Here is a 100,977-nt window from a genome sequence, read left to right on the forward strand (position 1 = left end):
GGCGCGCACATACAAGTCGCCATCGACCACCACAGACCATATCCATGTCGGCGTGCCCGTTGTTGTGCCATCTTCGCGGAACGGAGCGATATGCAAGTCGTCTGTTGTAGCGATCTCGTGAAGCCGTTCTTTCGTCCATGTGCTCATCCTTCACCTCCCAGGGACTCTTACTTGCTGCCGTTGTATTGCTGGTCCGTCACAGGCTCAAGCCAATCCACGGCATCGCCGTCAAGGTTGTCCTGAATCGCGATGTGAGACATCGAGGCATCAGGAGCGGCACCATGCCAGTGCTTCACATGGGCTGGGATGATGACAACATCTCCCGCGTGAACAACCTGGATTGGACCGCCCTCCATTTGGACGCGGCCCGTACCAGCGGTGATGATGAGGACCTGGCCGAGTGGATGGGTGTGCCATGCACTTCGTGCTCCGGGAGCGAAGGTCACAATACCAGCGGAGACCCGCGAGGGTGCAGTCGCAGGAAACAACTGTTCAACCTTCGCGGAGCCGGTGAAGAACTTCGGTGAGCCATCGACCACGGGCCGCACACCGGCGTGGCTGATGGTGAGTCCCTTGGAAGCGTCAGCCGGCGAGGGAGTCTGAGCCAGTCCTGTCACGAGCATGAGAGGCGCCAGCATCGCTAGAAGAAGGTTTTTCATGGAGTCCTTTCTGTATCCGCGCAGGGTTATTTCTGACGCTTCTCGAAGACGTCCTTGACCACAGGCAGAGCTGAAAAGGCGCATGGCCAGCCTGCGTAGAACGCAATGTGTGTCAGCACTTCAGAGGCTTGTTCTTGCGTCAGACCGTTGTCCATCGCGCGACCGAGGTGATACGTAATCTGCGCCGTCTGCCCGTTCGCGATCAGAGCGCTGACAGTCACCAGGCTGCGATCACGCGGCGCAAGCGCAGGACGAAGCCACAAATCACGGAAGAGCAGATCCGTTGTGTTCTGCACAAGACCAGGCGAGGTCGCACCGAAGTTGTTTCCTACCTGCGTTGCGCGCTGGTTCTCTGCTTCTTCGTTGAGAGGCAGCAGCTTACCCTGAGCCGGTGGGAGCTGATCCACGCCAATGCCGCGCGCGTGGAAGATCTCCTTCGCGACCGCGACTGCCGACATCGCATTGGGCCATCCCGCATAGAAGGCGAGGTGCGTGATGATCTCGGAAAGTTCTGAAGGCTTTACGCCGTTGTCGAGCGTGAGTGCGAAGTGATGCGACATCTCTACGAGCTGGATGCGCGCAATCAAAGTCGCCACTGTGACGACGCTGCGATCACGCGGTGAAAGCTCGGGGCGCTTCCACAAGCCGTTCATCAGCGGACCCTCTGTGTAGTGAGCCAATGCCGGTGAGACTGCTTGAACATCACTCATCGTTAAAACGCCTGGAACCGCGCCGTGCTTCGTTTCTTTGGACATTTCATTCTCCAGAGCCCATACGGGATCGGGCTGCCATAGCGCCAGAAGGCTCGCTGCCAGCCCAGCCTTGAGGAGGGAGCGCCTTCCAGCATCGGTCGGCGCTCCATTGGATGCTTCAGCCATATCACCCTGTGTGATCTGACTCATACGCGTGCCTAGCGCATCACGTAGCCACCGTCGACGGAAATCGACTGGCCGGTAATGTAGCTGGCTGCATCACTGCACAGGAAGAGCACGGCGTTGGCGATCTCTTCGGGACGTCCTTCACGCTGCATCGGTACGAACATTTCGCGCATCATCTTGAGCGCTTCGCCCTGTCCACCGGCTTCCATCTGATCGGCCATCGCCGTGCGAATGAGGCCGGGGCAAACATCATTCACGCGGATGCCACGGGTTGCATACTCAAGAGCTGCGCTCTTGGTAAAGCCGATGACGCCGTGCTTTGCTGCGTGATACGTTCCACGCTGATTGCCGCCAACCAGACCTCCCAGCGACGAACAATTCACGATTGCACCGCTGCCCTGCTCACGCATCACCTGCAGCTCGAACTTCATGCAGCTCCAGACGCCACGAAGATTCACGCTCATGACGCGGTCGTAATCGTCGCGCGGCGAGTCGGCGGTCTCAGCAAGAACGTTCTGGATGCCCGCATTGTTATAGGCCGCGTCCAGGCGTCCGAATGTTTTTACGGTCTGCTTGACCATCGCTTCGACTTCGTCGTCCTTCGAGACGTCGCAGCGGATCGCCAGAGTCTTGAAGCCCTTGTCAGCCAATTCTTTGGCCGCTGCCTGAACAGCCTTCTCGTCTACATCCGCAAGAACAACGGCTGCGCCCGATTCTGCAAAAGCCTTCGCCGTCGCGAAACCCAGTCCAGATGCCGCGCCTGTGACGAGCGCCACCTTGCCTTCAAATGAAATGTTCATGTCTCTCCCCCTCGTATCTGTTTCTCTATGCCGACGCGTTCAAGCCGACGTCACTGTCAAGATCAAGCCTAGAGAGAGGGGAGATCCATTACTTACCCAATCCTGCCGATTGTTTGCACAATCCTGCTCTGTCCTGAAATTTATGGCAAAACGTACTACGCTTGATTTGGGAGTCCTGAGATGCCTGACAAGAAGAAAAACGTTGCCCCTGGCAGCCCAGCCGTACAGGAAGCGAGGCGATCCCTTGCCCGTCGCATTGCTTCGATGACAGGAGGCGCAGGCGAACATGTGACTGCGGTTCCAGGCGTTGTTCTATACAACCGTGACGAGCCGACGCCGTGCTATCGAGCTTCGTATGAGCCCAGCCTGAGCATCTTTGTACAAGGGCGAAAGCACGTCATTCTGGGCGAAGTTGAGTACGTTTGCGATCCCTCGTCGTTTCTTCTTTCCTCAATCGACGTGCCCGCTCAGAGCCAAATTGTGGAGGCATCAGAAAAGACTCCGCTGCTGGTGATGTTCCTGCGCTTCGATATGCCGATGGTCAGAGAAATCCTGGCGCGAGAGGACCTGCCTGAAGCTGAAGTCGATTCTCACCGGCAAGGCCTGGCTGTTGGCGAGACGACGCTCGGCCTCCTCAGTGCGTGCCAACGTTTGCTCGATCTCGTGGATACGCCCGAGGACATCCCGTTTCTCAGCCCTCTGATCCAGCGCGAAATCATCTACCGTTTGCTCAAGACGCCGCAGGCCGGCCGCCTCCGCGCGATTGCGACAAGTGGGGACCTCGTGCAGCGAACGGCACGAGCCATCTCCTGGTTGCGCGCAAACTTTACAAAGCCGCTCAGCGTGGAGGAGCTTGCCGTTACAGCGCGCATGGGCGTCTCCACACTGCATCATCAGTTCCGTGCTCTGACGTCCATGAGCCCCTTGCAGTACCAGAAGATGCTCCGGCTGCAAACGGCACGGGAACGCATGTTGATGGACGGTCTTGATGCGACAACCGCCGCTTATGAGGTGGGATACGAGAGCATCAGCCAGTTCAGCCGTGAATACAGCCGCTGCTTTGGTCTCCCACCAATCCGGGACATCCGTGCGCTCAAGTCAAGCGGCCTTATGACTGAGGCGCGGCTCGGATGATCTCTCTGCAGGTACCGAATCAACACGAAGCAATGGCCTCAGACGATTTCACGCCGCAGGAGGAACCATGTTGCTGAAGCGAACCATCTACCGCATCCTTCCGTTGGCAGCGTTCGCTGCTTCCATCCTTGTAACGCCGGGGTATGCACAAGTGACTGACCAACGCATCGTGAGAATCGCAGAGCTGGAAATCGATCCGAGTCAACTAGCGGCCTATAAGGCAGCGCTCCAAGAAGAGATCGAAGCGTCGATCCGGCTGGAGCCCGGCGTGTCGGCTCTCTATGCGGTATCGGTGAAGGATCAACCCAACCAGGTTCGGCTCTTCGAGAGTTACAGCAGCCAGTCTGCGTATGAATCGCACCTGCGGACGGCCCACTTTCTGAAGTACAAGGCCTCTACACAGACCATGGTGAAGTCGCTTACCTTGATTGAGACGGATCCGATTCTTCTTGGCTCAAAGTGAAGCCGCTATCTTTGCCAGGATGTGCCAAGATCGAGGTTGCAAAACGATTTTCGTTCGAATCACAGCTGACGGTGCCGTTCTTGCATCAGATGGCTTGACGCACGTCAGCGCAAAGGCCCTTTCGGTAAACGCTGTGAAAGGTCCCATTGACATCTGTTCAACGTAACAACGTGAAGATCAGCGGCAAAGGTTCACAAGTCATCATGTTTGCCCATGGCTATGGCTGCGACCAGGCGATGTGGCGCGCCGTTGCTCCCTCGTTCGAAGACGACTATAAGGTCATCCTGTTCGACTACGTTGGTTCCGGTCACTCAGATCCCACGGCTTTCAGTCGCACGCAGTACAGCACCCTTCGAGGGTACGCTGCTGACGTGATCGGGATCATCGAAGAACTCAAGCTCGAAAAAGTGAACTTCATAGCCCATTCGGTGAGTTCCATGATCGGTGCGCTTGCAGCCATTCAGCGTCCAGAGCTTTTCGAGAACCTGGTCATGATCGGTCCCTCCCCGAGTTATATCAACGATGGTGAGTACCTGGGCGGATTCGAGCGGTCTGACATCGAGGACCTGCTTGAAATGCTGGACAACAATCACTCCGGCTGGTCGGCAATGATGGCTCCGATCATCATGGGAAATCCCGAACGGCCGGAATTGGCCTCCGAACTGGAAGCAAGTTTCTGCAACACAGACCCGATTCATGCTCAGCACTTCGCGCGTGTGACCTTCCTGTCGGATAATCGAGCGGATTTGTTGAACCTGCGCTCGCGGACGCTGATTCTGCAATGCGATAAAGATGCCATTGCTCCTGTCAGCGTGGGACAATATGTGCAGCGATGCATACCGAGAAGCCAGCTGATTGTGATGGAGGCGACAGGCCACTGTCCGCATCTGAGCTCCCCCGGCGTCGTGACCCAAGCGATCCGGAACTTCCTTTGATCGGGTTGTCACCACAGAAAATCTCGTCTTCGTTTGAAGACCTCTTCGAAAATGCCCCGTGTGGCTATGTCGTAATGAACCTGGATGGGCAGATCGTCCAGGCGAATGCTGCGTTCCTGGACCTTTCGAAGCTTGATCGCAGCAGCGTCATCGGTGCCAGTTTTCGCAACCTTCTGGGATCTGCGGGCGCAATCTTCTTTGATACGCAGCTGCTTCCCGCTCTGCTATTGAATGGTCGCCGCAAGGAGATCGCGCTTGATTTGCGGACTTCGAAGGGCCGCGTCCCCGTCCTCGTGAATTTCTCTGTCCAATACATGGAGGGCGAGGCGGTCAGCATCCGCGCTGTTTTATTGGATGCCGCTGAGAGGCGACGATTTGAGCGAGACCTGCTGCGCGCTCGCAACGAAGCCGAACAGTTATCCGAAGTCATTCTTCACTCCTCGGACGCTGTCATCACCTCTCACGTGGATGGAACGATTCGGAATTGGAGCAATGGGGCGGCGAAGATGTTTGGGTTCGGCTCTGCCGACGCCGTGGGACGATCTTTCACGGAATTGGTGCTGTCAGCTGACGCTAGAGGTCTGCTGGCACTACCGATTCTAGAGCTGGCAAATGGCCGTGAATTCAGCGGTGAGGTCGTCGCACACCGTGCGGACGGCACCAGCTTTGACGCTTCGATTATGTTGTCGCCGCATATGGAGGCCCCCGGAACATTTCTCGCGTTCTCCGCGGTCTTGCGGGACATTTCACTGCAAAAGCGTGCCGAGAAGGCTTTGCTGCAGAATGAAAAACTGGCGTCGGTCGGCAGGTTGGCCAGTTCGATCGCGCACGAGATCAACAACCCTCTTGAGTCAGTGATCAACCTGCTCTACATCCTTGATTTCAAGGTATCCACGCCGGAACTGAAGGCACTGGTGAACACGGCGCAGGAAGAGCTTGCCAGGGTATCGCAGATCACCACTCACACCCTGCAGTTCCACCGTCAAAGCAGCAACAGGACAGACCTGAACGTAACGGCGCTGTTTGAGTCCGTCATTGCTCTTTATCGCGCGAGGCTCCGGAATTCAAACATTGAACCGCGTATGGGCCACCGGACCGCTGAAACGCTTCATTGCCACGAGGGCGAGCTACGGCAGATTGTTCTCAACCTTGTTGGAAACGCCGCGGACGCGATGAAGAACGGGGGCGTCTTGCACCTTCGATGCAGGGATTCAAGAAACTGGCGCAACGGAGAGTATGGCGTCCGCATCCTCATTGCAGACACCGGCACGGGAATGGACAAAGCGACCCTGTCGAAAATTTTCGAGCCATTCTTCTCAACAAAGGGGATCGGCGGAACCGGCCTTGGCCTATGGATCACGCACGATCTGGTCGAGAAAAACAAAGGGCTCATGACCGTCCGGAGTTCGCACCATCCGAACCACTCTGGAACGGTCTTCAATCTCTTTTTCCCTCATCCCCGCTAACCGCTGATGGAGCGCGCTTGGGTTCGTGAAGATGAGATGAGCCCCCAAAGCCGGCTTGTCGCAGACTCACCGCTGAGTTAGCGATGCCCCCGGACAAAAAGCCGCGAGCATCGCTCCTCCGGCAATTAGAACTTGTAGATCAGGTCTGCCCCTGCGAAAAACTGATTTCTCGCCGTCCCGTTGTTGTACCCGTTTCGATCCCACGAGTGATCGAAACGGATCTCAGGACGTAGCATCACCGTGCTTCCGAAGTACTTCGTCGCATACAAAGTGTTCTCTGTGTATTTGCCGGCGATTCCTGTCCTCTGCCCCTTCTTGTCGTTCAGGATGTCTGATCTGAAGCCGACCATGAGCTTCGTGTTGACCTCTCGATTGATGTAATTCACGATCGCCCACTCCGGCGCCGTGCAACGAACCTGTCCCGCATGGCAGGCTGCACCGTTTGCTCCAATTTCAATAGGCGCGGGGCTGTCGACGTTCCCAGCAACGTTCGGCACGTCACGCTCGTACATGAACCATGCTTCCGACGCAGAGTGCCACTTCGCGTTGAACCGGTGATACCAGGTCGCATCGAAGTCTTGCAGATTGTTGTAAGCGTACTTGCCATCGTTGATGCCATTGGCGCAAACGTAGAAGTTGTCATGATTGCTCGCCGTGGAGTAGTTCAAGCACGCGATGCCGGACGCCTTACGATCAACGCTCCACGGAGCCACATCGTGACCAGCGGACAAGCCCAGTTGCACGATCCATTGCTTGGAGAGCTTCAAGGTGCCGATGATGCCGGTATCGGTAAACGGATCGATCGTGTAGAGCAGCGAGTGCGACATGTTGTAGTTGTTCGGCGCAAGCTGCGCTTCGATCCCCGGCACCGAGAGAAAGCGACCGATGCGAATATTCAGCCCCTGCTTGAACGGAAAATACAGATCGGCGTACTCCAGCACAGGGTCGAATCCGTAGCGACGATTGAAGAGCAAGAGCTGCTGGCTGAAGTAGTCCTTCGCGGTCGTGAAGCGATAGTCATTGCCGTACAAGCCCGTGAGGTGGAAACCCCAGTCGAAGTGTCGATTCTGCACCGTATCTGGCAAGCGCTCGACATAGACGACCGCCTGGTTCAAGACCACGCTGTTCGGGAAGAGGTCATAGGAGACCGGGAAGTTGCTCTTCGACGAAGTGCTGTAGTTGAAGCTGGGTGCCACCCATCCGTAGACCTTGGTGCGTGAGTTCTGCAGCTTCAATGCCGTCATCAGCGGATAGCTATTGGCATCTGGCAAACCGATCGCAGGGGATCCACCATAGCCCCAGTCCGTACTTGGAAAAGGTGCGCTATCGAGAGGAGCGTCGAGCGCGCGACGCTCTGGGACTGGCGAAGCGGGGAGCGTTCCGCTCCAGTCCGCTTTGTAAAAATGCGCAAAGCGCTGGAAGAAATTCCCCTGTGTCAATTCAGTCGAAGCCACGGGAACGGGGATCGTATTCTCGGATGATTGCGCGACACTGACGACTGCATGCCATGCGATAAACGTTACAAAAGTCAGGCGGCCCACAAGCCCAACCCGACGCGTGTTGCGGTTCATAGTTCTCCATTCTGAACACGGTCAGCGGTGCACCGTGCGCATCACGAAGAAGCTATGCCCTTGGGCCTAAGAAAGCTGTAAAGAAGACCTAAAAGAGTCGTAAAAGACGTCTAATTTCCCGTCAGCGGGAGCGTGAAGGTGAACACCGATCCTTGTCCCAGTTGGCTCGTGACCGCGATGCTGCCGTGGTGGGAATCGATGATCGCGCGACAGATCGAAAGCCCCATTCCTGTTCCGGACGTGCCCGACGCTTGTACCTTCGAGCGATACAGTCGATCGAAGATCAGCGCTTGCTCAGAGGGATCAATACCAACGCCTCTATCGGCGATGCTGGTCGCAAGCATTCCCTCTCGGACCTCGGTACTCACGAAGATCGGCGAACCCGCAGACGAATACTTGGCGGCATTCTCGAGCAGGTTGCAGATTACTTTGCCCAGAAGTTCACGATCACCGGCCACTCGTGGTTCGTCTGGAACATGGATCTCCAGCGGATGCGTTGCGGCAACCCACGAGCAAGACTCCAGCGCTTCTTCCACCAGCATCTGCATGGAGAGAGGTTCGATTTGCATCTGCACTTCGCGGGCCTCGAGTTGCGCCATCTCAACAGCTTGACCAACGAGACGATCCAGTCGATTAGCCTCTTCTTCGACGATGCTCGCCAACTCCTTTCGCGCAGAAGCTTGCGGTTCGGGGTCCGACAGCAGAGACTGCGCAGCTCCCTTGATCGAGGTCAGGGGTGTACGCAGTTCATGCGTGATCGAATCCAGGATCAACGTGCGCAGTCGTTCGCTCTCCTTGTTAGCTTCGGCTTTCGCCGCCTCCTCAATCGCCTGTGCGCGGTCCAGCGTAATCGAGACGAGTCCACCGACAGCTTCAAGCCCATCCATCGTCAAGCTCGCGCCTCGAATGGCGAGCAACCCGCGCGGGCGCACTCCTGTTCGCAGAGGAACGATGACTTCGTTGCCAAGCGATGATTGCGCTACCGAGAGCGTGAGAGCCATCTGCCGAAGGCGCGGCACTTCAGCGCCTGTGACTGGGTGGATCCCCGCCTGGTAAAGCTTGTCTCCGTTCAGCAGATAGAGCACCACCGACTCCGCGAAAGCCGATGTGTTGATGAGACTCGGCGCCGCCTGCACCGCGCTTGCTACCGTCTCCACCTGGAGCAACTCGCGGCTCAACAGGTACAGAACTTCGAGTTCACGCTGCCGCGTCAGGGCTTTCTCCGCTTCGGCTCTTCCCCACTGCGACAGCCGACTGCCGATGATGCTCGTCGCCAGAAAGGTAAAGAGCGCAAGCCAATTCTGCGGGTCCACAATGGTGAACGTGCCCACCGGCGGCAGGAAGTAGAAGTTGTACGCAGCGGTTGCGGCAACGGAGACTGCGACCGCATAACGTAGTTCCCACTGCGCTGCAAGCACCAACACGAAGAGAACAAGTGTCAGAGCAACGGTCGTGGGGTTCACATGTACCCATTGACGATATGCGATTACAATTCCGGCGAGAGCGCCGAAGGCCACCACCCAACGCGTGACAGCAATGAAACGTCGTGAGTTCATGGGAGGTAGTCTACGGTATGAAGCGATCCAGCGAGCAAACGCAAAAGACACCGGAGGAATGGCTTCGCAGTGTGGAAGAGCACACGACCGACGCCAAACGCGGTCGCTTTAAGATCTTCCTCGGCTATGCGCCGGGCGTCGGCAAGACCTTCAGCATGTTGAGCGAAGGCATACGTCGCGCATCGCGTGGAGAAGATGTCGTCATCGGAATCGTAGAGACGCACGGCCGCAGTGGCACCGCTGAACTCGTGGGTCAACTGGAATCCGTGCCTCGGCGTCAAGTGGAGTACAAGGGCACCATCTTCACTGAGCTTGATGTGGATGCGGTCTTAACGCGCGCGCCCAGTGTGGCGCTCATTGATGAACTGGCCCACACGAACGTCGAAGGCAGCCGCAAGGCCAAGCGGTATGAGGATGTGCTCGAACTGCTTGACCACGGCATCAACGTTGTCAGCACGATCAACGTGCAGCACGTTGAAAGCCTCAATCCGCGCGTGCAGGCGCTGACGGGCATTGCGGTGCGAGAACAAGTGCCTGACTGGGTGCTCGATCGCGCCGATGAGATCGTGCTGAGCGACCTCACGCCGGAGGCGCTCGTTACGCGGATGCGAAGAGGCGACATCTATCCAGCCGAACGTATCGAGCGTTCGCTGGCGAACTTCTTCCGGCGCGGCAACCTGATCGCTCTCCGTGAGATGGCGTTGCAACGCGTGACCCGCGCCGTCGACCGCACGCTGGATGAGTATGTGAAGCGCAAGAACCTCGGATCGCACTGGTCGATCTCAGAAAAGGTCGCAGTATGCATCAGCGCCAATGCCCAGGCGCGCGACCTGATTGCGCGCGGTGCACGACTGGCAGAGGCCCTTAACGCCGAGCTGTACGTGCTGCACGTTGAGAACTCGCAAGCACTGACCGAGGAGCGAAAGCACGCGCTCGATGTCGCCCTGAAACTTGCTGAGAACCTCGGCGCTCAAGTGAAGATCCTGCGTGGCAAAAACACCGCGCTCGTCACCGCCGAGTACGTGCGCGAGCAGCGCATCACGCAAGCCATCGTCGGACGATCCGCAACGCACGGACTGCGATCCTACCTGTACTACCTCGCCCTTCAACGCTTCATGGCGGAGGCTCCGCACGTCGATCTGCACATCGTGACGCAAGAGGAGAAGTAGCGTCAACGGCATCTCGCGCAGCGTTCCCTCGCTAAACTTACAACTTCTTTACAAATCCTCTACGGACTTTTTATGGCCTGCAACGCTTCAATAGGCGCTGAGGCAAATCTGTGCTGTTCTCTGAAGTTTCATCCCGATTCGACGCATCACGCCGTAAGCCTCCTGCCGCTTTCACGCTATCGCTGCCGCCTTGCAGCGGCCACCTCTGCCAACCTACAGCCCGTCCGGAAGGAGTCCTTGCGTCATGATGGACCTGATCTGTGCTGTCTCCACCGTCTTGCTTTTCGCCGTTGCATTTGCCTACCTCCATGGCTGCGACACGTTGAAAGGAACTCGACAGTGATCCTCAACGCCACTCTTCTACTCCTGTCAGCGTTGCTGCTGATCTACCTTGTTTACGCTCTGCTTCGCCCGGAGAAGTTCTAGACCATGACACTCAATGGTTGGCTGCAAATTATCTTCTTCATCGTGGTCGTGCTCCTGGCAGCGAAGCCGATGGGAAGCTACATGACGGCGGTCTTCGAACGACGCCGCACACACCTTGATCCAGTGTTGGGCCCTTGCGAACGACTGCTCTATCGTCTCACCGGCGTCGACCCTGAGGAGGAGATGCGGTGGACGCAATACACGGTCGCGATGCTGCTCTTCAGCGCAGCGACGCTCGCCCTCACTTATATCGTTGAACGCATCCAGCAGTGGTTGCCACTGAACCCGCAACACCTGGCTAACGTCGAGTCAGCACTGGCACTCAACACCGCGATCTCGTTCACGACGAATACGAACTGGCAGAGTTACACGCCCGAGAGCACTATGAGCTATCTCACCCAGATGCTCGGGCTGGCTACACATAACTTCTGGTCCGCAGCCGTAGGGCTTGCCCTAGCGATAGCCTTCGTTCGTGGCATTGCGAGACGCGAAACAAAAACGCTCGGAAACTTCTGGGTTGATCTGACACGTGGCATCCTCTGGGTGCTCGCGCCGATCTCGATTGTGCTGGCGCTTGCACTTGTTTCCCAGGGTGTTGTGCAGAACTTCCGCCCGTACGACAGGGCCAAGCTCGTCGAAACACAGAAAGCCACCGCAGCCGACGGCAAGATCACTGCCATCACCACACAGACGATCGCTCAGGGCCCTGTCGCTTCGCAGGAAGCGATCAAGATGCTGGGAACCAACGGTGGTGGCTTCTTCAATGCAAACAGTGCGCATCCGTTTGAGAACCCCACGCCCCTGAGCAACTTCTTGCAGATGCTGGCGATCTTCCTTCTTCCAGCAGGGCTCTGCATTACGCTTGGGCAAATGGTTGGCTCACCGAAACATGGGTGGGCGGTTCTCGCCGCGATGGTAGTGCTGTGGTTTGCAGGCACGTTCACTTGCTACTGGGCCGAGTCACATGCGACTCCCGCATTGCGCGGTACAGATGCGCGCGCTTCTCTGACTCAGAGCGGCGGCAACATGGAAGGTAAAGAAGTAAGGTTTGGCATTGCAAACTCTGCTCTCTTTGCAACTGTGACGACCGATGCAAGCTGCGGTGCCGTGAACAGCATGCACGACAGTTTCACGCCGCTCGGCGGCATGGTGCCCATGGTGAACATCCTGCTCGGTGAAGTCGTTTTCGGTGGAGTCGGCGCGGGGCTCTACGGCATGCTCGTCTTCGTCGTCATGGCTGTCTTCATCGCTGGGCTGATGGTGGGACGCACTCCAGAGTATCTCGGCAAGAAGGTTGAAGCTTTCGATGTGCAGATGGCGATGCTCTACCTACTGATCTTTCCAATGTTGATTCTCGGCTTCAGCGCGATCACCGTGCTGATGCCGAACCTCGGGCTTTCGAGCCTTGCAAATCACGGCCCTCACGGTCTTAGCGAGATCATGTACGCATACACCTCTGCGACCGGCAACAACGGCTCCGCATTCGCAGGCCTGAACGCGAATACTCACTGGTTCAACTACTCGCTCGGCATCGCGATGTTCTTTGGTCGCTTCATGATGATCGTGCCGATGATGGCGATCGCTGGCAGTCTGGCGGCGAAGAAGAGTGTGCCGGCGTCCGCCGGGACCTTCCCTGTTACCACATCGCTCTTCACGATGCTGCTCATCGGCGTCATCCTCATCGTTGGTGCGCTCACGTTCTTCCCTGCACTCTCGCTCGGCCCTGTGCTGGAGCACTTGCTGATGCGCGCAGGCCAAAGCTTCTAACTGCGCTACTCGGAGATACACAATGCCTACACAAGCAAAACGTCGCTCGCTGTTCGATAGCAAGATCGTTCGTCGAGCGAGCGTGGATGCGCTCACCAAGTTGAATCCTCGCTTGATGATGAAGAATCCGGTAATGTTCGTCGTTGAACTCGGCAGCGTGCTGACCACCGTGCTGCTGTTCTTGAACCGGGCGACGCGTCACGGCCACTTCAAGTTTGATCTTCAGATCACGCTATGGCTCTGGTTCACCGTGCTCTTTGCGAACTTCGCCGAAGCTATGGCGGAAGGTCGCGGCAAAGCCCAAGCCGACGCCCTACGTCAAGCGAAGTCGGAAACAACCGCGTACCTCCTCAGCAAAACGGGGAGCGTCGAGGAAGTTCCATCATCGAAGCTTCGGGTGGGTGACCTCGTGCGTGTACTTGCGGGCCAGATGATTCCTGGCGATGGCGAAGTGATCGAAGGTGTGGCGTCGGTGGATGAGTCCGCGATTACCGGCGAATCTGCCCCGGTAATTCGTGAAGCCGGTGGAGATCGCTCAGCAGTGACCGGAGGCACGCGCGTCCTATCGGATGTCATCACCGTACGCGTGACTTCGAACCCGGGCGAGACCTTTCTCGATCGCATGATTGCACTCGTCGAAGGCGCAGAGCGGCAGAAGACACCGAACGAGATCGCCCTGAACATCCTTCTCTCAGGGCTCACGATCATCTTCCTGTTAGCTGTCGTAACGTTGCAGCCGTTCGCGCTGTACTCAGGAGCACCGCAGACGATCTTCGTGCTGATCTCGCTACTTGTCTGTCTCATCCCTACAACGATCGGCGGGTTGCTATCAGCTATCGGCATCGCAGGCATGGACCGTCTCGTGCAACATAATGTCCTCGCAACCTCTGGCCGTGCCGTGGAAGCTGCGGGCGACGTCAACACTCTGCTGCTCGATAAGACCGGCACCATCACAATTGGCAACAGGCAGGCAGCAGAGTTCATCGCCGCACCGGGTGTATTTCCCGCCAAACTGGCAGATGCAGCGCAGCTTTCCTCACTCTCCGACGAAACGCCCGAAGGTCGCTCCATCGTGGTGCTCGCGAAGGAAGCCTACAACCTCCGTGGTCGCGAGCTGGCGTCACTCAACGCGGAGTTCATCCCGTTCTCTGCGACCACTCGAATGAGCGGCATCGAGACCGATGGTCGAAGCATCCGCAAAGGCGCCGTGGATGCGATCTCTCGGTATCTCCAGGAGCACGGCAACACGCTTCCCGGTGAAGTGCGTGCAGCCGTAGAAGAGGTTGCCCGCAAAGGCGGCACACCGTTAGTGGTCGCGGAGAACGGCCGCGCACTGGGCGTGGTCTACCTCAAAGATGTCGTTAAGGGCGGCATGAAGGAACGCTTTGACCAGCTTCGGTCGATGGGCATCCGTACCGTGATGATCACCGGCGACAATCCGCTTACCGCAGCGGCAATCGCTCGCGAAGCCGGCGTCGACGACTTCCTCGCCGAAGCCAAGCCCAAGGACAAGATGGACCTTATCAAGCGCGAACAGGCGGAGGGCAAGCTCGTGGCCATGACCGGCGACGGCACCAACGATGCCCCCGCGCTTGCACAGGCGGATGTTGGAGTTGCAATGAACTCGGGTACACAGGCCGCGAAAGAAGCGGGCAACATGGTCGATCTCGACTCCAACCCCACCAAGTTGATTGAGATCGTCGCGATCGGCAAACAGCTGTTGATGACACGAGGAGCATTGACGACATTCAGCATCTCCAACGACGTGGCGAAGTACTTCGCGATCATCCCCGCCATGTTCGCTGGTGTCTTTCCGGTGTTGAACGCCCTGAACATCATGCATCTCCACAACGCTGAGTCTGCGGTACTTTCCGCAGTCATCTTCAACGCCCTCGTCATCATTGGGTTGATCCCGCTCGCTCTGCGTGGGGTTGCGTACAAACCCATGTCCGCGGCAGCGATGCTTCAACGCAATCTGCTCGTATATGGCCTAGGCGGCATCATCGTACCTTTCATTGGCATCAAGGTCATCGACCTTGCAGTGACAGCCCTGCACCTGGCTTAGCCGAAGGAACAAATGAAGAAGCAAATCATAACAGCAACGCTCTACACCCTCGTCACCGCAGTGCTGCTGGGTATCGTTTACCCCGTCGTCATCACGGGCATCGCGCAGTTGACGATGCACCAGAAGGCGAACGGACAGCTCATCACTCAAAACGACATCATGGTTGGCTCAGCGCTCATTGGTCAGCCGTTTACAGGGGTCGGCTACTTTCATAGCCGCCCTTCGGCAGCGGGGACAGGGTATGACGCTACATCATCTGCTGGCTCAAATCTTGGCCCCACGAGCAAGGCTCTCGCCGACAGAGTGGCCGCCAGCGCTGAAATCAAGAGTAGTGGTGCCCCTGTTCCGGTGGACCTCGTGACGACCTCGGGCTCGGGCTTGGATCCGGATATCTCGCCAGCTGCCGCACTCTATCAAGTACCTCGCATCTCGCAGGAGCGGCACATCGCCAGCGCGCGAGTGGAACAGCTGGTCTACCAGAACGTGACACCACGTCAGTTCGGTCTGCTCGGCGAGCCGCGCGTGAATGTGCTTCATCTGAACCTTGCCCTGGACCATCTCTCGGCGGCTAACGCCAGACCTTAGAGAATCGCCGTGGAGGATACTTGCTCAGCGATACGGAGCAGCATCCAACGATGAACGGACATGAAATATGCTTCACACGACTGCTTTCCACACTCACGAGCCGAAATGAAGACACTGACCCTCGGCGAACGACAACGCGCGAGATTGCTCATCCTGATGCTCTTCGCTGCGGCGGTCTCAGCGTCGGCACAGACAGGCGCGCCTTCCACACAGAACGACAAACAAGGGTTTCTGGAGCGCTTCGTTAGCTTTTATCGAACAGACTGGAGTGGAGTTTCGCCCTCCGGTCCGGGAGCGCCGCGACGTGGTGTTCCCTCACCGCTGAACTCCCCGCCCTTCCCCAGTGCCGACTGGTCCTACGGCGGCTCGCCGACGATTGGCGAATCGGACGGCAACGTCTATCCGTTACAAACAGCCATCAACGGTGCACGAACTCGAACCAAGGTGTACGGCTGGATCGAGCCGACAGCGAACCTCTCTACCTCGCGAGACCGAAACTATCCCGAGACGAATGACATCTACTCAAATCGCGTAGAGCTGGGCCAGGCGGTGGTGTACGTAGAGCGCTTGCCCGACTCGGTGCAACGTGACCACATCGACTGGGGTTTCCACCTCACCGGTTTCTTCGGCACCGACTATCGCTCCACAACCAATAAAGGTTACTTCAGCAGCCAGCTTCTCGATCACAATCGCCAGTACGGCTTCGACCCGGTGCTCGAGTACGTCGATATCTACTTCCCACATGTGGGCCGAGGAATGAATCTTCGCGTGGGACGCTACATTTCGATTCCCGGCATTGAAGCGCAGCTCACGCCGAACAACTACATGTTCAGCCACTCGCTACTCTATGCCGTTGATCCGTTCACCGATACAGGTGCTCTCGCGACGATTCAACTCAACGACCGATGGACCGTGCAGGCCGGAGTATCGGCTGGGCACGATGTTGCCCCGTGGACTACAGATGCGAAGCCCGCGTTCACAGGCTGTGTGAGCTATACCACTCAGAGCGTGAATGATAATTTCTATCTTTGCGCGAACGGCATCAACGATGGCAAGTACGCCTTCAACAATCTCCAGATGTATGACGCCACCTGGTATCACAAGATCGGAAGCACCTGGCATCTGGCGACAGAGGTCTACTCGATGTCGCAGCGTGATGTCCCCAGCATCAACGGTTCGATCGTCCCGGAAAAAGGAACCAACGGCGCCAACTGCAGGCTGGGCTTGCAGCGGTGCTTCGCTCCTGAGTGGGCGGCGGTCAACTACGTGAACAAGCAGCTATCGCCACATGATTTCATTTCTTTGCGAACGGATTTTTTGAATGACAAGAAGGGCCAACGCACAGGGCACGCCACCAAATACAGCGAAGAGACACTGATGTGGAGCCATTGGATCGGTACCACCGTGCAGATCCGCCCAGAGCTTCGGTTCGACCACGCGTGGGACAGGCGGGCCTATGACAACGGCACGCGAACCAATCAATTCACCGTGGCCTCGGATGTCGTCTTTCATTTTTAGGCCGCCGCAACGCCCGGCTGTACTCTCGAAAATATTTTGAAGAAGCGCCTTGGCCGCAGGACAATGAAGAGCGAGGAACCTGCATGAGCCGCATTTTGGTCGTGGATGACGAACCGCAGATTGCGAGGATGCTGCGCACTGCTCTGCAAAGCAGCGGGTATGAAGTCATCACCGCCAGCAACGGTCTTCAGGCATTTGAGCTCGTTCAGCAGCAAAACCCCGACCTCATCATCACCGACTTAGCAATGCCGGAGATGGATGGTCTTGAACTCACGCAGGCGCTTCGGCGCGTCGTGGACACACCCATCATTGTGCTCAGCGTAAAGTCGACGGACACCATGAAGGTGATGGCGCTGGACGAGGGTGCGGATGACTACCTCACGAAGCCCTTCAATATGCCGGAGCTTCAGGCGCGAGTGCGAGCGCAGTTACGTCGAAGACTTACGAAATTCCAAACCGTTGACGATTGCATCACGGAAGGTGACTTTGTCATCGACACCAGCGCACACTCGGTCACAGTGCGCGGAGAACTCGTCCATCTCACGCCCAAGGAATTCGATCTCCTCCTGGCGTTTGCGCGGAGTCCCAGCCGAGTACTCACACACCGGGTACTGCTGCGCACGGTATGGGGTCCTGCAGGTGTCGATCAGCCTGACTATCTCCGTGTGCTGGTGGCACAGTTGCGTAAGAAGATCGAATCGGATGCAACACCGCGGTACGTGGTCAGCGAGCCGTGGGTGGGGTATCGCTTTGAACCGAACGGCTGATTTAGTGATTCGCAACGAGAAGCGTGAGCAAGCTGGCCACAAGTGCCACCGGCATTGCGATGAGGCCCATCTTCAAGAATTGCCAGCCGCTCATCTCGACGCCTTCCTTGCGCAGCTCCAGCATCCAGAGAATCGTTGCAAGCGAACCCGTTACCGATAGATTCGGTCCGAGGTCGACACCAATCAAAACCGCTCTCGTCATCAGAGGCGAAGTGTGAGAAGCGGCAAGCGCAGCCCCAGCGAGCAAACCAGCGGGCAAATTGTTCACCACGTTGTTGCCGAGCGCGACGGACAGGCCCGCGAGCATCGGTCCGCCGTGACGGCTCACGTTGTCGGCCCACTGCAGCGCCCTCGTGCTGAGCGTGAGCGCTCCGATGCGTTCCGCGGCCTCCACCAGAATGAAGAGCGCGGCGACGAGCGCAATGGTCTGCCAGCTCACCTCACGCAGCAGTTTCAGCGGCGAAAGCCGATCGCGCCAGCAGCTCCAAATCGCAACGGCGACGGCAGCGAGGCAGGTCGGTACGCCGAGATCCCAATGAAGCGCGGAGGCGCTGAGCATGACGATGCACGCAAAGCCAAGGCCGATCAGGGTTCCCTTCCCGGCGGAAGAAAGAGGCTGCGCTTCCTGGCATGGCTCCAAGGCCGGCGAAAGATCCTCGCGAAAGGCCCACCGCAGCACGGCATACGTGGCGATGATCGACGCGATCGAAGGCAGCAGGAAAGAACTCAGCCAACTTCCGAGCGGCGGTATGGCCTTCGAAAACACGACGAGGTTCGCTGGATTAGAAATGGGTAGAACAAACGATGCCGCATTCGCCACCATCGCGCACGCAAAGAGAAACGGCAGTGGCTGAGCCTTCGCTCTCCGCACCGTTGCGAGTACCGCAGGGGTCAGCACAACCGCAGTCGCATCGTTTGACATGAGGATCGTCGTGAGCGTGCCGAACCCATAGATCAGGAGGAAAAGTCTCGCCGCAGAACCTCGAGCCGCGTGGGCTGAGAGAGATGCAACCCAGTCGAAGACGCCATTCTCCCTGGCCACGGCAGGAAGCAGCATCATGCCGATCAGGAAGAAATAGACGTCACTCCCCTTCGCAATCGCTCGACCAGCCTCATGCCACGGAAGAAAACGGCAGAGAACAAGCAGCAGCGCACCGCTGCCGGCCCATACGACCTCTGGAAGTCGCCACGGTCGCCACAGCATGAGCAGGATACTGACGGCCACGATGGCCGCGATAAAAATGACATTCACCTTCGCGAAGTCCTTCTTTTCACGGGTTAGATGCGCGCCGACTCACTTATGTCGTCGGCAGAGAACAAGAAGCTCTGATACGCTAACCAGCGAATGACAACCGTGGCTCCAGGCGTTCTAGGAAACATCGCAGCGCTCTTACCTGCGTGGCAGCCGGAACATGCCTTGCTCGCCACGGTGCGCGAACTGCAAGGTGCAGACTTCGGAACAATCGTCGTTGTGGATGATGGCAGCGGCGAGGCGTCGCAGGCTATATTTTCCGCGCTCCGTGAAGCCGGCGTACCAGTCCTCCGGCACGCAGTGAACCTTGGCAAAGGGCGCGCGCTCAAGTCGGGGTTCAACTACATCCTCGCAAGCTACCCGCAGATACAAGGCGTCGTCACAGCCGATGCCGATGGACAGCACCTCACGCAAGACATCCTCGCCACCGCAGAGGCGCTCGCCCGTTCCATCCATTCACAACCGACGGTCACGCTTGGCGTTCGCAGCTTCGACACGGACGTTCCCTTCCGCAGCCGCTTCGGCAATACGCTCACGCGGTGGATCTTCCATCTCGTCACAGGCACACAGGTCACCGACACGCAGACCGGACTCCGAGGATTTCCCACGGCTCTGTTACCCGAGCTGTTGCCGCTCGAAGGCGAGCGCTACGAGTACGAGATGAACGTGCTCACACATCTCTGCCGTCGTGGTCATCGTCCGCTGGAGGTACCCATCCAGACGGTTTACATCGACTCCAATCGATCGTCGCACTTCAACCCGATTCGCGACTCGATGCGCATCTACTTCGTGCTGGCGCGCTTCTATTTCTCGTCGATCCTGGCAGCGGTGCTGGACCTCTTGCTCTTCGCGCTCGCCTATGAGGCGACGAAGAACCTTGCGCTCTCCATCGTGATCGGCCGCACGAGCTCTCTGCTCAACTTCCTGTTGAACCGCAGCTTCGTCTTCCACAATCGCGGGTCCGTGGCGAACTCTCTGCTTCGCTACTACGCCCTGGCCGCATGCATCGCTGGACTGAGCTACGGCCTGCTTTGGCTGCTCACTCATCAGGCGCACTGGAACATATTCGTTGCGAAGCTCTGCGTTGATACACCGCTCTCGCTGGTGAGCTTTGCCGTGCAACGAACATTCATCTTCCGTCGCGCGAACCGCGATTAGGCCGCATGCCGTAGCCCGAGCCATCGCCCGGCGGCGGTCATCCTCGAAAGCACGTAGCGCTCTAAGAGCAACACAAGGAGCGACGAAATCAGGAACGCAGGCAGATACAGTAATAACGCGAACATCGGTACGATCAGCGCAACCGTCCAGCGCGGCCTCGAGATCGCAATAGGAGCTCCGAGCGAGCCGACATGCCGGCGCTTCCACCACATGACAGCCGCACTCACACAGAGCAGCACGAGTCCCATCGCAGCGAACAGACCTAACAACTGATTCGCCACGCCGAACAGCTGCCCTTCATGCGCGGCGACGCCCACGCCGACGATGCGATCCAGCAGTAATCGCTGCGCAAAGCCTTGGCGACTTTTGATGGCTCCTGTCTTTGGATCAGCTCGGAGCACGACACGCTGTGGGCGATTTTGTGCATCGGACTTGATCGTCCACGATCCGCCAGGCAGCATCGCCGGCATGATTTCGACCGGAGAGGCGAGCTTCAAGTCCTGCGCTACAGGAACCAGCTGGTTCAAGGGCGCGTAAGCATCCGGCGCGGTCATGTGATGCATCCAGTGGCCGGTATGCCCGGAGTGTTCCATGCCCGGCATCGCGTCCATCAAGCTCGTGCTGTTGTTGTTCAGTGCCGCACGATCTGTGTTCTCACCACTGCGACTGGTCGCCCAGTCCTGCCGGGCGACTCCCGTTCCAGTGAGCGAACGCATGCCCTTGAAATAGCTGCCCCATCCCGCGGCCCACGGCAGACCCGTAAGGATAAGAAAGAGAGCGAGCGCGGAGATCCACAATCCCGTCACGGCGTGCAGGTCGCGCCAGAAGAGTCGGCTACCCTTTCGCAGGCGAACGTAGAGCACTCCAGCGAGACTGTCTATCTGTCGCGGCCACCAAAGATACACTCCCGTGACGAGCAGGACCACCGCCCACGAGGCCGCTAGCTCGACCAGATAAGAGCCGAGCTTGCCTGCCATCAATTCGCCATGCAGATAGAAGAGCACCCGCATCGGCCGTCTGTCTTCCTCGACGGTATGCAGCACCGCGCGCGATTGCGGGTGCACATACACGCGATACTCCTTCGTCCCTACACCAACGATCACACGCACAGCCGCATGGTCACTGGGTGGGAGCTCGTAATAGTGCAGGCTCGCTCCCGGCACGGCAGCTACGGCGACCGTCGCAATTTGCTCTGGCGTCGCGCGGGCGCCGTCGACCGTCAGGTGGTCGTAGGGCCTGTCGAGCCAGCGTTCAATCTGCGGCTTGAAGAGATAGATCGAGCCTGTCAGCGCGAGCCAGATCACGAGAGGGATGCAGAATAGACCGGCGTAGAAGTGCCAACGCCAAATCATCCTGTAGGTCCGACGTCCCTGCTCTTCTCTGCTGCTGGAATGATTGAGTGTCTTCATCATCATCGTCGCCCGCTAGAAGCGCAGGCGAACGCCTCCGTACGACGCACGCGGCGTCCCCGCATAGATTGAGCCCGTAACACTCGCCAGCACGCTCGCATCGTTCTGCTGGCCAGCAGCATTCAGCGTGTTGGTAATGTTGCCCGCAGACGCGACGTAGGTCACGTTCGCAAGGTTCTGCAGATCGAAGAAGAACCGCAGCCGCGAAGCCAGCCCATGCTTCGCAGGAGGATCGTAATGAAGGCTGAGGTTCAACAGATTATTGCCCGGCGCCTTCAGCAGGTTTCCGTTGTCGAGATAAAAAGCATCGCGCCAACCGTCTTCCAGATAGCCTCCAAACCCGCGAAGCATGCCGCTCGGCTGATCGTAGAGGATGCGAGCGTTGAGTGTGTGAGGCTGCACCCCGGGAATGCGAAGTCCCGCGCGCGCGAAGCTCGCCGTGACTCCGCTGCTCGTCAATTGCTCCGTGTAGTTGGTGTAAATCTGGTTGTCGTAGGTATAAGCTCCACGCATCCTCAAGCCCGGCAGCGCGTGAACCAGCGGATGAAGGTCGACTCCCAACTCAACACCACGATGAGCAGAGGCTGGTGCGTTGAAAGTAAAGCTCTGCAGGTTCACGCCAGGAGATTGCGTCACCATCTCGTTGCGAAACCACTCATAGAAGATCGTCCCCGAGAGCGTCAGGACGTTACTCAGTGTCAGGTCGGCTCCTCCCTCGACACCGATATTGCGTTGCGTTTTGAGCGTCGTGTTGTTGCCGAACAGTCCTTGCGGCGTCGTGAACAGTTGGGTCGCCTGCGGCGTGCCATAGCCGGTACCTATGCGTCCGTGCAGCTTCCACACACTCGTGGGACGATACTGCACACCAAACTCGGGGGCCACGTTGAAGAAGTTCCGATCACCGCGTACAGGATTGATGGCCGTGGAGATCGTCAGCGGCGAACTCGTAGCCACCGTATAGGTGAAGTTGTTCGCGACCGCAGCGAGCTGGGTGTATTCACCTCCGACACCTGCAACGAGAGTCCATTGAGGGGCGAGCGCATACTCGGCGCGCAGGTGGAAACCTGTGTTGAAATGATCACCTTGAATCGTCTGCGTCGGTGCACCGATGGCAGCGTTCCCGCCAGGCATGAGGTTCGCGCTGGTTGAGCTGATGTTTTCGTAATTGAAGAAGCCTCCCACGTAGGTAGTCGACTCCTTGCCCCCGAGCTTGCCGTGGCGCAGCCGGTCACTCACCACGTTGAACGACGGCAGCGTTCCACGGTATGCCGAAGCACTCGTCGGCTGATTCGCAACGCGGTCGTCCCACACGAACTGCGTTTGCCACGTGGTGTCGGCGCTCACATCATGCTCATATCGGGCACCCACGATCGTACGACGATCATGTCGATTCAGCCCGGCCTCCGCTGCAGCCAATGATTGCCTGGTGCCAGTAAATCCGTTGGTGAATACGCTCACACTTGCGCAGCCGTTTACTGCGAAGGCGCTGCTATATACGGCACAACCGCGCTGATAGGGATTCAACGCGTATTGCGTGCGCGAGAGTCGGATGGAGAGGTTCGTATCCAGGTTATTGTTGATGAACTTGAACGTCATACGATCGCGGGGCGTTGCTGCAAAACTCGCCAGGATGTTGGCCGTGATGGTGTTGAACTGATTGTTCGACGTCGCCTGCTCGGCGCGGACGTTGCTCAGGAAGACGGCGAGCTGATAGCGCTCGCTGCCGGTACCATAGGTGACATAGTCGTTGAAGTATCCAAAGCTGCCGAAGTCCGCTCCTACCTCGACGCCGTGGATGTCACTTCCCGAACGCGTATGGAAGTTGATTGCTCCTCCGGTGGCGTAGTTGCCGTAGAGCGCAGAGGACGGCCCCTGTACGACATCCACGCCGCTATACGCGTGAGGATCTGTGAGGTCCATGCGGGCAAGCCCATCCGGCTGGGTTACGGGAAAGCCATCCTCAAAGACCTGCACGTTGCGGACGCCGTAGGTCTGGCGCGTGCTCGATCCTCGGACAGAGACCGCGATATCGCGAGGACCGTTGCCCGTCACGAAACTGACGCCCGGCATGAGGCTGACGATGTCCGCAACCGTGATCGCCGGCGAGTTCTTGAACTCCTCCCGGCTCACCGCAGTGTGCGTCTGGCTCGTCGGCAGCTCGGTGACCAGCGCGGTCTGCGCATCTACCGTAACGCTCTGTGACAACGACGCCACTGACAGTGTCGTGCGCAACGCAACCGGAGTGCCTGCGCGCAAAGTCATACTCTGCAAGCTCGTCTGGAAGCCTTCGCGGCTGACGCGCACCATGTAAGCGCCTGCGGGGACATCCGCGAAAGAAAAGTGTCCCGTAGCGTCCGACGCTCCACAAAACAGAGTTTGTCCGCCTTGCGAAACCTCAACCTGCGCGCCGACAACAGCTGCACCAGCTCCGTCCAGAACGACCCCGGAGAGACTACTGTTCACCTGCGCAGACGCGCAGCACGATCCCAGGGCCGCAACGGTCGCGGCCACGTACATATATCTATGCCGAAGCAAAATTTCCTCACATTCGTCGCTGACGCTCAAGGAGCTTCATTCGCCTCGTAGGCCAATGGCTCGATGAAGCGCTCGCAGGCCCAAGCCCGCATCGCGTTGACCAAGTGCACGCGCACTCGGATTTAGTTCGAGAGAGAGGAAACTACCGGGGGGCCGCGCTTATGGCGAGAGCGTTCACGCGAAATCCGCATGGCGGACTCAGCCTGACGAACGATGTCGGGCTGACGCTCGAGACTCGGCGCGCGGAAAGCGACGTAAGTCATCGGCAACATCATCGGCTGATGATCAGCAACATGCATCATCGGCGCGTACGGGCATTTCTCTACCGGAGCCGAAAAGTGCGGCTGCGAGCTGCTGGAGTCAGAGCCGCCCGCCATGTTCATGCTGCAATGATGCTTGCCGCCGCGGCGGCAGCACGCAGGCAAATTCGCTTCACTCTTCGGCGTAAGCGCAAAGAGCGAGGAAGCAAATGGCAGTCCGAAGATTGCCAGCAACGTGATGGCGATGAGCTTGCGCAACATCTCCATTGAAGCACCTGCGACACTACACGGCAATCCTCGTCTGCAGAGGACCTCCGATAATCGTGGCGCTTCCTCGATGCAGCTCAAATCACTGCGACGAATGCGGTAACTCTGGCCTTCCAACCACTTCGCGCTTCCCTGCATCCGAGGAGCAAGTGTATCTTGCTGAAAACGTCGTGTTTTTATCGCCTCCTGCGGATCGAACGCTGCACCAAGCGCTAGATCCGTGCTCTTGGTGAAGTTGTCCCGAAGGATCGTATGCCCAAGAAGATTGCCATTGTCGGCGCTGGCCCCGGTGGTCTCGCCTCCGCCATGCTCCTTGCTTCACGAGGCTTTGCAGTAGACGTTTACGAGAAGGCCAATCGTATCGGCGGCCGCAACGCGGAGCTCACGCTCGGGCCGTACCGCTTCGATCTCGGTCCGACATTCCTGATGATGAAGTTCCTGCTCGACGAGCTCTTTCAGGAGACCGGTCGCGCCATCGAGGACTATCTCACCTGCATTCAGTTGGACCCGATGTACCGCCTCAACTTCCCCGGCAAGTCATTGCTTGCGCGTTCCGATCCCAACGACATGCGCGTAGAGATCGAGCGGGTGTTCCCCGGCGAAGGAGCGGCACTCGATCAATTCCTGAAGCGCGAGAGCGAACGCTTTGAGAAGCTTTACCCGTGCTTGCAGAAGCCCTATGGCTCGCTGAGTTCCATGCTGAGCGCAACGCTCTTTTCTGCTGTGCCGCATATCGCCATGGGCCGGTCCCTCTTCGATGTGCTCGGCAAATACTTCCGCTCTGAAGAGCTTCGCCTCGCATTCACGTTCCAGTCGAAGTACCTCGGCATGTCCCCCTGGGACTGTCCCGGTCTCTTCGCGATGATCCCTTACACCGAGCACGCGCACGGAATCTATCACGTGCAGGGTGGGCTCTGCCGCATCAGCGACGCCTTCGCCGAGGTCGCTCGCGAAGAGGGTGCGCGGATCTTCACCTCGACGCCGGTACACCGGGTGCTGACCAAGAACGGTGCCGCCACCGGCATTGAATTGATGGACGGAGAAAAACGCGAGTACGACGAAGTTGTGATCAACGCCGACTTCGGACACGCAATGTCGACGCTCTTCGAGCCCGGCACGCTGCGCAAATACACACCCGATACGCTGAAGCGCAAACGCTGGTCCTGCTCCACCTTCATGCTCTACCTTGGCGTAGACAAGACCTACCCCGACTCCGACCACCACACCATCATTTTCGCGAATGACTACCAGCGCAATCTGGCAGACATCTCGCAACGCAAGATCGCCTCGGAAGACGTGTCGGTATACGTGCGAAACTCCGTGGTGAATGACCCTTCTACTGCTCCCGAAGGTCACTCTGCGCTCTACGTCCTGGTGCCCACGCCGAACAACTTCAGCGAGATCGATTGGGAGATGAAGAAGTCCGACTATCGAAAGATGGCGCTGCAACTGCTCAAGGAACGTTCGGTATTCCACGACATTGAGGAGCATATCGTCGCGGAACAGATTGTGACGCCCGCGGACTGGGAGCGCAACTCGGTCTACGCCGGAGCGACCTTCAACATGGGCCACAACTGGACACAGATGCTCTACCTTCGACCGCATAATAAGTTCGAAGAGGTCGACAACTGCTATCTCGTTGGAGGCGGCACTCATCCCGGTTCGGGCTTGCCGACGATCTTCGAATCAGCACGCATCGCCGCGAACATGCTCTGCGCCAAGTACCGCGTTCCCCATCGCGAAGCCACGCCATATGGGCAGATCGCTTTCGCGGAACCAGCACAATGAAGAACGAGGTGATCGCTCGATCACGCCGCGCAGGAGAACTCTGGGCCGCATCCTCCTGGCGTTCTCGCCATGCCATGCTCGCGCGACTTGCAGACGTGTTCGTCGAGCGCCAGGAGGAGATCGTTGATGCGATCGTCGCAGACACGGGCAAGCCTCCGCTCGATGCGCTGGGTGGAGATCTTCTGGTTACGCTGGAGCACTTCCGCTTCTACGGAAATCATGCCGAAAGAATTCTGTCGCCGCTTCGCCTGGGACGCAGCCGCTTGCTCTTTGGCTCTGCCAGATTTACGCGCTACTATGAGCCGCATGGAGTCGCGCTGATCTATGCACCCTCGAACTATCCGCTACAGCTCTCGATGGTTCCTGCACTCACTGCACTCTACGCTGGCAACGCCGTCGTGCTGAAGATGAGCGAGCAGACACCGCATCTTGCGGCTGTCCTGCAGGATCTGATGCAAACAGCAGGGCTGCCGCAACACCTTCTTCAAGTATTCACCGATGCGCCCGACTCTGCAGGAGACTACCTCGAGGCGCGGCCTGACTTCGTGTGCTTCACCGGGAGCACGCACAATGGGCGAATGCTGGCAGAGCGCGCGGGTCGGCTCCTCATTCCCTCACTGATGGAGCTTGGTGGCAAAGATGCCGCCATTGTCTTCGCAGACTGCTCGCTGCCACGCACGATTGAAGGCGTTGTTTACGGAGCATTCCTTCATAGCGGACAGGTGTGCGTGGGCATTAAGCGAGTCTTCGTCGAAGAATCTCTTTACGAAAGCTTTGTCGCGAAGCTCGTAGAGCGCATCCGGCAGTTGCGACCGGTGCAAGCGGATTCGGGTGAAATGTCAGCGAGTTTGTCAGATGCTTTACGAACTCGACTCGCTTCTCAAATCGACGAGGCCGTTCAGCGCGGAGCACGAGTGCTCCATGCGCAAGACCTGACGGGACGCTTCCCCGTCATACTGACGGATGTACCTAACGACGCTACGCTCCTACGTGATGAGAGCTTCGGCCCCATTCTCTGCATCGGCAAATTCGATGCGGAAGAAACGGCAGTACGCCGCGCCAATAGCGGCGACTTCGCTCTGGGAGCCAGCATCTGGACGCGCGACCTGCGCAAAGCACAACGCGTTGCGAGCGCACTTCGCGCGCCTAATATCGCCATCAACGATGTGATCCGCAATATCGCCAACCCCGAGGCCCCCTTTGGCGGCAATGGTGCCAGCGGCTACGGACGTTATCACGGCGCTGAAGGCCTGCTTACATTCAGCAAGACGAAAGTTGTCATGACGCAACGCGCTCGCAAGACACGCGAACGCCACTGGTTTCCTTTTCTCCCTGCAACCTATCGCCAGCTCAGCATCATCATTCGCGTCCGCCATTCGCGAATCGGAAGATGGTTCGGCGCGTTTGCCTTTGCCATGGCCTTAATGACGCCCTACCTCGTAGGCGCGACTCACGCTCACACCTCAACACTCCAGACGGAGATGTAAATGTCGAAACCTCTTACCGCGGTCGTGATCGGAGCTGGCATCGGTGGCATGTCCGCTGCTATACAGCTCCAGAAGGCCGGCATCCAGGTCACTCTCGTCGAAAAGAACGGGCAACTCGGCGGCAAGCTGAACCTGCTCGAAACACAAGGCTTCAAATTCGATCTTGGCCCCTCCATCTTCACGCTGCCGCAGGTCTTTCGACCTCTGTTTGAAGGCGATGGAAAAACCCTCGAAGACTATGTGCCGCTCGAGCGAGTAGACCCGCAATGGCGAAATTTCTTTGAGGACGGAACCGTACTCGACCTGTGGGAACGGACGGAGACGATGCGCTCCGAGCTGTCTAGACTCCCGGATGCAGGGACAGCGTTTGATGACTACGAACGCTTCGTCGCGTACTCCAAGCAGCAGTACGACGTCGTCGAGCGCGGCTATCTTCGCGAAGGCCTTGATGGCTTCTGGGAACTGATTCGCTTCTACGGTCTCATGGGCGGACGCGAAATGGACTGGATGCACTCGATGTCCGGCGCGGTGAACAGCCGCGTTCGCAATCAGTATCTGCGCGACATCTTCAATTACTTCATCAAGTACGTCGGCTCGTCTGCGAACGACTCGCCAGGCTTCATGAACCTGATGCCGTACATCCAGCTAGGCTTCGGGCTCTGGTATGTCAAGGGTGGTCTGTACGAATTCGCGCGAGGTTTTGAGCGGCGACTGCGTGAACTGGGCGTCGAGGTTCTTCTGCAGACAGAGGCAACACGCATCACTCAAGAGGGTGACCGTGTCTCTGGCGTCGAATTGCGTGACGCACAGGGCGCGACTACCTTCGTTCCCGCAGATTTCGTCATCTCAAATATGGAGGTCATCCCTGCATCAGAACGTCTTCTGCAACAGACGCCTCGGCAGCTGAAGCGGCTCTCGCGGTTTGAGCCAGCATGTTCGGGAATCGTTCTTCATCTCGGACTCGACCGCGAGTATCCGCAACTCGCCCACCACAACTTCTTTTATTCGAAGGACCAGTCGCAGCACTTCGATCGCGTCTTCCATGAGAAGCGGCTCCCGGACGATCCGACAATCTACCTCGTTGCGCCTACACGCACCGATCCTTCGCAGGCGCCGGCGGGATGCGACAACATCAAGATTCTCCCGCATATTCCACCGCTACAGTCCAAGCGCCCATACACCTATGAAGACTGTGTGGCACTGAAAGAGTTATGCCTGGACAAGCTCGAACGGATGGGCCTTACCGATCTTCGCAAGCACATCATCGTCGAAGACTTTTGGACGCCGTTTGATATTGAGAAGACCTACTACTCAAATCGCGGATCCATCTACGGGGTCGTCTGCGACCGCCGCCACAACTTCGCGTTCAAGGCTCCGAAGCGAAGCGCCGACTTCAAGAACATGTTCTTCGTAGGCGGCAGCGTCAATCCCGGCGGCGGCATGCCCATGGTGTCCCTCAGCGGTCAGCACGTGGCCCGCATGATTCTCGAGCAAATAGAGCAATGATCTGGTGGCTTCTCTTCAGCGCGATTGGCTTGATCAGCGGATTCGTTCTGATGACGCGGGCGCCCGCCATCGACAACAAGCCTACGCATGAACCGGGAGAAGTTCACCGCCCCCTTTCGATCATCATCCCCGCGCGCAATGAGGAGCGGAATATCGCCAAGCTGCTTGCGTCGATTGGCTGCTCGCCCGCGCTCGAGGTGATCGTGGTGAACGACAGCTCGCAGGATGCAACCGCAGAGGTTGCACGGTCCCTCGGGGCAAGAGTGATTCGTCCGACCGCTCTTCCTGACGGGTTCACCGGAAAAGCATGGGCCTGCACAGAAGGCGCGCGCGTCGCGAGCCATGAACTACTTCTTTTTCTCGACGCGGATACACAGTTCGATGGCGGTGGCCTGCACGCGTTGTCCCACATGGCTGGTCTGAGTGACATGCAGAACAGCGCGCTATCCGTCTTTCCGTTCACCGCAACAGAGAGATCCTACGAAGAGTTGTCGCTCTTCTTCAACCTGCTGATGGCGTTCGGAACCGGAGGGTTTGGCAGCTTCCGAGAAAGCCACCTGTTCGGTCAGTCTCTCCTCATTAGTCGAGAGAACTACTGGAAGGTCGGCGGCCACGCCTCAGTCGGACGGCACGTGCTCGAGAACCTGCATCTGGCGTCGAAGCTCCGCGAAGCAGGTGTGACACCTGTTTGTCGCGTGGGTCGCGGAACACTCAGGATGAGGATGTTCCCTGACGGCTTTCGGCAACTCGTTTCGAGTTGGACGAAGGCTTTCGCAAACGGCGCGCAAGTGACAGACAGAAAGGTTCTGCTCGTCTCGATCGTGTGGCTCTCGGCGCTCTCCTCTGCGGCGCTCATCCCGTTCTTTGCCCACGGCGCGTTCTTCTCATGCTCGCTCGCGTTGTACGTGCTCGCGAGCATTGAGGTCTTCTTCTTCGCTCGACAGATAGGCTCGTTTCGGCTCTACAGCTGCGTCCTCTACCCCGTGCCGCTGGTGTTCTTCTTCGGCATCTTCGCTCGCTCCGCGTATCGTCGCGCTATGAATCGCCCGAGCGAATGGAAGGGGCGCGCAGTATGAAGCCCGCGCTCACGGCGGTCCTGGACATCACTCTGTGGCCGGTTGTGCAACTGACCATCAGCGCGCTTATCCTGCGTGTGCCCTTGCAGCGCTTCGAGCATGACAATGTCCTGACGGAGATAAGTCAGCCTCGACGCGCAGCCAGATTCTATCGGCATCTCCGCGTACCACAGTGGAAAAGGCACTTACCGGACGGCGCAAGCTGGCTGGGAGGCGCGCGAAAATCTCTCCGCTCATTCGACGTGCGCGACTCGCAGCGTTTCCTCGCAGAAACTCGACGCGCGGAGCTTGCACACTGGCTGCAACTCTGCTGTGCACCTGTCTTCTTCCTCTGGAACCCGCGATGGGCGTCCGTCGTTATCGGCGTTTATGCCGTGGCAGCGAACCTTCCGTGCATCCTCGCGCAGCGGTACAACCGAGCGATATTGCTACAGCGGAAACCCGCACCGACTAGGAGGTAATGCGGGCGGTCGAGTCGCGGACTACAAGCCGTGGCAAGATCACTTCGGTCTGCGCCGATGCGTTGGCGTCACGGCCATGATGCAAAGCGAAGAATGCTCGTGTCGCGATGTCGAGCCGCGAGAGATGCAACGTCGTGAGCGCCGGCTGCACAATCTCACTGAAAATGAGATCGTCAAAGCCGACGACCGACAAGTCCTTTGGAACCGAATATCCCAGGCGCTGCGTGGCGTGCAGTAGGCCCACAGCCGTCATGTCATTCGAGCAGATGACTGCGGTAGGTCGTTGCTTCATGCTGAAGATGCTTTCGGCGGCGGCTTGACCGCCGGTCATCTTATGATCGCCTTCGAAAATGAAACGCTCATTCGCCTTCAGTCCGCCCAAACGAAGAGCCTCGACGAACGCCTGGCGACGCCTGGCAGCCGAACTTAACGTCGGTGGCCCTGCCACGAAGCCGATCCGCTTATGCCCCAGCATCAGCAGGTGATCCACCGCTTCCTTCAGCCCATTCAGATAATCCACCGTGATGTTGTGCACGTCACCGAGCAGCACCGGCTGATTCAGGAACACCGCAGGAATACGCGCGTCGCGAATGCGCTGGATCGCGGCCTCACTCACTTCCGACGTAAGCACAGCAACGGCTGCGACGTTTCTCTCGAGCAGACGGCGCACGCTGGCCAACATCCGGTCTTCGCTGTAACCGCTATTGGCAAAGGTGACGTCAATGCCGTGCTCGGTCGCCAACGCCTCAAACTGCTCGATGAGATCGGGAAAGAAGGGGTTGCGGATGTCAGAGACGATCAGGCCATAGACATTGCTGCGCCCGGACCGCAGGCTCCGAGCGCTGTTGTTAGGAATGTATTCGAGCTCGCGAATCGCGTCGCGAACGCGCTGCGCCGTCTCTTCCCGCACCTTCTGCGGGTAGTTCAACACTCGCGAGACGGTGGCACTCGAAACGCCAGCGCGCTTTGCAACGGCAAGAATATCCATACAAGTCAGCTGCCGAATTATATCGACTTGGACGAACGAAAGCATTCGCCCGGGTCTGTACTTATCGACCTTCGGCAAGCGCCTGAATCAACGATTGCTGTCATCCGATCCGAGCCACGCCAAGCCCTGGGACACCGAGGTAAATACGTCCCCGGAGTTGACCTCGGCCTCACCAAAGCGATCCGTAAAGATCTTCCTCACCGCCGGAACCAGCGAAGTGCCACCGGTGAGAAAAACGCGATCCACCTCAGCCGCACGTAGCCCGGCAGCATCCAGCACCGCATCAATTGACCGCTCCATGCGTTCCAACTCCGGCGCGATCCATGTTTCGAAATCCGACCGCTGCACATCCTCATGCAGTTGGAGCGAACCCGTCTCGAGCGAGAAGGTGGCCGTCTCGCTCACGGAAAGCTGCGCTTTCACGCTCTGCACCGCTTGATGCAGTACGTAGCCCAGGTCTTCCTCCACGATCGTCCGCAGAGCAGAGATCTTGTCCGGCTCTGAAGCTCGTGTTTCAGCCACGCGCAACATATCGCGCACCTCGCGCGTGCGAAGGAATGACAAGGTGTGCCAGTGCTCCAGCCGACGGAATATCCACGCAGGCAATGTCGGCAACTGCTTGCCGAAGGAGGTCGACGAGGACTCAGAGCCCAAAGCTGGAGAGATCAACCTGCGGACGATGCGCGCGTCGAAGGCATCTCCCGCCAACCCGACGCCCGTGCTCGCCAACACTTCCGCTGCTCCCTGATGCACACGGAGCAAAGAAAAGTCGGTTGTACCTCCGCCGAAATCACCGATGAGCGCGACGCCTTCGGTCGCGTTTGCAGCGCGATACGCTCGAGCGGCGGCGACCGGCTCCATCGCGAAACTCACGTCTTCGAAACCTGCGTCCTTGAATGCAGCCAACAGGCGTTGCTCCGCGAACACGTTGTCAGCTTCATCCCCTGCCCCGACAAACATCACCGGACGTCCAACAACGGCGCGGGTCACGTCGAAACCAAACGCTTCACTCGCGTGAGCGCGAAGATCACGCAGAATGCGCGCCACCAGTTCTTCAAAGCGATATTGCCGACCGAAGATCTCTGTACCTGTCAGGCTGCGCGCTGAGAGATGGCTCTTCAGAGACTGGATCAGACGTCTCTGGATCTCATCTTCATCCGCTTCCAGGTAATGCTCAACCGCCTCAGCACCGGTCCAGGAGCGCACACCGCTCGCTCCCGCAGTGGATCGGCCTCGTTCCAGATAAAGGAGCGAGCGCGATGAGCGGCTGCTCCCCAGTCGGGATCTGAACGCTACTTCTTCTACGCTTCCTTGACGTACGAGGGAGACGGAACTGTTCGTCGTTCCGAAATCGATCCCCACTACATGATTCTCTTGTCGCAATCTGGCTCCCGCACAGCGCGTCGCTCTGCCAGCGACGCCTCTGTAATTTTGCAGCATCCAGCCAGAAATTTTGAAATGCCACCGGGAAGTCGCAGCCGCACACAGATCAATGAAGAATCAAACTGACCGTCAGCGTAGCGAGCACGATGCACGTGATGACGACGTATATCCGATCACGCTCCAGCGCAAAGCCGATGATCGAGAAGAGCACGCGAATGATGGGCGTCAATAGCAGCACGATGATTCCGAGTTGAGCCAAGGCTTGTCCGCGGTCGGCGAGCTTTGCGCTTGTGCTGAAGAGCAGCCGCACTGTGCTTGCCGGAGACGCAAACAGGCTCGCCTCGCCGATGAAGTGATGGAACTCCGCTGGTTGCGGATGTGCCGTGATCAGCGCCAACGCTCCGCCCAGCAGTCCGAGCGTCGTCGCCGCGAGCACTCCGCCGCGCAGCGTCAAGCTGATCAGCCGCTCCAGAGACTTGTCCGTAACCTGCGCGCTCATCGCGAACCTCGCAGTCCATGCACAATCATCTGCACAGCGATGATCGCGACGGTCGCGGCAAATACGCGGCGCAGTGTGACCACAGGCAATCTGGGCAACAAGCGAGCGCCCACCATTGACCCCGCGAGCACTCCCAGCATGACCGGCAGCGCAATGACGGGCTGAATGTAACCACGTTTGAGATAGATCGCGGCACTTGCGACACCGGTCACACCGATCATGAAACTACTTGTCGCCGTCGAAACCTTGAACGGAATCCCCATGACCCGATCCATCGCGATGACCTTCAGCGCACCGGAGCCAATGCCCAGCAAACCGGAGAGCATCCCCGCAACGTACATGAGTCCGAAGCCCGCCTTCGCATGCTCGACCTCGTAGTGGATCGTGCCCTGCGGGGTTACATAATCGCCGCCCAGGCGTAGCTTGCGCGTTAGCGGATCAGGATGCTTCTCCCGTGCCTCATCCCTCTTCATGCGAATGACGTTCCATGCTGAATGAAGCAGCACCAACCCAAACAAGATCGTCAGCGCGCCCGTAGGCGTCTTACTCGCGAGGAGTGCACCTGAGATCGCGCCGACCGTCGTCGCGACTTCGAGGAACATTCCGATACGGATGTTCGAAAGGCCATCACGCACATACGCCGCAGCCGCGCCTGACGAGGTTGCCACGACGGAGACAAGGCTTGCTCCGATGGCATAACGGATATCCACCCCGAGCAATAAGGTGAGCGCAGGGGTCACGACAATACCTCCGCCCAGTCCGGTGATGGCTCCGAGGAGACCGGCCGTAATGGAGACCAGAAACACGATCAGGGTGAATTCATGCGCAGGCATCGGGAGTTTCGCTGTTCTTCAAACGGGAATAAAGGACAAGTCTCAAGGGCTGTCACCATTGAATCCCGCGACCTATAATCAGTCCAATCGTATTTTGCGCATTGTCTATTCGGAAAGGCTGAATACTCCCGAATGTCCATGGAGCTGAAGCATCTTCAATCCTTCATCGCTGTCGCGGAACAGCTTAGCTTCGTGCGAGCGGCCCAGAGATTGCATATCTCGCAGCCAGCACTCACCGCGCACATCCAGCAGCTCGAAGAGAGCGTCGGCGCACAGTTGCTTCTGCGGAATAAGCGCAGCGTACGGCTGACCGAAGCGGGAGCCGATTTTCTCGAGGCGGCTCGTGACATCCTTCATCGCGTGAAGAGAGCCGTTGATCAAGCTCAGGAATCCGCTCGCGGAGAGACCGGACGGTTGAGGATTGGCTTCGTGTCCTCCGCGGCCCTGGAGATCGTTCCGCCTCTCGCCGTTGCTTACCGCAAGCGTTTCCCGGGCGTGCAACTGGACCTGATGAACTGGCGCACCAGCGACCAGTTGCGGCAACTGGCCGACAAGGAGCTCGACATCGGATTCGCGCGCATGCCCGCTCAACACAAAGGCCTGAGCTTCGCTCGCATACACAGAGAGCCACTCGTCATGGTGCTTTCCAAGCAGCATCCTCTCGCTCGCAAGAAGGACCTACACCTTGCTGACCTGCGCGATCAGCACTTCATCTTGTATGGCAGAAGATGGGCACCGGGCTTCTTCGATCAGATCCTCGACCTATGTCAGCAACAAGGCTTCACGCCGAACATTCTGCAGGAAACCGCAGAGATGTACACCGCGGTCGCAATCGTCGCTGCGGGACTCGACGTCTCGATCCTCCCCCGCTCCGTAGTAGCAGCGCAGCGCCGAGGCATCGTCGTCAGAGAGCTCAAGTACCGCGAAGCGTTTTCCGAAATCGCCATCGTGACACGCGACGAGCCTGCTTCCGTGCTTGTTCGAAATTTCGTCAAGCTCGCCAAGTCAATGGCGAAAACAAAGCCCGAGGCGACGGCTATGCGTCTTCTCACGCGATAAAGATTGCGCGAGTGGTTCCGTGCGGTATCGTTACCATTTTTATGTGGCCGTGCAAGCAGGATTGCCAAGGTCTTGCACGGCCCCGCCGCTTATCGTGAGGTTACAACGCTGGGATTCTTATGGTATCGTTACCTCGCTTTTGCAAATTCGAGGAACAGAGGTCTCTAGAAATATGCATCGTCGCATTGCCGCCGCCATCGCCACTGCGGGTCTCGTCGCCGCCAGCTTGTCCGCACAAGAGAAGCCTTTCTACCTTCACGATGGCGATCGCGTCGTGTTCTACGGCGACAGCATCACCGACCAGCGCATGTACACCATGATCATCGAAACGTATGCGATGACGCGCTATCCGGGCATGACTGTCGAGTATACGAACTCCGGCTGGGGCGGCGATCGCGTCAGCGGTGGTGGTGGTGGACCGATCGACACTCGACTGCAACGCGATGTGGTGGCCTACAAGCCGAATGTCGTGACGATCATGCTGGGCATGAATGATGCAGGCTACAAGGCCCCCACCGAAGAGCTCGACAAGACATACTTCGACGGCATGAAGTACATCGTCAACACCCTCCGCAAAGACTTGCCGGGGGTTCGACTTACGGCGATTCAGCCTTCTCCGTATGACAACGTAACGCGGCCGCCTGCATTCCCGATCCAGAACAACTACATCTACAACAACGCACTCGTGGCTTATGGTCGTTGGATTGCGAACTACGGTGCGGCGAACGGCATCACGGTTGCCGATGCGAACACAGACTTTGTGAAGATGCTGCAGAAGGCGTTTGCTAAAGACCCGGACACGGCTTCGAAGATCCTGCCGGACCACATTCATCCTTCATTCGGCGGACATCTGATGCTCGCGGGACAAGTGCTGCGTGCGTGGGATGCTCGTCCCACAGTCGCCGCAGTCACGATCGACGTGAAAGGCTCGAAGGCTTCCGTGAAGGAGAGCGAACACACAAAGATCTCCGCACTCGATGCCTCGAATGGTGTGAAGTGGACCGAACTTGACGATGCCTTGCCGCTTCCCTTCACGCAGTGGCAAAGTATGTGGGGTGGAGGCCCGACGGTAAGTCTCGTAGTGGAGAGCTCCGACCTGATGACGCTGCTCAACGAAGAGCCGATGGCGGTGAAGGGGCTGAAGCCGGGCGTCTACGCTCTGCGAATTGATGGCAAGCAGATCAGCACCTTCTCTGATGTGGAGCTCGCAAATGGCGTGAACCTCGCGCCGATCGTCACGCCGATGTCGGACCAGGCCTTCGACGTGTACCAGGCGGTGGCACAGCATAATGACCTCCACTTCGATCGCTTCCGCCATGTGCAGGTCGCTTTGGATTCCGATAAGTTCGCCGAGCAGTCAGCAGCATCCCAGGCAATGGACACGCTGGAGGCTGCCGTCGTGAAGAAGGCGCGCGAGCTCGCAAAGCCGAAGTCGCATACCTTTGAGCTTGTGCCTGTCTCCTAACCTCGCTCGGAAGATTCGGCGTTGTTTCATGAACCCCTCACGAAACAGCGCCGAATTTGTTTGTAGGCTTTTCACGAAAGGTTGATCCACCATGTTCGTTCGCACACTGCGCCTGCCACTCGCCATCGCTGCGCTCTCTGCATCGCTCACTTGCTCTGCACAGCTGCAGGCCACGAAGACAGGCGTAGAGTTTCGCTCCGGTACGGATGCCGTCGCCATCGATTTTGTCGAGGATAACGTGGCGCACATCCATGTGTTGCCTGCGGGAAAAGCGGACGAACGCACGCCGGTGATGGACCCGGCCTATAGAGCGTCTGCGGTGTCGCCTTCAGTACGCCTCAGCTCGCAGCACCTGGCCACGCTGGCAACAACCGCAGTGAGCGTCCGTGTGGAGGACGGCGATTTCTTGAAGGTCACACTCTGCGATAACGCGACGCACTGCGTTCAGCTCGACAATCTTCTTGCAGCGGCGAAGGGCGAAGCGTTGCCAATGAATCTCGATCACGTGCAGACGCTCTACGGAATGCGCGGGCTGCCGCTGGTGGATGCAGGCACGAGTTTCGCACGCAATGGTGGCGCGACGATCGCAGCCAGCTTCCAGGGCGATGGCGGCGCCCCGCTCTTCTTCACGGACTCACTCGGTGTACTCATTGACTCCAACGGCGGAAATTTCCAAGTCGTCGGGCCATCGGTGCGTTTCAGCGGAGGCTCGCGCAAGGACCTCGAAATGTATGTCGCCTTCGGTAAGCCAATGCAGGTAATGAGTTCCATGATGAAGCTCACAGGCCTGCCGCCTATGGCGCCGAAGTGGACACTTGGCTTCATCCACAGCTTGTGGGGGACAGACGAAGCGCGGCTGAAGGAGATTGCGAAAACCTACCGCGAAAAGCAGATTCCCCTCGATGCGTTCATTCTCGACTTCGACTGGAAGGCATGGGGTGAAGACAACTACGGCGAGTGGCGTTGGAACAGCACGCACGGCAAAGGCGCATTTGCGCCGGACAAGTTCCCCGATGGTGCTTCTGGTGCCTTCGCGAAAGAGCTTGGCTCGGAGGGCATCAAGCTCGCGGGCATTCTCAAACCTCGCATCCTGCTCTCGCCTGATACAAATCCTGACCATCGCACGGAAGCCGCGGCCTACGCGGACAAACACAACCTCTGGTTCCCCGATGAGAAGCCGGAGAAGGACTACGTGACTGAGCGCATGGCGCGCAATCTGAACTTCACCTTGCCTGAGACACGCACCTGGTTCTGGGAGCATCTGCGGCCTTCGTACCAAGCAGGCCTTGTGGGCTGGTGGAATGATGAGGCCGATCCGCAGACACCCTCGCAGGCGGCGAACGTACAGTTTCTCAACATGGGGCGGACGCTCTATGACGGTCAACGCGCAACGGATGACCGCCGCGTGTGGTCGATCAATCGCAATTATTATCTGGGCGCGAACCGCTATGGCTACGGACTGTGGTCGGGCGATGTGCTCACAGGTTTTGATTCGATGGCATACCAGGAGCGACGTATGATTGCGTCGCTCAACATCGGCGCAAGCCACTGGAGCATGGACACGGGTGGTTTCCGTGGCACGCCAACGCCAGAGAACTACGCGCGCTGGATGGAGTTTGCGGCTTGGGTGCCGATCTTCCGCGTACATGGAAACTTCAACGAGAAGCGTATGCCGTGGTCGTATGGTCCCGTAGCCGAGGCTGCTGCGACGAAGGCCATTCGTACCCGCTACTCACTGATGCCATACATGTACTCCTACGAGCATGCTGACCACTCGACGGGTATCGGCATCGTGCGTCCGATGTTCTGGATCTACCCGGAAGATGCGGAAGCCTCTGCGCTCGAAACTGAGTGGATGTTCGGTGACGCGTTTCTCGTTTCGCCGGTGGTGACGCCGGGGGCAACGAACCAGCGCGTGTATCTGCCGCAAGGCACGTGGTTCGACTACAGCAGCGGCAAGCGCATCGAAGGCAAACGCTGGATCGACGTTGCCATTGACCCGAAGACGTGGAGCGACACGCCGGTGTTTGTGCGCGACGGATCGATCATCGCCACACAGGAGCCGCAGCAGTTCACCGACCAGCACCCCGTGCAGGAGGTGACGCTCGACGTTTTCCCCAATGCACAAGCGGCGGCGTTTACCTATTACGAGGACGACGGTCAGAGCTATCAGTACGAGAAGCAGCAGTTCCTCTCGCAACAGATCAGCGCACAGAAGAGCGGCACGGTCACAACCCTGCACCTCCTCGCAGCCGAGGGGCAGTTCAAGCCTGCGCTGCAACACTACATCCTGCGCGTTCACACGCGTGCTCACGCGGTATCGCTCAATGGCAAGCCTCTGAGCGAAAGCGATAGCGGCTGGAAGGCAACGAGCGACAAGTATGGCGACGTCGCTGTGCTGCGCGTGCAGGCTGGAGCAAAACTCGACATCACCCTGCGCTGAGAAAGACACACGAAGATGCCTCGCAAACGATATGACTCCTCCAGGCAGAGGCGCACCCAGCGCGCCTCTGCTTTTTTTGTGGCCGCGGCCCTCGCCATGCAGGCCCAGGCCCAGAAGACAACGCGCGAGGGCGATCTGCTCAGCGCAGCGCAGTTTCGCAATCCTCCAGAAGCTGCGAAGCCGCGCGTGTGGTGGCATTGGCTCAGCAACAACGTGAGCTACGACGGCATCACCGCTGACCTCAAGTGGATGAAGCGCGTTGACATTGGTGGTTTTCAGATGTTCGACGGCGACATGCATGCGCCACTCTTCGTAGACAAGCCTGTCGTATGGATGACGCCGGAGTGGAAGCGCGATTGGCGACATGCAGCGCTACTCGCCGACCAGTTGCATCTGGAGATGGCGATGGCAGCCTCCGGCGGATGGAGCGAGACCGCAGGCCCCTGGGTGAAGCCCTCGCAAGGCATGAAGCGTTACGTCTGGAGCGAGACTTCGATCGTTGGACCGACAGCATTTCATAGCAAGCTGTCCACGCCGCCACATGGGTTCGGCAAATTTCAGGATGTGCCTCTCCCGCCCGCAGGCAAGGAGGAGCCGGACCTTACACTGCCGGGTGCCAAACCGCAGCCTGTGCTGCCTTCGAGCGCAGCACCGCAACCTTTCTACGCAGATGCAGCCGTGGTCGCGTATCGAATTCCGGATGACGCAGCCGCGGAGCTTCAGCCAGCGATCACGTCGAGTTCTGGGAGCATCGATGGTGCATTGTTAACTGATGGCAGCTATCGCGACACAACGCCGCTTACGTTGAAGTCAAAAGAACGCGAAGCGTGGATCGAACTCCGCTATCCGCAGGCCGTCGAGGTGTGTTCGCTGACGCTGGGACTCGCCCCCGTGGCGGTGCTGGGCGGCGATCCGCTACCGCAGGGCGAGGTGCAGTACAGCGACGATGGGCGCGCCTGGCACTCGTTGATCGCGTTGCCCGGGCCGCCGGAGGGCGTCGCCGCACCGCTCTCAGTGCGGACGTACAGCTTCCCTGCTGTCCGTGCGAAGGCCTTCCGCATCGTGATCCCCGGTGGCCAGACGGAGCGCACACTACGCTTCTCCGAACTGCGTTTCTCCGGTGTGCCAGAGGTGAAGTACTGGCAGGATAAAGCGGCGTTCGGTCTGTCCGTGCAGGCCATCGGTGAAGCTACCGAAAGGGACGCGACACCGGTCGGCGACGTGATGGATCTCACCTCCAGGATGCGACCCGACGGAACACTGGACTGGGATGCCCCCGCAGGTAAGTGGAAGGTGATGCGCCTCGGCTATGCGGCCATCGGCGAGATCAATCACCCGGCGACGCCAGCAGCGACAGGCCTTGAGGTGGATAAGCTGAGCCGCACAGACGTCAATGCGTATCTTGCGACGTATACGAAGATGATCCAGTCTGTTGCGGGGCCTTACTTTGGCAAGAGCTTCCGTTACTTCCTCATGGATAGCTGGGAGGCTGGGCAGGAGAACTGGACCGAAGCTATGCCTGCGGAGTTTCGTCGACTCCGTGGATATGACATGACGCCTTATCTGCCGGTGCTCGCAGGCCATATCGTCGGCAGCGCGGCCACGAGCGAGGCGTTCTTGTGGGACTTCCGCCGCACCATCGCGGACCTGCTCGCGGAGAATCACTATCGCGCCGCGACCGCATTCTTCAAGCAACATGGCGTTGGACTCTACGCCGAGGCGATGGGTGTGAACCTCCCCACGAACGGCGATGGCTTGCTGAACAAAGGCCAGGTCACCGTGCCGATGGGAGAGTTCTGGACCGCTGGCCCGGGCAGGCCGCAGGATCCGTGGAACACCGCTGATATCCGCGAGACCTCGTCAGCCGCCCACATCTACGGCAAGCCGATCGCGGCAGCGGAGTCATTCACTTCCTGGTGGACGATTCTGCCGTGGGAGCAATCGCCGTTCTATCTAAAGCCTTTGGCTGATGAGGCATTCGCCGCAGGCATCAACCGCATCGTCATCCACACTTCGGACCAGCAGCCCTTCACCGATGAGGCGCATCAGCCCGGCATGACTCTCGGGCCCTTCGGCCAGCACTACAACCGCAACATGACTTGGGCTGAGCAGTCCAAGGCGTGGAACGATTACCTTGCACGATGCTCTTACATGCTGCAACGCGGGCGCTACGTGGCGGACGTCGCGATCTTCTACGGCGAGGGCGCACCGGTGACAGTGCCCTCCGGGAAGACGCTCTCCCCCGCTGTGCCCACACACTATGGCTACGACTACGTAGACGCCGACGTGTTGCTGCATCACGCAGCAATGAAGAACGGACGTCTGCATCTCGACAGTGGAATGAGCTACGCGGTCCTCGCCATCCCGGATGACGAGCGGATGCTCTCGCTGCCGCTGTTGAAGCAGTTGCGCGCATTCGTGCAGCAGGGGCTCACACTCGTGGGCCCGCAGCCGGTCGCGTCGCCCACCCTGAGCGATGGCCCGCATGCCAGCGATGAGGTGAAGCGCATCGCTGCAGAACTCTGGGACCGGCCGCTACGGCGCGGACATGTGTACAGCGACCGCAACCTGGAAGACGTGCTGGCGTCGGCAAAAATAAAACCGGATCTTCGTTATGACACGCCCACGCACGTCACAAAAGATTTCGACGAACCAATGCCTGTTGGGACTGCAACGAACGACCTGGTTTATATCCATCGGCATCTTGCAAATAGCGACATCTATTTCGTGGCAACGCAGAAGCTTCACGCCTTCGATGTCAACGTCACCTTCCGCATGAGGGGCGCCGTGCCTCTTCTATGGCATCCCGATACAGGCGAAACAGAAGCGGTGGACTACACCGTGGCGGGTGGAGAAACCACCGTTCCGCTGCATATGGATCCGGCAGGCTCCGTCTTTGTCGTTTTCACCAAAGACGGTCCGGCGCTCGGCCGACACACGGCAGCGGCGACAACAGAAGCACTTACTACGCTGACAGGGCCCTGGGAAGTTCATTTCCCTCCTCATCGTGGAGCGCCTGATCAATCGACATTTCCTTCGCTGGCTTCGTGGACGGAGCAGAGCGCGCCAGGCATTCGTTACTTCTCCGGATCGGCGACGTACACCAAGCAACTTGAGATACACGCGGCTGATCTAAAGCCTCATCAGAGACTATTAGTGGACCTCGGGCGGGTCGATGTCATGGCCGAACTCACCGTGAACGGCAAGCCATACTCCAACCTGCTATGGAAGCCGCCGTTCCTCGCGGACATCACCAACATCCTTCACGTCGGAAGCAATACGCTGGAGATCAAGGTGACCAACCTATGGGCCAATCGGCTCATCGGCGATCAACAACCCGGGACAATGACCACTTACACCTTCACCGATTTTCATGCGTTCAAACCCGACGCCCCACTCATGCCCTCAGGTTTGTTGGGTCCAGTACGGTTGCTGCGGCAGAGGAAATCAGAGTTTTCAACCATCGTGCGGTAGGACCGCCTTTGACGCTCTTCGTGGTATCGGTTGCATTCATTCTTTTGAGATCGTCAATTCAATGCCTTTCTGCGAGGTGCCTGCGAAAACTTCTCCCAAACTCAGACCCGACCGGCATTTCCTGAAGCCCATAACCGCGTTCAACACGATTTGCCCTCGGAAGAAGAGCTTGGTAAAAACCTGCGATTTTTCCTTTGACAGCTTCTTTCAACAGTGGATATGATTCGCCTTCATGGAACCGATACCATCAAAAACAAACCTATATCGCTTGGCGAAACTGCTTGTACTCGCTGTGGCGATTCTTCTTTCGAGGGCAGTGCTCGCACAGAGCGATCAAGGTGCAGTGACCGGAACGGTGATGGACCCGCAGGGCGCGGTCGTCAGCGGTGCTTCGGTGCAACTCACCCAGGTTGATACCGGGCTTGTACTGACCGCCAAAACCAATCAGGGTGGCGTCTACGTCTTCAGCCCCATCAAGATCGGTAACTACAGCATCAAGATCTCGCACGAGGGCTTCCAGACGGTTGAGAAGACCGCGCTGCACCTGAACGTGAACCAGCGCCTCGGCGTCGACGTGAAGCTGCCCATTGGCTCGGCGAACGACGTCGTGAACGTGGTCGGTACGACCGAACTCGAGACAGAAGATTCGTCTGTCTCGCAAGTCGTTTCGTCGAAGACACTCAACGAGACTCCGCTCAACGGCCGCAACTACATCTTCATCGCGCACCTCAGCGCAGGTGTTGCGCCTTCGCCGGGAACGCGTGGCACGGGCAAGGGTGATTTCAGCGCCAACGGCCAGCGCGCCGAGCAGAACGACTTCATCCTCGACGGCGTCGACAACAACTCGAACGTGGTCGACTTCCTCAACGGCGCGAGCTTCGTTGTGAAGCCTCCACCGGATGCGCTCGCCGAGTTCAAGCTGCAGACGAGTTCCTTTGACGCGAGCTTCGGTCACTCGGCCGGTGCGGTCATCAACGCTTCGATCAAGAGCGGCACCAATCAGTTCCACGGGGACCTCTGGGAGTATTGGCGCAACGATGCGCTGAACGCACGCAACTGGGACGCGCTGACGATTCCGAAGTTCCGCCAGAACCAGTTTGGCGCAACGATTGGTGGACCGATCATCCCGAACCGTTTGTTCTTCTTCGCAGACGGCGAAGCGAACCGCATCATCTACGGCCAGACCTTCACCGGAACGGTACCTACGGCGCTGATGCGTCAGGGCAACTTTACCGAACTGCTCAACCCGGCCATCAACGGCCAGGGCCAGGCGATCACGCTCTATCAGCCGAACAGTGGCGGCACAACGTTGCTCACCTGCAACGGTCAGCAGAACGTTCTCTGCCCCACGCAGATCAACGCCACCGCGCAGCGCCTGCTCAACCTCTTCCCTGCTCCGAATGCCAACGGCGCAAACATCTACAACAACTACAAGAAGAACCTGAACGTCGCGGACAACACGGCTCAATGGGATGGTCGTCTTGACTGGAACGCTACGGCGAAGGACCAGGCGTTTGCTCGTATGAGCTATTCGAACGAGCCGGTCACGTATCCTCCGCCGCTCGGTTCGATCCTTGATGGCGGTACATTCGCCAACACCGGTTCGGGTCTTAGCCGTGGCGAGAACTTCGTCTTCAGCGAAACGCACATCTTCTCGCCGAACTTCGTCAACGAATTCCGCTTCGGCTACAACTGGGGCCACTTCGCTTACAAGAACGCTACCGCCAACACCGACGTCTCCGCACAGGAAGGCATCGGCGGCATTCCTTACTCGCCGGGCATCGGCGGCCTGCCGTATATGGTCGTCAGCGGAATCAACCAGATCGGAGCGCCGGCGAACTATCCTTCCGACGAGTATCAGAACTCCTACCAGATTCTCGATAACGTCACCCGCGTCGTCGGACGTCACAACCTCCGCTTTGGTGTGAACTTCCAGCGCATCCGCTTCAGCACCGAGCAGCCCGGTTTCGTTCGTGGCTACTTCGGCTATGACGGCACCTACACCGGCAAGCCGGGCGTGTCCTACACGGGTTACGGTGTGGCCGACCTCTTGACCGACCAGACGCGTAATGCACAGATCACGCAGCTTGCCGTGACCGACGACGTTCGTTGGTACCGTTCGGCCTACGTGCAGGATGACTGGAAGGCCACGCCCGCACTCACCATCAACGCAGGCATCCGCTACGACTACTACCAGCCGTACGTGGATCGCCATGACAACCAGGCCAATATCAATGTCACCTCTTCGGGCAATGGAACCGGCAGCGCACAGTTCCTGCTTCCGAAGAACTCGAAGGCCGTTCTGCCTGCAGCGTTCCTTGCTAATGCCGCAGCGAACAATATCTCCATCGTTCGCACGGACAACCGTGGACTGGTCAACGCGCAGAAGCTCAACTTCGCTCCTCGTATCGGCTTCGCGCTCAAAACCTCTGACCGCTCGGTGGTACGTGGTGCCTACGGCCTCTTCTACGGTGGCCTTGAGAGCATCGGCTACGCCGGCAACCTTGGCGCGAACTTCCCGTTCAACGTCACAGTCGGCGTCAACACGCCGACCTGCGTCGCTGGTTCCTGCCCGAACAACGGCATCAACCTCGAAACGGGTTTCTCGGCCATCACGCAGAACGGCATCGCAAACTACGCCAACGGCATCATCGGTTTCAATGCCCTGGCGCAGAATGTGAAGACGCCTTACACGCAGCAGTTCAACGCATCCTTCGAGTACGCGCTGACGCACACGATGAGCGCCACGGTCAGCTATGTAGGTTCGGCGGGTCATCACCTGCAGTCGTATACGAATGCCAACTCGGCACGCGTGATCACGGCTCCGGGCGTGAACACCCTGCCTTTCCAGCCGTTCCCGGCCTTCGGCGGCATCCTGTATACGTCGTTTGGTTCGGACTCCAACTACAACTCGCTGCAGGCAAAGCTGGAGAAGCGCACCGACATCGGTCTCAGCTTCCTCGCAACGTACACCTACTCACATTCGCTCGACGACGCGCCGACGCCGTTGAATAACTTCTGCTGCGGCAATACCTACTTCAACCCGATCCAGCACTCCTACGGCTCTTCGGAGTTCGACGTTCGTCAGCGCGTGACACTGAACGGCTCGTACGATCTTCCGGTGGGCAAGGGACGCAAGTACCTCAACAGCTCGCGCCTCGTAGACGAGACGATCGGCGGATGGAGCACAGCTCTCACGCTTTCGGCGCAGACCGGTGTTCCCTTTACCGTCGGCGACAACGTCATCTCGCCCAACGGATCCAGCGCGCACGCCATTCTGGTGCGCGACCCGTTCAAGCCGGGTGGCTCACCTGATCCGACCAACCCGAACATCACGTGCCCGACGCGCGTACGTACCGTGCAGCACTGGTACAACCCGTGCGCCTTCGCCAATCCGCTCTCCGCGACACAGGGCGGCTTGACCGGCACGGCCACCATCAGCGACTACAACGCGGCGCAGAAGTTCAACGTCGTGGGTCGTAACAACATCAGCGGTCCGGGCTACGACAAGATCAACGTTTCGTTGTTCAAGAACTTCCCGACCTTCGGCAGCCAATACCTGCAGTTCCGTGGCGATGCGTTCAACGTCTTCAACACGCCTGCATACTCCAACCCCGCAGACACGGGCATCAACACCACGAGCAGCTATATCAACTCGGTGAAGAGCCTTGGTCAGTACACACCCGACGCACGCTTCTTCCAGCTTGCGGCGAAGTATTACTTCTAACCAGCCGGTCGAAGAGGAGCCTCCACCTCTTCGACCATCACTTGAACCATTCGAGGAAGCCGGCTGCGGCCCAGCGGCTTCCTCGTTCTCTTTGTGTGACTGCGAGAAAAACGATCTATGTCTTTCAAGGTTTCCCGTCGTGAGTTCGTCGGCCTCGGCTTGATGAGTGCATTCCCTCTCCCCCGAGCCCTTGCTGACACCGCCCATCGTCCCAGTGACGCCATCCATCCCATCATCGGCGCCAGCACGAGCGTGAAGCTCGGCGAAGGCAAGACATTCCCCGGCCCGACGATGCCGTTCGGCATGGTGCAGCTCGGCCCAGACACCATCACCGGCGGCGATAACGCGTCCGGCTACTCCTACGAGCACACCACGATTGAAGGCTTCAGCTTCAACCGCATGAGCGGTGTGGGTTGGTACGGCGACTTTGGCAATCTTCAGATGATGCCGACAACCGGCGCACTGAAGACGGTCTGCGGTCGTGAAGCGAATGCTGGTGAAGGATGGCGCTCACGCTTCAACCATGCAAGTGAGGTCGCAGAGTGTGGCTACTATGCCATCACGCTTGACGATTACAAGATTCGCGCAGAGATGACCGCAGCCAAGCGCGCGGGCATCCTTCGCTTCACATTTCCTGAGGCGAAAGACTCTCGCATTCAGCTCGATCTCGCGCGCCGCATCGGGGGAACCTCCACACGGCAGTATGTGAAAGCGGTGAACGACACGACGCTCGAAGGATGGATGGACTGCCCGAACAGTGGTGGAGGATGGGGCAACGGCGTAGGCCAGGTGAGCTATCGCGCGTTCTTCCGCGTTGAGTTCTCCCGCCCTATGCAGCGTTGCGGTGTGTGGTCAGTTCCGATCCCCAAGGGCTTTCTCACCACGAGGAACGGCCTGCTGGTCGATCTCTTCCAGACCGATAAATATTACAAACTCGCCGCGCAGGCTGAAGTGATGCACGATTGTCGCGAGAAAGAAGGCGATCATCTTGGTTTCTTCGCGGAGTTCGGCACCCAAGATCGTGAGCAAGTGCTGGCGAAGGCTGCGCTCTCGTTTGTGGACATCGAAGGCGCGCGCGCTAACCTCAAGGCCGATATCCCCGGATGGGAGTTCAACGCTGTGCGTCGTGCAGCACGCGAAGCCTGGGACCAGCAGCTCAACAAGATCACCATCAAAGGTGCGAACGACACGCAGCGCGCGATCTTCGAAACCGCTATGTTCCATGCGGCGATCGACCCGCGGGAGATCGCCGACGTCGATGGTCGCTACAAGGCAGCCGACGGCACGATTCAGACCCAACAGGGTTTCCGATATCGCACCATCTTCAGCGGATGGGATGTCTTTCGCGCAGAGTTCCCGCTGATGACCATCATCGATCCGTCTCTCATCAACGACGAGATCGCTTCCCTGCTCGAACTCGCCAAGCGTAGTGGCCGCGGCTACCTCGAGCGGTGGGAGATTATGAACGCCTACAGCGGTTGCATGGATGGCGATCCCGCGCTGTCTGTCATCCTCGACGCGTATCGCAAGGGCATCCGCAAGTACGACGTGAAGCAGGCGTATGAAGCCTGCTTGCAAACATCTACCGGAGTCGGCGATCGCACGAATCGTCCGCAAAACGATTTCTATATGCAGAACGGCTACGTGCCCGACCAGATCTCGTGGACACTCGACAACGCGTACTTCGATTGGTGCGTTGCAGAGTTCGCCAAGGACCTCGGGCACACTGACGATGCGTCTACGCTCCATGAGCGCTCGCTGAATTACAAGAAAATCTACGATCCTGCCGTGAAGAGTATGCACGCGCGTCATGCCGATGGCTCCTGGATGGAGTGGAAAGGCGAGACAGAGTTCGGCCAGGGCTGCACGGAGAGCAATCCTCTGCAGCAGTCGTGGTTCGTGCCGCACGATGTGTATGGACTCATCGAGACGATGGGCGGAGAAGACGCCTTCGCCGCGAAGCTTGAAGACTTCTTCGAGAAGACGCCTCCGTCCTTCGGCTGGAACCCCTACTACAACCACTCCAACGAACCTGTGCACCACATCCCGTATCTCTTCGCTTATGCACGCAAGCCGTGGCTGACACAGAAGTGGGCACGTAAGATTCTCGACCAGGCGTACGCAGACCGCATCGACGGCATCTGCGGCAACGATGATGTGGGTCAGATGTCAGCCTGGTATGTGATGAGCGCGCTCGGCTTTTACCCCGTTTGCCCGGGCAGCAACGTGTACATCATCGGCTCACCGCTCTTCGAAGAAGCTACCGTCAAGCTCGATCCCGCGTGGCACAAAGGGCGAACCTTCCAGGTCCGTACCCTTGGCAACGCGGCCACAACGCCTTACGTGCGAGCCATCAAGTTGAACGGCAAAGCGCTGAACCGTTGCTGGATTACGCACGAAGAGATCGTCGCCGGAGGCGTGCTCGAGCTGACGATGGACTCCAAGCCTGCGCTGCAGTTCGCGTCCGCAGAACTGCCACCAGCGACGATGCCACGCTAAATTCTTGTTTTCCTTGGTGCATCCAAGCCTGTACTCTCTTCTGATCGCCAAGCGGAACGTTACCATAGTGAAAGCTTTTCAAGCCTCGAGCCTTGCGACTGGCAAAGTCGTAAGGCACAGGCATAGTCGATCTGGAGTCTGCCCTGCGTAACAAGACCAGCCGCCCGACGCTTCATGATGTGGCCCGCATTGCCGGCGTGGGAACCACCACGGTCTCGCGCGTCATCAATGGTGGCGATCGCGTCGCGCCGGAGATGCTCGCGCATGTTCGCAAGGTGATGGAGGAGCTCGGATACGAGCCGAACCAGGCAGCTCGCGCGCTGAAAAGCGCCCGCTCGAAGACAATCGGGCTCATTATCCCCTCGATCGTCGATCCATTCTTTGCAGAGTTTGCCTCTGTCGTGGAACTCATGGCGCGCGAGAAGGACTACGCAGTTATCTTCCTCACCTCGCATGACCGTGCAGAACGAGGTATGGCTGACCTCAAGATTCTCGAACGCCATCGCGCAGACGGCCTTCTCATCGTGCCTCCCCGCACGGGATCAAAAGCGCTGCTCGATCAACTGACACAGCTTGGCGTTCCAGTCGTTGCTTTCGATCGCCCTCTCATCGGCCGCAACTGCTCGCGGATTTTGTGCGGCAACTTTCCAGCGGCAGAGATTGCGACGAAGCACCTCATTGACCACGGCCGCAAACGCATCCTCGTCTTGGGCGGCGATCCGCGTCTGCACACCATCCAGCAGCGTCTCGAAGGCTACGAGAAAGCCATCGGCGAAGCAGGTCTGGAACCCATCATCGAGATGGACGCGAGTGACTACGCGTCGGCCGAAGCGGCCATCACTCGCCGCATCAAGCAAAAAGGTGGCATCGACGCGATCTTCGGCCTCTATAACCAGTCGACGATCCGCGCCTATGAGGTGCTGCAGAATCGCAACATTCGCGTGCCCGACGAAATCAGCCTGATCGGCTTCGACGACTTTGCACTTGCGTCCACGCTGCGGCCCTCGATCACCGTCATGCGCCAGAACATCACGGAAATGGCGCAAACGGCCACGCGACTCCTGTTGCAGCATATGAACGGCGAGGTCACATCACCGCAGCAGATTGAGATTGAAGCTCACCTTATCGTGCGCCAGTCCTGTGGTTTCCACGGCGCAACCAGCAAGTAGCTTCAATCGAGTGGTGAGCCTCAACCGCCTCGCTTAGTGGATGTGGAACTCCGCCTGAATCGCTTCCAGGCTCTTGCCCTTGGTTTCGGGGTAAAGAACGAGTACGACCACGAACTGCAGCAGCATCATTGCCGAAAAGAACGCGAAGGGTATCGCCTGAGAGTGAGCCGCGATCGAGGGAAAGACGCCCGCGATGATGGCGTTCATAATCCAGTGTGAAGATGAACCGACGCTCTGCCCCTTCGAGCGCACGCGCGAGGGAAAGATCTCAGAGAGATACACCCAAATCACCGAACCCTGCGATACCGCGAAGAACAGCATAAAGATCACCAGCATCACCAGCAGTAGCGAAGCGTGTGAGTGCGTGTGGAAGATGACGGCGATGCCCGCCAGAGCGACCGCCGTGCCCAACGCTCCGGTAAGCAGAAGCGTCTTACGGCCAAGCTTGTCGATAAGGCTCATGCCTAGCAGCGTCGCGAAGATGTTCACCAACCCCATGCCCACGGTCTGCAGAGCAGCAGAAGAGGCACTATAGCCCGCAGCTGAGAAAATGTAATTCGCGTAGTACAGGATCGCATTCACGCCCGAGAGCTGGTTGAACAAACCAATCGAAATCGCGATGACGATCAGCTTGCTGTAACGCTTGCTAAAGAGCGGCTCATCATGCGCGCCCTGCTCCAGGTTCACCGAAGCAATGATTGCGTCTAACTCGGCATCAGAGTCGGGCGAGCCCATCAGCTCCAACACTTCGCGCGCTTCGATGGTGTTATTCGTCGTGACCAACCATCTTGAACTACGCGGAATGGCAAAGAGCAACACGAGAAACGCCGCTGATGGCAGAATCGCCACGCCAAACTCCCAACGCCACTGCGCCGCACCAAAGTGCATCAGCGTGATGAGGTAGTTCGAACTGTAGGCCAGCAAGATGCCGATAACGATATTGAACTGAAAGAGCCCCACCATACGGCCGCGCCACTTGGCCGGCGCGAGCTCTGCAATGTAAACCGGCCCCAGCACCGACGAACCACCGATGCCGATGCCGCCGATGAATCGGCAAACCAACAGCGTATCCCAGTTCCAGGCAAACGCGCAGCCGATGCTCGAGATGCAATAGAGAACCGCCATGATGCGGAGCGCGTCGCGACCACCGATACGCTGACCGAGCGCCCCTGATGTGAGTGCCCCGAGCACGGTTCCCGCCAGGCCGATGGCGACGGTCCAGCCGAGAAGATGTGGCGTGAGATGAAAGACCTGCGAAAGCTGCTCCGTGGTTCCCGCGATAACCGCAGTGTCAAAGCCGAAGAGCAAGCCGCCCAGCGCACCGATCAGCGTGGACTTGATGAGGTAACGGTTCAATTGCGACATCCCCTTGGCAAATTGCGGCCGTGGTTGATTTGAGAGCCCAGATGAGCTTACCTGCGCACTCGGTGATTGCGAAACGCAAGTCAATGGTTGTACAGAAAACTCTTAGCGCCGAGGCCACCCCAGCTTTTATCGTTCGCTAAGACTCCATGGTATCGATTCCAATATCGTGAGCCATTCTTCACTCCGCGCGGGAGTGCTGTCAACACGCAAACCGATTCGTCCGCGAGTAGCGCCTAATCACCTGGATCTCTAGCCATGAAGCAGTCAAGCGCGTTGGCGCCAATCTCCCCCGTGGGATCACATCGGGTTGCGATTGACGCCTGCGGATGCGGCTGATACGCTCCATCCAGAAACATGATGGCATCGTTACCATTTTCGAAGAGTTTCCCAGGCCGCACTGCCCTGCTTGCCCTCATCGCGTCGGCGGCATGGCGCACCGTTCCCGCGCAGACGCCGCAGACCTCCGTCGATACGATCTACGTGATCCCCAGCTCCCATTGGGACCTCGGCTTCCTGCGTCCGCCGGACGAGCAGATGGCCGTCATGAAGCCGCATCTGGATGCGGTGCTCGCCGCGTGCGAGCGTCATGCGGATTTCCGTTGGACGATCGAGAGCGTCTGGCAGTTGAATGCCTGGCTTGAACGCACCCAGGACCCGAAGCAGATCGCGCAAATGCAAAAACTGCTCCAGGCCGGACAGATTGAACTCTCTGCGGCCGATGGCAGCCAACATACCGAGTTCATCGGCTCGGAGGAGCTCAACAGGCTCATCTACGCAGCGCGCAAAGCGCACAAGCAGTTCGGCATTCAGCCAACAATCGCGATGATGAACGACACTCCCGGCTTCTCTTCGCGGGTGGTTCAGACGCTGGCGACTTCAGGCGTGCCGTTCATGATGACTGGATCCAATATTGCGCTGGGCGGAGGTCTTTCCGTCAGCCGAGGCATGATGCCCTTCTTCTGGCAGGGTCCGGATGGCAGCAAGATCCTCGTGTGGCAGACGCAGGGTAAGAACGGTGGTTACACCGAGGGTGTCGCGGATTATCACCTAGCGCCTGCGGTGGAGGACCCTTACAAGCACACGCGATTCGTCCCCAAAGAGCTCGCCGGGTTCTCCGATCTGGAGATCACCAGACGGAGCGTCGACAAACTTCTCGCGGAGTATCAGAGCGCGGGATATCACCATTCCCTGCTGGCGGTCATGTTCCTGCATGATGGCGTCGGTCCGGCTGACGAAGAGAACGCGTTGCTACCCAACGTGCGAGCCTGGAACGCGGCGGGCATGAAGCCGCGCCTCGTTGTAGCGACACCCTCTGAGTTCTTCCACGCGCTCACCCAGCGTGAAGACGTATCAGCTTTCCCGACGCTGCGCGGCGACTGGAACGGTCTCTGGGCACGCGTCAAGACCAACTCGCCTGCACTCAGCGCAGAAGCACTCGCGCTCCAGGACGAGTTGCCGCAAGCCGAGACGCTGCGCTCGTTGCTTCGCATGAAGCAGCAGGCGCCTGACGCTCCACCGGCGTTCGATCACGCGTACAAGAACCTCTTCATCTACGACGAACACAACGGTGCCGCACAGGGTAGTTGGCCGGACGTGATGACGCGCGCTGAGGTCAGCAAGCAGAACGAAGAGTATGTGGACAAGCTTGCAGACGCGACCAACTTTGCGCAGCAGCAGATGCAAGCGGAACTGATCGACCTGACAGACCGCGCAAACAAAGCTGCGCCAGCGCAAACGCTCCTCGTCTACAACCCCTCTAGTTGGCCGGCATCTCGCGTGACTTGCGTGAAACCGAACATCAACAGCAATGCCGTTCGCGATCTCGCTACGAATTCCGAGGCTCATTCGCAAACCATGCAGGACGGCTCGTTGTGCTTTGAAGCCGCTGATGTTCCGGCAACGGGGTATCGCACTTACGCTCTGTCTGCTACGAAGCGTTCATCACCAAAGCCTGCATCAAGCACAACTCTTGAAAGCCCGTACTATCGCGTGGAGTTCGATGGGAACGGCAACGTGCTCCGCATCACGGACAAACAACAGGGCGAGATCGTGATGATGGATGCGTCGCACGGGGACGAAGTGGGCACGCTCAAGATCGACGGGAACTCCGTGAAGTTAGAAGCGACTGCGCAGGTTACGCTCCATCGCGAGCAAGGACCGCTGATGGAGCGCCTCACGATCGAACGCCAGAACTCGCAGTGGCCGCGAACAGTGATCAGCCTGCCGCAGCTTGAACCGAAGATCATGGTGAGCGAAACGCTAGATCGCGCACATATGCCCTTCGTGCCTTACGGCAAGGACTCCAATGAGTATTCCTTTGGCTTTCACGTTGGCATTCCTGAAAGCCAATTGCTCGTCGAGGATGGCAACGGTGTTCGCCCCTTCCCGCAGTACGTTCTGCCTGGCGCAAGGACCGACGCACTCGTTCCAAGACACGCGATCGCGTGGAGCAACGACAAGCGCCATCTCATCCTTTCTCAGAAGGACTCGTTCTTCGACAAACTCCTATGGAACGGATCGAACGCGGCAGGTGTGGATGTTGTAGCGATGGTGAAATCGGACCAGACCAAGACGAAGGATCAAGGAATCCAAACCTTCGATGCATTTGAGCCGCATTTCGATTCCCTGCGCACCTTCTCGTTCACGCTGCAATATGGCAGAGGCCCGGCAACACCAGTAGCTATCTATCAAGCGAGCGTCTCGGATGACGTCAACAAAACAGCACTATTGCCAACGACCCGCACGGCTTCTTCGCCAAGGTCCTCGCTCCTCTCCATCTCTGGAGCTGGCGTTGTAGTGCTCGACCTGAAGCCCAGCGAAGATGGGGATCTACAACACTACACTTTGCGGCTGCAGGAGATTGAGGGCAAACAACAGAGAATCGCTGTCACACTTCCAGCCGGTGTATCTTCTGTGGCGCAAACGTCGCTCACCGAAGATGTGGTGCTGAAAGATGGGCTCTCTCTTCGCAGCATCGAACTGACCCCGCACCAGACGCTCACTCTTCGACTTACCGTTTCTAACGCGCTGTCCCCGGTCCAGCAAGGGGGGCAGCATTGAGCTTCAGCGAAGATCTTCGACACGATGCGATCGAGGTGAACACCGCCAGCGATGTCTACTCGCGCCTTTCTCCTGCCGACAGGGAGTTCCTCAAGCGGCTGCAAGATTGCCCGCCGCTTGGTACATTGAGCATCGACGAAGAACGCAAGCGTATGGAGAGCGGCCAACGCGCGCGATTCTCCGACTTCCCTGTAGATGTTGTAGAGTTCGCGACGAGCGCTTGCCGCGTCGTGATCATTCGCGCCAAACATAGCCAGAGTGCGCTGCCGATCACGTTCTACTTCCACGGCGGCGGATGGGTTCTGGGCAGCCTACAGACTCACACGATGCTACTGTGCCAACTGGCTCTGCGATCAGGACGCGCCATCGCTTTCGTCGACTACCCACGCGCTCCTGAAACCGGCTATCCCCATATCGTCAATCACTGCGTCGCGGCGGTGACGGAAACTCTCGCAAATGCAGACGCGTTGAACCTGTCGACGAAGGCGTTTCAATTCGGCGGCGATAGCTCAGGTGGCAACCTCGCCATCGCAACCTTGCTTGAGCTTAAACGCCAGAAGCTGGCAGCGCCTGACGCTCTCCTACTGCTCTATCCCGTTACAGATCACACGACGGATTCCGCGTCGTACCTCGCCTTCGCGCAAAACCCGAACCTGAGCGCTGAAACGATGGATTGGTTCTGGGCGAAGTATTTGCCTGATGCCGAGCGACGCGCGGAGCCGCTTGCATCTCCATTGACGGCGCCCGTGGACGTTCTGAGCGGCTTCCCGCGCACGCTCATCGTGAACTGCGAATACGACGTACTACGCGACCAGGGAGAAGCGCTCGCAGCGAAGCTCATCGAAGCGGGTGTCGAAGTCACAGCGATTCGGTGGCTCGGTGCGCTCCATGGCTTTCTGGTTACAGAAGAGCTTCTGCAGACACCTTCTGCGCAGCTATGCGTAAGCTTACTCGCGCAGTATTGCCGAGGTGCGGAGCCTTACCGATCAGCTTGAGTCAGACCGCTCAACGACGTGGGCTGCTCACCGCCGCTCTAGGAAAGTGCGTGGCCCTGCGTCTCCGGGATCAGCCAAAGTAGCGCGACGATGTCGAGCAAATAAAGTAGCGAAAGACTGCCGACTGCGATACCGAAGGAGTAGTGGGCGGCGATAGCTCCGATCATCAATGGCCCCAGTCCTCCAAACGCGCGGCCAATGTTGAAGAAGACATTCTGCGCTGTCGAGCGAACTTCGCTGGGGTAAAGATCGGAGATCAGCGTACCGTATCCGCCCAGCATCCCGTTGACGAAGACACCCATGATCGCGCCGCCTACGAGAAGCGCTACGGGCGACTGCAATCGCGAATACAACAACACCATGGCTGCGGCACCGCTCATGAAAATGAGAAATACGGGGCGGCGTCCGATGCGGTCAGCCAGCTGTCCGAAGATCCAGATGCCACAGCTCATGCCGACAACCGTTGCTGCGGTCCACAGCGCCGACTTCGTCAGCGCGAGACCGTGCTTCTTCATGAGGTAGTACGGCAACCAGGTCATCAGACCGTAGTACCCGATCTGCTGGATCGAGCACAGGATGATGAGTCCGATACTGCGCCGCGTGGTCTCCTCGTTATGGAAGAGCGCAGCCAGAGGAAACTCTTTGCGTTTATGCTTCTGCGCTTCAACGAACGTATCGGGTTCAGGAATGAAGCGGCGCAGGCCGAACGAGAGCAGTACCGGAAACACGCCGAGCAGGAACATGCCTCGCCAACCGATGCGCGGCAGCAACAGCGGAGTGAGCAATGCGGCAGAGATGATGCCCGCTTGTCCGCCCAGTGCGACATAGCTGGAAACACGGGCGCGCACATGGACAGGCCACGTCTCCGCGACCAGCGCCAACCCGACGCCGAACTCTCCGCCAAAGCCAAGCCCCGCAAAGGAGCGAAAGAAAAGGAGCTGCCAGTAGTTCTGCGACACCGCGCAAAGCGCGGTAAAGAACCCGAAGCAAAGGATGGTCCACGTGAGCGTGCGGACCCGGCCATAGATGTCGCCCAGAAGGCCGAATAAGAATCCCCCAACAACAGCGCCGATCAACGTGCCCGTCATCAACGAACCGGCGCGAGCGGTGGAAAGCCCAAAGGCTGCGGAAATAGGCGCGAGCAAAAACACCAACAGCAGCAGGTCGAACCCCTCTACACCGAAACCGACGGCCGAGGCCCAAAGGGCAAGCGTGGGGTTCTGCCCGGATGGCGATGCGTCGTGCGATGTTGCGAGCGGCTGTTCGTTCAAGCGACTTCCTTCCTGCAGATGGAACGTGGTGCGTGATAATCAGAAACACGATGCAAGACCCCATGCGCAAAGCGAGTTCGCCGTGGAAGGACGATCGTCCTCCGCATCTCCCTTGTCGTCGTGGCGAACTGCCTGCTGCTGTTCTCTTCCCTGGCGACCCTGGACGCGTGGATCGGTTCGCGGCCCTGCTCGATGATTTCCAAATTATCGGTCAGAACCGTGAGTATCGCATCGGCGTTGGAGCTTATCGCGGAGTAAAGCTGGGCGTTTGTTCCACCGGCATTGGCGGGCCATCGACAGAGATTGCGATGGTGGAAGCCGCCGCACTCGGCTGCCGCTATGCGCTGCGCGTTGGAGGCACGGGTGCGCTGCGAGCAGAGATCCCCCTGGGGAGCCTGCTCGTGGTCAACAACGCTCTGCGCGGCGGTGGAGCAGCGAGTTTTTACGCTTCCGCAGGCCAAGATGCCGCAGCTGATGACGTGATGCTGGCTGCGTTGCGCAATGCAGCGAAGAAGCGTGACATTACCTCTCGCGATGCTACCGTGGCATCGACGGACAGCTACTATCTCGCGCAGGGACGGCCTGTCGCTGGCGTCGACTCGGACCCCGCCGCAGTGCTCGAAGCCTATCGACGGCGCGGAGCCGATGCCCTCGATATGGAAGCGGAGACAGTGCTTGTCGTAGGGCGCGCTGTCGGAATGATAGCCGCCGCGCTGCTGGCCGTTCACGCAAACCGCGCGACCGATGGCTGGCTTGAAGACTTCGGCCCGGCACAAGACACGATGCTCGCGGTGGGCTGCGATGCGCTCGCCGATCTGTTGCTCGCTGAAGAGAATTCGTAGTTCAAACACCATCAAACGAGGATGTCTTTGATGACGCGCCCGGAGACGTCGGTGAGTCTGTAGTCGCGCCCGGCATGTTTATAAGTGAGCTTGGTATGGTCGATGCCGAGCAGATGCAACATCGTCGCGTGCATATCATGCACGTGACACTGGTTCTCGGCGATCTCATAACCGTAGTCATCGGACGAGCCATACGTGATGCCGCCCGTGATACCACCGCCCGCCATCCACGAGCTGTAGCACTTGGAGTGATGTGCGCGGCCTTTGGCCTGCGGGTTCGGATCGCCCGGCGTGCGGCCAAACTCGGTGGACCATACCACAAGCGTGTCGTCGAGCATCCCTCGAGACTTGAGGTCCTTCAGCAAAGCCGCGATGGGCTGATCGACATTGCGCGCCAGCGGCACATGCGTCTGCATGTCCGCGTGAGCATCCCAGTTGACGAGCTGCAGCGAGCCGATGTCGATCAACTCAATGAAGCGCACACCGCGTTCCGCGAGCCGCCGTGCCATGAGGCACTGCCACGCGAAGCCCTTCGTGCTGCCGCGCTCAAGCCCGTACATCTTCAACGTCGCGTCGGACTCCTTCGTCAGATCGAAGGCTTCAGGCGCCTGCACCTGCATTCCATGCGCGGTCTCGTAGCTCTTGATGCGCGCAGCGAGCATACGGTCGCTCTCGCGTGTCGACTCATGCTTGGTGTTGAAGTAGTTGATGAGTCCAAGCTCTTTGTCCTGCACCTCGCGCATATCCGTAGGGTGCATGTCGGGAATCGGATTCTTCGGATCGTCGACGTGAACACCTTGATAACAAGCGGGCAGAAAATTGGAGTCCCAGACGAGCGAGCCGCCGTAAGGCATCTCGGGGGCAAGCACCATGAACGCGGGGAGGTTCTGGTTCTCTGTGCCTAGACCGTAGGTGACCCATGACCCCATGCTGGGACGCTGCTGCAAGACAGAGCCACCATGCAATCCCATCACAGCCTGCACATGGTTCGGGAAGTCGTTGCGCATGGAGTTGATGACGCAGATCTCTTCCATCATCGAGCCCACATGCGGAAAGAGCGAGCTGACCATCGTGTCAGCCTTCGAGTAACGCTGGAAGTCCCAACGCGGTGCGGAGAGATAGTCGCCCTTGTAGGCTTTGCCTGTATCGCGAATGAGCTTCGGCTTGTAATCGAAGGTATCCACATGCGAGGCACCGCCACTCATATAAAGGAAGATGACGCGCTTGGCCTTCGCGGGATACATCGGTTTGCGCGGCGCGAGTGGATTCGAGGGGTCCGGCTGCGAGATATTCTCTTGCGCCAGAAGCTCATGCATCATGCCAGGCAGCAGCAACGATGAGCCTGCAAGCGACTTGATGAAGTGACGACGGTTCAAACGATTTCCTGCAAACATGAGCGGTCTCCCGAAGGTCTGGGCGTACAAAAGCTAGTCAAGGAACATGAACTCGTTGCTGGCGTAGAGCGCCTGAATGAAGTTGCCAAAGGCCTGTGTGTAAGCTTCGTTATCGGCGAGCGGCGGTGTCGTCGCTGCAGGGGTATTGGTCATCGCTACTTGATGGAGTCCTGCACCCATCCCTGTCGCCATGGGCTTTCCGTGTTGCTTGTAAATCGCGGAAACCGAATGCAGGAACTCCTGTGCATGGGTGATTTCGTCCTTCGTTGCGCTACGGCCGTAGATAAGCAAGAAGGCGCGATTGATCTGTTCGTCTTCCTTCAGGTGCACCGCGAGAATGCCGGTCGTAAGCCGTGCCGCGCATTGCTTCGTGAAATCGCCATTCATGAAGTAGAGCGATTGCAACGGCGTGATGCTGTGATCCCGCGTTCCGACGCTCATCGTGCTGTCGGCACCATCAAAAATGCCGAGGTAGGGATGACGACGACTGCGCTGCGTCATCACGTAGAGCGTGCGGCGGTTCGTCTCATACACCGCATGGAAAGGCACATGGCCTGAGTAGTTCCACTGCCCTTCTGCGGGGAAAGGATGCTCACCTGCCGGCGACTCGTCGATAAGACCGGAGGTCTGCAACATGGCATCGCGAATCTCTTCCGCGTCCATGCGTGAACGAGCGTGACGCCACAACGTGACATCATCGGGATCGATCTTCGCGTTCGCTTCAGAGTCGTCGCTGGAGAGGCGATACGCGTGAGATAAAACCATCTCGCGCTGCATGGCCTTCATGGACCAGCCATTCTTCATAAAGCTCACTGCAAGATAATCCAGCAATGGCTGATTGCTGGGAGCGACACCACGCACACCAAAATCATTTGGCGTGGCGACGATACCCGTGCCGAAGTGGCCTTGCCACAAGCGGTTCACCATCACGCGCGCCGTAAGAGGATTTTGCGGCGACGCGATCCAGTTCGCCAGTTCGAGACGGCCACTATCTTTCGTGTCTGCGGGCATCTGCCAATTGCCCAGCGTCTGCAGAAAATGGCGTGGAACCCTGTCGCCCAGATTCTTCTTGTCGCCGAGATGTTGGATGTACTCATCATGCGGCTTGCCCTCCATCACCGCGTAGGCATCCTCAAACTTTGGCACGTTCGCGAAGAGCGCCATGCGGCGGGCTTCAAGCGCTGGCAGGATATCGTCGAAGTACGGAAGCTGATGTACAGCATGGATGGAATCGGCGATCGGCTTCAACTGCGCTTCGAAGTCGATGTACTTCTGCGACTTCACGACGTTCGGGTCGCGGTAAACCATGTTGCGTTCATAGCGAGATTCTTCCGCGCCAGAGGTCGAGTAGACTGTGCTCGCGAAGATGCCATAGATCCCGTAGTAATCCGCCGTTGGGATTGGGTCGAACTTGTGATCATGACAACGCGCGCACGCAATGGAAGTGCCGAGATACGCATAGCCGATGTTGTCGACGGTGTCGGATACGTGGTCCTCGTAGCGGTTCGCGTTCGCGACATAGCCTGTAGCGATGACGTTGTTCCAGTGCTCAGGCTCGCTCTTATACGGCAGCAGGTCACCCGCGATCTGCTCGCGGATGAAACGGTCGTAAGGCTTGTCCTCATTGAAAGACGCGACGATGTAGTCGCGATATTTGTACATCTCGGGTATCGGATAATCCGCGCCTTCGCCGGTGGTGTCGGAGTATCGCACCACGTCCATCCACATGCGGCCCCAGCGCTCGCCGTACGCCTTCGACGCGAGCAGACGATCAACAACCTTTTCGTACGCATTCTGCGTTTTGTCGCGCAGGAAGGCGTTGATCTCAACGGGCGTTGGTGGCAGCCCCGTCAGATCGAAGGTGACGCGACGCAGCAGCGTGCGTTTGTCGGCGTCGGCGACGGGCGTCAGGTGCTCCGCCTCCATCTTCGCCAGCAGAAAGCGATCAATGTCGTTGTAGGCCCAGGCGGACTTGACGTCCGGTACCGCTGGCATCGCTGGAACCTGGTATGACCAGAACTTGCGGTCCTTGTCCGTGACGACGGCGTTCATGCGCTCATCGCCCGCCGGCCACACCATGCCATCTTTGATCCATTGTTCCAGCACTGCGGTCTGCGTCGGATCCAGAGGTTTCTTCGGCGGCATCTGCAGATTGCGATCGAGATAGTGCACCGCAGTGAGAAGCAAGCTCTTGTCAGGGTCCTGCAGATTCGCCGCCGGGCCGTCTTTGCCACCGGTGAGGATCGCCTGGCGCGAATCCAGCCGAAGACCGCCTGCGGCGCGACTCGTGTGACAGGTGTAACAGTTGGCCGCAAGCAGCGGCCGAACCTTATTCTCGAAGTACTGTTCCTTGGCAGAAGCAAGGCTCGCCTTCGGAGCGTTGCTGGCGTCAGCCACGACTGGCAGATCAGGCGCCCCGGCCTTGATCCAGGCTGCCACGGCATCGATGTCCGCGTCGGGCAGCTTGCCCTTCGGCGGCATCTGCAGCTCTTGATCTTTGTAGCGGATCGCCTTGAGCAGCAGGCTGGCATCAGGGTCGCCGGGGACAACGGCCGGGCCGCTATCGCCGCCCTTCAGCATCGCCGGGAGCGAGTCGACGCGCAGGCCGCCCTTCATCTTCGCAGTGTGGCAACCATAACAACTCTGCTGGAACACAGCTTGAGCGCGAGTAGATTCGGGGCTCGCTTGAGCAAACCCTGCAGCGGAAACCAAGAGAGCAACAGCAAGCGACGGCAGGCTCGCGAGTACGACAGAGCTGCGGCGTCGAGATACACCAGGGGTACGTCGAGTCATCATCGGGAAAACGCCTTGCGAAACCGAATGGTTAGGAATGCGTGAAGCTACCGACTACGAAACAGCTTGATTGATAGGGGTTTGAAGCGATCAAGAACATCATAGCGCGAAATTCCCAAGAAACTCGCGGGTTTTTCAGCAGAATGAAACGGACTTGCTGGAAAGCCTTACGCTTTCCAGCAAGTCCTGCTGCGTGTGCGGTTTAGAACTCGAAGCGTCCAAAGAGCTGGAGCTGGCGTTCGCGATAGATAGTGTTGCCCGACTGGCTCGGCGTACCGAAGGTCGACTGATAAGCGGCGGTGTAGCCAGCGGCTGCCGAGCCCGACAGCGTGTAGGCGGTCGTGTTGTAGCCGGAGAACTGCTGGCGATTCAGGATGTTGAAGACCTCCGCTGCGAGCGTCAGCTTGTACTTCTCCATGAAGGTGATGCCACGCGAAAGGCGCAGATCGACCTCATCGATATTGGCGTACTTGAACTGATCGCGTTCCACGCCCGGCAGCGATGCGTTGTTGCCGAGGTTGCGGTAAGCGCGGAAGTTCACCACGTTGACGCCACCGGTTCCGTTGAAGGACGAAGCCGAAGCACCCGTAACAGCGGTACCACCGGAGAGGCCCATACTGTAGCGAACGCCCGACTGCACGGTCCAGACAGGAGCGAGCGTCCATCCATTCGCAACCTGGCTCGCGATCTTGTTCTCGATCTTGAAGGTCGGCTGGAAGGTGATGTTGCCGGTGAAGCGCTGTGGTATGTCGTTGACCGAACGTCCCTTGTCATACGCCAGCGTGTTCGGATCCGTCGGATCGTTGGTTTCCGTAGGGATCGCGGTCTGGTTGTAGAGGTAATCCATCGCCTTAGAGAAGGTGTAGCTTGCGGAAAGCTGAACACCCTGCGCCATGCGATGCTCGACCGTCACAGCCAGAGCGTTGTAGCTGCTGTTGGCTGCGGAGAAGAGCTGAGAGTAAGCCACGTACGGAACGCCGTTCGCTGCATTGGTGAGTGAACGTGCGGTGTATACCGGGATGCTCCATGTGTTCCCTGCCAGCGGACCGCCGGTGAAGGAGATCGACGAGAGCGTGCTTACGTTCCTGTTGATGTTGGTGTCGATGAGCGTTGGAAGCTTACGACCGAAGGACCCAAGATAGGCGATTCCCAGCACGGTCTTGTAGCCAAGGTCCTGTTGCAACGCAAGTTCCGCTTCCGTGGAGTACGGCACCTGGAAGTTGGGAGCGAAGGCTGCGACGTTCGAAGCAACCGGAGCTACAGCGGTCGAAACGATGTTCGGGTAGCGGACCGTGGCGCCATTCGCCTGGCTGGTGGAGAGTTGGAACTGAGCGCCAGAGCTGCCAGTAGCGGACAACATACGGAAGATATTGCCGTTCTGAATGCGGCCGTAATAGATGCCGTATCCACCGTGTACGAGCGTCTTGTTCGTGCCGAAGACATCCCATGCGAAGCCGATACGAGGAGCGAAGTTGTCCTTATCGCTCGGCTTGTACGCGGTCTGTGCCGCAGCGCTGGGGATCTTCGGGTTGGGCAGCTGCTCGAAGTCGTAGCGAACTCCGAGGTTCAGGGTCAGACGCGGAAGAATCTTCCAGTCGTCCTGCACATAGGCCGCATATTCGTTGGTGTGATACACGAACTGTGCACGACCGAAGGCCTGCTGCATCGTTGTGTAGCAAGGCAGGCCGGTGCCAGCGCCCGAGGTGAATTGATTGTTGCAAGTGGCAGCGGTATTGCCCATGTAGTACGCGTAGTCGGTGAAGAAATCGGCTGCGCGAGTGTAGTTGAAGACGCCGTACTTGTAATCGACGTCGATGATGTTGTCCTGCACGTAGTGGAAGTTCACGCCCATCGTGAGCGTGTGCTGCCCCTTGGACCAGCTGACGTTGTCGGTGGCTTCGATGACGCGCTCGTCAGGATAGTTTGTGCGCGGAATATAAGAAGGCGTTCCCATGACAAAGCCCGAGTTGCTGGAGATGCTTGCACCGGGAGGCAGACCGCCGTTGCCAACAGGCTCAATGGAGAGCGCGGGGGTCTGGTTTTCGCTGTCGTACTCGCGACCGTAGCCGATTCGAATTTCGTTCGAGAGCTTCGGCGTGATCATGGTCGTGACCTTGCCGATGATCGAGTCCACCTTGTCGTAGTCGTTGCCGAGCGAAGTGATACCGCGGCGGACTACGGGGTTGGTCTGAATGCCGTTCGGCGAATCCCAACGCATACGGTCGTAGGAGATCGACGCCTGGTTCTTGTCGTTGATCTTATAGTCGAGCTTCAGGAAGTTGATGATCTGGTTGCCCTGACGCGGCGCAATGCCAGACTGTGCCGTGATGAAATTTTCAGCAGCGGTAATCTGCGCCGCTGTCACGCCACGGTTGAGAGCGCAAGTGACGGCGTCCACCGTACCGCCGGCACCGTTGCTGCAGTTGTTATAGGCCGCATTGGAGTATGCGGTGAACTGCGGCGTCGGTACAGCCACGATCGGGAAGTTACGCTTTTGCTGATCGAAGGCGAAGAGGAAGAAGAGCTTGTCCTTGATGATTGGGCCGCTGAAGCTGCCGCCGTATTGGTGGCGCTTGTCCTTCGGCTTCACCCACTGGTAGGTAGGGATGGTCTGAAGGATGTTGAAAGGGTTCGTCGCTCCGAAGTCGTTGTCACGGTAATACTCGAATGCGTCACCGTGGAAGGTGTTTCCACCGGAGCGGGTCACCGCGTTTACACCGCCGCCCAACGCACGACCGTACTGCGCGGAGAAGTTCGAGGTGAGCACCTGAAACTCGAGGATGGCATCTTCTGCGGTGGAGTAGCCCACACGCGTGTAGCCACGTTCGACGGACTGGAAGGCATCGTTGTCATCCACGCCGTCCACGAGAAAATTGTTTTGCAGGTTGCTGGCGCCGCGGAAGCTAACGAGACCGAAAGCGCTATTGCCCAGCGTAACGCCGGGGCTGAGGAGCGCGAAGCTCGTCCAGTGGCGACCGTTGATCGGCAGCGAGCTCAGCGCCGTGGGATTGAAGTCGGTAGTGTAGTCGGAGGACTCAGTGTTGATCAGCGGGACATCGCCGGAGACCTGTACTGTCGTCTGCGAGGCTCCAAGCGTGAGCTTCGGCGTTACCTCGGTGAGCTTACCCACCTGCACGATGACGTGCTGCGCGATGTAGGACGCGAAGCCATCGGAGCTGACGCTCACCGTGTAGTCGCCCGGAATGAGACGCGGAGCACGGAAGTAGCCAGCCGCATCGGCCTTGACCGTCGACTCCGCGTTCGTCGCCGTGCTGTGCACAACGATCTTCGCATTAGGAATCGCGGCGCCCGAAGCGTCCACAACCGTTCCACCAACCGCGCCGTCTACAGCGGTCTGCGCAACAGCAGCACAACAACCAAGACCTAGAAACGCCACACTTGCAATAGCGGACAGCTTTCTCCGCTTCAATGCAGAAAACAACTGAGTCATTTACGTCCTCCAGAAAATGCAATACATCACCGGAGAATCTGGACAAGTACAGGACACACCGAGCCCTGAAAACACGCATCCTGCAGGCCGGATTTCCGGTCTGTGAAACGGAACTACCTACACTCGTTCCCAGATGCCAACGCGACCGCGTCACACCCAAGAAGGAGGTTCACATGCAGTAGTGGCTACTCTGGTTCTACTGCACAAGGATTTCGTTCATACGTCGTTGCGGGGTGGTAAGCCACAAGCCTGACACAGTGTGAAACGCGTGTCAAATGGCTTTGCGAAACGCAATCTTCGCCTGACTCGCCGTGATCATCCGAGTTGCTCGGAGACATGATGACGAGCATCGGCCATTGCCGATCGTTGCGTTGCGAACATCGTCTTTAGCCGTCACTGGCAGGTGATCCATCGCCAAAGGGCATCCCATGAAGAGATCCAATCACGTCTTCAGAGGAGCCACTTCTGCAATTGAGTCACGCGGTGCCGAGCTTCTTGCGGTAGTCCTCAAGGAACTTGGCGATGCGACCGATCGCTTCACGTAGATCCGTCTCGTGCGGCAAGAAGACGATGCGGAAGTGATCGGGATGCGGCCAATTAAAGCCAGTCCCCTGCACCAGCATCACGCGCGTCTCTTCGAGCATCTGCATGAAGAAGTGCCGATCGTCCTTGATCGGATAGACCTTCGGATCGAGGCGCGGAAACATATACAGCGCAGCCTGAGGCTTTACGCAACTCACGCCCGGAATAGCGGTGATCAGTTCATAGGCAAGATCGCGCTGACGACGCAGGCGTCCGCCCTCCTGTACCAGGTCCACGATGCTCTGATAACCACCCAGGGCTGTCTGGATCGCCCACTGCCCCGGCACATTGGCGCACAGCCGCATGTTGGCGAGCATGTCGAGGCCTTCGATGTAATCGCGGGCACGGCTCTTGTCACCCGTCACCACCAGCCAGCCGGCGCGGTAGCCGCACGCGCGGTAGCTCTTCGACAACGAGTTGAAGGTTAGCGTCAGTACATCCGTCGACAGGCTCGCCAACGCGGTGTGCTTCACCTCGTCGTATAGCACCTTGTCGTAGACCTCGTCCGCCAAGAGGACCAGCCCATGCGCACGAGCGATCGCCACGATCTCGCGCAGCACCGCATCGGAGTAGACCACGCCGGTCGGATTGTTCGGGTTGATGACTACGATGCCCTTCGTGCGCGGTGTGATCTTCGAGCGCAAGTCGTCGAGGTCCGGAATCCAGTCGTTCGCCTCATCGCAGAGATAGTGAACGGGCTTTCCACCAGAGAGACTCGTGACCGCCGTCCACAGCGGGTAGTCGGGTGTCGGCAGCAGCAGTTCATCGCCGTCGTCGAGTAACGCGTTCACCGCCATCGCGATCAGGTCGGACGCGCCGTTCCCAAGATAGATGTCATCGAGCGTGACACCCTGCACGCCTTGTGTCTGGGTGTAGTGCATCACCGCTTTACGAGCCGCAAAGATGCCTTTGCTGTCTGAATACCCTGCCGAGTTCGGCAGGTTGCGGATCATATCCCGCTGCACTTCTTCGGGCGCATCGAAGCCGAACACGGCCAGGTTGCCGATGTTGAGCTTGATGAGCTTCTGTCCTTCATCCTCCATCTGTTTGGCCCGTTCGGTGATGGGCCCGCGGATGTCATAGAGGACGTGCGACAGTTTGTTCGACTTGCTGATCGTTTTCATGAGCGTCTTTCGTATTCCCCCATGATAGGACAACGCGCTACAAACCAGCCCGGACACGATACAACCTGTCTGCAGATGGATCGCCGAAGACACATTCGAGCCCTATCGGATTTTTTTGTGCGATCGACGCAATGCGACGTACTTCCTTCCTCGCAACCCATCTGTCGAAGAATCAGGTAATCGTTTTCTCTCAAGACAATTCGATTTTTCGTCGAATATTGTGATTTTTCTTCACAAAAACAATTGACAGGTAAGAACCGCTCTCAATATATTTCGCCCGTTCTAAAAAGCTGTTCTTCGCACGCGCTCTATCTTCGCGGATGCATCAGGAGACCCCTGAGATCTGCAACGCGAACCTGCGCCTGAAAACAGCCCACTGAACCGAGCTGGAGTGATTTCATGCCTTTCAAGTTTCTTCCGAACAGACTCACCGCGCAGCGGGCGACTGTGTTCTTTGCCCTTCTCCTCGCAGTTTTGGGGCTGGGTCAGCCATTGCGGTCGCAGACGGTACCTACGGCAACCGCCAGCGCCAGCAAAAATGTGCTGGCCTCTTTCCCCAGCCCCATCGTGGGCCATCTCGCGGTGAACAGCAACGGCGACCTCTTCTACGTCAACGAGACCTACAGCAACAGCGCCATTCTGTATTGGCTTCCACGCGGCACGACAACGCCGGTGCAGATCGCCACCGGATTCAGCGGCGCGCGTAACGTGTACGTCGACTCCGCAAACAACCTCTACGTGCCGAATCCCTACGGCGGAAATGTCGTGGAGTTCCCCTACCTGAACAACACGTATGCGACGGGCATCACCATCACCAGCAGCACGCCGTCTTGTGCGTCGTACTCCCCCACGGTTTCCGCTTGCTACCAGTTCGGCAGCGTCGGCGCCGTGGCCGCGTACTACTATCAGCCCGTGGACATGGCGATGGATGCGAGCGGCAACGCATACATGCTGAATATCTACTCAAACGGTAGCTGCACCAACGCCTGCATTCTCAAGTTCACGAAGGGCACGAGTGGCGGCACCTACACGCCGAGCCTGGTTGCCTCCAACGTATCCGCTGCTTCTGCCAGCGCGCAGATCGCCGTCGATCCGGCGGGCGATGTGTTCTATACCAACGGGACACTGCTGACGAGCATCGCTGCAGGCACGACGACACCCGTCGCGTTTGGCAACGGCCTTTCCACCATCGGCGGCCTCTCCACCGACTACCTCGGCAACCTCTACGTCACGCTTTCGGCCAGCCCCTATCTCATCTACGAGTTCCCTGCAGTCAACAACGCCGTGGTGACCTCCAAGCAGTTCCCGGTCTACAGCGGATACTCTGGCGGCGCAGTCGGCGTCAGCCGCTACAACGAGATGTATTACCTGGGCTACTCCGGCGGAAATAACCTCAACGTCGCGAACCTGAACAGCATCCCGCTCGGTTCTTCAACGGTCGGCACAGCCGTATCCACATCGAACACGAGTGTCACCTTCGTCTTCACCGCAAGCACCGGTGTAAGCAGCATCACCTCATCCGGCGCGGGATTCACCTATACGGCAGGCTCCTGCGCGGCTGCCGCCTACGCGGCGAACGGCACCTGCACCGTCAACGTGAATTACACTCCCACCGCCGTTGGCTTGCAGACAGGCGCCGTCACGCTGAACAACAGCAGCGGTGTAGCCGTTGCAACTGCGCTGCTCTCCGGCACGGGTCAGGGTGCGCTGGAGACCAACGACCCCGGCACGCTCTCTGCAATCGGCAGCGGCTTCACGCAGCCTGGAGCAGTTGCGGTCGATGGAAGCGGCAACGTTTTCGTCGCCGACTCCTCTGCAAACTCCGTGCTTCGCTACGCGGGCGGCACGGGAACACCCACGAGCATCGGTACCGGACTCAAAGCGCCGACCGCCGTTGCACTCGACAACGCAGGCAACGTCTTCATCGCAGACTCCGGTAACGCTCGCGTTGTGAAGGTCCCTGTCGTCTCCGGCGCACTGGCCAACGCTTCGCAAAGCGTGATCTACACCGGCAGTGGTTCAACGCTGACCGGCATCGCGCTCGACTTTGCCGGCAATCTCTATGTGGCCGACACCGCGAAGACCACGGTTACGGAACTGCTCAACATTGGTGGCGTTCCCTCGTCGGCCAGTACGCTTTCAGTCGGTACGTTCACTTCACCGATCGCTCTAGCTACCGACGCGAGCGGTAATCTCTTCGTCGCCGACTACGGTGCCAACGCGGTATCGCGCATCGCCTATGTCGGCCGTAACGCTGTCCTGATCAGCTCCGCGTTTTCCAAGCCGACCAGCGTCGCAACGGACGCTTCTGGCAGCGTGTATGTGGCCGATTCGGGCAACGCGCGCGTCGTTAAAATCCCGCTTGAAGGAACCTCCTTCAACACGAACGACCAGTACCTCATCAGCGGAACCGTCGTCGCTCCGTACGCGGTCGCGGTGGACAACGCAGGCAATGCTTACGTCGCGGATCGCACGACCGCTGTCGTCGATAAGCTGAACCGCAGCGCAGGCACGCTCGCGCTGGGCCGTGTGCAGATTCCGCAAAGCACCTCCTCGCAGAACGCCACGATCGCGAACGCGGGCAACACTTCCCTCATCTTCGGCACGCCTCTTTATGTCGCGGTGTCGACCACGCCCACATACTTCAGCGTCACCGCGCCGAGCACCAACGGGTGCGCCGCGGCTTCAACACTTGCCAGCGGATACGGCTGCTCGCTCTCTGCAGTGTTCACGCCGACGACCGTTGGTGCTGCCACCGACGTTCTCACCTTCAACAGCAATGCCATCAACGCGACCAAGACCCTGACCCTCACCGGACTCGGCGTTGATCTCGCGGTGGACACGCTCACGCTCACACAGACCTCCGGCACCGCAGTCTTCGGATCGCCGGTGACCGTGCAGGCGGCGGTCACCTCCGCCGTTGCAGGCACGCCCACCGGCACGGTGAGCTTTACGGTCGATGGCAACTCGCAAGGCACCGGCACCGCCATCAACAGCTCGGGGATCACGACGATCACGCTCACCGGCTTGACCGGCGGTGCGCACACCGTGTGCGGCAGCTACACGGGCGACAACAGCTATCGCCCGGCGAACTCCTGCATCACCGTCACCGTCAGCAAGGTGGCCTCCACAACCTCGCTCACCATCTCAGGAGCAGGAGCAAATCCTGTAACGTCGAGCGTCTCGCAGTCTGTCACGTTCACCGCGAAGGTTGTGCCAGGCGCCACCACGCCTCCCACCGGCACGGTGACCTTCAGCGTCGGAACGACGACGTTGGGCACTGCGTCGCTCACGGCGTCCGGCTCTTCGTACGTCGCAACCTTGCAGACCACCGCCCTGCCTGCGGGTACGGATGTCATCACGGCAACGTACGCGGGTGATGTGAACTACCTCACCTCTTCGGGAACAGCGACCATCATCGTCACCTATCCCACAGTGATCGTGACACCGGCAACCAACGCACTCTCTGTGGCTCAAGTCGGCTCCGTCAGCAAAAACCTCACCGTTACCGCACTGGGCGGATTCGCTGGTTCGATCGGCATGCAGTGCTCCGGGCTTCCGGCAAACACCGTCTGCTCTTTCAGCCCGAATCGCTTCCTGCTCGCGACGGATGCGCCGCAAACCGTAACGCTGACGATCCTCACAGGACAGACTCCTGTCGTATCTCAGCCGGTCACCGGTTCGTTCAGCAACACATGGCTCGGCATCCTCACCTCCCTCACACTTCTGGCACCGCTCGCGTTCTGGAAGCGCCGCCATCTTCACGGCGCCTGGCGCCACGGCCTTTCCGCGATGCTCGCTGTCGTGGGACTCGGTCTGTCAATCACCGCAAGCGGGTGCGGAGGTTCACAACTTCACGGCGACACACCGAAGGGAACGTACAACGTGACCGTCACTGCCTCAGCCACTACGAGTGCGGCTTACACCTATAGCGGCTATGCCTCAGGATGCACGGCAACTCCTGCGGGTGGGACTGTCGTGACCTGCTCCGAGACAGCCGCTGTCACTTTGACGGTGCAGTAGCTGCACCTCGCCGCTCCTTCCCCACGGTCGCCGAGCCGTTCCTCGGCGACCGCAGAGAAACTTACGTTTTCAGCAAAGCATTATCTGGTGAACTTCATGAGCCATTTCTTCCGCAAAACGACTCTCTTCGTCATCCTCTGCGCATTGAGCTGCATGCTTCGCAGCAGCCTTCTGGCGCAGACGATCAACGGTTCCATGAGCGGCACGGTTGTCGACTCTTCAGGAGCCCGAATTCCCGGTGCGCTCGTCGTGCTGCGTAACAGCAAGAGCCGCGACCAGCGCAAGACCACAACGAATGCGTCAGGCGTCTTCAACTTCAACTTCGTCCCCGCAGCGACCTACACGCTGACGATCACACGCGAAGGTTTCGAGACGCTGCTGACGAAGAACATCGAGCTTCATCCGAACGACCAGCTCAACATCGCTGAACTGAAGATGCAGATCGGTTCGGAGAATGTCAGCGTCACGGTCGAAGCCAACACCGATATCGCCACTTCAGGCGAGCGCAGTTCCCTCATCACCGCCAAAGACATTCAGAAGCTTTCCACCGTCGGCCGCGATGTTTCAGAGTTGCTGCGTACGCAGGCAGGCTTCTCTCAGGTGCAGAGCGGCCTCGATAACTCCAGTGGCTCGGCGGAAGTTGCGGGCTCTTACTCGGGCCTCGCCAATTACGTAGGCAACGGCGCCACCGCAAACGGCGCAAGCGTTATCGCGGACGGCGCCAACGTTACCGACCCCGGTTCGGGAGCTGGCCAGACACAGATCGTGAACATGGACATGGTGCAGGAGGTAAAGATCGAGACCTCGAACTTCGGCGCCGATACGGCGAAGGGTCCCACGGTCATCACGGCTGTAGGTAAGTCGGGCGGCCAGAACTACCACGGCAACGCGCAGCTCTATGTGCGCCACTACGCGATGAACGCGCAGGACTGGTTCGCCAAATACCAGGGTCTTCCGCAGCTACCTGATCGCTACCTTTACCCCGGTGTCGGCGTAGGCGGACCACTCATCATCCCCGGCACCAGCTTCAACAAGAATCACAAGCTGACCTTCCAGTTCAACGGCGAAGGCTACGTCCAGCAGAACTCTTATGCGTACGGCAATCCGACCAAGGCACTCCTGCAGGCGCTCGTGCCGACGCAGGCCATGCGCAACGGCGACTTCTCCGTGCAGTCCCTTTCCAACTACCTCGGCGTCGATCAGGGAACGCTGACCACACAGTGCAACGCCTCAGGCACGCTGGTGAACTACCTGCATCAGTGCGCTCTTCCGGCCACCACCAACGCGGGTTATCTCTCGGCAACCGGCCAAACGCGTAACTTCACGGGCGGTGTACTCACGGGTGGCATCGAACCCAACATGGCCGCCGTCCTCAACGGTCTGTATCCGCTTCCCACCGGCCCCACGGTGAAGGGCTTCAACTATAAGACACTGAATACGATCAACCCGAACCTCTTCCAGACTCGTCTTCGCGTTGATTACGCAATGAACGACTCCAACAAGATCTACGTTGTGTATAACGGACAGTTCGGCACCACGACCGGCATCCCGGAGAACATCTACTACTCGCCGGGCACCAGCAACTCCGCGATCCTCGGCGGAGTCAACACCCCTGGCAAGACGAACTCCACTTCACGCTCGAACCTCGGCAGCATCAACTACACTCGGGTGATCAGCCAGCACATGACGAACGAAATGTTCGTCGGCATCTCCACCTCGGAGCAGTATTACAACCCCGGCAACAAGAACGCGCTGCAGCAGTCCACATGGGGCTACAGTTCCAGTGCGGAGTTCTTCCCGACCGCCACCACACAGTTGCCGAGCTTTGCGACCTACAGCACGACGGGCGCACAACCGCTTCCCTTCGCGATCCTTCCTGACTTCTCCGCAGGCCAGTACTTCGCGAAGAAGTTCCTCCCCTCAGGGGGCGATAACTTCTCCTACGTCTGGCGCGATCACACCTTCAAGGTTGGCGTTTATGCAGAGCGCGACACCGCCAACCAGACCAACCTCAGCCCACAGACAAACGGCACCATCGCCACCTATTACATCGGCAACGTGACGCAGTGCGGTGGCGCTGCAGGTTGCGCTGAGAACTATCTCGCCGACCTCTTCCTCGGCGCAATGGGCTCCTATACACAGCAGAACAAGAACCAGCCGACGAACCTCTTCTACTGGACAGTCTCTGGCTACGTCACCGATAGCTACAAGATCACCAAGCGCCTTACGCTCGACTATGGAGTCCGCTTCGATCACCTCGGCCCCTGGCGCGACAAGCACGGCCTCGGTCTGCCGATCTTCAGCGATGCTCTCTATCAGACCGACCCGCATACGACCGGCGTCATCAACGGCGACGGCTCGGCCTTCTTCCCCGGCGTTCGTTGGGCTGGTGGTGATCGCAACCTGAATGCGAATGCTGGATACAACGGCGCCGCAAGCTCCGGCGCTCCCGGACGCTGGGCTTTCGTTTCGCCACGCTTCGGTCTCGCCTTCGATGCCTTCGGCACCGGCAACACCATCATTCGTGGTGGCTGGGGCATGTATCGCGCACACGACTCATGGAATGACTTCATCGGCCCCGCCTCCACTCCTGAGGGAATCTTCACACTGAACTACAGCGGGCCAAACGGCTACACGGCGTTCAATCAACTGCAGAGCGTCGCAGCAAGCCAGTCAATGCCGTGCCCCACGACCTCGCAGCAGGCGCTCTGCGTCACGAGCTATGGCGGCAACGTCTTCGCTCTCGACCCCAAGGACAACCGCCAACCGCTCACGGAGACCTATAGCTTCTCAGTCTCTCAGCGCATGCCCGGCAACTCCGTCTTCGATATCGCCTACGTTGGCAACACCAGCACAGATCTGTTGACGGACAACGCATCCAACACCTCCGTCAACTCGAACGATCTGCGCGACATCAACGCGATCCCCATCGGTGCGTTCTTCCGTCCGGATCCGAATCCCAACTCGACCTACTACGGTCAGGTCCCCAATCCCACGACGATCTCCACGGCACAGCAGAATGACTACCGTCGGTATCCGTTCTATGCGCACATCGGAGTGCCTCGCCACATCACCTATGCCAACTACAACGCTCTCCAGGCTTCCCTCAATCGCCAGAAGGGTCGCTTGAACTACGGTCTCAACTACACATGGAGCCGTGCGCAGGGCGTACGTGGCGCCTATAGCAACGGCCTCACCGGAGACCCTACAAACCTTCGCGCGAACTACGGCCCTCTAGCCTTTGATCGCACGCACATCCTCAACCTGAGCTACTCGTTCGACGTCGGCAACAGCTTCCACTCCCCCAGCCGCCTCCTGCGCGGAGTCGTCAACAACTGGCTCATCTCCGGCATCACGAACCTGCAGAGCGGACCGAACTTGCAAGCCGTGGGAAGCCCCAACTTCTTCCTCGCCGGCAACGCGAACTCGTCTTATAACGGCGCATTCTGCTCCAACGGCGGTGCGACGCCGTGCGCCATCAACAGCACTATCATCCTCGGCACGCCGGATGTTCTTCTGCAGCCGACGATGCGCCCCTCCGCCAACTGCCCCACTGGCGATCCCACCGCAGGCCTCAAGAAGAACCAGTACGTCAACGGTTACTGCTTCGGACTTCCCTCCAGCGGCGTCAACGGCCCCGTCAACCTTGGCTACATTCGCGGACCGGCCTTCTTCAACAGTGACCTCACCGTGCAGAAGACCTTCGTCATCAAGGACTCGCGTAACCTGCAGTTCCGCGCGGCAGCCTTCAACTTCCTCAATCACCCGCTCACGACCTTCAGCTCGCGCTACCCGCAGGAAGCGACGCTGTCTCTCTACGACCCCAACAGCGCAGGCTTCGCCGGCGTACAACTCGTCAACGGCGACAACGGTAACTGCAGCGCGGCAGGCTCCACCTGCTTCGGCTATGCAGGATACAAGACAGGCCGTCGCGTCATGGAACTCGAAGCTCGCTATAACTTCTAGCGAACATCGCCACAAAAGAATGGGCGAGGCCATTGGCCTCGCCCATTCTTCTGCTCTGCCCTGCGTCTCTATGCGTTGAAGACATACGTTGTCACGCTGAGTGGAGCGGTGACCACTTCAGCGCTGCCATTCTGTAACGTGACCGGCGGAAGCTTTGCGTGGGTCTCCGTCGTTGAAGTCCGCACAGCAATGCAGCTCGTCGCGGGAAAGCCTCCAGGCTGAATGGTGAACGAACGCTCCACGGCATCATCGTTGATCGCCACACAAACCAGTCGCTTCGCATCGGGCGAAAGATACGCAGAGAAGTACGTATTGGGAGCGGGATTCGGCGTCGCATCGACGCGGTGGAAGCCTGGACGAATGAAGCGCGCAAATTGACCGATCGTAAAGAAGCGCTTGCTCAGCTGGTACTTCTTATTGGCCGAATCGATCCAGATCAAACCGCTGCGCGTGTTGTTGAAAGCAGCGCCCCACCAATAGAGCCATGCGCTCACATCGTTCTCGACCATGTGTGCATGGATCACGCGCGCCCAATAAACGCCATCGTTCATGTTCGTGATCTGCGGCCCCGTACCGACAGAAACCTCTGTCTCCCAGACGCGCTTGCCCAGGCTCAGCGCCTTTTGGAAACGTCCGGTACGAGCACTGATCGAAACAAAGTCACCAGAGTTCGGCGCATACGCATGAGCGGCCACGATCTCGAGCGACTTCGCATTCGCAGCATCATCCAGCACGACGTTGATGTACTCATCGCTCCAATGCTCATGCTCATCCACCACGATCTTTGCCGATACATTCTTTGCCGCAAACGTGGGCACAAGATTCTCGCGCACGAACTTCGACAACTCAGAACCGGTCCACTTGCACGATCCATAATTCAACGTCGGCGTGAAGTTCGGTTCATTCGCAGGCGACACCGCATAGATGTCCAGGCCAAAGCGTGCTTTGTACTCGAGCACATACGTCGCCAGGTACTCCGCGAAATCCTGATAACACTCCTTCTTCAGAGCACTATCGTGCACGGCCCCGTTTGTCTTCATCCACGCAGGCGGAGACCAGCACGAAGAGAGAAAACGCGTGCATCCGCGCTTCTTCGCTTCGTTCATTAACCAGACAGCGTTTTCATCGCCCGCCCACTGAAACTCGCCCTTCTTCGGCTCAAAGGTTGGCACATCCCCGCTGTTGGCCCGCGCCTTATCCACGTCACCGATCTGGTTGCGCAAGATGGAGTAACCCATCCCTCCCGCTGGAGAAAACATGAGGTTCAGAAGATCATTCTGATCTTTTTCGCTGAGCACCCTTAAGAGTCCGCTCTGATTGAACGCCTCAGAGAAACCGAATCCGTCAATCTGCTGGCGGACGTGTTCGCCTTTATAGGCGATGCCCGCTATCGCAGGTCGAGCTTCAGCGAAAGCGATGGGTTGATACGTTGCAACTGTCGCTGTGGCCGCGACAGATTGCAGGAAATGGCGCCTTGTAATGGGCATCGAATAACTCTCGGAGTGAAGTAGATCAAGCCGCCGCAAATGACGTTTCGATTTCTGGCATTTTTTCGGCGTCGCTAAAATAGCCGACGGCACGAGCAACGAGCAAGTGAATTCGGCCTCAGACAGAAACCAAAATCTGGTGGCCCTCCCTACCGAATCATCAGCTTTCCGGAGGCCTCTCCGAAACCATGCCAGACCTTATAGAGATTTTGTTCGAGCCCGAGCCTATGTGCGCGATTCAGTGCTACGGCTTCACACGTCAGGCAGTGGGCCCACGTCCCTGGATCGTCTGTGGATGCGAGATCTCGATCAGCTGCTAGCAGTGCACATGGAATGGCCGGCGATCGCGTTTAGCATGGTGCAAGAGGGAGCCATCTTTGCTCATCTGGAATTCGTTTCTCATCGCATTCAGCGCTTTACTCCCGCTGATCAATCCGCTTGGCTCCTCGCTCGTTTTCCTCGGGCTCGTCGGAGATGTCCCGCCGAGCGTCTACCGCTCGCTCGCTCGCAAAATTGCCCTCAACAACATCATTTTTCTTGGCATCTTCGAGCTGCTCGGCTCAGCCATCCTGAACTTTTTCGGGATATCACTACCGATTGTTCAAGTCTCTGGCGGCATCGTGATCGCCGCGATTGGCTGGTCCGTCCTGAACGCAAAGGACTCAGAAGCGATGGCGAACGACAAGCGTGAAGAAGCTCAGCTTGCTTCCGCTCGCGGCGTCAACAACCTGCAGGAAAAGGCGTTTTATCCCTACACCTTCCCTGTGACCTCAGGCCCGGGCACCCTCGTTGTATTGCTTACGCTGAGCGCCCGCTTCTCCGGCGGCACCAGAACCGCGATGACTTTGAGCCACCTCGGACTCTTCGCCGCAATCGTCCTGCTCAGTGTCGCTGTGTACTACTGCTACGCCTATGCGGCGAGAATCACGCGTGCGATACCGCCATCCACAGCGCATGGAATTCTTCGCGTCATGGCATTCATTCTGCTTTGCATCGGTGTGCAGATTCTCTGGAACGGACTTTCCACCTTGCTGACGGGTTTGCTGAAGCATTAGCATCCGCGACGCGGAGCACGCGGCTCGTAGGTGAAGCTTGAGATCTGAAGACAGAATGCGGCTCGATCAGCAACCAGCAAAACTCGCACCAAGTCTTCGCCCGTAGCTGGCGATCAATGCTCCGACACGATTACGCTCCCTGGCATACGCCCTGAGTGCTTCATTCAGGTTGGGAGCTGCTACAAGCGCATCACGTAACATCATGGCATCACCAGCGGCTTTCGATACACCCATAGCAGTATGAGGACGAACCACGAACGCGGAATCTCCCAACAGCACCACGCGGTCCCGCACCAGCTCTGGGGCTTCGTAATCGAAGATCGCCTGCACGAACGGCGCTCGCTCCTTCGCGATCACCTCGGAGACTACGGTCGGTAGCAAGGCCGCAGCGCTTTCGGTCAAGTCCTTCAGCGTTGATGTGGAGAGGCCCAGAGGTGGCGCCGAATAGGAACGTCTCACTCCATGATCGGAGGTAAGAGCACGATCAAGCTGAGACTCATCCAAGGATCGATACCAGACCCAGTTGTAGCGACGTCTCCCTGCGACCGTACTGCCATCCGGTCCAGCCACGGTATACCCGAGAAACTGCATGCATGGAGCGTCATAGAAAGTGAAACGGTCCGAAAGGATTGCGGCACTTTGAGCGGGCAGCAATGCTTCAGAGGAGAGTCCCCTGAAGGCGGCATAACCAGCAAAACGTGGGGCGGTTCCCGGAGCGACATAGGCTCGCACCGTGGACCCAATGCCGTCGGCTCCCACCAGGAGATCCGCGGCGTCGTGCGAACCGTCTGAGAGACGCACCTCTACATGATGGTCATGCGATGCCACCTCGACGACGGTTTTTCCAGACTTGTACTCACCTTCGCTCAGCTGGCTTCGAAAGGCATTGAAAAGCAGGTCCCACGACATCTGAGCTTGTGGGACGGGCACCGTTCGGACGATCTCACCCGCTCGGTTCAAGAAGATACGCTCATGCGCGACAACCCCGGAGTTCAGTACGTCTTCCTGACCGATCTCTCGCAGGATGTCGCCGACTTCGATCTGCGGAACGAGCCCAGCGCCTTTACCCGACAGACCGCTTGAGGAGCGTTCATACACCACAATCTCCCAGCCGACGCGCGCGAGAAGGACTGCGGCGAAAAGACCACCTACGGAACCGCCTGCGACAATGGCTTTACCGGGCTTCATGCTCAGTCCTGTCCGGGTGCCAAGTCGGTCAACGCAAGCACGGCGAGACGCTCCTGCGGAGCCATTCGTATTTTCTCAACGGGAATCTTGAGATGCGCCTCTGCCATCCTATCCGGCATCCTGGCAATCCATTGGTTCAGCGAGATGTCCTCGAAGGAGGACGCCTTGAATAACTCCAGGAATACGATGTCTTCGTCTCCCGTGTTCTCAATGCAATGGCCTGACATGGTGGGAACGTATCCGACATCATTGGCGCGGAAGTCTACAGTCCTCGCAGTTGCGCCCGTCGCGACCACCGTCATCCGACCCTTCCCCTGCATCCAGTATTGCCACTCGCTCCCATTCGGATGCCAATGCATCTCCCGCATAGCGCCAGGTTTGATCCTCACCATAGCTGCCGCAATATTCTTCGATACGGGGAAATTTTTCGAGTCCACGACTCGCGCATCTCCAGAGTCATTCGAGAGCGTAGGTGCCATCGCAGCCATCTTGAACGTGTACTTGTTTACAGTCTCAAGATGCTTTCCGAGAAATTGACGATCATCCTCTAAAGACGAGGGCATGGGCGCGGGAAAAATATAGAGTTCCTTCGACGGGAGTTGATCATAGGTCTCGCGTGACCAGCTCGTGTTCTTTTCTACGAGTTCAGGAGAGGTATGAGCCAGGAACTCCGAAAGGAGGAAGGTGTCGTCTTCGGAAAAGTCTCCTTGATCGAAAACAAGGAGAAACTCGCAGCCGTCATCGCCCAATCCCTGAATGGAATGCGGCAGCCCTGCGGGGAAATACCAAAGGTCTCCCTCCTCAACGTCGTCGATGAACATCTTTCCATCCGCCTGCAGCAGCGAAACCCGAGCCTTGCCCGTCAGCATGATGGCCCACTCGTCAGCCTTATGCCAATGCAATTCGCGGAAGGAGCCTGAGGTCAACCGCATGTTCACTCCCGCCAGCTCTGTCGAAGAAGGCAGTTCGCGCTGCGTGACCTGATGGGTCCACCCGCCATCCTGAACGCGCTTAGGCGCCAGATCGAACGAGTACCAGAGAGGTCCAGGATTTCCGCGATCTGTAAACGGAGGATGGTTGCTGCTTGGATTTTCCTTGAGCAGTGGCCTGTTCTCGGGTCCTGGATCGCTTGCGTCACTCTTGTTGTTGCTCATCATCCATTCTCCTTAGCTGCAATGCAGAGCGCGTTCTCAGAGTAGCGGCCGAGCAGTATGCTCGACCGCCGCATTCACAGCTAGTCTCGCGTAGCCTCGAACAGAAACCAACTGCGTCTTTGAGACTGGTCGATCCAGTTTTCGAGCAAGCTCGCCGTAGCAACATCTCCCGCATCGTCGCAAAGAGCGTGTGTAGCACGCATGCTCAGGGTCAGAGCTTTGTCATCCTCGTGCAGTTCGGCGAGCATGTCCTTCGGTGTGACGTACTCGGCATCGTTATCTGCGAGGCGTTGCAGACGTGCAATGTGGCCGATCGAACGCAAGGTGGTTCCACCGATTTTGCGAACGCGTTCAGCGATATCATCGGTGATTGCATAGATCTGGTCGCCGTGGTCGTCGAGCAAGAGATGATAGTCGCGGAAGTGCGGGCCACTCATATGCCAATGGAAATTCTTCGTCTTCAGATACAGAACAAAGACATCGGCGAGCAGAGCGTTGAGGGCGCCTGCAATATCTCGTGCCGATTCGGAGTCGATGTCGGAGGGCGTCGCCAAGGGGGACTTCTGGCGCTGAATCAGTTCCTTCGTGGTGCTCATGGTCGTTCTCCTTCGTGCCTGCAGTTCGTTTTGCATCGGCGCACAGAACTTCTGTGCGCCGTAAGACTCATCGTGGGGAGTAGGTGCGTTTCCGCAGGAGACCGCTGACGCACTTCGCCTTCCTGCGGAAGGACCTTAGCCCTTAATGAAAGAGAGAATGTCTTTGCTGATGACGTCAGCATGAAGGATTGGCATGCCATGCGGATAGCCCGGATAAACCTTCAGCGTGGCACCCTTGACGATCTCTGCAGTCAGTTTGCCCGAATCGGCAAAAGGCACGATCTGATCGTCATCCCCTTGCAGCACGAGCATGGGGACATCCACCTTGGTCAGATCGTCGCCGAAATCCGTTTCAGAGAAAGCCTTGATGCAGTCGTAGTGGCCCTTGACGCCACCAACCATACCTTGCTGCCAGAACGTGTCGATGGTTCCCTGCGACATGGGAGTGCTTGAGCGATTGAAGCCGAAGAATGGTACCGCGAGGTCTTTGTAATACTGGGAGCGATTGCCGGCCACGCCGGCGCGTATCTGGTCGAACACTTCGATCGGGGTGCCCGCCGGGTTCTTCTCCGATTTCAACATCACCGGTGGCACCGCGCTCACCAACACGGTCTTCGCGACGCGTTTTGAGCCATGGCGTGCGATGTAACGCACCACCTCGCCGCCGCCGGTCGAATGGCCAACCATGATGGCGTCTCTCAAGTCGAGCGTCTCGAACAGCTCCGCCAGATCGTCAGCATAGGTGTCCATATTGTTGCCATCCCAGGTCTGCGACGAGCGCCCGTGGCTGCGGCGGTCGTGCGCGATTACGCGATAGCCTCTCTCGCCAAAGAAGAGCATCTGCGCGTCCCAGGCATCCGCATTCAACGGCCAGCCATGCGAGAAAACGATGGGCTGCCCCGCACCCCAATCCTTGTAGTACAGAGATGTCCCGTCTTTCAGCGTCAATGTGCTCATTGCGTGTTTGTCCTTTCGATGTACGTCCGGCGTGCATCGCATCCAAATCGGAAGGTCTACGGCATCCGCGGATCGCAATCTCATGCTTCCATCCAATGCCTTCGCCGTCTCGCCCCTATCGGAGAGTGTGAACCTCACTCCATTGGGTGAGGAAAGTCTGTCTCTAACGGGTGTGTCGCACGTGAGACTGTGTCGAGATACTGAGCTGAATAACGAGTGAGGTAGTTCGTGCAGCCAGCTAGCGTGACCCCGATGGACCCCAGCGATCCCTATGCTGTGCGTGAGTACGTCTTTCCGGTGCTGACCCCGGAGATGGTCGCGCGAAGCCTGCAGTACGGTGTGACTGAACGATACGCGGAGGGACAGTCCCTCTATCGTCGGGGCACTCGAGGCGTGGACTTCTTCATCGTTTTATCCGGCAGCATCGTGATTGTAGGCCCAGACGCGGGCGGCGAAGACAGCCAGGTCGTTCTCCATGGCCCACGAGAGTTCACCGGGGAACTGGATCTCTTCACAGAACGAGAAGCGCTCGTTACAGCGAGAGCCGCAACGGACGCGAAAGTGCTACACATCTCTCGCGTCCGTTTCCGCGAGTTCGTAACCAGCGAGACAGACATCGGCGACATCGTCATGCGCGCGGTCATCCTTCGACGCCTGGGTTTGATCCGTCATTCTCTCGGGGGCGTCGCTATCGTCGGACCGGGAAGATCTCTCGACACACTGCGTCTCGCACGGTTCCTTTCTCGCAATGGCTATCCGATCAAGCTGCTTGATACGGATCTCGACCCGGCGGCGGGCGGGCTCACGGATGCATTCAGCCTTTTGCCCGAAGAGATGCCCGTAGTCATCTGCGCGGGGACGGTGCTGCGCAATCCAAGCGTTGCAGAACTTGCCGACGCGTTGGGGATCGCAGAGGAGATTGACGAGAACTTTCTATATGACGTGGCTGTCGTGGGTGCAGGGCCGGCCGGTCTTGCAGCAGCTGTCTACGCGGCTTCGGAAGGATTGAGGACGCTCGTCATAGAAGGGAATGCCCCAGGCGGCCAAGCGGGCACCAGTTCACGCATCGAAAATTATCTTGGCTTCCCTTCTGGCATCTCGGGCATGGAGCTTGCGTCAAGAGCTCAGACCCAGGCACAAAAGTTCGGCGCCAAGCTCGCAATATCGAGGAATGTCACGGCGATCGAATGTACGCTCAGACCATTCCGTCTCACGCTCGAAGAGGGGCTTCAGGTACGTTCACGTGCGATTGTGATCGCAACGGGAGCAAGATACAGAAGGCTCGATGTTTCGAACTTCGATCGTTATGACATGGACGGGATCAACTATTCCGCCACGGCCCTCGAGGCACGCTTGTGCAATCAGGAAGAGGTGATCGTGGTGGGTGGCGGCAATTCGGCCGGACAGGCTGCAGTCTTCCTTGCTGGGTATGCGCAGCACGTTCATATGCTGATCCGCGGCCAAGAATTGGCTGCCACGATGTCCGAATACCTTGTAAGCCGCATCCTCTCCTCACGCCATATCACCCTGCACCCTCAGACCGAGATCATCGCCTTGCAAGGCAAGGAACGACTCGAAGGTGTGATTTGGCGGAATAACGCGACAGGGGTCGAGACCGAGTTGAAGACCAGAAACGTCTTTGTCATGATAGGCGCCGCCCCATGCACTGAATGGATTGCTGACTGCATCAAGCTGGACGACCACGGTTTCGTCAGAACCGGCGCAACGGTGGGAGACGAGCTCGATCCGTACACGACCTCTGTGCCCGGTATCTTTGCGGTTGGCGATGTGCGGTCAGGATCCATAAAGCGGGTAGCTTCGGGTGTCGGAGAAGGATCTGTGGTCGTCGCCTCCATCCATAACTACTTCAGACAAATCTCATCTGACCTGTGATGTGGCTACATGAGATCGAGGAAGCCGCGACGCATGGCGATAGTAACGGCGTGCGTACGATCGTTCGCATCGAGTTTAGAGAGGATGCTTTTCATGTGCGCCTTTACCGTGTCTTCGCTGATTTTCAGCTTCGACGCGACGATCTTGTTGGCGCTCCCCGTAGACACCTCCTGCAAGACCTCGAGTTCTCTCGCAGTCAAAACGTCGTCCGCGGCATATTCCGCCACGCCCGACGCGATCTCAGGGGGAATGTGACGGCGTCCGGCATGTACGACGCGAATGGCTTCGAGCATATGGAGCCGCAGCATGCTCTTCAACAGATAGCCGCATGCCCCTGCGCGCATAGCACGCGTCACCTGCACATCCCCGCTGTACGTCGTCAGCACGATCGTCCTTGCCACCGGATATCTCTTACGGATTGCGGCGATGACCTCCAACCCATTCATGTCGGGTAGCCGCAGGTCCACCAAGGTGATGTCCGGACGATGTAGCGCGAAAAGCTCGAGAGCTTCCTCGCCAGTGGCCGCTGAAGCCACAAGCTCCATGTCCTTCTGGGTTGCGATCATCGCACCTACCCCATCCCGGAAGACAGGATGGTCGTCGACCGTCATCAGTCGGATGATTCTTGCGCCGTCGTCATTCATGCTTCCCCGCACCGATAAGGATTTTCTGCGTCACTGTGCCAGAACTAAGGATAACGTGGACGTATCGGCTCCGAAGCGAAACGAGAGGTTGAGTCTGTGAACGACAAGACGAGACAATGCGGGATGGCCGCACGACAACCTGTGCGCGTTTTCCTATTCACCCTGATCTTCATCTGCCACGTATGGTGCTCTTTCGCATGGGCCACCGGCCCTCGGCTTACGCAACTGGCCCACAACGTCTGGCGGTCGAGAGATGGAGACATCCCAGCCGGTGTCACGGCTCTTGCACAGACCTCTGACGGATACATGTGGATTGGCACCGACTCCGGACTGCTTCGGTTTGATGGAGTTCACTTCACACCGTGGCAATCGACCGGAGGCGACTCGCTTGATCCGCGCGTCTTTTCACTCAACGCAGCGAAGTCTAATGTACTGTGGGTTGGCACCGGCAGCGGCCTCTATCAGGTCACGGGCGATATGGCGCGAAAGTTCCTCACCGGCCGGATCAACATGATCGCGAGAGATGGGGCGGATGACTTGTGGATCGCCCGCACAAGACAACGTGATCACGGCAGCGGATTCTGCCATATGCACTCCGGCGCGTGGAGCTGTCCGAGCATTCTGCCGGCGCGCGGCGCGGCAGTGGCCGTCGACGCAGAGGGCACTCCTTGGGTCGTTACAACTAGTGGGTCCGTAGTGCGCTCGACGGCTACTGGTGCCCTACCCTACACCGACACTAAGGCTGACGCGACACGCACACCCGAGGCGACCATAGTCGCCTCCGGCAACGATGGCTCTATCGTTTTGGGAATGGGTGAAAAGGAGCGGCGCCCCTTTCTGCGGCGCATCTCCAAGGGCCGTATATTCGACACGGTCTTACCGGATACGGACAACTCCACCATCATTCAAGCTCTTCACGTGGACGCAGCTCAATCGGTTTGGGTTGGAACCAGCAACAGGGGTTTGTTCCGCATCTCAGGCCAGATCGTGGAGCATTTCAGCGAGCGCGATGGACTTTCGAGTGATGAAGTGACGGATATCCTTTGCGATGTCGAAGGCACAATGTGGATCGCAACATCTGGAGGTCTGGATTCCTTCCACAAGCTCGCTGTTGAAACATGGTCTAAGCGCGAAGGTCTTACAGCGGATAGTGTCAGCTCCGTTTTTGTGGATTCGAAGAATAAGGTCTGGCTAGGCAATCAAGGGGGACTCGACATGATTGAGGATGGCGTCCCTCGCTCTCTACGAGCGGGAGCTGGACTCCCCGGCAAAGTTGTCGGTCCTCTACTCATGGACTCGCATCAGACGCTCTGGCTCGGTTTAGACTCAGGCCTTTGGAGGTATGCGTCGGGGCGTTTCACAGAAGTGCGTGGCACCGATCGTCAGCCACTTGGCATGGTCTACAGTCTGGCCGAAGATACGGATCACTCCGTTTGGGCCAGAGGGAGCGGACTTTTTCATCTGCGTGAGCGCGCTACACCGGAACACTGGAACGGGGGCGCGATCTCAGACGCCATGCTCATCAGTCGAGCTTCGGGAGGCGGTGTCTGGTTGACAAACACGAAGGGCGAACTTGTAAAAGTGTTCTCTGGAGCGCCTCCGACAACGCCAACGCAGAACGGGCCAGCGAAGATGCCTGTAAGCGTGAACGAGGCAGATGGCTATGTCTGGACAGCGAAAGGTGATGTGCTGGTCGCTTGGAAAGACGGCATATCGCGCGTTCTCACAAAGGCTAACGGCCTCAACGGCGGCCGTATTTTCGCCGCCGTGCGAGACGCGCAACAGAACGAATGGCTCATGACCGAAAGCGGATACGTGCGTATCAGTCACGACGACATCCTGCGTTGGTTGGCGACACCTTCAACCCATGTGAACACTTCGATTCTAGGACGACCCGATGGAGCTCAACCAGGCTTCGCCTCGTTTGATCACTCCGCAGTCCTCGCGCCAAATGGCGATCTTTGGTTCGCCACTGACCATGTGGCGCAAAGGATCGTCCCATCCGCAGTGGTCACCAATCTGCGACCGCCTCCCGTCCTCATCGAGCGCATCCAGGCAGACGATAAAACCTACCTTCCGTCAAATGAGCTTCGACTGCCTGCGCGGTCCCGCGATATCGCGATCGCCTATACCGCGACCAGCTTCGTCGATTCGAGAAGAGTGCGCTTTCGCTACAAACTGGAAGGATGGGATAAGGACTGGCAGGACGCGGACACACGGCGCGAGGCCTTCTATACGAACCTGCCACCCGGCCATTATGTCTTCCGCGTGATAGCCGCAAATAGTAGTGGTATCTGGAATAACGTCGGAGCGTCGACAGAGTTCAACGTACAGCCCACCTTTTATCAGAGGCGGAGCGTGCGGGTGCTTATGGCCCTTCTATCGTTGGGTCTCCTCTGGTTGTTTTATCGCCTGAGGCTTGCCAGCGTTCATCGGCGTGTCCGAGAAAAGGCCGAGACACGCATGGCGGAGCGTGAGCGTATCGCACGCGACCTCCACGACACCTTGTTACAGGGGACTCAAGGTCTGGTACTCCGATTTGCGGCGATAAGTCTGCAGATTCCGGAACATACTCCATTGCACACGACAGTGTTGGATGCACTAGCAGGATCGGAGCAACTGCTCAACGAGGGTCGCGAACGCATACACCAACTCAGGGCCACGCTGAAGAACTTCGAGGACTTCACTTTTTCTATTCAGTACACAATCCGGGATCTGGAACGTCGATATTCTCTGATCCCAGTCGATGTGAAGATTCTGGGAGATCCTCGCCCGATGAAGGTGGACCTCTACGAGCAGTTATTTCTGATAGCAAGAGAGTTGCTCACAAACGCATTCAAACATGCGCATGCCACGCAGATCGATTTGATGGTTGAGTTTCTCCCGGATGCTGTACATCTGACCGTCTCAGATGATGGCTCAACCATGGGCCAGGAAAAATCGGGTCGTGACGGCTTCGGGTTGCGAGGGGTCCAAGAAAGAGCCTCTTCGATACAAGCCACTTTCTCTATGGACTCTGATGGCAAGGGTACTCGTGCGACGCTCTTGATCCCAGTGAAACGCCGGGGACGTACGTGGAATGCGTTGGAACAGCTCGTTTCCAACGCCTGGAGATCTGAACAGGATGCTCTGTAGGGCTACCGCATTATCAACCGGCACTGGTTCCACTACCCCGTTGTTGCCCTGATGACAAACTGCGATGACTCGTCTCACTTTGTGTCAGTGCTCGAATCGCCCGGGAAAATGCCTTGGGCCGTCTAGCGAATCAAGTGCTTGTAGTCATGTCTCTCTGGTTGGAGAAAACCGTGTAAGAACACCGAAGGAATCAAATCTCAGTATCTCCTTCAGACAGGAACTCGCCTACGCACCGGACCAGCTCTACCGGATGCAGAGGCTTCTGGATCAACACCGTAGACGTGCGACTCCCCTTGATCTGGTGCCAATCTTGATAACAGCCTTCGAGGTCGGCGGAGAACAATATCACGGGACAGTCTGGAACACATCGACGCACGGCGGCTATCAGCTCCGTGCCGCGGAGATCGGGCATGTGATAGTCCGTGATCAGAAGCCTTGGCGCAGGATGTAAAGCGTCAAGTACAGCAGTCGCATTCCGGAACGCGCGAACGCTGTACCCTTCCGCCCGTAAAATCGCCGCCAACGTCTCCACGATGAGCACTTCGTCGTCAACGACAAAGATATCCATTTCATCTCCCTGAGACCTACTACTCATCGAGAGTGACATCAAGGCCTCGAGAGTACAGCGCCCAAAAGGGCTGCAACGGAGTAGTCATTTGAGGTGATGGGCATCTACACCGTGCATGAATCAGAGGTGCTATGCGTCCGTGCGGCCTTGATAGGGATGACGCTCTGGCTTCCTACCAGATGCCGCGCGCGCATATTGAACCGGCCACGCGATCTCGTGTCTGAGCGCCGCCGCCGCTTCAAGAGGCCAGTACGGATTCCGCAATAACTCCCGGGCCAGGAGCACCAGATCGGCCTGGCCCGAGCGAATGATGTGGTCCGCCTGCTCCGGAGTTGTAATCATGCCGACCGCTGCCGTGGGGATAGAGCACTCGCGACGAAGACGGTCCGCAAAAGCAGTTTGGTACCCGGGACCTACAGGAATAGTCGCCTTCGCCTGATTGCCACCGGAACTGACGTCCACAAGATCGATTCCCAGAGTACGCAAGATATGGGTCAAGCGGACGGTTTCATCCATCGTCCAACCGCACGCGTCGTGAAGAGTCTCGCCGCTGAACTCGAGCCAGTCGGTCGCCGAAAGACGTACGATCAGCGGCAGATGCGTCGGCCACACCTCGCGGATGACTTCGATGGTTTCCAAGAGAAAGCGGATGCGATTCTCGAAGCTGCCGCCATATTCGTCTGTACGCTTGTTGCTGCTGGAGGAGAGGAACTGGTGAAAGAGGTAGCCATGCGCAGCATGTAGCTCGATCAGATCGAAGCCAGCCTTGAATGCACGCTCCGTCGCGCGACGGAAGTCTTGCTTGATCCGTTGAATATCCGCCTGCTCAAGGGCAATGGGAGTACCGTAGTGCTCACTAAACGGTATCGCTGAGGGCGCAAGGATGTTTGACCAGCCTCCCTCGGCTTCACTGAGAACCGCGAGCTCTCTCCAGGGCGGCGCCATGCTGCTCTTTCTGCCGGCATGGGCGAGTTGAATACCGGCGGCCGCCCCATGCTCATGAATGACGGAAACGATGCGCCTGAGCCCAGCGATATGATCATCGGACCAGATGCCCAGATCCTGCGGGGAGATGCGTCCCTCTGGCGACACTGCGGTTGCCTCGGTGAGGACAAGGCCAGCGCCGCCGACGGCCCGTGTTCCCAGGTGGAGAAAATGCCAATCGTTCGTGAACCCGTCGACAGCCGAGTATTGGCACATAGGCGACACGACAACCCGGTTGGCGATTGTGACGTTGCGCAAAGAGTACGGAGCAAATAGATGGGCAGGATGCATGTCGTTTCTCCAAATTCCTCTTTCAACTTAGCGGAGGCCAAACCGGAATGCCTACCCACTTAGGGTAAGCAGGCGGGAAATCTTTCGCACGGCCCCCGCCACACTCACCCGATCGGGTACCGTCCAGACCGCTCGATGGTAGGGTGCGTCGCCGAGGATTCGCACCTACTGTTGTGTAGACACATCTTCATCTGAAGCCTGAGCGGAAGGACCTGGATATGCGAATTATGACCGTAGACGACCACGAAGTCTTTCGAGATGGTGTGGCCGCGATGATTGAAACGCAGGAAGACATGCAGCTCGTGGCAGAGGCCGCCAGTGGATTCGAAGCGGTTGATCTCTTCCGTCGATGCAAACCAGACATCACACTCATGGATCTACGCCTGCCTGATATAAGCGGTCTCGAGGCAATCGTACGCATACGAGAGGCTTGCCCCACAGCAAAAACGATCGTGCTCACCACCTATAAGGGCGATGTCCAGGCGCTGAAGGCGCTCAAGGCAGGCGCCTATGCCTATCTTCTTAAGAGTATGTTGAGGCTTTACATGCTCGATACTATCCGCACCGTACACGCGGGCCATAGACGCATACCGCCAGAGATTGCCTCAGAAATGGCCGAATACGCTGCTGACGATGCACTTTCGGCGCGAGAGGTCGAGGTTCTGATGGCGGTGTCTACGGGAAATGCGAACAAGGTGATAGCAGGTAGATTGCATATCAGCGAGGACACCGTAAAGGCGCATATGAAAAATATTCTCTCGAAACTGGGCGCGAAGGACCGCACCCATGCTGTCACCATTGCTATGCGACGTGGTTTTCTAGATCCGCTTTGAACGAAACATGCCTGACCATCTCATCTACCACCTTCTTCGAAAGAGGTGCAGAGTCAGAGCTTCGTAAAACAGCGTGAGATCCCTCGGAGAAAATTCCGCCAGCTGCGAGGTATACACGAGACATCCAAACCGGACGATCGCTTGATAGTGAGTGACACGATCGTACCGTCGCCGGGCTGATCGTCAATTCGCACTGCGCCATTGAGCTCGAGGGCGTCCATCACCTCGATCTGAAAAAAATCCTCTTCCTTCTCACGGAGGTCACTACGCGATCGACAGCTTTCAGCATCATCATGAATGCTGAGTATCAGATGGTTTCTCTCAAAAAGTATCTCTACTGCGATGCGTGTCACTCCGACGCGTCTGCTAGCTCGGCGAATCGCCTCCATGCCGAAGAAGGCGATCTCGGAGGCATCTGAATCGAAGGTCGCCTGGGGCTCCCCGATGATGGCAACAGTAAAGAGCACGCATGATTCCGTGGAGAAGCTGTTCCAGAAATCCTGCAGGAGGAACGGAAGACATTCAATCCTGGCAGGTGGAGATTGACGTACCTCGATCATATCCCGCACCTGTCCTAATGATGTGTTGGCACGATGCAGCGCTTGATCGAAGGACTCTCTGCGCGGGTCGGCTGGATCAAGCTGCAGGGTCTCGCTCTCCAGCTTCAGGATGAGCCCCTGGGCTCCCTGAAGGAGAGTATCTTCAATTTCTCTTCCCACACGAGTCCTTTGCCGGACGCGTTCTTCGACGCGGGTTCGCAAGAGGGAGTTCCACTCCCTACATTGCATCAGCCACAGTCGCCAAGCGAAGAAGATGACAGAGAGCCCGAACGCAATGAGAACCCAGACGCGCCTCCACCACGGAGCACGGACATACACCCTGACCGTTGCGGAATCTGTTCCCCACCTTCTTGAGATGTCCGCTTCCTGCAGATGGAAAATATAAGAGCCTCCGGGTACACGGGAGTAGCTGATACCCGTTTGATCCGAGGCCGCGTCTCTCCATCCCGGCTCCAGTCCCTCAAGCCGATAGCGGATGCCGGTAACGGTGGCTCCCTGGAGCCGCGATGATCGAAACCCTATGCGGAAAACGTCCCCTTCGGCTAAATGCAACGAAAGCACACTCGACGAAGCCTGATCTACTGACCGCTCGCGTTCAAAGTGTGCTGGCCGGCCGTTGACTGTAATCCCTGTTAGAAGCTCCGTGCGAGATTTGCCTGCGGTTGTAATCGGAATCTGCGCGTGGAGCATGTTGGGAGATAACAAAAGCAACAGGCTCAAGTAGAAAAAGCCCCTGCAAATCGCGTAACGTCCAGCTAGATCACAATGACGATCAGCGGAAATGCTTCGCCGGAGTGTTTTGGAGAAAATCGTAAATCTTACCTGTAAGGAAGCAACTGTTGGCGCGCTAGAGGAGCCCGTTGGCAGGACCATGCGGACAGTATGCCCCGAGCCCCGTCTGCCCTGCGCCCCCATGCTTGAGTAGATGACGGCCACCCTTTCGGGTAGACGGTTCGTCATCGCGAAAATACTTTTCAGGCCTCGAATGGGTAGGTTCTCGAAGCCCCATGAAGTCGTCAAACCTCAAGTAATTTCGACAATGGCATGGCCTACATCCAACGCAAACCGCAACGGCAACCGACACGTCGAGCACATCGCCGATTTCGTTGCGTTCTAGTCCTGATTGAGTAGGTCCATCCAGTCGGAAGGAACAGCGCCTTCCGGGCCAGGAACGCTCTGCGCCAGAGGATGGTTATGGGGCGAAGCGAGTAGCGGTCCATTCACGGCAGAACCCTTCGTGAAGTCCCAAAACCAGTCTTCATCTGGTTCGAAGCTCTGGATAATCGGATGGCCGGTCTGATGAAAGTGCTGAGTCGCATGTCGCTCCGGTGAAGTATCGCAACAACCTATATGTCCACACTCTGCACATCTACGCAGGTGAAACCACCAAGTGCCGTTCTTCAAGCACTCCACACAACCTGTTCCACTCGGCTTCACCTCGACGTTGATACCCTTCATATGCCCTCCATAGTCGTGGAGACTCTATTCTTCTCCTGCAGGACACCATCGCACCTCCCTCCGTAGGGACTCTGTCGACTCACTCTTTCGAGTGATACTCCACACGCGCACGGCTTCCCTATCTATCCTCGCTATGGAGGCGCTCCTTCTCTCTCCTCAATTGCAAGTCCAGGTCATCCGCATCAGACCGCGTACGCGACAGCCGGCTCACATCCTGATACCCGTCGTGCGGCCCATTCTCGATGGCCTCCTGTTCGCGTTCGAGCTCCCGCAGGCGCTCTTCGTCCCTGATGATCGCGTCTCTCTCAATCCGCAATCGTTCTTCGTTCATCGCACTCTCCTCATCCACCCTTGCTCGAATGCCCTGGAGATGACAGGCCAGATCGCAGGACATTGCGACCTGGCCCTGATACAGATTGTCGATAAGCTCTCGGAGTAACGAGGCTTATCGAACAAGCGTTATTTCAACGTCTCTGACAGCCAGTCAAAGATTGTCTGATGCGTCAGGCGCATCGCTCCCATATGGCAGTGTTCGCCAGCGCCGTCAATGTTTCGCATAATGACGTGCTTGTGCGGCGCCTTCAGTTCCGACGCCAGCTTGCCCGCTTGCCCCTTGAAGACGAGGTCATTCTCGCCCTCGAGCAACAGGACAGGAGATGTGATCTTGTGCATGTCCTTCACGGCCAATGTGAACTGCTCGCTCATACGGATGTACTCCGGCTCGGTCTTCGTACCGTAGACCCACGTGCCATTCTGGAGCGCCCAACGGGCATAAGTGTCATGCTCCTTGATCCACTCGAGCACAGGAATGGCTTCCTCATCACGGCCGCTCTTGATCCACTCAACCAGATATTCCGGCAGAGGAGGATATGTTGCGAAGAAACTCGTAACGCCGTCATCACACACGACCGCAGCGGGACGATGATCGTAGGCAGCTGTGCGCGTGATCAGATAGCCTCCCATGCTGTATCCAAAGAGCACCAGCTTGGAAGCATCGATCTCCGGGCGCGTCTCGGCATAGTCCATCACAGGTCCCAGCACAGCCTCCCAGTCAGGACGATACGGCACCTTCTTTTCGCGAATCATACGACCTGTGCCAGGGCCGTCATAGAGAATCACATTGAAGCCGCGACGAAGGGCCGCGGCGCCGATCACGAAGTATCCCTCCTCTGTCGTTGAGTCAAACCCGTTCGTGTAAATGAGCGTCGGACGAGGCGTTCCGCTATCGTCCACCAGCAGCAGGTAGCCGGGGAGCGTGTCATCGCCATACGGGATCGAGATCTCCTCGAACGGACCTTCCAACAACTTGCCTGCTTTCAAAAAGGTCTCGCGCGAGAGATTGAACAGCTCCGCGACATGAGGGTCATTCACAGGGTCCTTGCGCCGGTAAAACTCCGCACTGCGGTAGTAGGACGAAGCGCGAAAAAAAGCCTCACGCGCACTGATCTTGTCTCCGTGCTTGAACGAATGCTCCGCACGCTCATGAACGCGATCGGCAGTCGCCTTCCATTCGCGCATCCACGCTTCTTCATCTCCCTCGGGGATAGCCGCGGTGGTGAGCAACACTTCACTGATGTCGGCGCCATTGTCGACGGCAAACCCGGCTGCCCGCAATGCTTCGAACTTAAACGAGGTGTCTTTGAAAATGAATTCCATGACTTACTCTCCTTGGTCTGCGAATGATGAACGTTGTTTTGCAGCGAAACCAGGACAGGTCCATCACAAGTCACCTGCATAGCTAAGCCACCTCGCCATTCTGGAGCGCCCGTGCGCGTCTCGATACGCTGCATCGAGCGAAAATACCCTTACTCCTTTGGGTAGCCTGTGCGCAGGACTCTTCTCTGCTTGCGCAAGCAAGCTGTAATGTGCCCAAAGCATCACGGTGGATATGCGGCGCATACCCTTTCGAGTGAGGCGGTCCCCGTCTTCGCTCACTACAATCGACGACGAATCGGAAACCGAAACGCTGCGGAGAAGTCGGTGCAGTTCAGCGGTCGAGCGAAACAGATTCGAGAAAGCGGTGAAGCAATGCCTGACGAGATCATCACAAATGCCCCTGGTCTTTCTCGCGAAGCCCTGCTGCGAGTCTTGTCCTCCGCGGCATTCCTCGTTTTCTTCCAGTCCTATCTGATTGCGCCACTCGTCCCCACCCTCGCAGCTGAATTTCATGCTCCTGTTGACGTGGTCGGCTTACTGGTTCCCGCCTATTTGCTGCCGTATGGCCTTTCAACGTTGTTCTACGGACCGCTTTCCGACCGGCTTGGTCGCAAGCCGGTGGTACTCTGCCTTCTTGCAATCACTGTCGTGACCACCGCGGGGGTTGGGACAGCCCATTCGATTCATGCGCTTCTTTTATGGAGAGTGCTCGGCGGCTTAGCGACCGGCGGGGTCATCCCCATTGGCCTCGCGCTGCTGGGGGATATCTTTCCTTACCGTGAACGTGGGCGGCCTATTGGATGGATGTTCGGTGCCATGGCAGGCGGTATGGCCTTCGGGTCAACGCTGGGTGCCCTGCTCAATCCACTCATAGGATGGCGGGCGGAGTTCTTCATCACCGCACTGCTTGCCATGATTACGCTCGCTTTCGCTTATCGGTTCCGAGGCTCAATGGAGAGCCCCGCCTCTCCACACAGACTTCATCCGGCCGAGATCGCGAAAGGTTATTTCGAGCTATTTCGAAATCCTCGCGCGGCAAGAGGATACGCTTTCATTTTCTTCAACGGACTCTTCCACTCAGGCATCTTCTCCTGGCTCGGACTGTATTTCTATCAGCGCTATCGGCTGGGAGACGTGGGCATAGGGTTGGCGCTGATTGGGTATGGACTTCCTGGGATGCTGCTTGGACCTATGATCGGAAAGCTTGCGGACCGTATAGGACGCAGACGGCTCATTCCCGCTGGAATTCTAGTCGCGGCTGCCTGCTCGGCCCTACTCATCCCCAAGTTCCCTGTCCTCGTCGCTGCGCTCGCCATCACAGTTTTGTCCCTCGGATATGACATGAGCCACCCATTGTTGGCAGGCATCATTACTTCCGTGAATCCAAATCGACGTGGCCTCGCCATGGGGATGAACGCCTTCGTACTCTTCTCGGGCTTCGGCTCGGGGACTCTTCTCTTTAGCGTACTGATGAAACACGGAATGAACGTCGCTCTACTCGCGTTCACCTGCTTTGAGGCGCTGATAGGTGTAGCGGCTGTTCGCCTCTTCAGTGAGGAAAAATCGACAGAAGCACGTTAGCTCTCCGACAGATCGCCGAGGATTCAGTGGCCGCAAATTCTCGTCCTGTAAGAGCCATTGGTGATGCGTCTCGGGATCAAGAAACGTGTCCCTTGGCACACCTTCCGACGGGCCTACTTACGTAGTGGCAAGCCAACCAGAAAGCGTGAAGCTCGTGCAAAAACTGCTCCGGCATGGATCGACCAAGGTGACCATAGACGTGTGATGATGTGGCCCTCCTACCTCAGGGCGCAGATCATAACCAAGCCGTAACGGAGCAAGATGGTGTCAATCATCAAAGACTTCTATCAAACGAGAATCTGTTCGATAGAAGTCTCATGAAGAGGCACTGGGGATCTACATGCCCTGCGTAATCGATGAACTCACTTGGGGCCGCCCGTAAATTTCACATTGATCATCGTTCGCTCAGGACCATAGTTGCGACCACGCGCCTCTCGCATATCGATCCGGCAATCGCTCTCCTGATAGTCGATGACGTTCTCCGCGTGAATGCCTGAGATTACCGATGGAATCGGTTTGGGAAAATCGTCCGCAGGACGACGATCGTAATAGCCCCCTGCCCACTCGCTTGTTTTCCTGATCTTGATCACAACATCTTCCAAAGAAATGCCCTGGAGCGGAGCACGACGATCAGCGTAAAAGTAGACTCCTGATTCCCCGTTGCAGATGATGCCACGGAACTTGATGTCGCGCGTAATGCCCAAAGAAGACTGGTCCTTGTGACGCGGCAGATGCGTGATAACAATCGGCTCAGCAGCACCCCATCGAGAGTATTCAAAGTAGTGCGTATCGATCACGAGATCCGAGAAGATCACGTCCTCAAATACCGCACCATCGCGGTTCTGAATACCCACACCGCAGTTCGAGTCGCGAATAATACAGCCTTCCACGACGACATTACGGATGTCCTCTGGACCAGCGGAACCGAGCTTGATGGCTGTGGAAGAGGAGGTAATGCGGCAGCCGCGAACGAGGATATCTTCACAGGGTCCCCATCCCTTGAAGGGAGCGGTCGTCTTGATGCAGACACCGTCATCACCCGTCACGATGTCGCAGTCGAGCACACGCACGTTGCGGCAGTGGTCAATGTCGATCGCGTCATTATTTGGAATGCTCGTGTTGTTCGCAATCTTGAGCTGCTTGATCACCGCGCCGACGCAGCCCAACAAGTGCAGCGTCCAGGTCGGAGAGCGTTCGATGGTGAAGGATTCAAGATGCACATTGGTGCAGCGAACAAAAAAGATCACGCGCGGACGACCGGTGATCACGCCGGGTGCATCCGTGTGCGGCTCCGCATCATAAGGTCCCATACCTGTAGGACCCGCAATCCATTCTCCATTCGCGTCTTTCTTGAGGAAGGCATCTTCATTGCCGTCGATCCGGCCAGAGCCCGTAATGGAGATAGAGTCAGCACCCTCGGCGAAGAGTAATGCGCCAGTAGAAACGAACTTGCTGCGATCTGCGATCGCACGAAGTACGGTGCGACGCCCCAAATGAAGCGTCACACCCGTTTTCAAAATGATCGTTCCGCACACATAGGTCCGGTCGTCATCCAGAGTCAGCACGCCTCCACCACTCTTGGCGAGGGCATCAATGGCGCGCTGCAACGCCGGAGCGTCATCGGTCGAACCGTCCCCTGCAGCGCCAAAAATATGCGGTGACAAAGCACGGAGTTTCGGGGTGAAACCTGCAACAAGAGGGAGCGATACGACGAAAGCGCGACGAGAAACGAACATAGAAGTAGCCTACCTCTGCTCTATTACCTGAGAGCTCTAGTTTGTCATTGCAACCCACAGAATGCCTATACCTACAGACGCTCATCCGATCACGACTGCTATCGAGCAGTAGCACAGACTGCGGTGTGGCCGCGCCCGGGTTCTTGAGATACAGCGAAAACGCTGCGCTCTAACGAGCTTGCTCGCGCGGCATCACGCCAACTTGTTGGGGTTTGCCGTCAGAGAGCCATCTCACGCCGTCCATTGTCTCCGGTGGCGTGGTCATATTCCACGCCGATCCGTGACGCCCAGGCCACCTTCGGCAGTACCTAAGCGACTTTGACCAAGCCTGCCTGTGCCGAGATCGACTGCGACGCGTAAGTGCCACGCTGGATGGCAAACAGCCCAGTCAGATCGAGGCGTTTAAACACTCTCCCAGATCGCGAGGTCTAGCATGATGATGCAGATCTCGCAGCTCATTCCCGGACGGATGGCATCACAGCCAAGCTAAAGCTGGTCAACTTCCACTGACGATCTTTATAGGCACCATTTGCACGCTGTCGATTCGAGGGCGCTGGTCGCAACAAGAAAATGAAAGTAGTCCTCTTGGAGATCGATTTGGCTGTGCAAGTAGTCTCGGCAGTCAATATAAGGAGGTGGAAGATGCTCACGTTCGGTGGATCAGAACTGGTAACGGAGGCTGAACTGGAGCTGTCGGGCGGGCAGCGCTGTAGTGGCCTGCTTGTAGAGTGGTGAGCGGACATTGCCGATGAAGTTGCTGAAGTTCGCGTGGTTGAGAACGTTGAACCCCGAGACGCCGAGATTGAGGATCTTTGCTTGCTCGCCCTTCCTGTGGTCGAGGTGGAAGTCATGGTCCCATAGCAGATCAAGCGTTGTGGTCCCTGACCCTTGCAGCGTATTGCGGGCAACGCCTGACGGGCGTGCATTTCCAAGTCCCGTGTCGTAGAGGTCTGTGCCTGCAAGTTCTGTATAAGGAGTACCAGAGTAGACGGCGGCAGCCAAGCCCAGGCTTAGCCAGTGGCCTGGATAGATACTGGCGAGCAGATTGAATCGATGACGGCGGTCAAGGTCAGCTCGGCCCCACTCGTCGTTCGGGGCGTACTGGTTCTGGGGATACCAGTTGAGACCGCCGGTGTTGTTTTCCGAATGGCTGAAGGTGTACTGCGCCTGCCCTTGAAACCAGATACCCACTTTACCGTGCAGTCCCAGATCGAGTGCATTGAGGCGGCTGCGTCCGCCGGCCTCCACCTGCTGCACGAAGCCGACGGATGTGTCGGGGCGCATGGTGGTGTAGGGAGGTAGCGGAGCATTTGCATCGCGCGAGCGAAACACATCGATGCCCGTGATGCCGCGATACGTAGCGCTGGCGGTCAAGCCTGACCCTAATTGCCGCTCCACGGTCCCAGAGTACTGAACCTGATAGGCAGCACGCATGCCTGGCTGTTCCCGCACGATGCTGGTGGGCAGTTGGCTGAGATTGGTACCCGCCGGGAGCGCGTTGGGGTAGCTGGGGTCGAGAATCTGGTACTGCCGCAGCACTGTCCCGTTGTGGAGCTTGAACGTGACAAGAAAGTCGCCGCCGGTGCGGTCGTAAAAGATGCCACTGCCCGCGCGAAGCACCCACTTCTTTGCAGGTGCGTACGCAAGTGAGACGCGTGGCGCGAAGTTACCGGTACTCGTGAGATAGGTCTGCCACTGATAGCGCAGACCGACCGTCACCTGCAGGTTCCCGCGTAGGCTGATTTCGTCCTGCACGAATGTTCCGATCTCCGTCGCAAAGTAAGTTGCGCGGCCTGCGCCCTGCTGCACAGTGAAGCTGTAAGGCTTCGCCGCGGCGTAGTCACTGAGGGAATTGAAGGCAAAGATACCCAGGCGATTCGAATGATCGTCCACGGCACGCCGGCTGATCTGCGGTACATTGACTCCGAAGCGGACGTAGTGCTTCCGATGCGTCCAAGCCACAACGTCGATCAGACCGATGGTGTTTTCCGTGCGGTATGTGTCACCCTGTGCGCCGCCGCCTGTGAATGCCTCCTGCACCTGGATGGATTGCGCGTTGGTGATGCTCTTCTCGCTGTCTGTTTCTCGCTCTAGCAGCAGTTGAACCTGCTGCACGAGATTGGGAGTGACGATCACGCGATCGTTGAAGACGATCTGATCCTGGCGGTTTGCGGAGTTCAGGCCTGCCTCGGGGAGGACGACGCCACCTACCAGGTAGCCATCGATGGTGTTGTAGCGGAAGTTATAGCTCACTGCCACGCGATGCGCGTCGGAGAAGTCATGCGATACGCGACCAGTGATCTGGTTGGAACGGCTGGGCGTAGGCGAGTTCTCTGCAACGAGCCCCCGCGGACCGACCGCATGTATGGCGGTCTGAAGGTCATCCTCCTGCCGGGTTCCGGTGAGCAGGATGGTGCTATGGCCTCCATGGCCCACGGGACCGGTGAAGTGACCTTCGTAGATGCGGCGCTGCTCGGGCGGCCTCACAGGAGCGAAATAGTTTGTTGCGTTGAACACTGCGTCGCGCGCAATGAAGTTGAAGGTGCCGTGATACTGAGGAGAGCCGGGCTTTGTTGTGATCTCAAGGCGGCCACGTCCGGGACTGGCGAACTCAGCCGAGTAGGGATCGCTGTTGATGCGGACTTCTGCGATCGCCGACGGGGAGACATTCACACCATTGACCATCTCCATGCCGTCGACAATGATGCTCGTTCCGCTGCTGCTCGTAGCCGCCGGGTCAAGGAACGGCGTGAGCGCGCCGACAATGTTCTGGTCGAAGACCGGCAGATGATCGAGTGCGCTGGACTGGACCGCGACGCTGTCGTGGTTTGCCGAGGCTTCGGTAGACAGAGGTCTGCCGGCATCCACGTTGACCGTCTGCGTGACCGTCTCCGGCACAAGCACGAGCCTGAGTGCGGAAATGTTGTTTTTGATTTCGAGCGAACGCGTCTGAGCCGCGAGACCATTGGCCGCTGGTACTGACACGACATAGCTGCCAGGAATGATGCTGCCGAGGCTAAACTCCCCGTTGGCTGCGGAAGTTGCTTGAGCACGCACCTGACCATCTGAAGAGCTGAGTTCGAGCGACACGCCGACAACTGGCGCGCCGCTGGGGTCGACGAGGATGCCCCGCAAAGGGACGGCCTGCTGAGCCTGAACCGCAGTCGCCGCAATGGCGAGACTGGCTGCCACTCTCAGGAAATTCAAGAAAGCCATCGCTTGATCGTAGCGGCCTCCCCTTAAAGTACGCTGAAGGCAGGTGCGGTCTCCAATCGCGTCATGAGGAGAAGAACGGTGGCGAAGCAGCCAATGGCGGAAGTGATCCGCGTAGGCGTTCTCAATTGGCGATAACAGGCCAATGCGCTCGTTGACCGCTCTCGATGAGCGCATTGGCAATTTTGCACTCGTCGAGATTTCCCGCTTGGAACTGGTGACGAGAAGCGCGTTGCTCATTCCTCGTCTGACACCATGAGACAGCTAAATCGCGGCCCTTATCTTCCACCGTTGTCTTCTACCTTGGGAGTGATAACCCCACCCGCTCTGTAAATGACGTCAAGGTAGTAGCTTCCGGCTTCTGAACGCAGATAGTCGCTTTGGGCGATCCACTCGTTTACCTTTTCGGGATTGTCCACCGCTTGCCGCAATCGAGACGCAATCAGCTCAAAATTGCTTGGGTCTTGAGCCCATGCACACACGGTGGTGGTCTGACCGATATTTTGTACCAGTTGGATTGTTAGTGTAGCGCAGTGATCTCCAAGTTCGGATCGATGCAGGATGCGGCAGGTGGAGGAGGCGTGAGCGAAGCGAACGGCTCCTCCGCCTGCCGAGAGGCTGATGC

Annotated in this window: 69 protein-coding genes and 1 pseudogene (1 of these 70 running past the window's edge); 34 read left to right on the forward strand and 36 right to left on the reverse strand. The window is 58.2% G+C overall.

What is annotated here, in order from left to right:
- The 4 genes from OHL11_RS15880 to OHL11_RS15895 form a co-directional block, all read right to left on the reverse strand.
- Nucleotides 1-147 carry the beginning of a DUF2255 family protein gene (locus OHL11_RS15880; RefSeq protein WP_263372519.1) on the reverse strand. 228 nt of this gene lie to the left of the window's left edge, so 147 of the gene's 375 nt are visible here — the first part of the coding sequence; its start codon is at nt 145-147; its stop codon lies off the left edge, out of view.
- Between the two features lie 20 nt (nt 148-167).
- Entirely contained in the window at nt 168-659 is a 492-nt protein-coding gene (locus tag OHL11_RS15885; RefSeq protein ID WP_263372520.1) for a (R)-mandelonitrile lyase, read from the reverse strand.
- A gap of 26 nt (nt 660-685) precedes the next feature.
- Nucleotides 686-1,369, reverse strand: coding sequence for a carboxymuconolactone decarboxylase family protein (locus tag OHL11_RS15890; RefSeq protein WP_263372521.1), 684 nt, complete (start codon nt 1,367-1,369; stop codon nt 686-688).
- A 200-nt stretch (nt 1,370-1,569) separates the two neighbouring features.
- Nucleotides 1,570-2,337 (reverse strand): SDR family NAD(P)-dependent oxidoreductase, encoded by a 768-nt coding sequence (locus tag OHL11_RS15895; protein ID WP_263372522.1) that lies wholly within the window; start codon nt 2,335-2,337, stop codon nt 1,570-1,572.
- A 180-nt stretch (nt 2,338-2,517) separates the two neighbouring features.
- Here OHL11_RS15895 and OHL11_RS15900 point away from each other — a divergent pair, with 180 nt between their 5' ends.
- The 4 genes from OHL11_RS15900 to OHL11_RS15915 all read left to right on the forward strand — a co-directional run bounded on the left by OHL11_RS15900 (nt 2,518) and on the right by OHL11_RS15915 (nt 6,335).
- Complete coding sequence (locus tag OHL11_RS15900) at nt 2,518-3,471, forward strand: AraC family transcriptional regulator (protein ID WP_263372523.1); 954 nt, start codon at nt 2,518-2,520, stop codon at nt 3,469-3,471.
- A gap of 67 nt (nt 3,472-3,538) precedes the next feature.
- Nucleotides 3,539-3,934 (forward strand): putative quinol monooxygenase, encoded by a 396-nt coding sequence (locus tag OHL11_RS15905; RefSeq protein WP_263372524.1) that lies wholly within the window; start codon nt 3,539-3,541, stop codon nt 3,932-3,934.
- Nucleotides 3,935-4,080: 146 nt separating this feature from the next.
- Entirely contained in the window at nt 4,081-4,869 is a 789-nt protein-coding gene (locus tag OHL11_RS15910; protein ID WP_263372525.1) for an alpha/beta fold hydrolase, read from the forward strand.
- Nucleotides 4,767-6,335 (forward strand): PAS domain S-box protein, encoded by a 1,569-nt coding sequence (locus OHL11_RS15915; protein WP_263372526.1) that lies wholly within the window; start codon nt 4,767-4,769, stop codon nt 6,333-6,335. The genes OHL11_RS15910 and OHL11_RS15915 overlap by 103 nt, the downstream gene beginning before the upstream one ends.
- A gap of 125 nt (nt 6,336-6,460) precedes the next feature.
- On the opposite strand, the gene OHL11_RS15920 is transcribed toward OHL11_RS15915, so the two are convergent.
- Nucleotides 6,461-7,906, reverse strand: coding sequence for a porin (locus tag OHL11_RS15920; protein ID WP_263372527.1), 1,446 nt, complete (start codon nt 7,904-7,906; stop codon nt 6,461-6,463).
- Nucleotides 7,907-8,016: 110 nt separating this feature from the next.
- Nucleotides 8,017-9,462 (reverse strand): sensor histidine kinase, encoded by a 1,446-nt coding sequence (locus OHL11_RS15925; protein ID WP_263372528.1) that lies wholly within the window; start codon nt 9,460-9,462, stop codon nt 8,017-8,019.
- A 17-nt stretch (nt 9,463-9,479) separates the two neighbouring features.
- Here OHL11_RS15925 and OHL11_RS15930 point away from each other — a divergent pair, with 17 nt between their 5' ends.
- The 7 genes from OHL11_RS15930 to OHL11_RS15955 all read left to right on the forward strand — a co-directional run bounded on the left by OHL11_RS15930 (nt 9,480) and on the right by OHL11_RS15955 (nt 17,759).
- Entirely contained in the window at nt 9,480-10,631 is a 1,152-nt protein-coding gene (locus tag OHL11_RS15930) for a histidine kinase (RefSeq protein WP_263372529.1), read from the forward strand.
- A gap of 72 nt (nt 10,632-10,703) precedes the next feature.
- On the forward strand, nt 10,704-11,057 hold the full coding sequence (kdpF, locus tag OHL11_RS17405; protein WP_390233830.1) for a K(+)-transporting ATPase subunit F: 354 nt from the start codon (nt 10,704-10,706) through the stop codon (nt 11,055-11,057).
- Between the two features lie 3 nt (nt 11,058-11,060).
- Nucleotides 11,061-12,824, forward strand: a complete 1,764-nt coding sequence (gene kdpA, locus OHL11_RS15935; protein ID WP_263372530.1) for a potassium-transporting ATPase subunit KdpA — start codon at nt 11,061-11,063, stop codon at nt 12,822-12,824.
- Between the two features lie 22 nt (nt 12,825-12,846).
- Nucleotides 12,847-14,889 (forward strand): potassium-transporting ATPase subunit KdpB, encoded by a 2,043-nt coding sequence (gene kdpB / locus OHL11_RS15940; protein WP_263372531.1) that lies wholly within the window; start codon nt 12,847-12,849, stop codon nt 14,887-14,889.
- Between the two features lie 12 nt (nt 14,890-14,901).
- Nucleotides 14,902-15,474 (forward strand): potassium-transporting ATPase subunit KdpC, encoded by a 573-nt coding sequence (kdpC, locus tag OHL11_RS15945; RefSeq protein WP_263372532.1) that lies wholly within the window; start codon nt 14,902-14,904, stop codon nt 15,472-15,474.
- A 105-nt stretch (nt 15,475-15,579) separates the two neighbouring features.
- Nucleotides 15,580-16,992 carry a porin gene (locus OHL11_RS15950; protein ID WP_263372533.1) on the forward strand — a complete coding sequence of 471 codons (1,413 nt, stop codon included), beginning with the start codon at nt 15,580-15,582 and terminating at the stop codon, nt 16,990-16,992.
- An 83-nt stretch (nt 16,993-17,075) separates the two neighbouring features.
- Nucleotides 17,076-17,759, forward strand: a complete 684-nt coding sequence (locus OHL11_RS15955) for a response regulator transcription factor (protein ID WP_263372534.1) — start codon at nt 17,076-17,078, stop codon at nt 17,757-17,759.
- Nucleotide 17,760: 1 nt separating this feature from the next.
- On the opposite strand, the gene OHL11_RS15960 is transcribed toward OHL11_RS15955, so the two are convergent.
- On the reverse strand, nt 17,761-19,011 hold the full coding sequence (locus tag OHL11_RS15960) for an arsenic transporter (RefSeq protein WP_263372535.1): 1,251 nt from the start codon (nt 19,009-19,011) through the stop codon (nt 17,761-17,763).
- 102 nt (nt 19,012-19,113) lie between these two features.
- On the opposite strand from OHL11_RS15960, the gene OHL11_RS15965 reads away from it, so the two are divergent.
- Nucleotides 19,114-20,169: a bifunctional glycosyltransferase family 2/GtrA family protein gene (locus OHL11_RS15965; protein ID WP_263372536.1), complete on the forward strand. Its 1,056-nt coding sequence runs from the start codon at nt 19,114-19,116 to the stop codon at nt 20,167-20,169.
- Here the strand turns inward: OHL11_RS15965 and OHL11_RS15970 are convergent.
- From OHL11_RS15970 to OHL11_RS15980, 3 genes are all read right to left on the reverse strand, one after another.
- The gene (locus OHL11_RS15970) at nt 20,166-21,521 is read right to left on the reverse strand and encodes a PepSY-associated TM helix domain-containing protein (protein WP_263372537.1); all 1,356 of its coding nucleotides are present in this window, start codon (nt 21,519-21,521) and stop codon (nt 20,166-20,168) included. The genes OHL11_RS15965 and OHL11_RS15970 overlap by 4 nt on opposite strands.
- A gap of 72 nt (nt 21,522-21,593) precedes the next feature.
- Complete coding sequence (locus OHL11_RS15975; RefSeq protein ID WP_263372538.1) at nt 21,594-24,089, reverse strand: TonB-dependent receptor; 2,496 nt, start codon at nt 24,087-24,089, stop codon at nt 21,594-21,596.
- 146 nt (nt 24,090-24,235) lie between these two features.
- Nucleotides 24,236-24,634, reverse strand: coding sequence for a hypothetical protein (locus OHL11_RS15980; protein WP_263372539.1), 399 nt, complete (start codon nt 24,632-24,634; stop codon nt 24,236-24,238).
- A gap of 258 nt (nt 24,635-24,892) precedes the next feature.
- Here OHL11_RS15980 and OHL11_RS15985 point away from each other — a divergent pair, with 258 nt between their 5' ends.
- From OHL11_RS15985 to OHL11_RS17410, 5 genes are read left to right on the forward strand one after another with little or no spacing between them, the layout of a single operon-like run.
- Complete coding sequence (locus OHL11_RS15985) at nt 24,893-26,428, forward strand: phytoene desaturase family protein (RefSeq protein WP_263372540.1); 1,536 nt, start codon at nt 24,893-24,895, stop codon at nt 26,426-26,428.
- Nucleotides 26,425-27,915: an aldehyde dehydrogenase family protein gene (locus OHL11_RS15990; RefSeq protein ID WP_263372541.1), complete on the forward strand. Its 1,491-nt coding sequence runs from the start codon at nt 26,425-26,427 to the stop codon at nt 27,913-27,915. Before OHL11_RS15985 ends, OHL11_RS15990 begins: the two co-directional genes overlap by 4 nt.
- Nucleotides 27,916-29,421, forward strand: coding sequence for a phytoene desaturase family protein (locus tag OHL11_RS15995; protein WP_263372542.1), 1,506 nt, complete (start codon nt 27,916-27,918; stop codon nt 29,419-29,421).
- Nucleotides 29,418-30,497 (forward strand): glycosyltransferase, encoded by a 1,080-nt coding sequence (locus OHL11_RS16000; protein WP_263372543.1) that lies wholly within the window; start codon nt 29,418-29,420, stop codon nt 30,495-30,497. Before OHL11_RS15995 ends, OHL11_RS16000 begins: the two co-directional genes overlap by 4 nt.
- Nucleotides 30,494-30,958, forward strand: a complete 465-nt coding sequence (locus tag OHL11_RS17410; RefSeq protein ID WP_390233845.1) for a glycosyl-4,4'-diaponeurosporenoate acyltransferase CrtO family protein — start codon at nt 30,494-30,496, stop codon at nt 30,956-30,958. Before OHL11_RS16000 ends, OHL11_RS17410 begins: the two co-directional genes overlap by 4 nt.
- Here OHL11_RS17410 and OHL11_RS16005 read toward each other — a convergent pair.
- From OHL11_RS16005 to OHL11_RS16020, 4 genes are all read right to left on the reverse strand, one after another.
- Nucleotides 30,948-31,946: a LacI family DNA-binding transcriptional regulator gene (locus tag OHL11_RS16005; protein WP_263372544.1), complete on the reverse strand. Its 999-nt coding sequence runs from the start codon at nt 31,944-31,946 to the stop codon at nt 30,948-30,950. The genes OHL11_RS17410 and OHL11_RS16005 overlap by 11 nt on opposite strands.
- Before the next feature lie 87 nt (nt 31,947-32,033).
- On the reverse strand, nt 32,034-33,308 hold the full coding sequence (locus OHL11_RS16010) for an Hsp70 family protein (RefSeq protein WP_263372545.1): 1,275 nt from the start codon (nt 33,306-33,308) through the stop codon (nt 32,034-32,036).
- Between the two features lie 127 nt (nt 33,309-33,435).
- Nucleotides 33,436-33,828 (reverse strand): DUF1634 domain-containing protein, encoded by a 393-nt coding sequence (locus tag OHL11_RS16015; RefSeq protein ID WP_263372546.1) that lies wholly within the window; start codon nt 33,826-33,828, stop codon nt 33,436-33,438.
- Nucleotides 33,825-34,661 (reverse strand): sulfite exporter TauE/SafE family protein, encoded by an 837-nt coding sequence (locus tag OHL11_RS16020; RefSeq protein WP_263372547.1) that lies wholly within the window; start codon nt 34,659-34,661, stop codon nt 33,825-33,827. Before OHL11_RS16020 ends, OHL11_RS16015 begins: the two co-directional genes overlap by 4 nt.
- A gap of 138 nt (nt 34,662-34,799) precedes the next feature.
- Between OHL11_RS16020 and OHL11_RS16025 the strand changes: the two genes are divergently transcribed.
- From OHL11_RS16025 to OHL11_RS16055, 7 genes are all read left to right on the forward strand, one after another.
- Nucleotides 34,800-35,720, forward strand: a complete 921-nt coding sequence (locus OHL11_RS16025) for a LysR family transcriptional regulator (RefSeq protein WP_263372583.1) — start codon at nt 34,800-34,802, stop codon at nt 35,718-35,720.
- Between the two features lie 172 nt (nt 35,721-35,892).
- Nucleotides 35,893-37,185: an SGNH/GDSL hydrolase family protein gene (locus tag OHL11_RS16030; RefSeq protein WP_263372548.1), complete on the forward strand. Its 1,293-nt coding sequence runs from the start codon at nt 35,893-35,895 to the stop codon at nt 37,183-37,185.
- 91 nt (nt 37,186-37,276) lie between these two features.
- Nucleotides 37,277-39,628, forward strand: coding sequence for a glycoside hydrolase family 31 protein (locus OHL11_RS16035; RefSeq protein ID WP_263372549.1), 2,352 nt, complete (start codon nt 37,277-37,279; stop codon nt 39,626-39,628).
- Nucleotides 39,629-39,643: 15 nt separating this feature from the next.
- A complete protein-coding gene (locus OHL11_RS16040; RefSeq protein ID WP_263372550.1) occupies nt 39,644-43,102 on the forward strand; it encodes a glycosyl hydrolase in 3,459 nt (1,152 codons plus the stop codon).
- Nucleotides 43,103-43,370: 268 nt separating this feature from the next.
- Complete coding sequence (locus tag OHL11_RS16045) at nt 43,371-46,829, forward strand: TonB-dependent receptor (RefSeq protein ID WP_263372551.1); 3,459 nt, start codon at nt 43,371-43,373, stop codon at nt 46,827-46,829.
- Nucleotides 46,830-46,946: 117 nt separating this feature from the next.
- Nucleotides 46,947-49,328, forward strand: a complete 2,382-nt coding sequence (locus tag OHL11_RS16050; RefSeq protein WP_263372552.1) for a GH92 family glycosyl hydrolase — start codon at nt 46,947-46,949, stop codon at nt 49,326-49,328.
- Between the two features lie 179 nt (nt 49,329-49,507).
- Nucleotides 49,508-50,497 carry a LacI family DNA-binding transcriptional regulator gene (locus OHL11_RS16055; protein WP_263372553.1) on the forward strand — a complete coding sequence of 330 codons (990 nt, stop codon included), beginning with the start codon at nt 49,508-49,510 and terminating at the stop codon, nt 50,495-50,497.
- 33 nt (nt 50,498-50,530) lie between these two features.
- Here OHL11_RS16055 and OHL11_RS16060 read toward each other — a convergent pair whose 3' ends face one another.
- A complete protein-coding gene (locus OHL11_RS16060; RefSeq protein WP_263372554.1) occupies nt 50,531-51,862 on the reverse strand; it encodes a sugar porter family MFS transporter in 1,332 nt (443 codons plus the stop codon).
- Between the two features lie 357 nt (nt 51,863-52,219).
- Here OHL11_RS16060 and OHL11_RS16065 point away from each other — a divergent pair, with 357 nt between their 5' ends.
- Together OHL11_RS16065 and OHL11_RS16070 are read left to right on the forward strand one after the other, a co-directional pair.
- Nucleotides 52,220-54,922 (forward strand): glycoside hydrolase family 38 N-terminal domain-containing protein, encoded by a 2,703-nt coding sequence (locus OHL11_RS16065; protein WP_263372555.1) that lies wholly within the window; start codon nt 52,220-52,222, stop codon nt 54,920-54,922.
- Nucleotides 54,919-55,917, forward strand: a complete 999-nt coding sequence (locus OHL11_RS16070; protein ID WP_263372556.1) for an alpha/beta hydrolase — start codon at nt 54,919-54,921, stop codon at nt 55,915-55,917. Before OHL11_RS16065 ends, OHL11_RS16070 begins: the two co-directional genes overlap by 4 nt.
- 38 nt (nt 55,918-55,955) lie before the next feature.
- Here the strand turns inward: OHL11_RS16070 and OHL11_RS16075 are convergent, their stop codons facing one another.
- Nucleotides 55,956-57,188, reverse strand: coding sequence for an MFS transporter (locus OHL11_RS16075; RefSeq protein WP_263372557.1), 1,233 nt, complete (start codon nt 57,186-57,188; stop codon nt 55,956-55,958).
- Nucleotides 57,189-57,238: 50 nt separating this feature from the next.
- On the opposite strand from OHL11_RS16075, the gene OHL11_RS16080 reads away from it, so the two are divergent.
- Nucleotides 57,239-58,030: a nucleoside phosphorylase gene (locus OHL11_RS16080; protein ID WP_263372558.1), complete on the forward strand. Its 792-nt coding sequence runs from the start codon at nt 57,239-57,241 to the stop codon at nt 58,028-58,030.
- 11 nt (nt 58,031-58,041) lie between these two features.
- Here OHL11_RS16080 and OHL11_RS16085 read toward each other — a convergent pair whose 3' ends face one another.
- The 4 genes from OHL11_RS16085 to OHL11_RS16100 all read right to left on the reverse strand — a co-directional run bounded on the left by OHL11_RS16085 (nt 58,042) and on the right by OHL11_RS16100 (nt 67,374).
- Nucleotides 58,042-59,424, reverse strand: a complete 1,383-nt coding sequence (locus tag OHL11_RS16085) for a DUF1501 domain-containing protein (protein ID WP_263372559.1) — start codon at nt 59,422-59,424, stop codon at nt 58,042-58,044.
- Nucleotides 59,425-59,457: 33 nt separating this feature from the next.
- Nucleotides 59,458-62,220: a PSD1 and planctomycete cytochrome C domain-containing protein gene (locus tag OHL11_RS16090; RefSeq protein ID WP_317890659.1), complete on the reverse strand. Its 2,763-nt coding sequence runs from the start codon at nt 62,218-62,220 to the stop codon at nt 59,458-59,460.
- Between the two features lie 199 nt (nt 62,221-62,419).
- Nucleotides 62,420-65,668, reverse strand: a complete 3,249-nt coding sequence (locus OHL11_RS16095; RefSeq protein ID WP_263372560.1) for a TonB-dependent receptor — start codon at nt 65,666-65,668, stop codon at nt 62,420-62,422.
- Between the two features lie 476 nt (nt 65,669-66,144).
- Complete coding sequence (locus OHL11_RS16100; RefSeq protein WP_263372561.1) at nt 66,145-67,374, reverse strand: pyridoxal phosphate-dependent aminotransferase; 1,230 nt, start codon at nt 67,372-67,374, stop codon at nt 66,145-66,147.
- 399 nt (nt 67,375-67,773) lie between these two features.
- Between OHL11_RS16100 and OHL11_RS16105 the strand changes: the two genes are divergently transcribed.
- The gene (locus OHL11_RS16105; RefSeq protein WP_263372562.1) at nt 67,774-71,397 is read left to right on the forward strand and encodes an Ig-like domain repeat protein; all 3,624 of its coding nucleotides are present in this window, start codon (nt 67,774-67,776) and stop codon (nt 71,395-71,397) included.
- Between the two features lie 96 nt (nt 71,398-71,493).
- Nucleotides 71,494-75,363, forward strand: coding sequence for a carboxypeptidase-like regulatory domain-containing protein (locus OHL11_RS16110; RefSeq protein WP_263372563.1), 3,870 nt, complete (start codon nt 71,494-71,496; stop codon nt 75,361-75,363).
- 68 nt (nt 75,364-75,431) lie between these two features.
- On the opposite strand, the gene OHL11_RS16115 is transcribed toward OHL11_RS16110, so the two are convergent.
- Nucleotides 75,432-76,850 carry a glycoside hydrolase family 30 protein gene (locus tag OHL11_RS16115; RefSeq protein ID WP_263372564.1) on the reverse strand — a complete coding sequence of 473 codons (1,419 nt, stop codon included), beginning with the start codon at nt 76,848-76,850 and terminating at the stop codon, nt 75,432-75,434.
- 377 nt (nt 76,851-77,227) lie between these two features.
- Here OHL11_RS16115 and OHL11_RS16120 point away from each other — a divergent pair, with 377 nt between their 5' ends.
- The gene (locus OHL11_RS16120) at nt 77,228-77,905 is read left to right on the forward strand and encodes a MarC family protein (RefSeq protein ID WP_263372565.1); all 678 of its coding nucleotides are present in this window, start codon (nt 77,228-77,230) and stop codon (nt 77,903-77,905) included.
- A gap of 66 nt (nt 77,906-77,971) precedes the next feature.
- Here the strand turns inward: OHL11_RS16120 and OHL11_RS16125 are convergent, their stop codons facing one another.
- From OHL11_RS16125 to OHL11_RS16140, 4 genes are all read right to left on the reverse strand, one after another.
- On the reverse strand, nt 77,972-79,093 hold the full coding sequence (locus OHL11_RS16125) for an FAD binding domain-containing protein (protein ID WP_263372566.1): 1,122 nt from the start codon (nt 79,091-79,093) through the stop codon (nt 77,972-77,974).
- A 2-nt stretch (nt 79,094-79,095) separates the two neighbouring features.
- On the reverse strand, nt 79,096-80,247 hold the full coding sequence (locus tag OHL11_RS16130; protein WP_263372567.1) for a cupin domain-containing protein: 1,152 nt from the start codon (nt 80,245-80,247) through the stop codon (nt 79,096-79,098).
- An 80-nt stretch (nt 80,248-80,327) separates the two neighbouring features.
- Complete coding sequence (locus tag OHL11_RS16135) at nt 80,328-80,879, reverse strand: Dps family protein (protein WP_263372568.1); 552 nt, start codon at nt 80,877-80,879, stop codon at nt 80,328-80,330.
- A gap of 99 nt (nt 80,880-80,978) precedes the next feature.
- Complete coding sequence (locus tag OHL11_RS16140) at nt 80,979-81,800, reverse strand: alpha/beta fold hydrolase (protein ID WP_263372569.1); 822 nt, start codon at nt 81,798-81,800, stop codon at nt 80,979-80,981.
- A 252-nt stretch (nt 81,801-82,052) separates the two neighbouring features.
- Here OHL11_RS16140 and OHL11_RS16145 point away from each other — a divergent pair, with 252 nt between their 5' ends.
- Nucleotides 82,053-83,693, forward strand: a complete 1,641-nt coding sequence (locus OHL11_RS16145; RefSeq protein ID WP_263372585.1) for an FAD-dependent oxidoreductase — start codon at nt 82,053-82,055, stop codon at nt 83,691-83,693.
- Between the two features lie 5 nt (nt 83,694-83,698).
- Here OHL11_RS16145 and OHL11_RS16150 read toward each other — a convergent pair whose 3' ends face one another.
- Nucleotides 83,699-84,337, reverse strand: coding sequence for a response regulator (locus OHL11_RS16150; protein ID WP_263372570.1), 639 nt, complete (start codon nt 84,335-84,337; stop codon nt 83,699-83,701).
- Nucleotides 84,338-84,460: 123 nt separating this feature from the next.
- Between OHL11_RS16150 and OHL11_RS16155 the strand changes: the two genes are divergently transcribed.
- Nucleotides 84,461-87,472, forward strand: coding sequence for a sensor histidine kinase (locus tag OHL11_RS16155; protein ID WP_263372586.1), 3,012 nt, complete (start codon nt 84,461-84,463; stop codon nt 87,470-87,472).
- Between the two features lie 190 nt (nt 87,473-87,662).
- Here the strand turns inward: OHL11_RS16155 and OHL11_RS16160 are convergent, their stop codons facing one another.
- Together OHL11_RS16160 and OHL11_RS16165 are read right to left on the reverse strand one after the other, a co-directional pair.
- On the reverse strand, nt 87,663-88,040 hold the full coding sequence (locus OHL11_RS16160; RefSeq protein ID WP_263372571.1) for a response regulator: 378 nt from the start codon (nt 88,038-88,040) through the stop codon (nt 87,663-87,665).
- A gap of 129 nt (nt 88,041-88,169) precedes the next feature.
- The gene (locus OHL11_RS16165) at nt 88,170-89,315 is read right to left on the reverse strand and encodes an NADH:flavin oxidoreductase/NADH oxidase (protein ID WP_263372572.1); all 1,146 of its coding nucleotides are present in this window, start codon (nt 89,313-89,315) and stop codon (nt 88,170-88,172) included.
- A gap of 218 nt (nt 89,316-89,533) precedes the next feature.
- Here OHL11_RS16165 and OHL11_RS16170 point away from each other — a divergent pair, with 218 nt between their 5' ends.
- The gene (locus OHL11_RS16170; protein ID WP_263372573.1) at nt 89,534-90,148 is read left to right on the forward strand and encodes a response regulator; all 615 of its coding nucleotides are present in this window, start codon (nt 89,534-89,536) and stop codon (nt 90,146-90,148) included.
- A gap of 53 nt (nt 90,149-90,201) precedes the next feature.
- On the opposite strand, the gene OHL11_RS16175 is transcribed toward OHL11_RS16170, so the two are convergent.
- From OHL11_RS16175 to OHL11_RS16190, 5 genes and pseudogenes are all read right to left on the reverse strand, one after another.
- The gene (locus tag OHL11_RS16175; protein WP_263372574.1) at nt 90,202-90,867 is read right to left on the reverse strand and encodes a sensor histidine kinase; all 666 of its coding nucleotides are present in this window, start codon (nt 90,865-90,867) and stop codon (nt 90,202-90,204) included.
- 162 nt (nt 90,868-91,029) lie between these two features.
- Nucleotides 91,030-91,668: pseudogene (locus tag OHL11_RS17415) on the reverse strand (hypothetical protein); the annotation flags it as partial.
- Between the two features lie 153 nt (nt 91,669-91,821).
- Nucleotides 91,822-92,166 (reverse strand): UBP-type zinc finger domain-containing protein, encoded by a 345-nt coding sequence (locus OHL11_RS16180; protein ID WP_263372575.1) that lies wholly within the window; start codon nt 92,164-92,166, stop codon nt 91,822-91,824.
- A 118-nt stretch (nt 92,167-92,284) separates the two neighbouring features.
- The gene (locus OHL11_RS16185) at nt 92,285-92,497 is read right to left on the reverse strand and encodes a hypothetical protein (RefSeq protein ID WP_263372576.1); all 213 of its coding nucleotides are present in this window, start codon (nt 92,495-92,497) and stop codon (nt 92,285-92,287) included.
- Nucleotides 92,498-92,625: 128 nt separating this feature from the next.
- Entirely contained in the window at nt 92,626-93,822 is a 1,197-nt protein-coding gene (locus tag OHL11_RS16190) for an alpha/beta hydrolase family protein (protein WP_263372577.1), read from the reverse strand.
- Between the two features lie 372 nt (nt 93,823-94,194).
- Here OHL11_RS16190 and OHL11_RS16195 point away from each other — a divergent pair, with 372 nt between their 5' ends.
- On the forward strand, nt 94,195-95,403 hold the full coding sequence (locus OHL11_RS16195) for an MFS transporter (protein WP_263372578.1): 1,209 nt from the start codon (nt 94,195-94,197) through the stop codon (nt 95,401-95,403).
- Between the two features lie 362 nt (nt 95,404-95,765).
- Here the strand turns inward: OHL11_RS16195 and OHL11_RS16200 are convergent, their stop codons facing one another.
- The 3 genes from OHL11_RS16200 to OHL11_RS16210 all read right to left on the reverse strand — a co-directional run.
- Nucleotides 95,766-97,139, reverse strand: a complete 1,374-nt coding sequence (locus OHL11_RS16200) for a glycoside hydrolase family 28 protein (protein WP_263372579.1) — start codon at nt 97,137-97,139, stop codon at nt 95,766-95,768.
- 660 nt (nt 97,140-97,799) lie between these two features.
- Nucleotides 97,800-100,331: a TonB-dependent receptor gene (locus OHL11_RS16205; protein WP_263372580.1), complete on the reverse strand. Its 2,532-nt coding sequence runs from the start codon at nt 100,329-100,331 to the stop codon at nt 97,800-97,802.
- 299 nt (nt 100,332-100,630) lie between these two features.
- Nucleotides 100,631-100,977 (reverse strand): hypothetical protein (locus tag OHL11_RS16210; RefSeq protein WP_263372581.1); only part of this gene is annotated, 347 nt, incomplete at its 5' end.

Origin of the sequence: Granulicella cerasi (assembly GCF_025685575.1) — a bacterium.
Taxonomy (GTDB): Bacteria; Acidobacteriota; Terriglobia; order Terriglobales; family Acidobacteriaceae; genus Granulicella; species Granulicella cerasi.

Bases quoted from the DNA above. Each gene is read 5' to 3' on its own strand.
- OHL11_RS15925 (WP_263372528.1), bottom strand. From the start codon at position 9,462: ATGAACTCACGACGTTTCATTGCTGTCACGCGTTGGGTGGTGGCCTTC.
- OHL11_RS16040 (WP_263372550.1), top strand. From the start codon at position 39,644: ATGCCTCGCAAACGATATGACTCCTCCAGGCAGAGGCGCACCCAGCGC.
- OHL11_RS15905 (WP_263372524.1), top strand. From the start codon at position 3,539: ATGTTGCTGAAGCGAACCATCTACCGCATCCTTCCGTTGGCAGCGTTC.
- OHL11_RS16015 (WP_263372546.1), bottom strand. From the start codon at position 33,828: ATGAGCGCGCAGGTTACGGACAAGTCTCTGGAGCGGCTGATCAGCTTG.
- kdpA (WP_263372530.1), top strand. From the start codon at position 11,061: ATGACACTCAATGGTTGGCTGCAAATTATCTTCTTCATCGTGGTCGTG.
- OHL11_RS16100 (WP_263372561.1), bottom strand. From the start codon at position 67,374: ATGAAAACGATCAGCAAGTCGAACAAACTGTCGCACGTCCTCTATGAC.
- OHL11_RS16135 (WP_263372568.1), bottom strand. From the start codon at position 80,879: ATGCAAAACGAACTGCAGGCACGAAGGAGAACGACCATGAGCACCACG.
- OHL11_RS16160 (WP_263372571.1), bottom strand. From the start codon at position 88,040: ATGGATATCTTTGTCGTTGACGACGAAGTGCTCATCGTGGAGACGTTG.
- OHL11_RS16185 (WP_263372576.1), bottom strand. From the start codon at position 92,497: ATGAACGAAGAACGATTGCGGATTGAGAGAGACGCGATCATCAGGGAC.
- OHL11_RS16060 (WP_263372554.1), bottom strand. From the start codon at position 51,862: ATGTCGCAATTGAACCGTTACCTCATCAAGTCCACGCTGATCGGTGCG.
- OHL11_RS16145 (WP_263372585.1), top strand. From the start codon at position 82,053: ATGGACCCCAGCGATCCCTATGCTGTGCGTGAGTACGTCTTTCCGGTG.
- OHL11_RS16115 (WP_263372564.1), bottom strand. From the start codon at position 76,850: ATGCCCATTACAAGGCGCCATTTCCTGCAATCTGTCGCGGCCACAGCG.
- OHL11_RS15895 (WP_263372522.1), bottom strand. From the start codon at position 2,337: ATGAACATTTCATTTGAAGGCAAGGTGGCGCTCGTCACAGGCGCGGCA.
- OHL11_RS15920 (WP_263372527.1), bottom strand. From the start codon at position 7,906: ATGAACCGCAACACGCGTCGGGTTGGGCTTGTGGGCCGCCTGACTTTT.
- OHL11_RS16170 (WP_263372573.1), top strand. From the start codon at position 89,534: ATGCGAATTATGACCGTAGACGACCACGAAGTCTTTCGAGATGGTGTG.
- OHL11_RS16090 (WP_317890659.1), bottom strand. From the start codon at position 62,220: ATGATGACTCGACGTACCCCTGGTGTATCTCGACGCCGCAGCTCTGTC.
- OHL11_RS16030 (WP_263372548.1), top strand. From the start codon at position 35,893: ATGCATCGTCGCATTGCCGCCGCCATCGCCACTGCGGGTCTCGTCGCC.
- OHL11_RS16180 (WP_263372575.1), bottom strand. From the start codon at position 92,166: ATGAAGGGTATCAACGTCGAGGTGAAGCCGAGTGGAACAGGTTGTGTG.
- OHL11_RS16165 (WP_263372572.1), bottom strand. From the start codon at position 89,315: ATGCATCCTGCCCATCTATTTGCTCCGTACTCTTTGCGCAACGTCACA.
- kdpF (WP_390233830.1), top strand. From the start codon at position 10,704: ATGGCCTGCAACGCTTCAATAGGCGCTGAGGCAAATCTGTGCTGTTCT.
- OHL11_RS17410 (WP_390233845.1), top strand. From the start codon at position 30,494: ATGAAGCCCGCGCTCACGGCGGTCCTGGACATCACTCTGTGGCCGGTT.
- OHL11_RS15915 (WP_263372526.1), top strand. From the start codon at position 4,767: ATGCATACCGAGAAGCCAGCTGATTGTGATGGAGGCGACAGGCCACTG.
- OHL11_RS15995 (WP_263372542.1), top strand. From the start codon at position 27,916: ATGTCGAAACCTCTTACCGCGGTCGTGATCGGAGCTGGCATCGGTGGC.
- OHL11_RS16050 (WP_263372552.1), top strand. From the start codon at position 46,947: ATGTCTTTCAAGGTTTCCCGTCGTGAGTTCGTCGGCCTCGGCTTGATG.
- OHL11_RS15900 (WP_263372523.1), top strand. From the start codon at position 2,518: ATGCCTGACAAGAAGAAAAACGTTGCCCCTGGCAGCCCAGCCGTACAG.
- OHL11_RS15990 (WP_263372541.1), top strand. From the start codon at position 26,425: ATGAAGAACGAGGTGATCGCTCGATCACGCCGCGCAGGAGAACTCTGG.
- OHL11_RS16155 (WP_263372586.1), top strand. From the start codon at position 84,461: ATGGCCGCACGACAACCTGTGCGCGTTTTCCTATTCACCCTGATCTTC.
- OHL11_RS15980 (WP_263372539.1), bottom strand. From the start codon at position 24,634: ATGTTGCGCAAGCTCATCGCCATCACGTTGCTGGCAATCTTCGGACTG.
- kdpB (WP_263372531.1), top strand. From the start codon at position 12,847: ATGCCTACACAAGCAAAACGTCGCTCGCTGTTCGATAGCAAGATCGTT.
- OHL11_RS16195 (WP_263372578.1), top strand. From the start codon at position 94,195: ATGCCTGACGAGATCATCACAAATGCCCCTGGTCTTTCTCGCGAAGCC.
- OHL11_RS16035 (WP_263372549.1), top strand. From the start codon at position 37,277: ATGTTCGTTCGCACACTGCGCCTGCCACTCGCCATCGCTGCGCTCTCT.
- OHL11_RS16110 (WP_263372563.1), top strand. From the start codon at position 71,494: ATGAGCCATTTCTTCCGCAAAACGACTCTCTTCGTCATCCTCTGCGCA.
- OHL11_RS15885 (WP_263372520.1), bottom strand. From the start codon at position 659: ATGAAAAACCTTCTTCTAGCGATGCTGGCGCCTCTCATGCTCGTGACA.
- OHL11_RS15950 (WP_263372533.1), top strand. From the start codon at position 15,580: ATGAAGACACTGACCCTCGGCGAACGACAACGCGCGAGATTGCTCATC.
- OHL11_RS16140 (WP_263372569.1), bottom strand. From the start codon at position 81,800: ATGAGCACATTGACGCTGAAAGACGGGACATCTCTGTACTACAAGGAT.
- OHL11_RS16105 (WP_263372562.1), top strand. From the start codon at position 67,774: ATGCCTTTCAAGTTTCTTCCGAACAGACTCACCGCGCAGCGGGCGACT.
- kdpC (WP_263372532.1), top strand. From the start codon at position 14,902: ATGAAGAAGCAAATCATAACAGCAACGCTCTACACCCTCGTCACCGCA.
- OHL11_RS16085 (WP_263372559.1), bottom strand. From the start codon at position 59,424: ATGTTTGCAGGAAATCGTTTGAACCGTCGTCACTTCATCAAGTCGCTT.
- OHL11_RS16200 (WP_263372579.1), bottom strand. From the start codon at position 97,139: ATGTTCGTTTCTCGTCGCGCTTTCGTCGTATCGCTCCCTCTTGTTGCA.
- OHL11_RS16005 (WP_263372544.1), bottom strand. From the start codon at position 31,946: ATGGATATTCTTGCCGTTGCAAAGCGCGCTGGCGTTTCGAGTGCCACC.
- OHL11_RS15985 (WP_263372540.1), top strand. From the start codon at position 24,893: ATGCCCAAGAAGATTGCCATTGTCGGCGCTGGCCCCGGTGGTCTCGCC.
- OHL11_RS16025 (WP_263372583.1), top strand. From the start codon at position 34,800: ATGGAGCTGAAGCATCTTCAATCCTTCATCGCTGTCGCGGAACAGCTT.
- OHL11_RS16130 (WP_263372567.1), bottom strand. From the start codon at position 80,247: ATGAGCAACAACAAGAGTGACGCAAGCGATCCAGGACCCGAGAACAGG.
- OHL11_RS15955 (WP_263372534.1), top strand. From the start codon at position 17,076: ATGAGCCGCATTTTGGTCGTGGATGACGAACCGCAGATTGCGAGGATG.
- OHL11_RS16065 (WP_263372555.1), top strand. From the start codon at position 52,220: ATGGCATCGTTACCATTTTCGAAGAGTTTCCCAGGCCGCACTGCCCTG.
- OHL11_RS16020 (WP_263372547.1), bottom strand. From the start codon at position 34,661: ATGCCTGCGCATGAATTCACCCTGATCGTGTTTCTGGTCTCCATTACG.
- OHL11_RS16125 (WP_263372566.1), bottom strand. From the start codon at position 79,093: ATGAAGCCCGGTAAAGCCATTGTCGCAGGCGGTTCCGTAGGTGGTCTT.
- OHL11_RS15930 (WP_263372529.1), top strand. From the start codon at position 9,480: ATGAAGCGATCCAGCGAGCAAACGCAAAAGACACCGGAGGAATGGCTT.
- OHL11_RS15890 (WP_263372521.1), bottom strand. From the start codon at position 1,369: ATGAGTGATGTTCAAGCAGTCTCACCGGCATTGGCTCACTACACAGAG.
- OHL11_RS15970 (WP_263372537.1), bottom strand. From the start codon at position 21,521: ATGATTTGGCGTTGGCACTTCTACGCCGGTCTATTCTGCATCCCTCTC.
- OHL11_RS16190 (WP_263372577.1), bottom strand. From the start codon at position 93,822: ATGGAATTCATTTTCAAAGACACCTCGTTTAAGTTCGAAGCATTGCGG.
- OHL11_RS16080 (WP_263372558.1), top strand. From the start codon at position 57,239: ATGCAAGACCCCATGCGCAAAGCGAGTTCGCCGTGGAAGGACGATCGT.
- OHL11_RS16150 (WP_263372570.1), bottom strand. From the start codon at position 84,337: ATGAATGACGACGGCGCAAGAATCATCCGACTGATGACGGTCGACGAC.
- OHL11_RS16000 (WP_263372543.1), top strand. From the start codon at position 29,418: ATGATCTGGTGGCTTCTCTTCAGCGCGATTGGCTTGATCAGCGGATTC.
- OHL11_RS16095 (WP_263372560.1), bottom strand. From the start codon at position 65,668: ATGACTCAGTTGTTTTCTGCATTGAAGCGGAGAAAGCTGTCCGCTATT.